The 114913-nt window shown below is 66.3% G+C and carries 107 protein-coding genes, 1 tRNA gene and 2 pseudogenes (1 of these 110 cut by a window edge); 77 read left to right on the top strand and 33 right to left on the bottom strand.

Going from position 1 to position 114913, the window contains the following annotated elements; translation table 11 throughout:
* The 3 genes in view from CA234_RS04060 to CA234_RS04050 are tightly spaced (at most 13 nt apart) and all read right to left on the bottom strand, a layout consistent with a single transcriptional unit that may run on beyond the window.
* A protein-coding gene (locus CA234_RS04060) for an acyl-CoA thioesterase (RefSeq protein WP_125976356.1) crosses the window boundary here: on the bottom strand, positions 1-358 show its 5' portion. It extends 38 nt beyond the left edge of the window; the window shows 358 of its 396 coding nt (coding positions 1-358); it begins with the start codon at positions 356-358; its stop codon lies beyond the left edge, outside the window.
* Entirely contained in the window at positions 351-578 is a 228-nt protein-coding gene (locus tag CA234_RS04055) for a hypothetical protein (protein ID WP_121073802.1), read from the bottom strand. Before CA234_RS04055 ends, CA234_RS04060 begins: the two co-directional genes overlap by 8 nt.
* 13 nt (positions 579-591) lie before the next feature.
* Positions 592-1887 carry a pyruvate dehydrogenase complex dihydrolipoamide acetyltransferase gene (locus CA234_RS04050; RefSeq protein WP_126000976.1) on the bottom strand — a complete coding sequence of 432 codons (1296 nt, stop codon included), beginning with the start codon at positions 1885-1887 and terminating at the stop codon, positions 592-594.
* Between the two features lie 130 nt (positions 1888-2017).
* Between CA234_RS04050 and CA234_RS04045 the strand changes: the two genes are divergently transcribed.
* The 10 genes from CA234_RS04045 (at position 2018) to CA234_RS04000 (ending at position 13287) form a co-directional block, all read left to right on the top strand.
* Positions 2018-2473 (top strand): universal stress protein, encoded by a 456-nt coding sequence (locus tag CA234_RS04045; RefSeq protein ID WP_126000975.1) that lies wholly within the window; start codon positions 2018-2020, stop codon positions 2471-2473.
* Positions 2474-2513: 40 nt separating this feature from the next.
* Entirely contained in the window at positions 2514-3815 is a 1302-nt protein-coding gene (locus CA234_RS04040; protein WP_126000974.1) for a M28 family metallopeptidase, read from the top strand.
* Between the two features lie 68 nt (positions 3816-3883).
* Positions 3884-4606 carry a response regulator gene (locus CA234_RS04035; RefSeq protein WP_121073814.1) on the top strand — a complete coding sequence of 241 codons (723 nt, stop codon included), beginning with the start codon at positions 3884-3886 and terminating at the stop codon, positions 4604-4606.
* Positions 4603-5937, top strand: a complete 1335-nt coding sequence (locus CA234_RS04030) for an ATP-binding protein (protein ID WP_126000973.1) — start codon at positions 4603-4605, stop codon at positions 5935-5937. Before CA234_RS04035 ends, CA234_RS04030 begins: the two co-directional genes overlap by 4 nt.
* A gap of 109 nt (positions 5938-6046) precedes the next feature.
* On the top strand, positions 6047-7141 hold the full coding sequence (locus tag CA234_RS04025; protein WP_126000972.1) for a Gfo/Idh/MocA family oxidoreductase: 1095 nt from the start codon (positions 6047-6049) through the stop codon (positions 7139-7141).
* 11 nt (positions 7142-7152) lie between these two features.
* Positions 7153-9387 carry a glycoside hydrolase family 3 N-terminal domain-containing protein gene (locus CA234_RS04020; RefSeq protein WP_126000971.1) on the top strand — a complete coding sequence of 745 codons (2235 nt, stop codon included), beginning with the start codon at positions 7153-7155 and terminating at the stop codon, positions 9385-9387.
* A complete protein-coding gene (locus CA234_RS04015) occupies positions 9387-10730 on the top strand; it encodes a gluconate:H+ symporter (protein WP_126000970.1) in 1344 nt (447 codons plus the stop codon). The genes CA234_RS04020 and CA234_RS04015 overlap by 1 nt, the downstream gene beginning before the upstream one ends.
* A gap of 11 nt (positions 10731-10741) precedes the next feature.
* On the top strand, positions 10742-11794 hold the full coding sequence (locus CA234_RS04010; protein WP_126000969.1) for an SMP-30/gluconolactonase/LRE family protein: 1053 nt from the start codon (positions 10742-10744) through the stop codon (positions 11792-11794).
* Positions 11795-11824: 30 nt separating this feature from the next.
* Positions 11825-12559: an NUDIX domain-containing protein gene (locus CA234_RS04005; RefSeq protein ID WP_126000968.1), complete on the top strand. Its 735-nt coding sequence runs from the start codon at positions 11825-11827 to the stop codon at positions 12557-12559.
* 41 nt (positions 12560-12600) lie between these two features.
* The gene (locus tag CA234_RS04000) at positions 12601-13287 is read left to right on the top strand and encodes an extensin family protein (protein ID WP_241213237.1); all 687 of its coding nucleotides are present in this window, start codon (positions 12601-12603) and stop codon (positions 13285-13287) included.
* A gap of 4 nt (positions 13288-13291) precedes the next feature.
* Here CA234_RS04000 and CA234_RS03995 read toward each other — a convergent pair whose 3' ends face one another.
* Complete coding sequence (locus CA234_RS03995) at positions 13292-13843, bottom strand: hypothetical protein (protein WP_125972211.1); 552 nt, start codon at positions 13841-13843, stop codon at positions 13292-13294.
* Between the two features lie 467 nt (positions 13844-14310).
* On the opposite strand from CA234_RS03995, the gene CA234_RS03990 reads away from it, so the two are divergent.
* The gene (locus tag CA234_RS03990) at positions 14311-14793 is read left to right on the top strand and encodes a CHAP domain-containing protein (protein ID WP_241213227.1); all 483 of its coding nucleotides are present in this window, start codon (positions 14311-14313) and stop codon (positions 14791-14793) included.
* Here the strand turns inward: CA234_RS03990 and msrB are convergent, their stop codons facing one another.
* Positions 14794-15285 (bottom strand): peptide-methionine (R)-S-oxide reductase MsrB, encoded by a 492-nt coding sequence (gene msrB, locus CA234_RS03985; RefSeq protein ID WP_125972216.1) that lies wholly within the window; start codon positions 15283-15285, stop codon positions 14794-14796. It abuts the gene before it with no gap.
* A 227-nt stretch (positions 15286-15512) separates the two neighbouring features.
* Here msrB and CA234_RS03980 point away from each other — a divergent pair, with 227 nt between their 5' ends.
* Genes CA234_RS03980 through CA234_RS03970 form a run of 3 tightly spaced genes read left to right on the top strand, consistent with a single transcriptional unit; the run spans position 15513 to position 18022 of the window.
* Positions 15513-16757: a DUF3419 family protein gene (locus tag CA234_RS03980; protein WP_126000966.1), complete on the top strand. Its 1245-nt coding sequence runs from the start codon at positions 15513-15515 to the stop codon at positions 16755-16757.
* A complete protein-coding gene (locus CA234_RS03975; RefSeq protein ID WP_125972220.1) occupies positions 16754-17419 on the top strand; it encodes a class I SAM-dependent methyltransferase in 666 nt (221 codons plus the stop codon). Before CA234_RS03980 ends, CA234_RS03975 begins: the two co-directional genes overlap by 4 nt.
* Positions 17420-17458: 39 nt before the next feature.
* Positions 17459-18022 carry a Uma2 family endonuclease gene (locus CA234_RS03970; protein ID WP_126000965.1) on the top strand — a complete coding sequence of 188 codons (564 nt, stop codon included), beginning with the start codon at positions 17459-17461 and terminating at the stop codon, positions 18020-18022.
* 6 nt (positions 18023-18028) lie between these two features.
* Here CA234_RS03970 and hemA read toward each other — a convergent pair whose 3' ends face one another.
* Entirely contained in the window at positions 18029-19273 is a 1245-nt protein-coding gene (hemA, locus tag CA234_RS03965) for a 5-aminolevulinate synthase (protein WP_126000964.1), read from the bottom strand.
* 295 nt (positions 19274-19568) lie between these two features.
* On the opposite strand from hemA, the gene CA234_RS24240 reads away from it, so the two are divergent.
* Entirely contained in the window at positions 19569-19739 is a 171-nt protein-coding gene (locus CA234_RS24240) for a hypothetical protein (protein ID WP_164521706.1), read from the top strand.
* Between the two features lie 3 nt (positions 19740-19742).
* Here the strand turns inward: CA234_RS24240 and murI are convergent, their stop codons facing one another.
* Positions 19743-20540, bottom strand: a complete 798-nt coding sequence (murI, locus tag CA234_RS03960) for a glutamate racemase (RefSeq protein WP_125972226.1) — start codon at positions 20538-20540, stop codon at positions 19743-19745.
* A gap of 140 nt (positions 20541-20680) precedes the next feature.
* On the opposite strand from murI, the gene plsY reads away from it, so the two are divergent.
* Entirely contained in the window at positions 20681-21265 is a 585-nt protein-coding gene (plsY, locus tag CA234_RS03955; RefSeq protein ID WP_125972228.1) for a glycerol-3-phosphate 1-O-acyltransferase PlsY, read from the top strand.
* Positions 21258-22337: a DNA-processing protein DprA gene (gene dprA / locus CA234_RS03950; protein ID WP_126000963.1), complete on the top strand. Its 1080-nt coding sequence runs from the start codon at positions 21258-21260 to the stop codon at positions 22335-22337. The genes plsY and dprA overlap by 8 nt, the downstream gene beginning before the upstream one ends.
* Before the next feature lie 4 nt (positions 22338-22341).
* Here the strand turns inward: dprA and CA234_RS03945 are convergent, their stop codons facing one another.
* The gene (locus CA234_RS03945; RefSeq protein ID WP_126000962.1) at positions 22342-23715 is read right to left on the bottom strand and encodes a hypothetical protein; all 1374 of its coding nucleotides are present in this window, start codon (positions 23713-23715) and stop codon (positions 22342-22344) included.
* Between the two features lie 130 nt (positions 23716-23845).
* On the opposite strand from CA234_RS03945, the gene yghU reads away from it, so the two are divergent.
* From yghU to CA234_RS03875, 14 genes are all read left to right on the top strand, one after another.
* Positions 23846-24745, top strand: a complete 900-nt coding sequence (yghU, locus tag CA234_RS03940; RefSeq protein ID WP_126000961.1) for a glutathione-dependent disulfide-bond oxidoreductase — start codon at positions 23846-23848, stop codon at positions 24743-24745.
* Between the two features lie 106 nt (positions 24746-24851).
* Positions 24852-27455 (top strand): type I DNA topoisomerase, encoded by a 2604-nt coding sequence (gene topA, locus CA234_RS03935; protein WP_126000960.1) that lies wholly within the window; start codon positions 24852-24854, stop codon positions 27453-27455.
* A 194-nt stretch (positions 27456-27649) separates the two neighbouring features.
* Positions 27650-28414 (top strand): exonuclease domain-containing protein, encoded by a 765-nt coding sequence (locus tag CA234_RS03930; RefSeq protein WP_125972239.1) that lies wholly within the window; start codon positions 27650-27652, stop codon positions 28412-28414.
* A gap of 103 nt (positions 28415-28517) precedes the next feature.
* On the top strand, positions 28518-28970 hold the full coding sequence (locus CA234_RS03925; protein ID WP_126000959.1) for a YbgC/FadM family acyl-CoA thioesterase: 453 nt from the start codon (positions 28518-28520) through the stop codon (positions 28968-28970).
* 6 nt (positions 28971-28976) lie between these two features.
* On the top strand, positions 28977-29663 hold the full coding sequence (gene tolQ / locus CA234_RS03920) for a protein TolQ (protein WP_126000958.1): 687 nt from the start codon (positions 28977-28979) through the stop codon (positions 29661-29663).
* Positions 29664-29667: 4 nt separating this feature from the next.
* Positions 29668-30108 carry a protein TolR gene (tolR, locus tag CA234_RS03915; protein ID WP_125972245.1) on the top strand — a complete coding sequence of 147 codons (441 nt, stop codon included), beginning with the start codon at positions 29668-29670 and terminating at the stop codon, positions 30106-30108.
* Position 30109: 1 nt separating this feature from the next.
* On the top strand, positions 30110-31015 hold the full coding sequence (locus tag CA234_RS03910; RefSeq protein ID WP_346962883.1) for a cell envelope biogenesis protein TolA: 906 nt from the start codon (positions 30110-30112) through the stop codon (positions 31013-31015).
* 10 nt (positions 31016-31025) lie between these two features.
* Positions 31026-32423, top strand: coding sequence for a Tol-Pal system beta propeller repeat protein TolB (gene tolB / locus CA234_RS03905; protein ID WP_241213226.1), 1398 nt, complete (start codon positions 31026-31028; stop codon positions 32421-32423).
* A gap of 65 nt (positions 32424-32488) precedes the next feature.
* Positions 32489-33001 carry a peptidoglycan-associated lipoprotein Pal gene (pal, locus tag CA234_RS03900; RefSeq protein WP_125972247.1) on the top strand — a complete coding sequence of 171 codons (513 nt, stop codon included), beginning with the start codon at positions 32489-32491 and terminating at the stop codon, positions 32999-33001.
* A 131-nt stretch (positions 33002-33132) separates the two neighbouring features.
* Positions 33133-34038, top strand: coding sequence for an SPFH domain-containing protein (locus tag CA234_RS03895; RefSeq protein ID WP_126000957.1), 906 nt, complete (start codon positions 33133-33135; stop codon positions 34036-34038).
* Between the two features lie 9 nt (positions 34039-34047).
* A complete protein-coding gene (locus CA234_RS03890) occupies positions 34048-34266 on the top strand; it encodes a toxin-antitoxin system HicB family antitoxin (RefSeq protein WP_125972251.1) in 219 nt (72 codons plus the stop codon).
* On the top strand, positions 34263-34505 hold the full coding sequence (locus CA234_RS03885) for a hypothetical protein (RefSeq protein WP_125972253.1): 243 nt from the start codon (positions 34263-34265) through the stop codon (positions 34503-34505). The genes CA234_RS03890 and CA234_RS03885 overlap by 4 nt, the downstream gene beginning before the upstream one ends.
* Before the next feature lie 121 nt (positions 34506-34626).
* Positions 34627-35223, top strand: coding sequence for a Holliday junction branch migration protein RuvA (gene ruvA / locus CA234_RS03880; RefSeq protein WP_125972255.1), 597 nt, complete (start codon positions 34627-34629; stop codon positions 35221-35223).
* 4 nt (positions 35224-35227) lie between these two features.
* On the top strand, positions 35228-35785 hold the full coding sequence (locus CA234_RS03875) for a DUF4337 domain-containing protein (protein ID WP_125972257.1): 558 nt from the start codon (positions 35228-35230) through the stop codon (positions 35783-35785).
* A 14-nt stretch (positions 35786-35799) separates the two neighbouring features.
* On the opposite strand, the gene CA234_RS03870 is transcribed toward CA234_RS03875, so the two are convergent.
* Positions 35800-36690, bottom strand: coding sequence for a 2-hydroxyacid dehydrogenase (locus tag CA234_RS03870; RefSeq protein WP_126000956.1), 891 nt, complete (start codon positions 36688-36690; stop codon positions 35800-35802).
* A gap of 89 nt (positions 36691-36779) precedes the next feature.
* On the opposite strand from CA234_RS03870, the gene ruvB reads away from it, so the two are divergent.
* Positions 36780-37802 (top strand): Holliday junction branch migration DNA helicase RuvB, encoded by a 1023-nt coding sequence (ruvB, locus tag CA234_RS03865; RefSeq protein ID WP_064310980.1) that lies wholly within the window; start codon positions 36780-36782, stop codon positions 37800-37802.
* Here ruvB and thiL read toward each other — a convergent pair.
* The 4 genes from thiL to hisG are packed head-to-tail and all read right to left on the bottom strand — an operon-like array spanning position 37799 to position 41134.
* Entirely contained in the window at positions 37799-38698 is a 900-nt protein-coding gene (gene thiL / locus CA234_RS03860) for a thiamine-phosphate kinase (protein WP_125972261.1), read from the bottom strand. The genes ruvB and thiL overlap by 4 nt on opposite strands.
* Before the next feature lie 28 nt (positions 38699-38726).
* Positions 38727-39188: a transcription antitermination factor NusB gene (nusB, locus tag CA234_RS03855; protein WP_121073911.1), complete on the bottom strand. Its 462-nt coding sequence runs from the start codon at positions 39186-39188 to the stop codon at positions 38727-38729.
* Positions 39189-39200: 12 nt separating this feature from the next.
* On the bottom strand, positions 39201-40487 hold the full coding sequence (hisD, locus tag CA234_RS03850) for a histidinol dehydrogenase (RefSeq protein ID WP_126000955.1): 1287 nt from the start codon (positions 40485-40487) through the stop codon (positions 39201-39203).
* Positions 40484-41134: an ATP phosphoribosyltransferase gene (gene hisG, locus CA234_RS03845; RefSeq protein ID WP_126000954.1), complete on the bottom strand. Its 651-nt coding sequence runs from the start codon at positions 41132-41134 to the stop codon at positions 40484-40486. Before hisG ends, hisD begins: the two co-directional genes overlap by 4 nt.
* A gap of 60 nt (positions 41135-41194) precedes the next feature.
* Between hisG and CA234_RS03840 the strand changes: the two genes are divergently transcribed.
* Positions 41195-42277 (top strand): DUF2332 domain-containing protein, encoded by a 1083-nt coding sequence (locus tag CA234_RS03840; RefSeq protein WP_126000953.1) that lies wholly within the window; start codon positions 41195-41197, stop codon positions 42275-42277.
* 239 nt (positions 42278-42516) lie between these two features.
* Positions 42517-45321, top strand: coding sequence for a TonB-dependent receptor (locus CA234_RS03835; RefSeq protein WP_126000952.1), 2805 nt, complete (start codon positions 42517-42519; stop codon positions 45319-45321).
* An 85-nt stretch (positions 45322-45406) separates the two neighbouring features.
* Here the strand turns inward: CA234_RS03835 and CA234_RS03830 are convergent, their stop codons facing one another.
* Positions 45407-46309 carry an alpha/beta hydrolase gene (locus CA234_RS03830; protein WP_126000951.1) on the bottom strand — a complete coding sequence of 301 codons (903 nt, stop codon included), beginning with the start codon at positions 46307-46309 and terminating at the stop codon, positions 45407-45409.
* A gap of 102 nt (positions 46310-46411) precedes the next feature.
* Positions 46412-47311 (bottom strand): pirin family protein, encoded by a 900-nt coding sequence (locus CA234_RS03825; RefSeq protein ID WP_126000950.1) that lies wholly within the window; start codon positions 47309-47311, stop codon positions 46412-46414.
* A 192-nt stretch (positions 47312-47503) separates the two neighbouring features.
* On the opposite strand from CA234_RS03825, the gene CA234_RS03820 reads away from it, so the two are divergent.
* The 6 genes from CA234_RS03820 (at position 47504) to CA234_RS03795 (ending at position 52756) form a co-directional block, all read left to right on the top strand.
* A complete protein-coding gene (locus CA234_RS03820) occupies positions 47504-48148 on the top strand; it encodes a PepSY-associated TM helix domain-containing protein (protein WP_126000949.1) in 645 nt (214 codons plus the stop codon).
* Positions 48149-48158: 10 nt separating this feature from the next.
* A complete protein-coding gene (locus tag CA234_RS03815) occupies positions 48159-48683 on the top strand; it encodes a DUF2271 domain-containing protein (protein WP_126000948.1) in 525 nt (174 codons plus the stop codon).
* Positions 48684-48700: 17 nt separating this feature from the next.
* Positions 48701-49603: a DUF4198 domain-containing protein gene (locus tag CA234_RS03810; RefSeq protein WP_126000947.1), complete on the top strand. Its 903-nt coding sequence runs from the start codon at positions 48701-48703 to the stop codon at positions 49601-49603.
* Positions 49604-49701: 98 nt separating this feature from the next.
* Positions 49702-50595: an FAD:protein FMN transferase gene (locus CA234_RS03805; protein ID WP_126000946.1), complete on the top strand. Its 894-nt coding sequence runs from the start codon at positions 49702-49704 to the stop codon at positions 50593-50595.
* A 72-nt stretch (positions 50596-50667) separates the two neighbouring features.
* A complete protein-coding gene (cobT, locus tag CA234_RS03800; RefSeq protein ID WP_126000945.1) occupies positions 50668-52497 on the top strand; it encodes a cobaltochelatase subunit CobT in 1830 nt (609 codons plus the stop codon).
* 4 nt (positions 52498-52501) lie between these two features.
* Positions 52502-52756 (top strand): ribbon-helix-helix domain-containing protein, encoded by a 255-nt coding sequence (locus CA234_RS03795; RefSeq protein WP_126000944.1) that lies wholly within the window; start codon positions 52502-52504, stop codon positions 52754-52756.
* Positions 52757-52790: 34 nt separating this feature from the next.
* Here CA234_RS03795 and cobS read toward each other — a convergent pair whose 3' ends face one another.
* Positions 52791-53795 (bottom strand): cobaltochelatase subunit CobS, encoded by a 1005-nt coding sequence (gene cobS / locus CA234_RS03790; RefSeq protein ID WP_125972285.1) that lies wholly within the window; start codon positions 53793-53795, stop codon positions 52791-52793.
* A gap of 73 nt (positions 53796-53868) precedes the next feature.
* Positions 53869-54549 carry a winged helix-turn-helix transcriptional regulator gene (locus CA234_RS03785; RefSeq protein ID WP_126000943.1) on the bottom strand — a complete coding sequence of 227 codons (681 nt, stop codon included), beginning with the start codon at positions 54547-54549 and terminating at the stop codon, positions 53869-53871.
* A 79-nt stretch (positions 54550-54628) separates the two neighbouring features.
* Here CA234_RS03785 and CA234_RS03780 point away from each other — a divergent pair, with 79 nt between their 5' ends.
* Genes CA234_RS03780 through CA234_RS03755 form a run of 6 tightly spaced genes read left to right on the top strand, consistent with a single transcriptional unit; the run spans position 54629 to position 57647 of the window.
* Entirely contained in the window at positions 54629-55060 is a 432-nt protein-coding gene (locus CA234_RS03780) for a VOC family protein (RefSeq protein ID WP_126000942.1), read from the top strand.
* A gap of 3 nt (positions 55061-55063) precedes the next feature.
* On the top strand, positions 55064-55546 hold the full coding sequence (locus CA234_RS03775; protein WP_126000941.1) for a VOC family protein: 483 nt from the start codon (positions 55064-55066) through the stop codon (positions 55544-55546).
* Between the two features lie 17 nt (positions 55547-55563).
* A complete protein-coding gene (locus tag CA234_RS03770) occupies positions 55564-55794 on the top strand; it encodes a DUF4287 domain-containing protein (RefSeq protein WP_126000940.1) in 231 nt (76 codons plus the stop codon).
* Between the two features lie 16 nt (positions 55795-55810).
* On the top strand, positions 55811-56482 hold the full coding sequence (locus CA234_RS03765) for a glutathione S-transferase family protein (protein ID WP_126000939.1): 672 nt from the start codon (positions 55811-55813) through the stop codon (positions 56480-56482).
* 12 nt (positions 56483-56494) lie between these two features.
* Complete coding sequence (locus CA234_RS03760) at positions 56495-56851, top strand: DUF1428 domain-containing protein (RefSeq protein ID WP_126000938.1); 357 nt, start codon at positions 56495-56497, stop codon at positions 56849-56851.
* A 16-nt stretch (positions 56852-56867) separates the two neighbouring features.
* On the top strand, positions 56868-57647 hold the full coding sequence (locus CA234_RS03755; protein ID WP_126000937.1) for a VOC family protein: 780 nt from the start codon (positions 56868-56870) through the stop codon (positions 57645-57647).
* Between the two features lie 55 nt (positions 57648-57702).
* Here the strand turns inward: CA234_RS03755 and CA234_RS03750 are convergent, their stop codons facing one another.
* A complete protein-coding gene (locus CA234_RS03750) occupies positions 57703-58260 on the bottom strand; it encodes a J domain-containing protein (protein WP_125972547.1) in 558 nt (185 codons plus the stop codon).
* Between the two features lie 89 nt (positions 58261-58349).
* Here CA234_RS03750 and CA234_RS03745 point away from each other — a divergent pair, with 89 nt between their 5' ends.
* Both CA234_RS03745 and CA234_RS03740 read left to right on the top strand, forming a co-directional pair.
* A complete protein-coding gene (locus CA234_RS03745) occupies positions 58350-58634 on the top strand; it encodes a BolA family protein (protein ID WP_125972301.1) in 285 nt (94 codons plus the stop codon).
* Positions 58631-59071: an NUDIX domain-containing protein gene (locus CA234_RS03740; RefSeq protein WP_125972303.1), complete on the top strand. Its 441-nt coding sequence runs from the start codon at positions 58631-58633 to the stop codon at positions 59069-59071. Before CA234_RS03745 ends, CA234_RS03740 begins: the two co-directional genes overlap by 4 nt.
* Before the next feature lie 46 nt (positions 59072-59117).
* Here CA234_RS03740 and CA234_RS03735 read toward each other — a convergent pair whose 3' ends face one another.
* Positions 59118-63740: an NAD-glutamate dehydrogenase domain-containing protein gene (locus tag CA234_RS03735; RefSeq protein ID WP_126000936.1), complete on the bottom strand. Its 4623-nt coding sequence runs from the start codon at positions 63738-63740 to the stop codon at positions 59118-59120.
* Positions 63741-63829: 89 nt separating this feature from the next.
* A complete protein-coding gene (locus CA234_RS03730; RefSeq protein WP_126000935.1) occupies positions 63830-65098 on the bottom strand; it encodes a hypothetical protein in 1269 nt (422 codons plus the stop codon).
* A gap of 217 nt (positions 65099-65315) precedes the next feature.
* Here CA234_RS03730 and CA234_RS03725 point away from each other — a divergent pair.
* Together CA234_RS03725 and CA234_RS03720 are read left to right on the top strand one after the other, a co-directional pair.
* Positions 65316-65391: transfer RNA gene (locus tag CA234_RS03725), tRNA-Thr, on the top strand.
* A 151-nt stretch (positions 65392-65542) separates the two neighbouring features.
* Complete coding sequence (locus tag CA234_RS03720) at positions 65543-66760, top strand: integrase arm-type DNA-binding domain-containing protein (protein ID WP_126000934.1); 1218 nt, start codon at positions 65543-65545, stop codon at positions 66758-66760.
* Between the two features lie 531 nt (positions 66761-67291).
* Here CA234_RS03720 and CA234_RS03710 read toward each other — a convergent pair.
* Both CA234_RS03710 and CA234_RS03705 read right to left on the bottom strand, forming a co-directional pair.
* Positions 67292-68959 (bottom strand): beta-xylosidase, encoded by a 1668-nt coding sequence (locus CA234_RS03710; protein ID WP_346962882.1) that lies wholly within the window; start codon positions 68957-68959, stop codon positions 67292-67294.
* The gene (locus tag CA234_RS03705; protein WP_126000933.1) at positions 68956-70239 is read right to left on the bottom strand and encodes an amidohydrolase family protein; all 1284 of its coding nucleotides are present in this window, start codon (positions 70237-70239) and stop codon (positions 68956-68958) included. Before CA234_RS03705 ends, CA234_RS03710 begins: the two co-directional genes overlap by 4 nt.
* 27 nt (positions 70240-70266) lie before the next feature.
* Between CA234_RS03705 and CA234_RS03700 the strand changes: the two genes are divergently transcribed.
* The 6 genes from CA234_RS03700 to CA234_RS03675 all read left to right on the top strand — a co-directional run bounded on the left by CA234_RS03700 (position 70267) and on the right by CA234_RS03675 (position 81714).
* Positions 70267-72468, top strand: coding sequence for a penicillin acylase family protein (locus tag CA234_RS03700; protein ID WP_126000932.1), 2202 nt, complete (start codon positions 70267-70269; stop codon positions 72466-72468).
* Positions 72469-73118: 650 nt separating this feature from the next.
* Positions 73119-74654 carry an EAL domain-containing protein gene (locus tag CA234_RS03695; protein ID WP_164521705.1) on the top strand — a complete coding sequence of 512 codons (1536 nt, stop codon included), beginning with the start codon at positions 73119-73121 and terminating at the stop codon, positions 74652-74654.
* A gap of 138 nt (positions 74655-74792) precedes the next feature.
* Positions 74793-77738, top strand: coding sequence for a S8 family peptidase (locus tag CA234_RS03690; RefSeq protein WP_126000930.1), 2946 nt, complete (start codon positions 74793-74795; stop codon positions 77736-77738).
* A gap of 101 nt (positions 77739-77839) precedes the next feature.
* On the top strand, positions 77840-80317 hold the full coding sequence (locus tag CA234_RS03685) for an ATP-binding protein (RefSeq protein ID WP_126000929.1): 2478 nt from the start codon (positions 77840-77842) through the stop codon (positions 80315-80317).
* 50 nt (positions 80318-80367) lie between these two features.
* Complete coding sequence (locus tag CA234_RS03680) at positions 80368-80760, top strand: response regulator (protein WP_126000928.1); 393 nt, start codon at positions 80368-80370, stop codon at positions 80758-80760.
* A 147-nt stretch (positions 80761-80907) separates the two neighbouring features.
* Positions 80908-81714: an alpha/beta hydrolase gene (locus CA234_RS03675; protein WP_241213234.1), complete on the top strand. Its 807-nt coding sequence runs from the start codon at positions 80908-80910 to the stop codon at positions 81712-81714.
* 296 nt (positions 81715-82010) lie between these two features.
* On the opposite strand, the gene CA234_RS03670 is transcribed toward CA234_RS03675, so the two are convergent.
* Positions 82011-82205, bottom strand: a complete 195-nt coding sequence (locus tag CA234_RS03670; protein WP_126000927.1) for an AlpA family phage regulatory protein — start codon at positions 82203-82205, stop codon at positions 82011-82013.
* Between the two features lie 766 nt (positions 82206-82971).
* Between CA234_RS03670 and CA234_RS03665 the strand changes: the two genes are divergently transcribed.
* The 3 genes and pseudogenes from CA234_RS03665 (at position 82972) to CA234_RS03655 (ending at position 85081) form a co-directional block, all read left to right on the top strand.
* Positions 82972-83880 carry a zincin-like metallopeptidase domain-containing protein gene (locus CA234_RS03665; protein WP_126000926.1) on the top strand — a complete coding sequence of 303 codons (909 nt, stop codon included), beginning with the start codon at positions 82972-82974 and terminating at the stop codon, positions 83878-83880.
* On the top strand, positions 83877-84086 hold the full coding sequence (locus CA234_RS03660; RefSeq protein WP_126000925.1) for a sigma factor-like helix-turn-helix DNA-binding protein: 210 nt from the start codon (positions 83877-83879) through the stop codon (positions 84084-84086). Before CA234_RS03665 ends, CA234_RS03660 begins: the two co-directional genes overlap by 4 nt.
* 71 nt (positions 84087-84157) lie before the next feature.
* Positions 84158-85081 (top strand): annotated as a pseudogene (locus CA234_RS03655) (nucleotidyltransferase).
* Positions 85082-85123: 42 nt separating this feature from the next.
* Here CA234_RS03655 and CA234_RS03650 read toward each other — a convergent pair.
* From CA234_RS03650 to CA234_RS03640, 3 genes are all read right to left on the bottom strand, one after another.
* Complete coding sequence (locus CA234_RS03650; protein WP_126000924.1) at positions 85124-85633, bottom strand: MucR family transcriptional regulator; 510 nt, start codon at positions 85631-85633, stop codon at positions 85124-85126.
* A gap of 100 nt (positions 85634-85733) precedes the next feature.
* Positions 85734-85949, bottom strand: coding sequence for a conjugal transfer protein TraD (locus CA234_RS03645; RefSeq protein WP_164521704.1), 216 nt, complete (start codon positions 85947-85949; stop codon positions 85734-85736).
* Between the two features lie 13 nt (positions 85950-85962).
* The gene (locus tag CA234_RS03640) at positions 85963-86286 is read right to left on the bottom strand and encodes a conjugal transfer protein TraD (RefSeq protein WP_126000923.1); all 324 of its coding nucleotides are present in this window, start codon (positions 86284-86286) and stop codon (positions 85963-85965) included.
* Positions 86287-86457: 171 nt separating this feature from the next.
* Between CA234_RS03640 and traA the strand changes: the two genes are divergently transcribed.
* The 6 genes from traA (at position 86458) to CA234_RS03610 (ending at position 93722) form a co-directional block, all read left to right on the top strand.
* A complete protein-coding gene (gene traA, locus CA234_RS03635) occupies positions 86458-89481 on the top strand; it encodes a Ti-type conjugative transfer relaxase TraA (RefSeq protein WP_126000922.1) in 3024 nt (1007 codons plus the stop codon).
* A 2-nt stretch (positions 89482-89483) separates the two neighbouring features.
* Positions 89484-90188 (top strand): DUF6118 family protein, encoded by a 705-nt coding sequence (locus tag CA234_RS03630; protein ID WP_126000921.1) that lies wholly within the window; start codon positions 89484-89486, stop codon positions 90186-90188.
* A gap of 369 nt (positions 90189-90557) precedes the next feature.
* Positions 90558-90746, top strand: a complete 189-nt coding sequence (locus CA234_RS03625; RefSeq protein ID WP_126000920.1) for a hypothetical protein — start codon at positions 90558-90560, stop codon at positions 90744-90746.
* A gap of 6 nt (positions 90747-90752) precedes the next feature.
* Positions 90753-91319: an ABC-three component system protein gene (locus tag CA234_RS03620; protein WP_126000919.1), complete on the top strand. Its 567-nt coding sequence runs from the start codon at positions 90753-90755 to the stop codon at positions 91317-91319.
* A complete protein-coding gene (locus CA234_RS03615) occupies positions 91316-91825 on the top strand; it encodes an ABC-three component system middle component 5 (RefSeq protein ID WP_126000918.1) in 510 nt (169 codons plus the stop codon). The genes CA234_RS03620 and CA234_RS03615 overlap by 4 nt, the downstream gene beginning before the upstream one ends.
* Positions 91812-93722, top strand: a complete 1911-nt coding sequence (locus tag CA234_RS03610) for an AAA family ATPase (protein WP_164521703.1) — start codon at positions 91812-91814, stop codon at positions 93720-93722. The genes CA234_RS03615 and CA234_RS03610 overlap by 14 nt, the downstream gene beginning before the upstream one ends.
* A 21-nt stretch (positions 93723-93743) precedes the next feature.
* Here CA234_RS03610 and CA234_RS03605 read toward each other — a convergent pair whose 3' ends face one another.
* From CA234_RS03605 to CA234_RS03595, 3 genes are all read right to left on the bottom strand, one after another.
* Positions 93744-94262 (bottom strand): hypothetical protein, encoded by a 519-nt coding sequence (locus CA234_RS03605; protein ID WP_126000916.1) that lies wholly within the window; start codon positions 94260-94262, stop codon positions 93744-93746.
* 326 nt (positions 94263-94588) lie between these two features.
* A complete protein-coding gene (locus tag CA234_RS03600; protein ID WP_126000915.1) occupies positions 94589-95551 on the bottom strand; it encodes a tyrosine-type recombinase/integrase in 963 nt (320 codons plus the stop codon).
* Positions 95548-95853, bottom strand: coding sequence for a hypothetical protein (locus tag CA234_RS03595; protein ID WP_126000914.1), 306 nt, complete (start codon positions 95851-95853; stop codon positions 95548-95550). Before CA234_RS03595 ends, CA234_RS03600 begins: the two co-directional genes overlap by 4 nt.
* Before the next feature lie 250 nt (positions 95854-96103).
* On the opposite strand from CA234_RS03595, the gene CA234_RS03590 reads away from it, so the two are divergent.
* Together CA234_RS03590 and CA234_RS03585 are read left to right on the top strand one after the other, a co-directional pair.
* Positions 96104-96412, top strand: coding sequence for a DUF1778 domain-containing protein (locus tag CA234_RS03590; protein ID WP_126000913.1), 309 nt, complete (start codon positions 96104-96106; stop codon positions 96410-96412).
* Positions 96409-96957, top strand: a complete 549-nt coding sequence (locus tag CA234_RS03585; protein ID WP_126000912.1) for a GNAT family N-acetyltransferase — start codon at positions 96409-96411, stop codon at positions 96955-96957. Before CA234_RS03590 ends, CA234_RS03585 begins: the two co-directional genes overlap by 4 nt.
* A gap of 189 nt (positions 96958-97146) precedes the next feature.
* Here CA234_RS03585 and CA234_RS03580 read toward each other — a convergent pair whose 3' ends face one another.
* The 3 genes from CA234_RS03580 to CA234_RS24235 all read right to left on the bottom strand — a co-directional run bounded on the left by CA234_RS03580 (position 97147) and on the right by CA234_RS24235 (position 101990).
* A complete protein-coding gene (locus CA234_RS03580) occupies positions 97147-97560 on the bottom strand; it encodes a hypothetical protein (RefSeq protein ID WP_126000911.1) in 414 nt (137 codons plus the stop codon).
* Complete coding sequence (locus CA234_RS03575) at positions 97560-101708, bottom strand: RHS repeat-associated core domain-containing protein (protein ID WP_164521702.1); 4149 nt, start codon at positions 101706-101708, stop codon at positions 97560-97562. Before CA234_RS03575 ends, CA234_RS03580 begins: the two co-directional genes overlap by 1 nt.
* 111 nt (positions 101709-101819) lie before the next feature.
* A complete protein-coding gene (locus CA234_RS24235; RefSeq protein WP_164521701.1) occupies positions 101820-101990 on the bottom strand; it encodes a hypothetical protein in 171 nt (56 codons plus the stop codon).
* A gap of 260 nt (positions 101991-102250) precedes the next feature.
* Between CA234_RS24235 and CA234_RS03570 the strand changes: the two genes are divergently transcribed.
* The 10 genes from CA234_RS03570 to CA234_RS03525 all read left to right on the top strand — a co-directional run bounded on the left by CA234_RS03570 (position 102251) and on the right by CA234_RS03525 (position 112696).
* Positions 102251-102571 (top strand): TrbC/VirB2 family protein, encoded by a 321-nt coding sequence (locus CA234_RS03570; protein WP_277600207.1) that lies wholly within the window; start codon positions 102251-102253, stop codon positions 102569-102571.
* A 1-nt stretch (position 102572) separates the two neighbouring features.
* Positions 102573-102857, top strand: coding sequence for a type IV secretion system protein VirB3 (locus CA234_RS03565; RefSeq protein WP_126000909.1), 285 nt, complete (start codon positions 102573-102575; stop codon positions 102855-102857).
* Positions 102836-105190, top strand: coding sequence for a VirB4 family type IV secretion/conjugal transfer ATPase (locus tag CA234_RS03560; protein WP_126000998.1), 2355 nt, complete (start codon positions 102836-102838; stop codon positions 105188-105190). The genes CA234_RS03565 and CA234_RS03560 overlap by 22 nt, the downstream gene beginning before the upstream one ends.
* Positions 105187-106413 (top strand): type IV secretion system protein, encoded by a 1227-nt coding sequence (locus CA234_RS03555; protein WP_126000908.1) that lies wholly within the window; start codon positions 105187-105189, stop codon positions 106411-106413. Before CA234_RS03560 ends, CA234_RS03555 begins: the two co-directional genes overlap by 4 nt.
* Positions 106410-107204, top strand: a complete 795-nt coding sequence (locus CA234_RS03550; RefSeq protein WP_126000907.1) for a VirB8/TrbF family protein — start codon at positions 106410-106412, stop codon at positions 107202-107204. The genes CA234_RS03555 and CA234_RS03550 overlap by 4 nt, the downstream gene beginning before the upstream one ends.
* Entirely contained in the window at positions 107201-107905 is a 705-nt protein-coding gene (locus CA234_RS03545; protein ID WP_126000906.1) for a TrbG/VirB9 family P-type conjugative transfer protein, read from the top strand. The genes CA234_RS03550 and CA234_RS03545 overlap by 4 nt, the downstream gene beginning before the upstream one ends.
* Positions 107906-108168: 263 nt before the next feature.
* Positions 108169-109008, top strand: coding sequence for a TrbI/VirB10 family protein (locus CA234_RS03540; RefSeq protein ID WP_241213225.1), 840 nt, complete (start codon positions 108169-108171; stop codon positions 109006-109008).
* Positions 109009-109025: 17 nt separating this feature from the next.
* Complete coding sequence (gene virB11, locus CA234_RS03535) at positions 109026-110000, top strand: P-type DNA transfer ATPase VirB11 (protein ID WP_126000905.1); 975 nt, start codon at positions 109026-109028, stop codon at positions 109998-110000.
* Positions 109997-110407, top strand: coding sequence for a TrbC/VirB2 family protein (locus tag CA234_RS03530; RefSeq protein WP_126000904.1), 411 nt, complete (start codon positions 109997-109999; stop codon positions 110405-110407). The genes virB11 and CA234_RS03530 overlap by 4 nt, the downstream gene beginning before the upstream one ends.
* Before the next feature lie 243 nt (positions 110408-110650).
* Positions 110651-112696 carry a hypothetical protein gene (locus CA234_RS03525; protein WP_126000903.1) on the top strand — a complete coding sequence of 682 codons (2046 nt, stop codon included), beginning with the start codon at positions 110651-110653 and terminating at the stop codon, positions 112694-112696.
* 2028 nt (positions 112697-114724) lie between these two features.
* Here the strand turns inward: CA234_RS03525 and CA234_RS03520 are convergent.
* Positions 114725-114913 (bottom strand): annotated as a pseudogene (locus CA234_RS03520) (IS3 family transposase); the annotation flags it as partial.

Below are 114913 nucleotides of genomic sequence, written 5' to 3'. Positions count from 1 at the left end.
CGTCGATCGCGACGAACACGAAATGCGCCTGGGTGACGAGGCAGCTTTCCTCGACATGCCGGCCGCGGCGCCAGGCCTGGACCTCGATGGTCATCGAGGTGCGGCCGACCTTGACCAGCTCGGCATAGACCGAGACCTCGTCGCCGACCGCGACGGGGGAGTGGAACTTCATCCCCTCCACCGCCACCGTGACCGCCCGGCCGCGCGAATAGCGCGAGGCGAACAGCCCCGCCGCCATGTCCATCTGGCTCATCAGCCAGCCGCCGAAGATGTCGCCATAGGGGTTGGTGTCGGCCGGCATCGTCGTGACCCGGATCGCCGGCTGGCGGTCGGGCGGGCCGCCCTGTTGATCAATCATCGCGAGCGGCCTCCTTGTGTCCGTTCAGTCTGGCACGATCTTCGGCATAGGCCCGCCGCAGCGGACCGATGCCCATCGCCACCACCGCCACCATCGCGACATAGGCGACCAGCCAGATGTCGTGGGTGGCGCGGCGGTAGGACCAGGCGGCGAGCGACGCGATGATCCACGCCGCGATCAGGCCCGCGACGATGTGAAGCACCTCGATGAGAACGCGCACCGCCCGGCTCCGATCAGGCGATCATGCCCATCGGGGCTTCGACGAGTTCCTTGAAGATCTTCATCATCTCGGCCCCGTCGGCGCCGTCGATGGCGCGGTGGTCGAAGCTGCCGGTGGCGCTCATCACCGTCGCCACGCCGAGCGCGTCGTCGATGATGTACGGGCGCTTCTCGCCCGCGCCGATCGCCATGATCATGCCCTGCGGCGGGTTGATCACCGCCTCGAACTGCTTGATGCCGTACATGCCCATGTTGGACAGGCTGGCGGTGCCGCCCTGATATTCATGCGGCTGCAGCTTGCCCTCGCGGGCGCGGGCGGCGAGGTCCTTCATCTCGGTCGCGATCGCCGAGACGCTCTTGTTCGCCGCGTCCTTGACGATCGGGGTGATCAGCCCGGTCGGGGTCGAGACCGCGACCGAGACGTCGGCGCGGCTGTACTTGATCAGCTTGTCGCCGGTGAAGGTGACGTTGCACTTGGGCGTACGCGCCAGCGCGACACCGAGCGCCTTGATCAGCAGATCGTTGACCGACAATTTCACGCCGCGCGCTTCGAGCGCCTTGTTGAGCTCACCGCGCAGCTTGAGCAGTGCATCGAGGCGGATGTCGACCGTGAGGTAGATGTGCGGGACGGTCTGCTTCGACTCGGTGAGGCGACGCGCGATCGTCTTGCGGATGTTCGAGAGCTTCTCTTCCTCGTGCGGGATCGAGTCGTCGAACCAGACGGCCTTGGTCTCGGCGGGTGCGGCGGGCGCGGCAGCCGGCGCTGCGCTGGCGGTCGGAGCGGCAGTGGTGGGGGCGGCAGCCGGGGCGGCGCCGGGCTTGGCGCCCTCGACGTCGGCCTTGACGATGCGGCCGTTCGGGCCCGATCCGGTCACGCCGGCGAGATCGACGCCCTTGTCGGCGGCGATGCGGCGCGCGAGCGGGCTCGCCTTGACGCGCGAACCCGAAGCGGCGGCGGGCTGCGCCGCCGGGGCGGGGGCCGGAGTCGGGGTGGGCGCAGGCGCGCTCGCGGCAGGCGCCGGGGTCGGGCTCGGCGCGGGGGCGGCGCTGGCGGACGACACGTCCTCGCCCTCGCCGGCGATCACCGCGATCACGGTACCCACCTTTACGTTATCGGTCCCTTCGGCGACCAGGATCTTCCCGATCACGCCTTCGTCGACCGCTTCGAATTCCATCGTCGCCTTGTCGGTTTCGATCTCGGCAAGCAGGTCGCCGGATTTCACCGTGTCGCCTTCCTTGACGAGCCACTTGGCAAGCGTGCCCTCCTCCATGGTGGGAGAAAGTGCCGGCATCTTGATTTCGATTCCCATGAAGGTTCCCGTCGTTGGTCCTGGGGGTGGCTGGCCCCTCCTTTGCCGCCGCAGTCCCTAGGGTCAAGCCCCGCTCTTGCGCTGCGGCCCGTGCCGGTCCACTGAACGGGAGACTTCGAGGAAGGCCCCCATGCGCACCTATCTTGTGGTGATCGACGATTCGCCCGAGGCCGAAATCGCGCTGCGCTTCGCCGCCAGGCGTGCCAGCAAGACCGGCGGAACCGTCGAAATCCTGGCGCTGATCCCGCCCGCCGAGTTCGTCCAATGGGGCGGTGTGATGGCGACGATCGAGGAGGAAGCCCGCGAACGCGCCGAGGCGCTGGTGATGCGGGCGGCGGGCACGCTGTTCGCCGAATCCGGCCTGACGCCCTCGATCACGGTGCGCGAGGGCGAAGGCCCCAAGGTGGTGCGCGAGATGCTGGCGGCCAATGGCGACATCGCCGCTTTGGTGCTGGGCGCGGCGCCGAGCGGGCCGCCGGGCAAGCTGGTCGCGCACTTTACCGGCGCGGATTCGGGCAAGCTCACCGTGCCGGTGATGATCATCCCGGGCTCGCTCGACATGGATGCGATCGACCGACTGAGCTGAGTCGATTGACCGGCGCGGCCGGGCACGTCAGCATAAGCCCATGCGCATCCTCGCTCTTTTGTCGCTCGCCCTGCTCGCCACGCCTGCCGCCGCGCAGGACCGCCCCGATCCGCAGCGGCTGAAGGCCGCCGTCGAGAAACTGGTCAGCTTCGGCACGCGCCACACGCTTTCCGATCCGGACCATCCCATGCGCGGGATCGGCGCAGCCCGGCGCTGGTTCGGCGCTGAACTCACGAAGATCGGTGCGGCCTGCGGCGGTTGCATCGAGACCAGCGAGATCGCGCGGGAGTTCAAGGGCCCCCGGGCGCCGAACGGGGTCCGAATCGTCGACGTCCTCGGCATCCAGCGCGGCAGCGAGCCGGGCCGTGTCGTGATCGTGATGGGCCATATCGACAGTCGCGTCACCGACGTGATGAACGCCACCGCCGATGCCCCCGGCGCCAATGACGATGCCTCGGGCGTCGCGCTGGTGCTCGAATCGGCGCGGCTGCTCTCGAAGCAGAAGTTCAAGGCAACCATCGTCTATGCCGCGCTGTCGGGCGAGGAACAGGGGCTCTATGGCGGGCAGTTGCTGGCGGAGACGGCCAAGGAACGCGGCTGGATCGTCTCGGCGGTGCTCAACAACGACATTGTCGGCAACACGATCGGCCAAGACGGGCGCCGCGTGGCGGACCGGGTCCGCGTGTTTTCCGAAGGTGCGCGCGACTCCGAAAGCGTGGCGGAGGGCAAGGCGCGCCGTGCCGATGGCGGCGAGGATGACGGCCCCAGCCGCGCACTCGCCAAGGCGATCCGCGGGGTCGCGGCGGCGGATCCCCAGGGCCTCAAGGTACTGATGGTGCGCCGTCCGGACCGTTTCGGGCGCGGCGGCGACCATTCGCCCTTCCTGACGCTCGGCTATCCGGCGGTGCGCTTCTCGGTCGGCGTTGAGAATTACGATGCGCAGCACCAGGATCTGCGTACCGATGGCGGGAAGGTCTATGGCGACACCGTCGACCGGATGGACTTCCCCTATCTCGCCAAGGTCACCGCGCTCAACGTCGCGACGCTGCGCCGCCTCGCCAGCGCCCCCGCCGCGCCCGAGCCGGTGATCCTCAGCGGCGCGCTCGCCACCGATACCACGGTAAAATGGCCGGCGGTCGCCGGGGCGGCCAAGTACCGCGTCTATTGGCGGGCCGCAGACAGTGACGCGTGGACCAACCATGTCGATGTTGCCGGGGACAAGACCGAGACCGTGCTCGGGGGCATCATCGTCGACGACAGCTTCGTTGGCGTCGCGGCCGTTGCCGCCGACGGGGCGGAGAGCCTAGTCAGCTTCGGCGCGCGGCCGGTGCGCGAACGTTGAACCTTCGATCACAAGGGTTCATAGGGGCCGCCAGCGGGGGTCCATTTGTTGAAGAGTCGAGTTTGAGCATGGCAACCCATCCCGCTTCCGACGATCCCGCCACGCTGCTGGTGGTCGACGACGACCGCGACATCCGCCTGCTCCTCGCCAACAGCCTCGGCGCGCGCGGCTACCGCGTCGAGACGGCGTCGAGCGCACGCGACATGGACGTGATCCTCGAGAAGATGCCGGTCGACGTGGTGATCCTCGACGTGATGATGCCGGGCGAGGACGGGCTTTCCGCTTGCCGCCGCATCGCTACCGCCGACGGCCCCGACGTGATCCTGCTGAGCGCGCTGGGCGAGGAGCAGGACCGGATCCTCGGGCTCGAGGTCGGCGCGGGCCATTATCTTCCCAAGCCGTGCAGCCCGCGCGAGATCCTCGCGACCGTACGCGCGGCGCTGCGCAAGCGCGGCACCACCGCGGCGCCGCCGGCGGGCGACGTCTACACCTTCGAGGGCTGGCGCATCGACCTGGGCAGCCACGAGCTGTTCGATCCGGACGGTGTGCTGGTCGGCCTCACCGACGGCGAGTTCGCGGTGCTGCGCGTGTTCATCGAGCGTCCGCGCCGGGTGCTGACCCGCGAGGCGCTGCTCGCCGCCGCACGCGGTCCCGATTCCGACGCCTATGACCGCGCGATCGACGTGCAGGTCAGCCGGCTGCGGCGCAAGCTCCGCTCGGGTGCCGACGAGATCATCCGCACCGTGCGCAACGAAGGCTATCTGTTCGTCCCCCGCGTGACGCGCGCATGAGCAAGGGAACGGCGGCATCCCGCTCGCCGCTGTTCCTGCGCATCTTCGTGCGGATGCTGGCGTGCGTCGCGGTGGTCCAGCTGCTCAATTTCGGGTTGCTGTTCGCGATCCAGACGCCCAATCCCAAGCTCCATACGGTCGGCCAGATCGCCCAGGCCATGCGCAACCCCATGGCGGTGCCGGAGGGATTCGAAGTGCTGCGGGCACCCGCGGTGGAGCCCCAGCCCTGGAATCCCCGGGCCGAGCGGACCGAAGTCGCGCTGGCGACTGCGCTCGGCGTGCCCCGCGATCGGGTGATCCTGCGCTTCCCCGTCGGCTTTCTGCAACGTCCGCAGGTCTATAATCGCGCCGGCGTGCCGCCCGCGCCGGCCCCGGCCAGCGCCGCCGCCGCGCAGGACGTGATCGTGGCAGGGAGGTTCGAAGCCTCGCTCAAGCTGCCCGATGGCAGCTGGCGGACGGTGACGCCCGGCGAGGGGCTGGAGCCCTGGCGGCTCTTCGTCATCGCCTGGCTGGTCCTGTCGGCACTGGCCGCCGCGATCTTCGCCTGGGCGATGGCGCAGCGCTTCGCCCGGCCGATCGGCGCCTTTGCCCGTGCCGCCGAGCGGCTGGGCCGCGACCCGCGCGCGCCCCCGATCGAGCTCGATGGCCCCGCCGAGATCGCCGAGGCCGCCCGCGCGTTCAACGACATGCAGGCGCGGCTGAATCGTTATGTCGACGATCGCGCGACGATGATCGCGGCGGTGGCGCACGATCTGCGCACCCCGTTGATGCGGCTGGGACTGCGCGTCGAGGATGCCGATCCGGCGATCCGCGCCGCGTGCGAGGGCGACATCCGCGAGATGCAGGCGATGATCTCCGCCGTGATGGCCTATGTCCGCGACAGCAGCCGCATCGGCGTGCGCCGCCCGCTGGACCTGCGCTCGCTGGCCGAGACGGTGGTCGACGACGCGGCGGACCGCGGCGCGGATGTCAGCCTGGAACTGGGCGATCCCGTCGTGATCGAGGCGGACCCGGTGGCGCTCAAGGCGATGCTCGCCAATCTCGTCGGCAACGCGGTCAAATATGCCGGCGGTGCCGAGCTGGTGCTCTCGGCGCGCGACCGCGAGGCGGTGATCGCGGTGCGCGATCGCGGCCCCGGCATCGCCGACGAAGACATGGAGCGCGTGTTCGACCCCTTCTTCCGCGGCGAGCGCTCGCGCAACCGCGATACCGGCGGCATGGGGCTGGGCCTGGCCAGCGCCCGAGCAACCGCGCGCGCGCATGGCGGCGACATCACGCTCCACCGGCGCAGCGGCGGCGGGCTGTGCGCCACCGTCACGCTTCCGCTTTGATTTCAATCGTTTCCATCTACGACCCCGAGACGCTGGCCCGCCCCTTCCATTGTTGATACCGCTGTCGGCCGTGCGGCACGCAACGCCGCCGGGGACGAGGAGGAGGATCATGGGAACGCGACGCGACGTGCTCGGCGGGATCGGCGCCGGGGTCTTGGCCAGTGCGCTCGGCGGATCGGCACAGGCCGCGCCCAAGCGCAAGCTCGGCTATGCAATCGTCGGCCTAGGCTATTACGCCACCAGGCAGATCATGCCCAACCTCAAGGACTGCGAGTTCGCCGAACTCAAGGCGCTGGTGAGCGGCACGCCTGCCAAGCTGGAGAAATACGGCGCCGAATACGGCATCCCCAAGACCCACCAATATAGCTACGAGACGTACGACCGGATCCGCGACAATCCGGACATCGACATCGTCTATGTCGTGCTGCCCAACTCGATGCACGCCGAATACACGATCCGCGCGCACCAGGCCGGCAAGCATGTGATGTGCGAAAAGCCGATGGCGGTCTCAGTCGCCGAATGCCAGGCGATGATCGCCGCCGCCAAGAAGGCCGGCAAGAAGCTGATGATCGGCTATCGCTGCCATTTCGAGCCGTACAATCTCAAGGCGATCGAGACGGTGAAGTCGGGCGCGCTCGGCAAGCCGACGCTGATCTTCGCCGAGCACGGCTTCTATGCGGGGCCCAACCAGTGGCGGCTCGACAAGGCGCTGTCCGGCGGCGGATCGATGATGGACATCGGCATCTACAGCCTCAATGCGGCGCGCTATCTTTCCGGCGAGGAGCCGGTCGAGGTCAGCGCGATGGAGTACACCGATCGCAGCGATCCGCGCTTCAAGACGGTGGAGGACCGCATCGACTGGCAGTTGCGCTTCCCGAGCGGGCTGATCGCCGATTGCGTGTCGAGCTACAGCTCGAACCACAATCACTATCGCGTCACCGGCCGGAAGGGCTGGGTCGAGCTCGAGCCCGCCACCAACTATGAGGGCCAGGAGATGTGGACCCGGCTGGAGGGCAAGCGCGAGCAGGTGGTGCTGCCCAAGCCGGCCAAGAACCAGTTCGTCCGCCAGCTCGATCACCTGCCCGAATGCATCATGAGCGGGCGCGAGCCGATCGTCTCGGGCGAGGAAGGGCTGCGCGACATGCGGTTGATCGAGGCGATCTACCGCGCGGCGCGCGAACACCGGGCGATCACGCTGGCATGAAGCACGTACCCATGAATCGTCGGAACGTTCTGGCGGCGGGCGCAATGCTCGCCGCTTCCGCCTGGACCCCGCTGGCCCGCGCCGCCCGGCCGCTGGGCGCCGACCACCGCGCCCGCATCCAGGCGCTGCTCGGCCAGATGACGCTCGCCGAGAAGGTCGGGCAGATGAACCAGATCGCCGGCGGGCGGCAGAAGTCGCTCAACTCGAAGCTCGACGCGGCGATGCTCGACCGGGTGCGCAAGGGCGAGATGGGCTCGTTCCTCCATGTCGCCGGGGCCGAGCCGCTGCGCGACCTGCAGCGTGTCGCGGTGGAGGAATCGCGGCTCAAGATCCCGCTGCTGTTCGCGATGGACGTGATCCATGGCTATCGCACCATCCTGCCGGTGCCGCTGGCGCTGGCGGCGAGCTGGGATGCCAAGGCCGCCGAACAGGCCGCGCGGATCGCGGCCGAAGAGGCCTGGGCGGCGGGGCTGCACTGGACCTTCACGCCGATGGTCGACGTCGCGCGCGATCCGCGCTGGGGCCGGGTGGTCGAGGGCGCGGGCGAGGATGCCTATCTCGGCAGCCGCATCGCCGAGGCGCAGGTCGCCGGCTTCCAGGGCGCCGATCTGGGCGAGGGCAGGCGGATGATGGCCTGCGCCAAGCATTTCGTCGGCTATGGCGCGGCCGAGGGCGGTCGCGACTATGACAGCGCCGAGGTGGGGCCGCGAACGCTCAACGAAGTCTATCTGCCGCCCTTCCATGCTGCCGCACGGGCAGGGGCGGGCAGTTTCATGACCGCGTTCAACGCGCTCGACGGCGTACCGATGACCGCCAATGCCGAGCTGGTGCGCGGCTTCCTGCGCGCCCAGTGGCACTATCAGGGGCTGGTGGTGAGCGACTGGAACGCGATCCGCGAGCTGGTCAACCACGGCATCGCCGCCGATGCGCGCGAAGCCGCGGTGCTGGCGCTCAAGGCGGGCGTCGACATGGACATGGCGAGCGGCAGCTACGCCACCTACCTCGCCGAAGCCGCGACCGCCGATGCGAGCCTCGTGCCGCTCATCGACGAGTCGGTCGGCCGCATCCTCGCCGCCAAGGCGCGGCTGGGGCTGTTCGACGATCCCTATGGCTTCGGCGATCCCGCGCGCGACAAGGCGCCGCTGCGGCGGACCGAGGCGCGCGATCTCGCCAAGCGTTCGGTGGTGCTGCTGCGCAACGAAGGCGCGGTGCTGCCGCTCAAGCCGGGCGCCAAGCTCGCGCTGATCGGCGCGCTGGCGGACGATGCGTCTTCGGCGATCGGCTCATGGCGCGCACGCGGACAGGCGACCGACGCGGTGACGCTCAAGGCTGCGCTGGCGGGGGCGGACTATCAGCCGGGCAGCGATATTGCCGCCGCCGTTGACGCCGCGAAGCGCGCCGATGTGGTGCTGGTTGCGATAGGCGAGGACTTTGATCGCACCGGCGAGGCGCGCAGCTATGCGGAGATCGGTCTCCCCGACGGCCAGACGGCGCTGCTGGAGGCGCTGAAAGCCACCGGCAAGCCGATCGTCGCGATCCTCATGGGGGGCCGCCCGCTGGCGCTCGAGCGCGAGCTGACCGGGGTGCCTGCCGTGCTGCAGACCTGGCTGCTCGGTATCGAGAGCGGACCCGCGATCGCCGACATCCTCAACGGCAAGGCCGCGCCGGGCGGTCGCCTGCCGATCGGCATGCCGCGCCGGACCGGCCAGTCGCCGCAGAGCTACGCCCATCTGCCCACCGGCCGCCCGGCCAGTCCGGACTTGGCGGTGGACAGTGCGCGTTATCACGACACCGAGATCGGCCCGCTCTTCGCCTTCGGCCATGGCCTCACCTATGGCGAGATCGCCTATGGCCCGCTGAGCCTCAGCGCCGAAACCGTCGCCCCCGGCGGCCGCATCACGGCATCGGTGCAGGTCACCAATCGCGGCACGATGGCGGTGGACGAGGTGGTGCAGCTCTACGCCAACGATCCCGTCGCCGCGGTCTCGCGGCCGGTGGCGGAGCTGCGCGGTTTCGCGCGCGTGCCGCTCAAGCCGGGCGAGAGCCGCACCGTCCGCTTCACGCTCACGCCGGAGCAATTCGCCTTCTGGCGCGACGGCAAGTGGATCGTCGAGGCGGGCGACATCCGGCTGATGGCCGGTGCCTCCTCGGCGGACCTGAAGAGCGAAGCCAGGTTCCGCATCACCGCCGGTGCCGAGGGGCAGGTGCCTGCCGCCTCGCTCGCAACCAAGGTGGAGATCGCGTGATGGGCGAGCCCTGGCATACGCTGCTCATCGTCGCGGGCAGCATCGCGACCGTCATCCTCTTGGTGCTGCGCCTCAAGCTCCAGCCCTTCGTTGCACTGCTGCTGGTGGCGCTGGCGACCGGCCTCGTCTTCGGCAACGATCCCCAGGCGGTGATCGCCGCGATCCGCAAGGGCACGGGCGAGGCGCTCGGTTCGGTCGCGGTGGTAATCGGGCTCGGCGCAGTGCTGGGCGGCATGCTCGAAGCCTCGGGCGGCGTGCAGGCGATCGCGCGGCGGCTGCTCGACCTGTTCGGGCAGAAGCGCGTCCCCTGGGCGCTCACCGCGATCGGCATCATCATCGGCGTGCCGCTGTTCTTCGACGTCGCCTTCATCATCCTCGCGCCGCTGCTCACCACGCTGGCGGTGCGGGCGGAGCGGCGCGTCACCTATTTCGCGCTGCCGCTGCTCGCGGGCCTGATGACGATGCACGCGCTGCTGCCGCCGCATCCGGGGCCGGTCGCGGTCGCCGAGCTGCTCCACACCGATTACGGCCGGATGGCGCTCTATGGCCTGATCTGCGGCATCCCCTCGGCGATCCTTGCGGGCCCCGTCTTCGCCAAGCTGGCGCATGGTGCGCCGGGCTATGGCGCGATCGGCGCGCCGCCGATGCTCGACGAAGGCGCGCCGCAGACCAATGCGGTCGGCTTCGGCCCCGCGCTCGCCGCGATGCTGCTGCCGCTGGCGCTGATCCTGGTCGGCACGGTGGCGAGCGAGGCGATGGCGCCGGGGCTGGCGCGCTCCACGCTCGTCTTCCTCGGCCATCCCTTCACGGCGCTGATCCTGGCGGTGCTGGGCGCGATGGCGTGGCTGCGCTTCGTGGCGGGCGCGGGGTTCGAGACGCTGTCCAAGATCAGCACCCGCGCGCTGGAGCCGGCAGGCCTGATGGTGCTGATCATCGGCGCGGGTGCGGCGTACAAGGAAGTGCTGATCGACTCGGGCGCGGGCAAGCAGATCACCATGGCGGTTCAGGCGGCGCAGGTTTCGATCCCGGTCTTCGCCTTCCTGCTCTCCGCCTTCGTCCGGGTGGCGCAGGGCTCGGCGACGGTCGCGATGGTGACCGCCGCTGGCTTGGCCGCCCCGCTGATCGGCGCGGCGGGGCTGGGGCCGGACCGGATCGCGCTGGTCACCGTCGCGATCGGATCGGGCGCGACCATCGCGAGCCATGTCAACGACACCGGCTTCTGGCTGGTGAAGCAGTATCTCGGCCTTACCGAAGCGCAGACCTTTCGCAGCTGGACCATCGGTGCCACGATCGCGGGACTGACCAGTTTCGCCATGGCGCTGCTGCTATGGCCGTTCGTCTGAGGGGGATTCCGATGCTCGCCACCACCCGCCGCACCCTGTTGGGCGGCCTTGCCGCGCTGCCGCTGCTGCCAGGGATCGCCCGCGCGGCGGGGGCGGGGACGATCACGCGGCTCGATCCCGAGCTGGATGCCCTGCTCGACGTCGAGTCGCCGCTCGAGGTGATTGCCAGCGGCATCCAATGGGCCGAGGGGCCGGTATGGATCCGCGACGGCGCGGTGACCGGCGGCGCATCGGGCGGGGCGAGCGCGTTCGATCGCAGCTATCTGCTCTTCTCCGATGTGCCGGCGAACATCGCCTATCGCTGGGACGGCAAGGAGACCAAGCCGTTCCTCGTGCCCTCGGGGCTCGCCGGGCCGATCCCCAAGGGCGTGCGCGAGGCAGGATCGAACGGCATGATCCAGGGGCGCAAGGGCGAACTGCTGATCGCGGACAGCGGGACCCGCGCGATCGCGGCGGTGGACCTGGAGACCAAGGAAAAGACGATCCTTGCCGGCAAATATGACGGCAAGCGGTTCAACAGCTGCAACGACCTGGTCCAGGCGAAGAACGGCGCGATTTACTTCACCGATCCGCCCTATGGCTTCACCGAGGGCGACCAGTCGCCGCTGAAGGAGCTGCCGTTCAACGGCGTGTACCGGCTCGACACCAACGGCACGGTGCATCTGATCGAATCGAAGCTCACCCGGCCCAACGGCATCGGCCTCTCGCCCGACCAGCGGACGCTCTACGTCTCGGTGTCGGACGATGCCGCGCCCTACACCTGGGCCTATTCGCTGGGCGAGGATGGTCTGGCGACGGGCCGGGAGATCTTCCTCGATCACCGCGCCGGCACCGCGGCGGGGCTCCAGGGCCATGCCGACGGGATGAAGGTGGCGGCGAGCGGGCATCTCTATGCCAGCGGGCCCGGCGGCATCCATGTCGTGGCGCCGGACGGGCGGCGGCTGGGGCTGATCTCGACGGGCAAGAAGGCGGCGAATTGCTGCTTCGGCGAGGATGGCAAGACGCTGTTCATCACTTCCAGCGACGAGGTGTTCCGCCTCCGCCTGCGCGCCTCCGGCTGGTAAGCGGCGACCGCCCGGCGTAGAGCCGGGGCGATGTCGCAAGCCGAAGCCATCCCCGCCGCCACCGTGATCGTGATGCGCGAGGTGGCGGGCGGGCCGCCCGAGCTGCTGATGGTCGAGCGCTCGCGGGCGATGGCGTTCGCGGGCGGCGCGCTGGTGTTTCCCGGCGGCCGGATCGATCCCGGCGATCATCTGCTGACCGACTGCCATGACGATGCCGCGGCCCGAGTCGCGGCGATCCGCGAGACGATCGAGGAGGCGGGGCTGGCGCTGGGGCTCCGCTGTGCCCCTGGTACGCTGGCAACGATCCGCGCCGCGCTCCATGCCGGTGAACCCTTTGCGCAACTGCTGACGGAGGCCGGGCTGGCGCTGGATCTGGACGCGCTGGTGCCCTTCGCCCGCTGGCTCCCCTACGGCCTGCCGCACCGGGTGTTCGACACCCGCTTTTATCTCGCCCGCGCGCCCGAGGGGGTCGCGCCGGAGGTCGACGGCAGCGAGAATGTCCGGCTGTGCTGGATCACCGCGCAGGGCGCGCTGGACCTGGCCGATCGTGGCGAGGCGATGGTGATCTATCCCACCCGGCGCAATCTGGAACGGCTGGCGCTGTTCGACGGTTTCGATTCGGCCATGGCCCAGGCCCGCCGCTTTCCGATCGAGCCGATCACCCCCTTCGTCGAGTCGCGGGGCGGCGTCGACTGGCTGTGCATCCCGGAGGGGCTCGGCTATCCCGTCACGGCCGAGCGGATGGACCGCGCGGTGCGGGCGTGAAGGCGCTCAAGCAGACGGTATGGGTGCTGCTCGTCTTCGCGCTGATCGCGGGCGGGGCGCTGCTCCTGCTAATGTGGACGCGCAGCCGGCCGCAGGATGTGCCGTGGACTGCGCTCGACCTGTCGCAGCCGATCGGCGCCTTCACCGGGCGCAAGCTGGCAGGCTTGGGGAGCGATGACGGGCAATGCCGGGCGCTGCTCTCCCAGGCAGGCGTGCGCTACGAGAAGCTGGCACCGGTGCAGCGGCAGGGCGAATGCGGCTATGCGAACGGCGTGCGCTTCACCAGCGGCGGATCGCGGACGATTGCTTTCAGCCCGGCCTCGCTCGGCGCCGCCTGCCCGGTGGCGGCGGGGCTGGCGCTGTGGGAGTGGAACATCGTCCAGCCCGAGGCGCAGAAGCATTTCGGCGCGCGCGTCGTGCGGATCGAGCATTTCGGCAGCTATTCGTGCCGCCGCATGTATGGCCGCACCACCGGCGACTGGAGCGAGCACGCCAAGGCGAATGCGGTCGACATCGCGGCCTTCGTCCTCGCCGACGGGCGGCGGGTGAGCGTGCTGGGTGACTGGAAGGGGGAAGGCGACAAGCCTGCCTTCCTGCGTGCGGTGCGCGACGGCGCCTGCCGGCTGTTCGCGACGGTGCTGTCGCCCGACTATAATGCCGCCCACCGCGACCACCTCCATCTCGACCAGGCTGCACGCGGCGAGATGGGGTGGCGGGCGTGTCGCTAGCCGATCAGTTCGGCAGGGCGTTGGTGTCGATCTTCTCGACCCATTGCGGGAAGAAGCTCGGCTGGCGGTTCGACCAGCCCGAGGCGGTCGCCGCGGCTTCGCTGATCGACTGGAGCAGCTTGCGGCGCAGGTCCGGGTGGAGGTGCGGCAGCGCCGAGGCCGAGCAGAAGGCCGCCGGCAGCCACGGCCGCACTTCCGCGCCGAGCAGCCGCTCGTAGAGGAAGCGATAGGAGGAGAAGCTGGTCAGCCGGCCCTGGCCGAGGTCGAACGCCGAGAGCGTCACCAGCGGTGCCATGAACGGCTCGATCCCGCCCAGGTCGCTGTCGCTCGGCATCATTGCGCGGATGTCCTTGAGGCGCTCGTAGATGCGCGCCTGGGCGCGGATGCTGGCGGCTTCGACCACGTCGCGCGACCAGCGCGAAAGCGCGTCGTCGCGCTCCAGGCCCACGTCGAGCGACCGGCGCACATAGCGCTGGGTGCCGGCGGCAAAGCCCGCGAATTCCTTCATTTCTGCCAGCGTCATCGCACCTTCGGCCGGTTTTGCTCGTGCAGCCATCGTAACGTCTCCCGCTCGGGTTCCTTCTGCCCGGTAGAGAGGATCATGCTCCGCACTGGTTAACGCAGAGCTTAATGACCCCCTCCGTATCCCCACGAGCATTGGACCCTAAAATGTGCTGCGACGCAACATTGGTTTGCGACGAAGCGATGACGCTAAGGGAACTTCCTTAGGCTTCTGAATTCACGCCGTATTTTCCCTTATGGTCTCGCCCGTATCTCAGATTGGGCAATCGGTTGCGCACCGCGCGGCACGATGGGTTTTCGGGCCGGTTCCGCCGTTCAGAAACCGTTCAGCGCACCTCGTCGGCGCATTCCAACGGTTCGTCGGATCGGCGCGCCGCAGGGGTATACGGCCGTCCTATAGTTTGGCTAGCAACCCTCAACCACTTCCTTTCCTGACCGGGGGGTCCAAAGATGTTCACTCGTTTCGCAGCGCGTTTTGCGCTGATGGCGGCGTGCGCCCTGATGACTGTCGTTCCGGCTCAGGCGAAGGGCACCTTCTGGCAGTGCGTTACCTTCGCGCGCCAGGCCTCGGGCGTCGAGCTCCGCGGCAATGCCTGGACCTGGTGGGACCAGGCCGCCGGCCGCTACGAGCGCGGCGAGACCCCCAAGGTCGGCGCGGTGATGTCGTTCCGGCGTACCGCCCGCATGCCGATGGGCCATGTCGCGATGGTCTCGCAGGTCGTCAGCCCGCGCGAAGTCCTGCTCACCCACGCCAACTGGTCGACCCCCGGCGCCGTCGAGCACGATGTCCGCGCGGTGGACGTTTCGGCCGCCGGCGACTGGAGCGAAGTGCGCGTGTGGTATGGCCGCATCGGCAGCCTCGGCCTCTCGGCCTATCCGGTGAACGGCTTCATCTATCCGGACGCGGCGCCGGCGAGCGACTGGGCCAATGTCCAGGTCGCGGCGCTCAGCCTGCCGACGCTGACCCAGATCGCCTCCAACTGATCAGGCGCGCGGGGTGAAGCGCAGCGCCACCCCGTTCATGCAATAGCGTTTGCCGGTCGGCTTCGGCCCGTCGTCGAAGACATGGCCGAGATGGCCGCCGCAGCGGCGGCACAGCACTTCGGTGCGCGCCATGCCCAGGCTGCGATCGCTCCGCGTCACCACCGCATTCGCCAGCGGCTGATAGAAGCTCGGCCAGCCGGTGCCGCTGTCGAACTTGGTGGCGGAATCGAACAAGGGCAACGCGCAGCCCGCACAGCCGAACACGCCCTTGCGATGCTCCTTGTTGAGCGGGCTGGTGAAGGGATATTCGGTCCCGCCGTTGCGCAGCACGTTATAGGCCGCCGGGCCCAGCCTCTTCTTCCATTCGGCGTCGGTCAGCTTGAACGGAAAGTCGGGGAGCGGTGCGGCAGGCGCGGTGCTGCAGGCGAACAGCGGCAGGGCGATGGCGCCCGCCCCGGCGGCGGCGAGCAACTGGCGGCGATCGATCGGCATGGCGAACCTCTTGGGATGATGGTCTCGATATAGGTTCGGTGCGCGCGGCCGAAAGGTTGCAGCGCCTTCGGCATTTTCTTCCCGCCGCCAGACTGCGGCAGGTCGCATGGTGAAGGATTGATTTCCCGGGGTTGCTGTCACAAGGCTGCAAAGCTTTTGTCACAGGGGGTGTGGGGAGCTTGTTCGGCGGGGCGCCGGACGGGCTGGTTCGCCGGGAGTCGTTTCGAATGCCATCTATCGCCAAGTCGCCGAAGAACGATGCGGTCCGGGGTGCGGTGCACCGCCACGAGCATCTTTCCAAGGAAGGCATCCTCGAGCGCGCCTTCACCTTCGCCTTCCGGGGTCTGGTCTATGCCCAGATCTGGGAAGATCCCGTGATCGACATGGAAGCGCTGCAGATCACCCCCGAAAGCCACATCGTCACGATCGCGTCGGGCGGCTGCAACGTCTTCTCCTATCTGACGGCGAACCCCGCCAAGATCACCGCAGTGGACCTCAATCCGGCGCATATCGCGCTCAACAAGCTCAAGCAGCAGGCGGTGCTGCGGCTGCCGGACTATGAGTCGTTCCACCGCTTCTTCGGCCTGGCCAACCGGCCCGAGAATATCGACGCCTACAAGACGTACCTGCGCGGTGCGCTCGACGAGAGCTCGCGCGCCTATTGGGACGGCCGCGCGCCCAACGGCGTGCGCCGGATCAACGGCTTCAAGACCGGCTTCTACCGCCAGGGCCTGCTCGGCCGGCTCATCGGCTTCGTCCACTGGCTGGGGCATCGCTACGGCATCGATCCCAAGGAGATCCTGCAGGCGAAGACCATCGAGGAGCAGCGCCACATCTTCGAGACGCGCTTCGCGCCGTTCTTCGACAAGAAGCTGCTGCGCTGGATGGTCGACCAGCCCGCCGCCCTGTTCGGCTTCGGCATCCCGCCGGCGCAGTACGACCTCCTCAAGGTCGACGACCAGGAAGGCATCACCGGCGCGCTGCGCAGCCGCCTGCGCAAGCTTGCCTGCGACTTCGACCTGAAGGACAATTTCTACGCCTGGCAGGCATTCGGCCGCGGCTATGGCGAGCATGAGGGCGCGCCGCTGCCGCCCTATCTCGAGCGCAAGAATTACGAGCTGGTCCGCGACCGCGCCGACCGCGTCGAGATCCGCCACACCAACTATGCCGATTATCTCGAGTCGATGCCGGCGCAGTCGCTCGATCGCTACATCCTGCTCGACGCGCAGGACTGGATGACCGACGAGCAGCTGACCCGCATCTGGACCGAGATCACCCGCACGGCCAAGCCCGGCGCGCGCGTGCTCTATCGTACGGCCGCAGTGCCGGACGTGGTCCGCGGCCATATCCCCGACGAACTGATGAACCAGTGGGAATATGAGGACCAGGCCAAGCTCGACGACTGGACCCGCCGCGACCGCTCGTCGGTGTACGGCGCGACCCATGTCTGGACGCTGAAGCCGCACGCATGAGCGGGCATGCCGGGGCGGCCGATCAGAAGGGGCTGATGGATGCGACCTATGCGCTCCATCGCCACTTCTACGATCTCACGCGCAAGTTCTATCTGCTCGGCCGCGACCGGCTGATCCGCGAGCTGGCGCCGCCGCCGGGCGGCACCGTGCTGGAGGTCGGCTGCGGGACGGCGCGCAACCTGATCGTCGCCGCCAAGCGCTGGCCGAACGCCCGCTTTCACGGCTTCGACATCAGCGAGGCGATGCTGGACACCGCGCGCAAGTCGGTGGCGAAGCACGGCCTCAGCGACAAGATCACGCTGGCGCAGGGCGATGCCGGGGCGTTCGACGTGAGCACGCTGTTCGGGCTTAACCAAGTCGACCGCGTGTTCATGAGCTATACGCTGTCGATGATCCCGCCCTGGAAGGAAGCGATCGCGCTGGGCGCCAAGGCGCTCGCGCCGGGCGGCAGCCTGCACATCGTCGATTTCGGCCAGTATGAACGTCTGCCCGGCTTCGCCAAGCGCTTCCACTTCAAGGAGCTCAACGCCTTCCACGTCTATCCCCGCGCCGATCTGCGCGCGGTGGTGGAAGCGATCGCCGCCGAGCAGGGGCTGACGGCATCGTTCCGCCCCGCGCTGCGCGGCTATACCTGGAGCGCGGGGCTCACGCGACCGGCCTGACGCTGGTCTGCGGGGTGGTTCGATGATATCTCTTGCATCATGAACCACCCCTTCCGACTGGCGGAGCTTCAGGAACCGCGCGTTGCCTTCACGGCCGCCGATTTCGAGCGAATGCTGAAGCTGGGTGCGTTTGCGGACATGCGCGCCGAGCTGGTGGGGGGAGCGCTCGTAAAGATGATGCCGGCACTGCCAGGGCATGGCGAGCGGAACGCCACGCTTGTCTTGCGGCTGCACGCAACGACCAATGGGCAGCCGCTCGCGATCGCTACCGATCTTGCGATACGGATCGACGATCTCACCGCGCGGGCGGCCGACATCGCCGTTTATTCGGATACATTGCCAGCAGACGCGGTGCCGGATGGTGCAGACGTCCTGCTGGTCGTTGAGATCGCCGACACCACGCTCGCCCGTGACCTGGGCGAGAAGGTCGCGGATTATGGCAGGGCCGGCGTCCCCCATTATTGGGTCGTCGACGCTGCGGCGCGGGTGGTGCATGTCATGGCGTCCCCCAAGGCCGATGGCGGCTATGCCGACCGCCAGGTTGTGCGCTTTGGCGATCCCGTCCCGGTGCCTTGGTCTGACGTTCCCGTTATCCTCGACTGACGGCGACTACGCCGCCAGTCGCAGCTCCAGCCGGCCCCAGATCTCGACCAGCGCATCCACCAGTTCGCGCATCATCGCCTCGTCGTGCGACGGGCCGGGCGTGAAGCGCAGGCGCTCGGTGCCGCGCGGCACTGTGGGGTAGTTGATCGGCTGGACGTACACGCCGTATTCGGCGAGCAGCACGTCGCTGATCTTCTTGGCCTTGACCGGATCGCCCACCATCAGCGGCACGATGTGGGTGGTGGAAGGGAGCACCGGCAGGCCGGCATCGTGCATCAGCTGCTTGAGCATCGCGGCGGCGGCCTGCTGGCCCTCGCGCTCGATGCTGGAGGCCTTCAGGTGGCGCACGCTCGCCAGCGCGCCGGCGACCAGCACCGGCGACAGCGACGTGGTGAAGATGAAGCCCGGCGCATAGCTGCGGATCACGTCGATGATCACCTGGTCGGCGGCGATATAGCCGCCCATCACGCCGAACGCCTTGCCCAGCGTGCCCTCGATGATCGTCAGCCGATCGGCGAGGCCTTCGCGATCCGAGATGCCGCCGCCGCGCGGGCCGTACATGCCGACGGCATGGACCTCGTCGAGATAGGTAAGGGCATTGTACTTGTCGGCCAGGTCGCAGATTTCGGCGATCGGCGCGATGTCGGCGTCCATCGAATAGACGCTCTCGAACGCGATCAGCTTCGGCACCGAGGGATCGTCGGCGGCGAGCAGTTCCTCGAGATGCGCGACGTCGTTGTGGCGCCACACGCGCTTCTCGCAGCCCGAATTGCGGATCCCGGCGATCATCGAGGCGTGGTTGAGCTCGTCCGAATAGATGATGCAGCCCGGCATCACCTTGGCGAGCGTGGCCAGCGTCGCCTCGTTCGAGACATAGCCCGAGGTGAACAGCAGCGCGTTTTCCTTGCCGTGCAGATCGGCCAGCTCGCGCTCGAGATCGATGTGGTAATGCGTGTTGCCGCCGATGTTGCGGGTGCCGCCCGAACCGGCGCCGACATCGTGCAGCGCCTCTTCCATCGCCGCGATCACCTTGGGGTGCTGGCCCATCGCCAGATAGTCGTTCGAGCACCACACCGTGATCGGCTTCGGCCCGTTATGCCCGGCGAAGCAGCGCGCATTGGGGAACATCCCCTTGTTGCGCAGGATGTCGATGAAGACCCGGTAGCGCCCCTCGGCATGGAGGCGGTCGATGGCCTGGGTGAAGACCCGCGTGTAATCGATCGCGGGTGCGGAGGCGTCTTGGCGCTGCATGGACGTGATCTCTACGCCTTAATTTCCAGCAATTCTAGCACGTGAACTACCGTATAGGTTTGGGATTGCTCCCGGGGCAGGACCGACCGGTCTCCGCTCGCTCCATGGGCGAGATGTGGCGCAGGTGCGTCCTGCCGCCCAATGAAGATTTTCGCCCTCAGTGATCGACTCTTGCGCAAGATCAGGGATGTGAAGCTTCGCTTGTGGTAAACAAGGCGTATCGCGGACGACTCGGGGCAACCGCATGTCCGCGGCCGAGAGACGTTCGGTCTCCCTAGGCACTGGAGAGCGGCCCATGGCGAAGAACGACATCGAATATTTTGAACGACGCGCGCGGCAGGAGCGCGAGCGCGCGGGCAAGTGCGACGACAGCAGCGCGCGACGCGCGCACGAGGAGATGGCGGATCGCTACACCGCCAAGATCGCAGTGCGCGATCCGCAGGCCGTGCTCGGCGACTTCGCCTGAGCCTTACAGCGTCTCGATTCGGCTGAGCCCATAGCGGGCGAGCGTCGGCGCAAGCGCATCGGCGCGCTGATCGCGCGCGGTGAACACGGCGCGACCGGGAGGCAGATCGGCGGGCCAGCTCTGCGCGCGGGTGAGGTACGCGACTCGGCGTGCGATGCCGGGACCCCCGTCGACGAACTGCACGCCTTCCGGCGCAACGGCCCGCATCTCTGGCTCCAGCAGCGGAAAATGCGTGCAGGCATTGACGATCACGTCGATGCGGTCGCCACCCGGTTGGTGGAACAGGCCGTCGAGTTCGTTGGCGATCACCTCCGGCGCGATCGTCTCGCCCGCCAGCTTGGCCTCGGCCAGCTCGACCAGCGCGGCCGAGCCGTGGCGCAGCACGGTGCAGTCCCCGGCGAAGCGCGCGGCGAGATCGTCGACATAGGGCTGGCGCACCGTCGCCGCGGTGCCGAGCACGCCGATGGTGCGGGTGCGGCTGGTCTCCGCCGCCGGCTTGATCGCGGGCACGGTGCCGACGATCGGCAGGTCGAGCGCGGCGCGGACATGCTGGAGCGCGATCGTCGAGGCGGTGTTGCAGGCGATCACGATCAGCCGCGGGTCGTAGCGCTCCGCCAGCCGCCCGAGCAGCGCCGGCACGCGCGCGGCGATCTCCGCCTCGCTCTTGGTGCCATAGGGAAAGCCCGCCGAATCGGCGACATAGACCAAAGGCGCCTGGGGCAGCAGCGCGGTGGTGGGTCCGAGCACCGACAAGCCGCCGACACCGGAATCGAAGAACAGCACGGGACGACGATCGGCCATGCCCCCGCCATGGCCGACGCGCGACGCCAGCGTCAACCTGGGCCCTGCCTGCACGCTGATGCAAATCATTGCGTTCGGGTAAGGGATGCGGCTACACGGAAGAACGAAAGGGGGCCGCATTGCCCACGGAAGTTCCATGGATGGCCCCGGCCGGGGCCCTGTTGCTCGGTTATCTGCTCGGTTCGATCCCATTCGGGGTGCTGCTCACGCGCGCCGCGGGGGCGGGGGACCTGCGCCAGATCGGATCGGGCAATATCGGCGCGACCAACGTGCTGCGTACCGGCCGCAAGGGTCTCGCGGCGGCGACGCTGCTGCTCGACATGGCCAAGGGCGCGGTGGCGGTGCTGCTCGCCGCCGCCTTCCTGCCCGGCACGGCGGTGCTGGCGGCGACGGCGGCGTTCCTCGGCCATTGCTACCCCGTCTGGCTCAAGTTCCGCGGCGGCAAGGGCGTGGCGACGCTGATGGGCGTGGTGCTCGCGCTCTACTGGCCCTCCGGCCTCGTCTATGCGGCGGTGTGGCTCGGCCTGCTGGCGACGGTGCGGATCTCCTCGGTATCGGGCATGGCGGCAGCGGTCAGCGCGCCGGTGAGCGCGGCCTTTTTCGGCCGGCTCGACCTGGTGCTGATGCTGCTCGCGCTCGCGCTGATCGTGCTGTGGAAGCATCGCGAGAATATCGACCGGCTGCTCAGCGGCGCCGAACCCAGGGTCGGCAGCAAGCGTGGCTGACGGGCGGGAGCCGCGGCTGAGGCTGCTGCGCTCCGCCAATGTCGGTCCCGTCACCTATGCCCAGCTGATCGCCCGCTTCGGCACCGCCGAGGCGGCGCTCGATGCGCTGCCGATGCTCGCCGCGCGCGGCGGCGGGCGGGCGCCGCAGATCGCCGATGCCGGCGCGGTGCGGCGCGAGATCGCCGCGGTCGAGCGGCTCGGTGCCCGCTACCTGTTCCTTGACGACCCTGCCTATCCGCCGCTGCTCGCCGAGCTGGACAATGCGCCGCCAGCACTGATCCTGCGCGGCAACATGGCGCTGCTGGAGCGGCCCTCCGTCGCAATGGTCGGCGCGCGCAACGCCTCGGCGGCGGCGTGTCGCTTCGCCCGCCAGCTCGCCATCGGGCTGGTCGAGCAGGGCGCCACGGTGGTTTCCGGCCTGGCGCGGGGCATCGACACCGCCGCGCACCAGGGCGCGCTCGCCGGCGGCACGGTGGGGGTGATCGCCAGCGGCATCGACATCGTCTTCCCGCCCGAAAATGCCGAGCTGCAGGAGCGGGTCGCGCGCCAGGGCCTGCTTGTCACCGAACAGCCGCCGGGCACCGAGCCGCTGGCGCGCTTCTTCCCCGCGCGCAACCGCATCATCGCCGGGCTGTCGCTCGGCACGGTGGTGGTGGAGGCGGCGCCGCGCTCGGGCAGCCTGATTACCGCGCGAATCGCGGCCGAGGCGGGGCGCGAGGTGATGGCGGTGCCGGGCTCGCCGCTCGATCCGCGCGCACAGGGGTGCAATCTGCTGATCCGCGAGGGCGCGATCCTGGTGCAGTCGGCGGACGACATCTGGGAGCAGGTGCGTCCGATCGACTCGCGCGTGGTGCGGTCGCCCGGCGACCGCTTCGGCGCGGCGCCCCCGGAAGACGCCAGCGATGCCGATCGCCGGCGCGTGACCGGGCTGCTCGGCCCGGTGCCGGTGGGGGTGGACGAACTGATCCGCCAGTCGGGCTGCGCGCCCGCGGTGGTGCAGACGGTGCTGCTCGAGCTCGAACTGGCAGGCCGGCTCGATCGCCACGCCGGCGCGCGCGTGTCCTTGCGCTAGCCGCTCAGCGCAGTCCGAACGCCTGAAGGTAGTAGGCGCCGATGCCGTCGCCGATCAGCAGCTGCCCGGGCCCCAGCCGCCCGACCAGATAGGCGGCGCCGACCAGCAGCGAGGCGAGGACCGAGACCGTCGCCAGTGCCCCCGTCCAGCGCGGACCGATCGTGGCGCCGCCGCGGCCGGCCAGGATCAGCCCCGAAAAGGCGAGGAACTCGAACAGCGGGTAGAAGTCGAGCCGGTAGCGGAAGTTCATGCTCACCGCGCACAGCATCAGCCCGGCGGGGATGGCGAGGCCGAGCGCGACCGCGATGCCCCGGGCGCGGTCGGCGCTTGCATGGCGGGCCCAGCCGAGGATCGCGAGCGCCCCCAGCACCAGCAGCAGCGGATCGGTCAGCAGGAAGCTGCTCGGCGGCAGCTCGGCGGCGTCGATCCATTTGCTGCGGGTGGCCTCCAGCAACAGCTGCCCGTCGGCGCCGCGCAGCACCCAGATCGGCGCGAAATAATAGACCAGTCCGAACGGCACCCGCTGGAGGTTGAACAGCCCCTGTTCGGCCATCCGCACCATCCGGTCCGGATACCAGGCGTTGTAGTTGTAATGGTGGTAGTCGGCGAAGGTGAAGGGATTGCCCCAGCGCCCGATATTCACCCCGGCGGTAACCAGCCCGAACAGCGCCAGCAGCAACACCGGCAGCCCGGCAGCGGCAAGCCAGCCGCGCAGATCCGCGCGGCGCCGCACCGCCTCGACCAGCAGCACGCCGCCGAACGCCGCGACCAGCCCGATGCCGAGCGATACGCGGGTCAGCATCGCCAGCCCGGCGGTGAGCGCCATCATCAGCAGCGCCCCGCGCCCCAGCCCGCGCAGCTGCGCATGGATCGCGGCGGCGACGAACAGCGCGCCCCACAGCGCCGCCCACAGGCACACTTCCTGGTAGAGGCTGAACCGCAGGAAGCAGGTCTGCGCGCCCGCGAGCACCAGCACCACCGCCATCGCCCGGCCCAGCCAGGCGGGCAGGCCGGGCAGTTCGCGCCGGATCAGCCGCAGCGTCCACAGCTTGGTCGCGATCATGCCGGCCAGCGCGACGAGGCACGAGCCGATGGTGAAATCGAGCATGTGCCAGCCGGGAAACACCATCATCGGCAGCCGCAGCAGCGCAGGCAGCGGCCCCCAATAGGCCATGACCTGGCCGTGGAGGGTGAACCCCTCGCGGCCCACCGTCCCCGGATAGACGTCGAACCGGCCGCGCAGCAGATGGTCGAGCATCGAGTTGAACGTCAGTTCCAACGGATGCACCTCGCGCGGGATCAGCGCGATCGCATAGGTGCCGAGGATCGCGACCAGCGCGAGCCCGGCGATGCGGAGGAGGCGAGGGGCTGCCGTCATCGCGGCGCCTTTGCCCGCGGATGCGGGTGGCCGCAAGCGTCGGAAGTTGGATCGATCCCGCCGAGGCCACTGGCAAGTCGCGGTCCGCGTCCTACATGCCGCCGGCAAGATCCTCCGAGGAGACACCAGCATGGCCGACGCCCCCGATCCCGCGAACAACCTTCCCGCCGGCTATGTCCCGCCCCAGGTGTGGGAATGGGCGCCGGGCAATGGCGGCAAGTTCGCCAACATCAACCGGCCGACGTCGGGCGCGACGCACGAGAAGGAACTGCCGGTCGGCAAGCACCCGATCCAGCTCTACTCGCTCGGCACCCCCAACGGGCAGAAGGTGACGATCCTGCTCGAGGAACTGCTCGCCGCCGGGCACGCAGGCGCCGAGTATGACGCGTGGAAGATCAACATCGGCGAAGGCGACCAGTTCGGCAGCGGCTTCGTCGCGATCAACCCCAATTCGAAGATCCCGGCAATGGTCGATCACTCGCTCAGCCCCGCGCTGCCGATTTTCGAGAGCGGCGCGATGATGATCCACTTGGCCGAGAAATTCGGCGCCTTCCTGCCGACCGATACGGCCAAGCGCGCGCAGACGCTGAGCTGGCTGATGTGGCAGATGGGCTCGGCACCGTTCCTCGGCGGCGGCTTCGGCCATTTCTTCGCCTATGCGCCGATCAAGATCCAATATGCGATCGATCGCTACGCCATGGAGGCCAAGCGCCAGCTGCACGTGCTCGACACGCATCTGGCGAACAGTCGCTACATGGTGGGCGACGAATACACGATCGCCGACATGGCGATCTTCCCCTGGTACGGCGCGGTGGTGCGCGGCGAGACCTATGCCGGCGCCGACGTGTTCCTGAACGCCCAGGAGTATCCGAATGTCCTGCGCTGGGCCGCCGAGATCGCGACACGCGAGCCGGTGCGGCGCGGGCGGCTGGTCAATCGCGGTACCGGGCCCGAGGACCAGCGCGTCCCCGAGCGCCACGACGCCAACGACATCGACGTCGTGCTGGAGCGCATGCGGGCCACCGCCTGAAGCGACCGCTCCCCTCCCCCCAGCGGGAGGGGAGAGCAGGCTTGACGCGCCGCAGCGTCGCCCCCCACCTTACACGCGTACACGTAGGGATCGGTCTAACCACTTCATGCAGCTTGTCATCGTCGAGTCGCCCGCCAAGGCGAAAACCATCGAGAAGTATCTCGGCAAGGACTATCGCGTCCTCGCCAGCTATGGCCATGTCCGCGATCTGCCGGCGCGCGACGGGTCGGTGAACCCCGACGACTCGTTCGCGATGGAGTGGGAGACCTATGCCGACAAGTCGAAGCAGCTGAAGGCGATCGCCGACGAGGCGAAGAAGGCGGACCGCCTGATCCTCGCGACCGACCCCGATCGCGAAGGGGAGGCGATCAGCTGGCACGTGCAGGAAGTGCTGCGCAACAAGAAGGCGCTCCCCAAGGAGGTCGAGCGCGTCACCTTCAACGCGATCACCAAGCCGGCGATCCTCGAGGCGATGCAGCGCCCCCGCGAGCTGGATACCGATCTGATCGACGCCTATCGCGCCCGCCGCGCGCTCGATTATCTCGTCGGCTTCACGCTTTCGCCGGTGCTGTGGCGCAAGCTGCCGGGCGCCAAGTCGGCGGGCCGCGTCCAGTCGGTCGCGCTGCGGCTGATCGTCGGGCGCGAGCGCGAGATCGAAAGCTTCGTCGCGCAGGAATATTGGTCGGTCATCGCCGAGATGGAATCGGACGGCACCCCGTTCCAGGCCCGTCTCGTCAAGTGGAAGGGCGAGAAGCTCGACCGGCTCTCGATCGGCGACCAGGGCAGCGCCGAGGCCGCCAAGAAGGCGGTCGAGGAAGGCCGTTTCACCGTCGTCGCGGTCGAGACCAAGCCGGCGATGCGCAATCCGCCGCCGCCGTTCACGACGTCCACGCTGCAGCAGGAAGCCGCGCGCAAGCTCGGCTTCTCGGCCAGCCACACGATGCGGATCGCGCAGGCGCTCTACGAGGACGGCGCCATCACCTATATGCGTACCGACGGCGTCCAGATGGACCCCTCGGCGATCCAGGCGGCGCGCAAGGCGGTGGTCGATCGCTATGACGGCAGCTACGTGCCGGACAAGCCGCGCCAGTACCAGACCAAGGCGAAGAACGCCCAGGAAGCGCATGAGGCGATCCGCCCGACCGACTTCAGCAAGGATCGCGCGGGCTCGGGCGACCATGCCCGCCTGTACGACCTGATCTGGAAGCGCGCGCTCGCCAGCCAGATGGCTTCCGCGAGGATGGAGCGCACGACGGTCGACCTGGCGGACGGCACCGGCCAGCACGGGCTGCGCGCCACCGGCCAGGTGGTGCTCTTCCCCGGCTATCTCGCGCTCTACGAAGAGGGCAAGGACGACGAGGGCGACGAGGACAGCCGCCGCCTGCCGCGCATGTCCGAAGGCGCGTCGCCCGCCAAGAAGGCGGTCAACGCCGAGCAGCACTTCACCCAGCCGCCGCCGCGCTTCTCCGAAGCCTCGCTGGTCAAGCGGCTGGAGGAGCTCGGCATCGGCCGGCCTTCCACCTATGCCTCGATCATCCAGGTGCTCAAGGACCGCGCCTATGTGCGGGTGGAGAAGAACCGCTTCTTCGCCGAGGAGAGCGGCCGCCTGCTGACCGCGTTCCTCGAGCGCTTCTTCGAGAAGTACGTCTCGTTCGACTTCACCGCCGAGCTGGAGGAAGAGCTGGACGACGTCTCGGGCGGCCGCGCCGCCTGGCAGGCGGTGCTGGAGGCCTTCTGGCGCGACTTCAAGCCGCGCACCACCGAGGTGATGGAGCAGAAGCCCTCTGACATCACCGCGGCGCTCGACCAGTTCCTCGAGCCCTATCTGTTCCCCGCCAAGGCGGACGGCAGCGATCCGCGGCTGTGCCCGAATTGCGGCGTCGGCAAGCTTGCCTTGCGTGGCGGCCGGTTCGGCGCGTTCGTGGCGTGCTCCAACTATCCCGAGTGCAAATATACCCGTCGCTTCGGCCAGCCGGGTGGCGAGGGGAGCGAGGACACCGGGCCGGAAGTGCTGGGCCAGGACCCCGAGACGGGGCTCAATGTCGAGCGCAAGTCCGGGCGGTTCGGGCCCTATATCCAGCTCGGCGAGGGCAAGGATGCGGCGCGCGCCTCGATCCCGAAGGACATCGATCTCGACCTCGACTGGGCGCTCAAGCTGCTCAAGCTGCCGCGCACCATCGGCAACCATCCGGAGACGGGCAATCCGATCACCGCCTCGATCGGCCGCTATGGGCCCTATCTGGCGCATGACGGGAAGTACGCCCGGCTCCAGTCGACCGCCGAGGTGTTCGAGACCGGCATGAACGCGGCGGTGGTCAAGCTGGCCGAGGCGGCGGCGGGCGGTGGCAGGCCTGCGCGGGGGGCGGCGCGCGAGCCGCTCAAGGTGTTCGGCAAGCATCCGCGCACCGATGCCGAGATCAAGCTGATGGAAGGCCGCTACGGCCCCTATCTCACCGACGGCGAGACCAACGCCACGCTGCCCAAGACGATCGACAAGGACGCGCTGACCCTGGAAGAAGCCGCCCAGCTGATCGACGCCAAGGCGGCGCAGGGGCCGGCGAAGGGCAAGGCGAAGAAGAAGGCCCCGGCCAAGAAGGCGGCGGCGAAGAAGCCGGCGGCCAAGGCTGCGGCGAAGAAGCCGGCGGCCAAGGCTGCGGCGAAGAAGCCGGCCACGAAGAAGGCGCCGGCGAAGAAGAAGGCGGCGGAGTAAGGGGCGGCCTGTTAGCCGTCATCCCGACGAAAGTCGGGATCCATTCGCCACGACGTCTAGGCGGGAGCTGGGACGTTGAAGGCAATGGATCCCGGCTTCCGCCGGGATGACGGAGCTGGGGAGCGTAACGTCTCCGCTGAAGGACACCGCGCTTTCGGCTGGCATTTCCCCCCGAAAACCCCCACATCGCGGCCATGGCTCCGCCACCTCCCTCGATCATCCGCGTCATCGACCTAGAGACCACCGGCGACAAGCCGCCCGTGCACGCCGTGTGCGAGATCGGCTGGCAGGACGTGGCACTCGGGCCCGACGGCCGCTGGGAACTGCAGGGCGAGGGCGGCAATCGCCTCGTCAATCCGGGTCGGGGCATCCCGCCGCTGACCATGGCGATCCACCATATTCGCGACGAGGACGTCGCCGACGCGCCCTATTGGCACGACGTCGCGCGTCCGATCCTCGATCCCTGGCCGCGCCGCGTCGCGCTCGCCGCGCACCGCGCGAGCTTCGAGGAGCAGTTCTGCACGCCTGCGCTCACCCGCGGCGCCGACTGGATCTGCACCTGGAAATGCGCGCTGCGGCTCTGGCCGGACAGCCCGGGCTTCTCCAACCAGATGCTGCGCTACTGGCGCCGGCCCGAAGGGATGGAGCATGAACGCGGGCTGCCGGCACACCGCGCTTTCCCGGACGCCTATGTGACGGCGTTCCACCTGCGCGACATGCTCAACGAAGCGAGCGTCGCGCAGCTGATCGAATGGTCCAGCCAGCCGGGCCTGCTGCCGCGGGTCCGCTACGGCCCCGATCGCGGCAAGGAATGGAGCGAGATCTCCGAGGATTCGCTGGAAGGCTTCCTCACCGATCGCGACGAGGATGTGCGCTTCACCGCCGAGACCGAGCTGGCGCGCAGGCGTGGCGGCGCGCCGGTGGGGCGGGGGAGCTCGACGCAGCGGTTGCTGTTCTAAGATCCTCCCCGTGCCGGAGAGGATGTGCAAAGTCCTTCCACCTGCGAAAGGTTAGCCCCTTTGGGGTTCCGCTAGGGCATCCCCTCCGCTAGGAGGCCCGGTGATGACCCGCAGCGACCAAGCCCCTGCCGGCCGGCTCGACGGCCGTGAGCACCGCTTCGCGTTGCGCGTCTATTTCGAGGACACCGATCTTACCGGTGTCGTCTATCATGCCAATTACCTGCGCTACATGGAACGTGCCCGATCGGACATGCTCGATCGCGCGGGCATCGACCAGCGCGCGGTGTTCGAAGCGGGTGGCGGCGCCTATGCGGTCGCCGGGCTCGACATTCGCTATCGTGCGCCCGCGAAACTCGGCGACACGCTGGTGGTTGTCAGCAGATTGACCCGCCTGCGCGCCGCCGGGGTACATATTCAGCAACGAGTCATGCGGGACGAAACCATAGTCGCCGAGGCAACCGTGGAGGTGGCGTTCGTCGCCCCCGGCGGTCGCCCGCGGCGACAGCCGGCCGAATGGCTGGCCGCGTTCGAACCGCTCGTGTGGAAGGAAAGTTAAGCGCCCATGCCGTCCGTCACAACCGGTGCCGTCCTGTCGCCGATCCATCTGTTCCTCCAGGCCGACATCGTCGTCAAGCTGGTCATGATCGGCCTGCTGCTCGCCAGCCTGTGGACCTGGACGATCATTATCGGCTTCGCGCTTAAGGTCAGCGGGCTGCGCAAGGAGATGCAGCGCTTCGAGACCGAATATCGCGAGGCCGATGACTTCGACGAATTCCACCGCCGCGCCGCCGGCCGCGACCAGCCGATCGCGCGCGTGTTCGCCGCGGGGGTGAGCGAATGGCGCCGCTCGACCGCGGGCAAGACGATCGACCGCGAAGGCACGCGCGAGCGCCTCGCCACCGCGATGGGCGCGACCGTCGCGATGGAGATCGATCGCCTCTCCGACCGCCTGAACTTCCTCGCCACCGTGGGTTCGGTAGCACCCTTCGTCGGCCTGTTCGGCACCGTCTGGGGCATCATGCGCAGCTTCACCGGCATTGCCGCCGCGCAGAGCTCGTCGCTCGCCGTGGTCGCGCCGGGCATTGCCGAGGCGCTGTTCGCCACCGCGATCGGCCTGTTCGCCGCCATCCCGGCGGTGATCGCCTATAACCGCTACAGCCATGCCGTGAACCGCGTCGAGGCGCGGCTCCATCGCTTCGCCGACGGCTTCCACGCGACGCTGAGCCGTCGCCTGGAGATGGAGGGCTAAGCCGATGGCCATGCACCTCCCCTCCGGCAAGGGCCGCGGCCGCCGCACGCCGATGGCCGAGATCAACGTCACGCCGCTGGTCGACGTGATGCTGGTGCTGCTGATCATCTTCATGGTCACCGCGCCGCTGCTCACCGCCGGCGTGCAGGTGAACCTGCCCGAGAGCCGCGCCAAGGCGCTCGACCAGGAGCAGAAGCCCGTCCAGATCTCGATCGACGACAAGGGCCAGGTGTTCCTCGACAACGACGCGGTGAGCGATGCCGAGCTGCCGGCGAAGCTGGAAGCGATCGCCGCCAGGAAGGGCCCCGACGGCAAGCCCGCCGCCATCTATCTGCGCGGCGATACCGCGCTCGGTTATGGCAAGGTGATGCGGGTGATGGGCGAGCTCAACCAGGCCGGCCTCAACAAGGTGTCGCTGCTCACCGAACCGAGCGACCAGCGCTGAAGTGAGCGAGACCATGGACCGTAGCGAGCGGATCGGGCTCGGCGTTTCCATCGCGGCGCACGCCGCGGTGTTCGCCGCGCTCGTGCTCAGCTTCGCGAAGACGCCGCCGCAGGAGCCGCCCAAGGCGATTCCGATCGACATTTCGCTCGCCGACAAGGTGGGGCTGGAAAGCAGCGCACCGGTGCCGAGCCAGGAGGAGCTGGCCGCCAAGAAGTCACCGGTCGAGGCGCCGGTGGAGCCAGAGGCGGCGCCTGCACCCGCGCCCGAGCCGCAACCGCTCCCCAAGCCGCAGCCGGCCCCGCCCAAGCCCGCGCCGGAGCCGCAACCGCAGCCCAAGCCGGCGCCGCCGCAGCCCAAGCCCAAGCCAGCCGAGAAGCCGGCGCCGGCCAAGCCGAGCAAGCCGTCGCCGGCCGCCAAGCCGCAACCGCAAAAGCCGAGCACCGCGCCCGCGCAGAGCGCCGCGACCGGCAGCGCGCGCCGCCCGGTGAAGCCGACCGGCAATCTGGCCGGACTCGATCTCGGCCGCTCGAACAACAAGACCGCCAGCACGTCGCTGCGGAACCCCGGCAGCAAGGCTTCGGCCGAGGACGTGGCGAGCTTCCGCGGCGTGATCGCGCGGCAGATCCAGCCCTGCGCCAACCGCCAGGTCACCCCCGGGCCGGGCGCCGAGCGCATCCGCGTGCTGCTGCGCGTGAACTTCAATCCGGACGGCTCGCTGGCGGGCGATCCGGATATTACCGGCGTACAGGGGAACGATGCGACCAATGGTCGGTATGTGGAGCGGGTGAAGGATCTGGCGATCGCCACCTTCAAGGGCTGCACGCCGATTCGTGGGCTGCCCGCCAATCTCTACGCCGTGCCGAGCGGCTGGAAGAGTCTGGCGTTCAGCTACAAGCTGCCTGGATGAGGATGAAGCGATGAAATTCAAATTTGCGGCCCTTGCGACGGTCTGCTTCGTGACCGCGGCCCACGCCCAGACGACTCCGCCGCCGCCGATCGCCAACAGCCCCGAAGCGCAGGCGCAGGCCGCGCAGCCAGCGCAGCAGGGCGGCGCGCAACCGGTGATCGACATCGTCGGCGGCATCTCCGCGCCGATGCCGATAGCGATCCCGGCGATGCCGACCTCGGCGGTGGTGGATACCCCGGCCGGCTCGACCGACGTGCTGGGGCAGAAGCTCGCCGACATCATCACCAACGATCTGCGCGGCTCCGGGCTGTTCACGCCGATTCCCCCTGCGCAGCTGCGCACCGTCGCCTTCCCGGAAGTGACCGCCCCGGCCTATGACTATTGGGGCGGCACCGGCGCGCAGTCGCTGGTGCAGGGCTATGTCCGCGCCAACTCGAACGGCACGCTGACGGTCGGCTGCTACCTCTACGACGTCTCGTCGAAGGTGGAGCTGATCCGCCAGGGCTTCGTCGTCTCGCCGGGCGACTGGCGCCGCGCGGGCCATAAGTGCGCCGACGCGATCTATGCGCGGCTCACCGGCGAGGGCCCCTATTTCGACACCCAGGTCGTCTATATCGCCGAGAGCGGCCCCAAGAATCGCCGCCGCAAGCAGCTCGCGATCATGGATCAGGACGGCGCGAATCACCGCTTCCTCACCAACGGCCAGTCGATCGTGCTGACCCCGCGGCTGAGCCCCAAGCTCAACGCGATCCTCTACATGAGCTTCGAGCGCGATCGCCCGTCGATCCACATCTACGACCTCAACTCGCGCCAGGATCGCACGCTGGTGGCGAACGTGGCGCTCAACTTCGCGCCGCACTGGTCGCCCGATGCGCGCTGGGTGGTGTTCTCGATGGCGGTCGGCGGCAATACCGACATCTACCGCGTGCCCGCCAGCGGCGGCACCCCGCAGCGGCTGACCACCTCGCCGGGCATCGACACCGGCGGCAGCTATTCGCCCGACGGCTCCAAGATCGTGTTCGAAAGCGATCGCGGCGGCACCCAGCAGCTCTATGTGATGAACGCGGACGGCTCCAACCAGCACCGCATCAGCTTCGGCGGCGGGCGCTATGCGGCGCCGGCCTGGAGCCCGCGTGGCGACCAGATCGCCTTCACCCGCATGGGCGGCGGCGCGTTCCGCATCGGCGTGATGAATCCCTCGGGCGGCGGCGAGCAGCTGCTCACCAACAGCTGGGGCGACGAGGGCCCGAGCTGGGCGCCCAACGGCCGCGTGATCATCTTCTTCCGCTCCGCCCAGGGATCGGGCCGCCCGGACCTCTGGACGGTCGACCTCACCGGCCGCGCGACGCGAAAAGTGCCGACGCCGCTCGACGGCTCGGATCCAAATTGGGGTGCCGTGCGTCCCTGACACCAAGTAGAAACTCTAGCGTAACGAATGCGCGGCATGCGCGACACTAGTACAAGGAGGAATTCATGACCAAGCTCGTCCCCAGCCTGATGCTCGGCGTGGCACTCGTCGCCACCGCGGCCTGCTCGAAGAAGCCGCCGAAGGAACTGCCGCCCGCGCCGACCGAGACCCCGGCGCCGAGCCAGCCCTATGGCAATGGCGAGACGACGCAGACCACGCCGCTCTCCGAGCAGTTCCGCCGCGAGGTGACGAGCGACACGATCCACTTCGCGCTCGACCAGTATGACGTCGACCAGCAGTCGCGCGCGATCCTCGACAGCCAGGCCAAGTGGCTGGTCGCGCACCCGAACGTCCGCATCACGCTGGAAGGCCATTGCGACGAGCGCGGCACCCGCGAATACAATCTCGCGCTGGGCGATCGCCGCGCCAATGCCGCGAAGAACTATCTGGCGGCGCAGGGCGTCTCGGCCGATCGCATCACCACGATCAGCTATGGCAAGGAGCGCCCGATCGCGCTGGGTTCGGACGAAGCCGCCTGGGCGCAGAACCGCCGCGCGGTGACGCTCGTCCTGAACTGAGTTCGGGCCTGACGCCGAAATCGAGGCCGCCGGGGGACATGCTCCGGCGGCCTTTTTTTCGTGTTCGCCGAATCCGCTTGTCCGGCCTTCTGATTCGATATAAATATGATATCATAATTCAGGAGGGAAAAATGACGGACGTACGGAGCACCGCGCCCGCTTTGCGCCAGAGCACCGAGTCGGTGGCGCACACGGCGAGCGGCTATGGCATGTTGTTGGTCGCGGTGGCGGCGCTGGTCTTCGGCGGACTGGCCTTCACGCAGATCGATCGGCTGCCGGACTGGATGGTGGTCGCGTGGATCGTGCTCGCGTCGCTCGTCTTCCTCTTCGTGCTGTGCGGCTTCTACCTGCTCCAGCCCAACCAGGCGGCGGCGATCCTGCTGTTCGGCGACTATCGCGGCACCGATCGCACCACCGGCCTGCGCTGGTCCTGGCCGTGGCTGATCAAGACCAAGGTCTCGGTCCGCGCCAACAACATGATTTCGGACAAGATCAAGGTGAACGACCTGCGCGGCAACCCGATCGAGATGGCGGCGCAGGTGGTGTGGCGGGTGACCGACACCGCGCAGGCGCTGTTCGACGTCGACGACTACAAGGCCTTCGTGAACGTCCAGATCGAGGCGGCGGTGCGCACCATCGGCTCGCGCTATCCCTATGACGATTTCGAGCATCAGGAAGTCACCCTGCGCGGCAACCACGACCAGGTCGGCGGCGAGCTCCGCGCCGAGCTGATCGAGCGATTGCTGGTGGCAGGCATCACCGTCGACGAATGCGGCTTCACCCATCTCGCCTATGCGCAGGAGATCGCCGGCGCGATGCTGCGGCGCCAGCAGGCCCAGGCGGTGGTCGCGGCGCGCAAGGCGCTTGTCGAGGGCGCGGTCGGCATGGTCGAGATGGCGCTGGACCAGCTCTCGGCGAAGAATGTCGTGGAGCTGGACGACGAGCGTCGCGCCGCGATGGTCTCGAACCTGATGGTGGTGCTGTGCGGCGAGCGCGACACCCAGCCGGTGGTGAATGCCGGTTCGCTCTATCAGTAAGGCCGTCGCGTGAGCGTCCCCCCGCAGAAAAAGGCCTTCCCGCTCCGCCTCGATCCGGCGCTCTACGCAGCGATCGAGCGGAGCGCGGCGACCGACCTGCGCAGCGTCAACGCGCAGGTGGAGTGCCTGCTGCGCGAGGCGCTGGCGCGGCGGGGGGTGAAGCTGGCGGACCCGGTGCGCCCCAGGCGCGGCCGCCCGCCCAAGCAGGTGGAAGGAGACGAGGAATGAGCGAGGAGGATGTGCGCCCGGGCTTCTGGTTCAAGCCCAAGGCGTTCGGCTATGGCGCGACGCCGGTGACGTGGCAGGGCTGGCTGGTCGTGGCGCTGTTCGTGCTGCTGACCGGGTTGATCCTGCGCCTGGCGATGCCGCGGCACCCGCTGTTCCTGGCGCTGCTCGCGCCGCTGACGCTGGCACTGGTCTGGATCAGCTGGGCGAAGACCGACGGGGCGTGGCGCTGGCGGCCCTGAACGGCGTGCCGCAGGAACGAGTGAAATCGCTTTCTCCGTTTCACTGTTCCGCTTATGTACCGGGCATGCCGCGCTTCGCCTCGTTCCTGTCGCCGCTCCCCCTCCTTTGGGAGCCCCGCCGATGATCGCCCACCTCCGCGGCGCACTGGCGTCCAGCGGCGCCGATCATGCGGTGATCGACGTGAACGGCGTGGGCTATCTGGTCGGGGCGTCGGCCAAGACGCTCGACAAGCTGGGCGCGGTGGGCGAGCAGGTCACCATCCATACCGAGATGCTGGTCAGCGAGGATTCGATCCGGCTGATGGGCTTCGCCACCGCCGACGAGCGCGACTGGTTCAAGCTGCTGACCAGCGTGCAGGGGGTGGGGGCCAAGGTGGCACTGGCGATCCTATCGATCCTCGCCCCCGAGGAACTGCGCACCGCCGTCGCCCGCGCCGATTCCGCGACGATCGCGCGGGCGAACGGGGTGGGGCCGAAGCTCGCCCAGCGCATCGTCAACGAGCTGAAGGACAAGGCCGGCGGCCTCGCGCTCGGCGGGGTCGGTGCCACGGCGGCACCCAGCGGCGGGGCGGGGGCCGATGCGGTGTCGGCGATGCTCAACCTCGGCTTCAAGCCCGCCGAGGCCAGCGCGGCGGTCAACGCGGCCAGCGACGAGCTCGGCCCGGCAGCAACGCTCGACGCGCTCGTCCGCCTCGCGCTGCGCAAGGCGGCGAAGTAGCATCGTGGAAATCGAAGTCTCCGCCGAGGCGAAGGACAAGCGCCTCAACCGCCGCGTCGCGATCACCGTGGTGGTGCTGTCGGTCGCGACCGGGCTGTGCAACATCAAGGACGGCAACATCGTCCAGTCGATGGAACAGGCGCAGTCCGGCTCGGTCGACCTGTGGAACGAATATCAGGCCACCAAGACCAAGCAGCACCTCGCCGAAACCAGCCGCGCGCAGATCGCGGCGGTGGCGAGCGATCCGGCGAGAGTCGCCCCGATCCTGCACGGGCTCGATGCCGATATCGCCAAGTACAAGCAGGAGGCACCCAGGCTCGCCGAGCAGGCCAAGGCGCAGGCGGCGCTGTACGACGCGCTCAACGTCCATGACGACCAGTTCGACGCCAGCGACGCGGCGATCGCCACCGCGATCTCGGTCGCGGCCGTCTCGGCGCTGGCGGAGAGCAGCTGGCTGCTGGTGGTCGCCTGGGTGTTCGGCGCGTTCGGGCTGTTCATGGGGCTGTGCGGCTTCGCCGGCTGGGGCTTCCATCCCGACGTGCTGAGCACGCTGCTGGGATGAGGGGCAGGGCGCCCCTAGAGCAACGGCGTCGGCAGCGGCTCGCCGGCGAAATGCGCGTCGAGATTGGCGACCACCAGCGCCGCCATCGCCGCGCGCGTCTCCGCCGTGGCGCTGCCCTGATGGGGGGCGAGCACCACCTGCTCCATCGCGCGCAGCGCCTCGGGCACGTGGGGCTCGTCGGCGAACACGTCCAGCCCCGCGCCGGCGATGGTGCCTGCACACAGGGCCGCGACCAGCGCATCCTCGTCGACCAGGCTGCCGCGCGCGACGTTGACCAGCACGCCGGCGGGGCCGAGCCTGTCCAGCACGGCGGCATCCACCACGTGCGCCGTCGCCGCGGTGCCGGGTGCCGCCAGGATCAGCACGTCGCTTTCCTCCGCCAGGCTGGCGATGTCGGGCACATAGCGCCAGGGAAGCGATTTCGCGCTGCGGGCGGTGTAGAGCAGCTCGCGCGCGAAGGGCGCGGCGCGGGCGGCGATGGCGGCGCCGATCTTGCCCATCCCGAAAATGCCGATGCGGCGGCCGCTGGCATGCCGGCCGAGCGGTGCCTTCCAGCCGCCGCGGCGCACCAGCGCGTCGTTGGCGGCGATCCGGCGCTGTACCGCCAGCATCAGCCCGATGGCGAGATCGGCGACGTCCTCGGTCAGCACGTCGGGGGTGGTCGACACCCGCACGCCGCGGGCGCGCAACGCATCGAGATCCAGCCCGTCATAGCCGACCCCGTTGATCGCGACGATCTCCAGTTCGGGCAGCCGATCGAGCATCGCCGCATCCAGCTGCAGCTGACCGCCGCCGACGATCGCGCGCGTGGTCGCGGGTGGGGTGCGCTCGTGCAGCGTGAAGCGCCGCGCGAGTTCGGCGCGGAGCGAGTCGGAAATGGCGGTTGCCACGTACAGATCGACCATGCGCCCCTAGATGCGCGCTTCGCCGCGGCTTTGCCAGTCCAGCCAATCGACCGGCGCGTGCGCGGCGGCTACAATGTGATTTCCTTGCCATGACCGACACCGACCGCCTCCTCACCGCCGGCCGCCGCGCCGAAGACGTCGACGCCGCGCTGCGTCCCAAGTCGCTCGACGAGTTCGTCGGGCAGAAGGCGGCGCGCGAGAATCTGCGCGTGTTCATCGATGCCGCCAGAGCGCGCGGCGATGCGCTGGACCATGTGCTGTTCTTCGGGCCGCCGGGATTGGGCAAGACCACGCTCGCCCAGATCATCGCGCGCGAGATGGGGGTGGGGTTCCGCTCGACTTCCGGCCCCGTGATCGTCAAGTCGGGCGATCTGGCGGCGCTGCTCACCAATCTCGAGGACGGCGACGTGCTGTTCATCGACGAGATCCACCGGCTCAATCCGGCGGTGGAGGAAGTGCTCTATCCCGCGATGGAAGACCGCGCGCTCGACCTGATGATCGGCGAAGGGCCTTCGGCGCGCAGCGTGCGGATCGATCTGCCGCGCTTCACGCTGGTCGGGGCGACGACGCGGCAGGGGCTGCTGACCACCCCGCTGCGCGACCGCTTCGGCATCCCGGTGCGGCTGCAATTCTACACCGTCGATGAGCTGGAGCGGGTGGTGACCCGGGCCGCCGGGCTGCTGGGGCTCGACATCGCCGCCGATGGGGCGCGGGAGGTCGCGCGCCGCTCGCGGGGGACGCCACGCATCGCCGGGCGGCTGCTGCGCCGCGTGCGCGATTTCGCCAACGTCTTCGGCGAGGCGGTGGTGCACGCCAAGGTCGCCGATGCGGCGCTCAACCGGCTGGAGGTCGACGGGCTGGGGCTCGACGCGATGGACCGGCGCTATCTGATGATGATCGCCGACGTCTATCGCGGCGGCCCGGTGGGGGTGGAGACGCTCGCCGCCGGCCTGAGCGAGCCGCGCGATACCGTCGAGGAAGTGATCGAGCCCTATCTGATCCAGCTCGGCCTGATCGCGCGGACGGCGCGGGGGCGGTGCCTGAACGGGCCGGGCTGGAAGCATCTCGGCCTCAATCCGCCGGCTGGATCGCAGGACGGGCTGTTCGACTAGGCGCCGTGTTCGAAGCCCAGCCGATCTGGCAGCGGGAGCGGTGTGCCGGCATCGTGGAGCGTCAGGCCTGCGCCCTCGCTGAACGCGCCGAGGCACGTCGCTGCCAGCGGCAGTGGTCCCGGTGGCGCCGCGAACAGCAGCTCGTAATCGTCGCCCGCGGTCGCGGCGGCAAGACGCGCCGCGCGGTCGCCGCCGCGCACCGCCTGATAGTCCGCCGAAAGCGGTAGGGCGGCGAGGTCGATCGTCACCCCCAGCCCGCTGGCCTCGGCCATCCGCGTCGCGTCGATCAGCAGCCCGTCGGACACGTCCATCATCGCGTGCACGCCCGAGGCGAGCGCCTGGCCCTCCTCCAGCCGCGGCGTCGGGCGACGGTAGCGCGCGAGCAGCGTCGCCGGGCCCTCTCCCGTCCTCGCCACCTCCAGCCCCGCACCGCCATCGCCGATCGTGCCGGTGACGTAGAGCAGATCGCCCGCCTGCGCGCCGTTCCTTGCCGGAGCATGGGGCGAGCGCCCGAGCGCCGTCAGCGACAGCGTCCGCGGCACGCCTGGGGGCGCCTTCACCGTGTCGCCACCGATCAGCGGGCAGGCGAAGGCCGCCAGCGCGGCGTCCAGCCCTGCCAGGAACGACGAGTCCCAGGCCTCGTCGCCCGCGAGCGGATAGCCGAGCAGCACGCCCTCCGGCACCGCGCCCTTGGCGGCGAGATCGGACAGGTTCACCGCCACCAGCTTCCAGGCGACGTCCTCCGCCGGATCGTCCGGCAGATAGTGGACGCCCTCCACCAGTAGGTCGTGCGTGAGGACGAGATCGCCGAGCACGGCCGCATCGTCGCGCAGCCCGCGCGCTCCGGCATGGAGCGGCAGGTGACGAAGATAGGCAAGGAACGCCGCCTCGTTCATCCCGCCCGGCACGGGGCAGGGGCGGGCATCAACCGCGTGCGTCCTTGGCGATCGCGTCCAGAATGCCGTTCACGAACCCCTTTTCACGGCGATCGTAAAAGGCGTCGGTGACATCCAGATATTCGCTGATCACCGCCGCGGTCGGCACGTCGGCGCGGGCGAGCAGCTCATAGGTGCCGGCGCGCAGGATCTGGCGCATCGGCTTGTCGAGCCGCTCCAGCGTCCAGCCGGTGCTCAGCTTGGCGGCGATGATGCCGTCGATCTCCTCGCGGCGGGCGTCGGCGCCGCTGACGATGTCGTCGAAAAAGGCGATGTCGGCGTCGGCATATTCGACGTCCTCGATGATCGCGCCGAGCCGGTGCTGGTGGAACTCGTGCAGCAGCGCCGGGATCGAGGTGCCCTCCATCTCGCGCTGGTACAGCGCCTGGACGGCACCGAGGCGCGCGGCGGCGCGGGCCTTGGAACGGGAGCGTGCTTGCGGACTGGCCATATTCTTACTCTATCACTTTAGACGGATCGCGACCGACTTCGCGTGCGCGGGCAGGCCTTCGGCTTCTGCGAGCGCGGCCGCGGCGGGGCCGATCGCGGCGAGCCCGGACGGATCCAGGCTCAGGAACGAGGTGCGCTTCATGAAGTCGAGCACCGACAGGCCCGATGCGAAGCGCGCGCGCCGCCCGGTGGGCAGCACATGGTTGGGGCCGGCGACATAATCGCCGACGGCTTCGGGCGTATAGCGGCCGAGGAACACCGATCCGGCATGGCGGACCATGTCGAACAGCGGCTCGGCATCGTCGCAGGCGAGTTCGAGATGCTCGGGCGCGAGGCGATCGACCAGCGGCATCGCGGTGGGCAGGTCGGGCACCAGGATGATCGCGCCGTTCGCGTCCCAGCTGGTACGTGCGGTGGCGCCGGTCGCCAGCGTCGCGATCTGCGCGTCGACCGCCGCCGCGACCTTGTCGGCAAAGGCGGCATCGTCGGTGAACAGGATCGACTGGCTGGTGGGGTCGTGCTCGGCTTGGCTGAGCAGGTCGGCGGCGATCCATTGGGGATCGTTCTTGCCGTCGGCCACCACGACGATTTCGGACGGGCCCGCGACCATGTCGATGCCGACCACGCCGTAGAGCTGGCGCTTGGCCTCCGCCACCCATGCATTGCCCGGCCCGGTGACGACGTCGACCGGCGCGATCGTCTCGGTGCCATAGGCCAGTGCGGCCACCGCCTGCGCACCGCCCACGCGGTACAGCTCGTCGACGCCCGCGACATGCGCGGCGGCGAGGACCAGCGGGTTCACCTCGCCGTTGGGCGTCGGCGTGACCATCACCAGCCGGCGCACGCCCGCCGCCTTGGCGGGAATCGCGTTCATCAGCACCGAGCTGGGATAGGCCGCGCGGCCGCCGGGGACATAGACGCCCGCTGCATCGACCGGCGTCCAGCGCGCGCCGAGGCGGATGCCCTGCGCGTCGGTTTCGTCGCGATCCTCGGGGCGCTGCTTCGAATGATAGACCGCGATCCGCTCGGCGGCGAGTTCGAGTGCGTCGCGCAGCTCGGGTGTCAGCCCCTCATAGGCGGCGAGGCAGTCGGCGCGGTCGATCGTCCAGCCCGAGCGGTCCAGATCATGCTTGTCGAACAGCCGGGTCAGGTCGCGCAGCGCGACATCGCCTTCGTCGCGGACGCGCTTGATGATGTGGGTGACGTTGCGCGCGACATCGTCGTCCGCTTCGCGGCGGGCGTTGACCAACGCGGTGAAGGCTTGCGTGAAACCGGCGTCGGTGGAGTTCAGGCGGATCATGCCACGGCCTTTCGGAAGCCGTCGACCAGCGGCACGACTTCGCTCGCGCGCGTCTTGAACGCGGCGCGGTTGACGATCAGGCGGCTGGTCACCTCGGCGATCACTTCCACCTCGACCAGTCCGTTTTCCTTCAGCGTGCGGCCCGAGGAGACGAGGTCGACGATGCGCGGGGCGAGCCCCAGCACCGGCGCCAGCTCCATCGCGCCGTTGAGCTTGACGCACTCGGCCTGCACCCCGCGCGCCTCGAAATGGGCGCGGGTGATGTGCGGATATTTGGTCGCGACGCGGACATGGCTCCAGCCGCGCGGATCGTCCTGTTCGGCGAGCGCCACCGGCTCGGCGACCGAGATGCGGCAATGGCCGATGCCCAGGTCGACCGGCGCGTAGAGCTCCGAATAGTCGAACTCGGCGAGCACGTCCGAACCCACGATCCCCAGATGCGCGGCGCCGTGCGCGACGAAGGTCGCCACGTCGAAGGCGCGCACCCGGATCAGGTCGATCACCGGGTTGTTGGTCGCGAAACGCAGCGCGCGCGAGTTCTTATCGGAAAAGGCGGCTTCGGGCACGATGCCGACCGCCGCCAGCAGCGGCAGCGCCTCTTCGAGAATCCGGCCTTTCGGCACGGCAAGGATCAACGGCTCGGTCATGGGTGCGGGGGCTTTACTTGGGGGCGGCCATGGGCGCAACACGCGCCAAAGGGGAAGCGCATGGCGTCCGAAGCAGAGAACCGCAAGAGTTTTGCCATCCAGGCCGACTATTGTGCGGCGATGGATGCGCCGATCACCGCGCGCATCTGTACCGCGCTGGGGCAGGGGATCAGCCGAAGCAGCGAGACGGGGCGGCGGGTGCTCGACTGGCCGGGCGAGCCGGTGGCCGACGCGCTGGTGCTGCGGCTGGTGGGCGGACTGCATGCGCTGCATCGGCGCGGCGTGATCGAGCTGCGGCGCATCTTCACGGGCGAGGAGACCGATATTGGCCGGATGGCCACGGCGCTCGATGCGGTGCTCTGCGCCTATGACCTGCCGCTGATGCCCTGGCTCTACGGCCCGCCCCAGACCAACGAGGCGGCGCGTTCGAACGGGTTGATGACCGGGCTGCTGCATCTCGCGCAGCGCTATGGCCCGCGCTTCGAACTGCTCGAGATCGGGTCGAGCGCCGGGCTGAACCTGATGCTGGGGCGCTACCGCTTCGATCTGGGCGGGGTGGCGGTCGGCCCCGCCGAGTCGCCGCTGCTGCTGCGGCCCGAATGGCGGGGCAGCCCGCCGCCCGCGGTGCCGGTGGCGATCGTCTCCGCCCGCGGCGTCGACATCGCCCCGCTCGACCTGACCGACGACCGCGATGCCGATCGGCTGCAGGCCTATGTCTGGGTCGATGCGGTGGCGCGGCAGGCGCGGCTGGACACCGGAATCGCGATGCTGCGCGCCGATCCGGTGCGGCTGGAGCGCGGCGATGCCGCCGATTGGCTCGAAGCCCGTCTCGCCGAGCCGCAGCCGGCGGGCGTCACCCGGGTGCTGATGCACTCGGTCGTCTGGCAATATCTGCGGCCCGAGGCGCAGGCGCGCATCGCCGCGAGGATGGAGGCAGCCGGCGCCGCCGCGACGCCCGAGCGCCCGCTCGGCTGGGTGATGATGGAGCCCAATCGCGACCTCGCCGCGCAGGAGGTGCGGGTGCGCGGCTGGCCCGGCGACACGCCGATGGAACTGGTCGCGCGGACGCATGCGCACGGCGCCTGGGTCGAGGGGCTCGCGCCGCCCTATGACACCACGCCTTATGTGATGCGGGTCGCCTGACGGCCGCGCTGGCGGCCCTCCCACGCACTGCCGGCAGACGGCACCGTCGCCCTTGCGGGAGCAACGCGTTGCTCCTGCTCGTCTTTCACCGTTGAGCGCGAATTTTCATCCCTGCATCATTGACAGTTTTGCCGTTTTGTCGGACTTAAAAGATCGAAGCCGCGTCTGTCGCGGTGATCTGTGTCCGCTGCAGCGATCGGGAAAGCCCGAGCCGGTGGACGTCGAAAGGGGAGGACGGCATGACTCGCAAACCGATTCTGTTGATGGGCGTGGCCCTGATGGCGCTCGCCGGTGCCGCGCCGGCATGGGCACAATCCGACGCAAATTCCGGCGAGACGCCGCAAACGCCCAGCGCGCAGAGCAGCGCGACCGAGGAGGAGATCCTCGTCACCGGCATCCGCGCCAGCCTTGCCTCGGCACGCGAGTTTAAGCGCAACTCGGATTCGATCCTCGACGCCATCGTCGCCGAGGATATCGGTAAGTTGCCGGACAATAATGCTTCCGAGAGCCTTGCGCGACTGCCGGGCGTGCAGGTCAGCCGCTATGCGGACGAAGCTTCGGGCATCCTGATCCGCGGCCTGCCGGACGTCGGGACCTCGTTCAACGGGCGCGAGATCTTCACCGCCGAGAACCGCACCGTGCAGGTGCATGATTTCCCCGCCGGCGCGCTCGCGGCGCTGGAAGTGTACAAGTCGGCCACCGCCGATCTGATCGAGCCGGGCCTGGCCGGGCTGGTCAACGTCCGATCGCGCCGTCCGTTCGACTTCAAGGGGTTGGAGATCGCCGGCGCGATCCGCGCCTCGTACAACGACCAGTCGAAGAAGACGAACCCGAACGGCAATCTGCTGATCAGCAACCGCTGGAACACGCCGATCGGCGAGATGGGGGCGCTGGTCAACGTCGCCTATAACCGCTTCTACTATAACAACGCGATCCGCTACACCAATGGCGGCGTCGATCCGGTGGCGAACAGCAAGGCGACGCTGCCCGCGGGCGAGGCCGCCGATTTCCGCCTGCCGTACAGCGTCGGCCTCTATTATCCGCGCGGGCTGCGCGAGCGCCCGTCGGTCAACGGCTCGCTCCAGTGGAAGCCGGCGCACAATCTCGAAATCTATGCCGACGGCCTGTGGCAGGCGTTCCGCAACCAGGGTTCGACCGAGAGCTTCGACGTGTCGCTGCTGCGCGCCGCGCCGAAGAACGCCGCGGGCGTCGAAGTGCCCCCGACCCTGTCGAACATCGTCCGCGTGCCCGGTGAGCCCAACAAGCTGGTCAGCGTGAGCAAGACCGGCGGCTATCCGGCGGAGATGTTCCGTTCGACCAGCCGCGACTTCACCAACACCTACCAGGCCGCCGCGGGCTTCATCTGGAACACCGGCCGCGCGGTGATCTCGAGCGACTTCGCCTACACCTTCTCGGAATATGGCGCCAACGAACGCAGCCTCGATTCGCAGACCGCTTCGGCGCCGCCGGTCAACGTGATCTTCGAGAAGGAGAAGTCCTCCTGGTTCGATCTCGGCAATTACGACATGACCAACCCCGCCAACTATGTGTGGCGCGGCTATTATGAGCGCGAATATTATGTCAGCGGCGCCGGCATCCAGTGGCGCGGCGACGTCGCGCTGGATACCGAGATCGGCTGGCTGCCCAAGATCAAGTTCGGCCTGCGCGCAACCGACCGTGACGCGAAGCGCCGACAGGGCAACCGCTACGCCTATACGCCGACGCTGAACATCCCGTTCGCCAGCCTGCCGACCGGCAGCCTGGAGCAGGTGCAGGACGGCTTCCGCGGCGACGGCCCGCCGTTCCGCAACTGGCTGATGCCGTCCTATGACGCGATCCAGGGCAATGCCGAGGCGCTGCGCCAGCTCTCCTATGCGTCGCTCCAGAAGATCGTCGCCGCCAACCCGAACGACCAAGGCTACAAGGACGCGCTGCAGCAGTTCAGCACCCAGGCGATCCCGATGGATCCCTATGGCGGTTTCTACGCCAAGGAATCGAGCTACGCCGCCTATGCCTCGGCCAGCTATGCCTTCGATGTCGGCATCCCGATCGACGGCAGCGTCGGCGTGCGCATCGTCAACACCGATGGCCGCTATGTCGGCACCTCCAAGGTGACCGCGGTGGACGGCACCGTCTCGGCGGTCACCGACACCAATCGCCAGAACTATGTCGACGTGCTGCCGAGCTTCGGGCTGCGCGCCAAACTGGCGCAGGGGCTGCAGGCGCGCCTGGGCTTCACCATGACGCGTACCCGGCCCGGCTTCGGCCAGCTCAACCCCGCGTTCAGCCTCAACCGCAACACCGATGCCGGATCGGGCGGCAACGCCTCGCGCTACGCCTTTTTCGGCTCGGGCGGCAACCCGGACCTGAAGCCGCTGACCTCGAAGAATTACGACGCGACGATCGAATATTATTTCGGGCGGAACGGTGCGGTGAGCGGTGCGGTATTCTATCGCGATCTCAAGGGCTTCATCAGCAACTACACCCGCGACGTCAACGATCCGGTCTATGGCTTGATCCAGATCAGCCGGCCGGAGAACGCCGGCACCGGCAAGATCAAGGGCTTCGAACTTTCGGCACAGAGCTTCTTCGACTTCCTGCCGGGCTGGCTGAGCGGCTTCGGCGCGCAGGCGAACCTCACCTATGTCGACGCCAAGAACCAGCTGCCGGCGGCACTCGGCACGGCGCAGCCCATGGTCTCGCTCACCGGCCTGTCGAAATGGTCCTACAACCTCAGCGGCTTCTACGAGCGCGAAAAGATATCGCTGCGCCTGTCGTACAATTATCGCAGCTCCTATATCGATTTCTACAGTCGCAATTCGAACGATCAGCAATATACCGGCCAGAGCGTGCGGCCGATATCGCGGCTGGATTTCTCGGGATCGTACACGCCGATCGAGAACATCACGTTGACGGCCGAAGTCAACAATATCCTGGCGCAGCCGTTCAGCAACTATCGCTACTTCAACGAGACGCAGTACTACCCGATCGATACGCGCTACGAAGGGCGCTACTACAGCGTCGGCGTGCGCTTCCGTTTCTGAGACCCGGGCTTCCGGTTCCTTCCCCCCTGCGCCCGGCTTCGACCGGGCGTTTTTTTAAGGAGAGGCCCGGCTTCGACCGGCGGCTTTATTGCGCCGGCCGGGCGGCCAGCCATTCGAGCAGCGCGCTCGTCACCTCCTCGGGTTTTTCCCAGGGGGCGAAATGGCCAGCGTCGCGGATCTGGACGATCCGATAGTCGGGGATCAGCGTCTCCAGCCCGTCGAGCAGGCAGGGCAGCAGCCCGCGATCGCGCATACCCCAGATCACCAGCGTGGGCTGCGGCTGGAGCGGGAAGGGGCCGTCGATCCAGCTCGGGCGCGGCGGATCCTCGTCCATCGCCGGCACCACGATCTGGGTGGCGCGGTACCAGTTGAGCATCGCGGTGAGCGCGCCCGGCTGGCTCCATTGTTCGAGATAGATCGCCTGTTCCTCGCGCGGCACGGTGACCTGGAGATGCTCGCCGAACAGCGAGAGCAGGAACTGCTCGAGCCCCGTCTTGTCCGGCGCGCGATCGAGCTCGGTCTCGCGGAAGAAGCGGATATACTGGCTCGCGCGGCGCTGGCCGGGATCGTCGAACAGCTTGCGTTGGAAGACCTGTGGATGCGGCGCGTTGACGATCGCCAGCCGGGCGACGCGTTTGGGCTCGCGCAGTGCCGCCATCCACGCGATCGCGCCGCCCCAGTCGTGCCCGACCAGCGTGAATCGATCGACCACCAGCGCATCGGCGAGCGCGAACACGTCCGCCGCGATCTTGTCCGCGGCATAGGCCTCGACGCCGTCGGGCTTGGACGAGTTGGCATAGCCGCGCTGGTCCGGCGCGATCACGAAATAGCGCTCGGCCAGCGCCGGAATCTGGTGCCGCCAGGTGCGGTGCGATTCGGGAAAGCCATGGAGCAGGATCACGGGCGGATTGGCGGGATCCCCCGCCAGCGCGACGTTGAGCGTGACGCCCGTCGCCAGCGGCAGGCTCGTCTGTTGGATTCCGTTCACGCAGCTCTCCCTGTACCTGTCCGGCACCGCCTCCGTGCCGTCGGGTCTTCTGCCCTGGGCCCTTGATGCGCCGGTTGGGCGAAAGCCGCAAGTAAAGGAAAACTAGGGGTAACTTACCGTCTTAGGAACCTCGGGGATGGGGATGAATTCCTTCTCGTCATGGGGCACCTTGGGGAAGGCGCCGGCCTTCCAGTCTTCCTTGGCCTGGTTGATCCGATCGCGGTTGGAGCTGACGAAGTTCCACCAAACGTGGCGCGGCGTCTTGAACGCCTCGCCGCCGCAGAACATCACGCGAGCCCCGCGTTCGGAACGCAGCGTCGCACGGACGCCGGGGCGGAGCAGGTAGAGCGTCATCGGCAGCAGCGGCATGCCGTCGAGGCTGGCATCGCCGGTCGCGACGTAGAGCGCGCGCTCGTCCGCCACCGCGTCGATGGGCACGCTCGCGCCGCCGTCGAGGACGATGTCGCCATAGATGGTCTGGGCATAGGTGGTGGTCGGCGCCGCGGCACCCCAGAGCTCGCCCATGATCACGCGCGCGCGGGCGCCGTGCGCCTCGACGATCGGCAGCTCGGCGGCGGCGACATGCTCGAAGGCGGGGTCCATTTCCTCGACCGCTTCCGGCAGCGCGAGCCAGGTCTGGATGCCGGAGAGCTCGGGGCCCTTCTCGCGCTCGGCGGAGGGCGAGCGCTCCGAATGGACGATGCCGTGGCCGGCGGTCATCAGGTTCACCGCGCCGGGCTCGATCGTGGCATAGGTGCCGAGCGAGTCGCGGTGGTCGAGCGCGCCGGCGAACAGATAGGTGACGGTGGCGAGGTTGATGTGCGGGTGCGGGCGCACGTCGATGCCGGTGCCGACGTCGAGGATCGCCGGGCCCATCTGGTCGAAGAAGATGAACGGCCCCACCATGGTGCGCGGCCGCGAGGGGAGGGTGCGATGCACCTTGAAGCCGCCCAGGTCGTGCGTGGTCGGCTCGATCGTCTGGATCACCAGGTCGTCGCGCATCGTTCGTCTCCGTGTTTGCTGATGCCGGGATAGCCGCTCGCGGCGGCGAGGCCCAGCCAAACCAGCGGATAGGATCGGGAACACAGCGTTTCCGATGCGGCCGGTACAGCTTGTTACAACTCGATCGTTGTAAATGCGAATCGTTCGCGTTATCGCATCGGCCCGACTTCAGCCGAGATTCCCGACCGCCCGATGCACGCCCCGTCTCCTCCCGTCGCGCCCCGCAAGCGCAGCCGCAAGAGCTTCTGGCTCAAGCAGCTCCATACCTGGCACTGGATGAGCTCGGCGATCAGCCTGATCGGGCTGCTGCTGTTCGCGATCACCGGCTTCACGCTCAACCATGCCGCGGACATCGAAGGCGCGCCGCAGACGGTGGACCGTGCGGCGCAGCTGCCGGGGGCGCTGCTGCCGCTGGTCAAGCCCGACGACAAGCCCGACGCCAAGCAGCCGCTGCCCGCGCCGGTCGCCGGCTGGCTGCGCGCCAACCTGAAGATGCCGGCGGAAGGCGTCGCCGAATGGTCGGCCGACGAGATCTATCTGGCCCAGCCGCGTCCCGGCGGCGACGGCTGGATCGCGATCGAGCGCGACACCGGCAAGGTGACGAGCGAGATCAGCTCGCGCGGCTGGATCGCCTATCTCAACGATCTCCACAAGGGCCGCAACGCCGGCACCGCGTGGAAATGGTTCATCGACGTCTTCGCCTTTGCCTGCCTGGTGTTCACGCTGACCGGGCTGGTGCTGCTGTGGATGCATTCCAAGCACCGCAAGAGCACCTGGCCGCTGGTCGCCGCCGGCCTCGCCATTCCCGCGCTGATCGCGCTGTTCCTGATTCACTAAAGGGGGTTTCATGCAGTTTCGCCTGACCGGACTCACTACCGCCGCGCTCGGCGCCGGCGCGCTGCTGCCGAACGCGGCGGCGGCGCAGACGATGGACCTTTCCATCGAGCTGCCGCGCATGCGGGTGGCCGAATATCACAAGCCGTACGTCGCGGTGTGGCTGGAGAAGGAGGGGCAGCCGGCCCGCACCCTCTCCGTCTGGTACGATGTCGACAAGCGCGGCGGCGAGGGCACCAAATGGCTCCACGACGTGCGCCAATGGTGGCGCGCCGCGGGCCGCACGATGAGCTTCCCCGCCGACGGCATCAGCGGCGCCACCCGCGCGCCGGGCGTGCAGAAGCAGCGCCTCGTCGCCGGCAAGGGCGGCATGCCCGCGCTCACGCCGGGCCAGTATACGCTGGTGGTGGAGGCCGCGCGCGAAGTCGGCGGCCGCGAGGTCGTGCGCCTGCCCTTCGCCTGGAACGGCAGCAGCGCCACCGCCGCTGCCAAGGGCACCAGCGAGCTCGGCGCCGTTTCGTTCACGCTCAAGCGCTAAACCGGGGGATCCATATCATGAAGTTCCGCAAGCCGCTTTTCGCCCTCGCCGCCGTCACCGCGCTCGCCGCGCCGGCCGCGATCGCCCACCGCATGTGGCTGCTGCCGTCGTCGACGGTCGTCTCCGGCACCGATAACTGGGTGACCGTCGATGCCGCGGTGTCGAACGACCTGTTCTATTTCGACCACCGCCCGATGGGGGCGATCCCGACGATCACCCAGCCCGACGGTACCGAAGGCAAGGCCGAGCACCATAATGTCGGCCAGTTCCGTGCGACCTTCGACGTGCACCTCACCCAGCAGGGCACCTATCGGATCGCGGTGGTCAATCAGGGCGTGTTCGGCCGCTACACGCTGAACGGCGAGACCAAGATGCTCCCGCGCGGCACGACCAAGGCGCAGCTCGCCACCGCGATCCCGGCGGGCGCCACCGACGTGCAGACCAGCGAGATGCTCGCCCGCAACGAGATCTTCGTGACGCAGGGCGCGCCGACCAACACCGTGTTCAAGCCGACCGGCGAGGGCATCGAGCTGGTGCCGGTGACGCACCCCAACGATCTCGTCGCCAATGAGCCCGCGACCTTCCAGTTCCTGCTCGACGGCAAGCCCGCCTCGGGCCTCTATGTCACCACCATCCTCGGCGGCGGCCGCTATCGCAATGCGCCCAAGCAGATGGAGCAGCGCACCGATGCGTCGGGCAAGGTGACGATCCAGTGGCCGGAAGCGGGCATGTACTGGATCAACGTCACGCCCAACGCGCCGCGGCCCGAGGGTGAAGGCGAGGGCCCGCGTCCGCCGGCCCAGGCCCAGGCTCAGGCGGGGGCGCCGCGTCCGGCCCAGGGCGGACCGCAGGGCATGCGGGGCGTTCCCTCCGGCCGCCGCGTCAGCTACACGACCACGCTGGAGGTACTGGCACCCTGATCATCGACGCGCGTATTGCCGTTCCCGAAAGCCTGTCGCCGGCGGCGTTCCACCGGCGGCGACCGGCTGCGCCCGTCGCAACCTTTGGCGGCGCGACGATGGGCACCACCTGGCGGCTGGTCGTCGTCGACCCGCCCGAGGACATCCGCGAAACCGTCCAGGCGGTGCTGATGCGGATGATCGGCGAGTTCAGCCATTGGGAGCCGGGCTCGCGCGTCGGCCGGTTCAACCGCGGCATGCTCGGCCATTGGCAGCCGCTTTCGCCCGAGGGGGTGCGCGTGCTGGAGGCGGCGCTGTCGGTCCATGCGGCGAGCGGCGGCGCCTTCGATCCGGCTTCGGGCGTGCTCGCCGACCTGTGGGGCTTCGGCCCCGCCGGCCCGCGCGACGACGTGCCGAGCGCCTACGCGATCGGCGAGGCCAGGGTCATGTCGGGTGCGCGTCACCTCGAGTTCGATTCCGAGCAGCGCCGCATCCGCCGGCGCGAAGCGGTGCAGATCGACCTTTCCGGCATCGCCAAGGGCTTTGCGGTGGATGCCGTGGCCGAGCGGCTGCTCGCACTGGGCATCGAGGACTTCCTGATCGAGATCGGCGGCGAGCTGCGCGGCGAGGGGATCAAGCCCGACGGCCAGCCCTGGTGGGTCGAGCTGGAGCCGGTGCCGGACAGCACGCTCGCACCGCTCCGCGTCGCGCTGCACGGCCTGTCGGTGGCGACCTCGGGCGATTATCGCCGCTTCTTCGAACAGGGCGGCCGCCGCTACGCGCACAGCATCGATCCGCGGACCGGCTGGCCGATCGACAACCAGGTCGTCTCGGTCTCGGTGCTGCACCGCGAGGCGATGCTGGCCGATGCCTGGGCGACCGCGCTCACGGTGCTGGGACCGGCGGGCATGGCGCTCGCCGAGCAGCAGGGGCTGGCGGCGCATATGGTGACGCGAGAGGGTGAGGCGTTCTCGGAACGCATCTCCGCCAGGTTGCAGGCGATGCTGGGCTGATTGCACCAAAGGACGCCGCCAGCGATGGCCGCGCTTCCTTGACATCTGCCCCATGCGGCGCATGTGGGAGACATGGCGCAGGACAACCCTCTCGACCGGCTTCGCGACGTGCTCGCGGGCACCGCGCGCGCGCTTTCGGGTGCCGACGAACTCGAATTCGGCTTCACCGCCGACGCGCCGTTCCAGAGCGGCAAGACGGTCAAGGTGCCGATGCCATCGCGCACCCTGCCGCCGGAGCAGGTCGCCGAGGCGCGCGGCTTTGCCGACAGCTTTGCGCTCCGCATGCGCCACCACGACGCGAACCTCCACGGCCGCACCGCGCCGCGCGAGCCGGTGGCGCGCGCCGTGTACGACGCGATCGAGGCCGCGCGGGTCGAGGCGCTGGGCTCGCGCGGCTATGCCGGCATCGCCGACAATCTCGAGCAGGCGCTGGCCATGCGGCTGCGCTCGGACCCGATCGGCCGTGCCCGCACCCGCGAGGAAGTACCGCTGTCCACCGCGCTCGGCCTGATGGTGCGCGAGCGGCTGACCGGCCGCGAATCGCCGTCGAGCGCCGCGCTCGGCCTGGCGCTGGTGCGCGACTGGATCGAGGAGAAGGCGGGATCGGATCTCGACGCGATGGCGATGGCGATCGACGACCAGAATGCCTTTGCCGCGCTTGCCGCCAAGCTGCTCCAGGATCTCGAGCTGACCGAAGGCGAGATGGTCCCCGACGAAGCCGATGAAGGCGGCGGCGAGGAGGAGGGCCAGGAAGAACAGCAGGAACAGGGCGAAGAAGAAGGCGAGTCCCAGCAGCAGCAGGGCGAGGGCCAGACCGAGGCGCGCGGCGAGCAGCGCGAGTCCGAACAGGGCGAGGAAGGCGACCAGGAGCAGCAGTCCGAAGGCATGGACGATGGCGATGGCGAGCCGGGCGACGACGGTGACGAGGGTATGATGCCCGTCCGCCCCAATCGCCCGTGGAGCGACCTGCCGCCGAGCTTCGAATATCGCGCCTATACCACCCAGTTCGACGAAGTCGTGGCGGCGACCGACCTGTGCGACACCGACGAGCTGGAGCGGCTGCGCTCGTACCTCGACCAGCAGCTCGTGCATCTGCAGGGCGCGGTGACCAAGCTCGCAAACCGGCTGCAGCGCCGCCTGATGGCGCAGCAGAGCCGCAGCTGGGACTTCGACCAGGACGAGGGCCTGCTCGATGCGGCGCGTCTGGCGCGGGTGGTGGTGAACCCGATGCAGTCGCTCAGCTACAAGATCGAGCGCGATACCGAGTTCAAGGACACGGTGGTGACGCTGCTGATCGACAATTCGGGCTCGATGCGCGGGCGGCCGATCTCGATCGCGGCGATCAGCGCCGACATCCTGGCGCGCACGCTGGAGCGCGTCGGCGTGAAGACCGAAGTGCTCGGCTTCACCACCCGCGCCTGGAAGGGTGGCCAGTCGCGCGAAAAATGGCTGGGCGAGGGGCGCATCGCGCAGCCGGGCCGGCTCAACGATCTCCGCCACATCATCTACAAGCAGGCCGACGAGCCATGGCGCCGCGCCAAAAAGTCGCTCGGGCTGATGATGCGCGAGGGGCTGCTCAAGGAGAATATCGACGGTGAGGCGCTGCTCTGGGCGCATGGCCGGCTGATCGCCCGGCCCGAGGACCGCAAGATCCTGATGGTGATCTCGGACGGGGCGCCGGTCGACGATTCGACGCTGTCGGTGAATTCGGGCTCGTACCTGGAGCGGCATCTGCGCCAGGTGATCGGCTGGATCGAGGCGCGCTCGCCGGTGGAACTGGCGGCGATCGGCATCGGCCATGACGTCACGCGCTATTACAGCCGCGCGGTGACGATCATGGATGCCGAGCAGCTCGCCGGCACGATGGTCGAGCAGCTGGCGGCCCTGTTCGACACCGAGTAACGCGGTGGCGCGGGAGATCATCGCCCCGCCGGGAGGCTTTCACGGGCCGGTCAAGCGCTCGATCACCATCGCGGGGCACCCCACGTCGATCAGCCTCGAGCCGATCTTCTGGGCCGCGCTGGAGACGGCGGCGGCGGACGCCGCGCTGCCGCTCAGTGCGCTGGTCGCGGCGATCGACCACGCGCGGATCAGCGCCGAAGATCCCCCGAACCTTGCCAGCGCGATCCGGACGTGGCTGATGGCGGCACCTCGAACTTAGCCTGTCCTCCCCTGGCAGGGGAGAATAGGTCCGATTACGCCCGCCCGACCACGCTCTCCGGCAGGTCCTTGCCGAACACGCGCTGGTAATATTCCGCCACCTGCGCCCGCTCGGCGTCGTCGCACTTGTTGAGGAAGGAGAGGCGGAAGGCGAAGCCCACGTCACCGAAGATCAGCGCGTTCTGCGCCCAGGTGATCACGGTACGCGGGCTCATCACCGTCGAGATGTCGCCGTTGATGAAACCGCGGCGGGTGAGCTCGGCGACGCGGACCATGTTCTCCACCGTCTCCTTGCCGCCCGGCTTGTCATATTCGCCGGACTTGGCGAGCACGATCCGCGCCTCGGTGGCCGCCGGAAGATAGTTGAGCGTGACGACGATGTTCCAGCGGTCCATCTGGCCCTGGTTGATCTGCTGGGTGCCGTGATACAGGCCGCTGGTGTCGCCCAGGCCCACCGTGTTGGCGGTGGCGAACAGGCGGAACCAGGGGCTCGGGCGGATCACCCGATTCTGGTCGAGCAGGGTCAGCTTGCCCTCGGTCTCCAGCACACGCTGGATCACGAACATCACGTCCGGGCGGCCCGCGTCATATTCGTCGAACACCAAAGCCGTCGGGGTCTGCAGCGCCCAGGGCAGCAGGCCTTCGCGGAATTCGGTGATCTGCTGGCCGTCCTTGAGCACGATCGCGTCGCGGCCGATCAGGTCGATGCGGCTGATATGCGCGTCGAGGTTGATGCGGATGCACGGCCAGTTGAGCCGCGCCGCCACCTGCTCGATATGGCTCGACTTGCCGGTGCCGTGATAGCCCTGGATCATCACCCGGCGATTGTGCGCGAAGCCGGCCAGCACCGCGAGCGTGGTGTCCGGATCGAACACATAGGCGGGGTCCAGATCGGGCACGCGCTCGTCCGCCTCGCTGAACGCGGGGACTTCCATGTCGATGTCGATCCCGAACAGGTCGCGTACCTTCACCATCTTGTCGGGCGCGTCGAGGATCGTGGAGTCCCGGCTGTCGGGCAGGGTGTTGGGGATGTCGGCCATATCAAATCCTTCAGTCGCACCGGACCTAGTGGCTTGTTTGCCGCACTGCAACCGCATGACCTAATGGGAGGGTTCAGCCGCCGATCTTGGGCGGCAGCAGGAACAGCGTGGCGAAGTCGGCGGCGCGGGCCTGGTCGCCTTCGACACCGAACCTGCCCTCGGCGAGTGCCAGGGGCAGCGGCATGACCCCGAACAGGACCGGCAGGAAATCGTTGGGCTCGCCGACGAACACCGCCTCGGCATCGGCGAGCGTGCCCCGGTCGATCGCCAGGGCGCCATCGTGTACGGTGACGCGATAGGTCTCCTCGCCCAGCCGGAAACCGATGCGGCCTGCCCAGCCCGCGGCCTTGTCCGGCAGCAGCAGCATGCGCAGCGCCAGCATCAGCGAGACGCGCGAGAAGGGGAGGGAAGGATCGTGCCGCGGCGAGCGCAGCGCCCAGCGGCCCATCGCCATGACCACGGGCTCCGCCGCATATCCCCAGGGGGTGAGAGCATAGACCTGCACGCAGGCCGGCGGCGGCAGCTTCTCGCGCACGACGATCCCGTCGGCTTCCAGCCCCTGCAGCCGCTGGGTGAGCACATTGGCGCTGAGCCCCGGCAGCCCGGCGCGGATTTCGCCGAAACGGCGCGGGCCGAGCAGCAATTCGCGGATGATCAGCAGCGCCCAGCGCTCGCCGACGAACTCGAGGGCGAGGGCGGTGCCGCAGGCATCGTCATAGCGGCGCTTGGGTGTGGTTATATTTTCTAACTTCACGGTTGTTTTTTAGGATCAGGCGCGGCACGAATCAAGCAGGGCGCGACTCGAAAGCCGTGCCGAATGGGGAGAGACAACGATGCCGAACAGCGTGTTCGTGAACCTGCCCGTGGCCGATGTGCCGCGCGCGACGGCCTTTTACGAAGCGATCGGTTGCACGAAGAACGCCCAGTTCAGCGGTCCCACGGCGAGCGCGATGGTGTTCTCGGACACGCTGACCTTCATGCTGCTCCACCGCGACTTCTTCCAGACCTTCACCCCGCGTGCCGTCGCCGATGCGACCGCCGCGACCGAGGTGCTGATCGCGCTGCCGCTCGACGATCGCGCCGCAGTCGACGTGCTGGTGGAGAAGGCCGCGGCGGCGGGCGGTTCGGGCGATATCCGGCCGGTGCAGGACATGGGCTTCATGTACGGCCGCACCTTCACCGATCCCGACGGCCATATCTTCGAGCCGTTCCATATGGACATGGCCGCCGCCGCCGAGGCGATGTCGCAGGCGGAGCCGGCCTGAGCCATGGCGCAGAAGATCGTCCCCTGCCTGTGGTTCGACGGCGCCGCCGAAGAGGCTGCGCGCTTCTACACCTCGCTGCTGCCGGACAGCCGCATCGACAAGGTGGTGCGCGCGCCCACCGCCTATCAGGCGGGCGAGGCGGGCGCGGTGCTGGTGGTGGAGTTTACCCTGGCCGGGCTGCGCTACATCGCGCTCAACGCGGGGCCGCAGGCGCGATTCAACGACGCCGTTTCCTTCCAGATCCACACCGAGGACCAGGCCGAAACCGATCGGCTGTGGGACGCGATCACTGCCGATGGCGGCGCCGAGCGCGACTGCAGCTGGTGTGAGGACCGCTGGGGCCTGCGCTGGCAGATCGTGCCCCGCCGCTTGGCCGAGCTGATGGCCGATCCCGATCGGGACCGCGCGGCGCGTGCGATGCATGCGATGATGACAATGCGCAAGATCGACATCGCCGCGCTGGAGGCGGCCGTTGAACCCGCTTGAGCCGAAGAGGAGACACCATGTCGTTCCAGGCCTATCTCGACAACATCCAGGCCAAGACCGGCCGCAGCCCGGACGATTTCCGCGCATACGCTGCCGAGAAGGGGTGGGCGGATGCGTCCGGCCTGCGCGCCGGGGTGAAGGCCGGGGCGATCGTCGCCGATCTCAAGGACCAGTTCGGCTTGGGGCACGGCCACGCCATGGCGATCGTCGCGCTGCTCAAGGGCGCCAAGCGCGAAGGCGATGCCTGAACGAGAGGAGAGAATCATGCCCGTCGATTCCGAAAGTCCGATCGAGATCGTCACCTTCGACTGGGTTCCCGATTTTGCGCGCAGCTATGTCCGCGATTACCGGGTGCGCTGGGCGCTGGAGGAAGCCGGGATCGGCTATCGCACCGATCCGATCAGCGCGGTGAATCGCCCTGCGGCCTATTTTGCCGAGCAGCCCTTCGGCCAGGTGCCCGCCTATCGTGAGGGCGACGTGCGCATGTTCGAATCGGGTGCGATCGTGCTGCACGTCGCCGAGCGCTCCGAGGCGCTGCTGCCGCAGGAGGCGGCGGCGCGGGCGCGGGCGCTGTGCTGGATGTTCGCCGCGATGAACAGCGTCGAGCCGATGCTGCTCGAACTCACCACTGTCGATCTGTTCGCGCGCGACGAGGCATGGGCGAAGCTCCGCCGGCCGAGCCTGGTGGCGGCGATCGACAAGCGGCTGGGGCAGCTCGCCGCCGCGCTCGGTGATCGGGATTATCTCGAAGGGCGCTTCACCGCCGGGGACCTGCTGATGGCCTCGGCGCTGCGCGCGCTCGACCATACCGAGTTGCTGTCCACGCATCCCGCGCTGGCCGCGTATCAGCAGCGCTGTCTCGCGCGCCCGGCGTTCCGGGCGGCGATCGCGGCGCAGCTCGAGGAATTGCGGACGGAGATGCCCGAACCCGCCTGAAGGAGCGTGAGCATGGCCTATGTCGACGGATATGTACTGCCGGTGCCGGAAGCGAACCGCGCCGCCTATACCGAGCTTGCCCAGCGCACCGGCGAGAAGCTGCGCGCGCTGGGCGCGACGCATGTCGTGGAGTGCTGGGGGCAGGACGTGCCCCATGGCACCGCCACCGATTTCTACCGCGCGACCAACGCCGAAGCAGGAGAGACGGTGGTCTTCTCCTGGGTCGTCTGGCCGGACAAGGCGGCGCGCGACAAGGGCTGGGCGGCGATGATGGCCGACCCGGACATGGACGGTCTGGCGATGCCGTTCGACACCAAGCGAATGTTCTGGGGCGGCTTCGAGCCCATCGTCGAAATCGCGCAAGGCTGAAGACAGGAGACGGCGCATGACGAACCGGCAGGGCGAAATCATCTGGTATGAACTGATGACGCGGGACGCGGACAAGGCTGCGGGCTTTTACGGCGCGGTGATCGGGTGGCAGGTCGGCGCGCCGCCGTCCGGGGGGCCCGACTACCGGATGATCGCGGCGCCGGACGGCAATGCCGGGGGCATGTTGCAGCTCGACGCGGAGATGCTCGCCGCGGGCGCGACGCCGGGCTGGCTCGCCTATTTCGGGGTCGACGATGTCGATGCGCGCGTGGCGGCGATCGTTGCCGAAGGCGGCAAGGTGCTGGTGCCCGCCTGGGATGCCGCGGGCGTCGGGCGGATCGCGATGGTTACCGATCCCCAGGGCATTCCCTTCTACGTGATGCGCGGCGCGACCGAGGGGGCGACCAGCACCGTCTATCAGCGTCGCGGGATGGCGCATGTCGGCTGGAACGAGCTGCTGACGCCGGATGCCGAGGCGGCGCTGGGTTTCTACCATCGCCAGTTCGGGCTCACCCGGATGGGCGGGATGCCGATGGGGGAGCTGGGCGAGTACAGCTTCATCGGGCATGACGGCGGCGCGCCGATCGGCGCGATCATGCCGTGCCCGCCAGAGGCGAAGCCGGGCTGGGGCTTCTACTTCCGGGTCGACGATGTCGATGCGGCGAGAGGCCGGGTCGAGGCGGCGGGGGGAATGGTGGTAATGGCGCCGATGGACGTGCCCGGTGGCGAGCGCGCGCTGCAGGCGGTGGATCCCGACGGTGCGGTCTTCGGGCTGGTCAGCGGGGTCGAAGCGTAGCGGCTACGCGCCGCGCCAGCAGCGTGGTGGAGGGGACATCCCCGCGCGCCCAAACTCAAGCGAAGGCCGCCGACCCCTTCAGCTGCTGATACGCCGCGATCACCCGCTGCAGCCGCGCCTCGTGGCTGCGGTCGCCGCCGTTGCGGTCGGGGTGGAACCTGCGCACCAGTTCCGAATAGCGCTTGCGCAGCGCCGTGCGATCGCAGTCGATCGCCAGGTCGAGCACCTTGAGCGCGTCGCGGTCGGCGCCCGATAGCGGCCGGCCGTCCTTGCGCTCGCCGCGATCCTTCATCCTGTCGCGGAAGCGCGCGCCGATCGCGTCGAGCGGGTCGGCGAAGTCGGCCCAGCGCGGCGGGATGTCGGGATTGGCGCTGAACGCGCGCGTCTCGCGCTCCCAGCCGGCGATCGGGCGCTGCGCCTCGTGGATTTCGTCGGGGCTCATCCCCGCGAAGAAATTGTAGCCGGAGTTGAACGCGCGGACATGGTCGAGGCACAGCCAGCGGAACGGCGGCGGCCCGTCGAAGCCGCTGCGCGCGCCTTCCAGCGGCGGCGCGCGGAATTCGCCGGGGGCGCTGCAGCCCGGCTCTGCGCACAGTCTTCCCTCCGCTTCCATGCGACCATGGAAACGGGCATTCGGACGATCCTTTTTCGGCGGACGGCTAGCCACGCGACTCCCTCGAGCAAACCGCCTATATAGGCGCAATGACCGACCTCGCTACCGGCCCCCTGGCCGATCTTATCGCCGATCGCCTGCGCACCGCGCTCGCCCCCTCGCACCTCCATGTCAGCAACGACAGTGCCCAGCATCGCGGGCATCTGGGCGACGACGGCACCGGCGAAAGCCATTTCACCGTCACCATCGAGAGCCCCGCATTTGCCGGGCTCAATCGCGTCGCCCGCCAGCGCAAGGTGAACCATGTTCTCGCCGATCTGCTTGCCACGCGCATCCACGCTCTGGCGATCAAGGCGACCGCGCCGGGCGAATGAGCACGCGAATCGCGCGCCCGGCGGCGCGGATTTTGCTGCTCGACGGCGCAGGGCGCGTGCTGCTGTTCCGCTTCGATCCCAGCGACCGGCCGCCCTTCTGGTGTACGCCGGGCGGGGCGGTCGATCCGGGCGAAAGCTATGCGGACGCTGCGAGGCGCGAGCTGTGGGAGGAGACGGGCATTTGGGCCGAGCCCGGGCCGGAGGTGGCCCGGCGGGTCGTGGAATTCGTGACGATCGACGGCGTGCCGGTCTGGGCCGACGAGCGCTACTTCCTGGTGCGCACCGAAGTGGAGGCGATCGCGACCGGCGGCCATACCGCGCTCGAGCAGCGGGTGATGCGCGGCTGGCGCTGGTTCACCAGCGACGAGATCGCCGCGCATGACGAGCCGATTTTCCCGGAGGATCTGCTGAAGATGCTGACGGCGCTCGAACTGTAGCGGGCCACGCACCCCCTCCCGCAAGCGGGAGGGGGGATTCAGAGGCTCATTCCCGTCCGAGCAGCACGCGGGCCTGCCCCGCGATCTGCGCCAGCATCGCAGCGTTCGGCACCGCCGACTGCCGCGCACGCCGCACCAGCGCGCTGAACTGGTCGACGCGGGCGCGGTGCTCGGCGAGCCAGGCGTCCACCGCCGCCTGCGGGTCCTGCCCGTCGACGCGGCCGAGGAAGTCCAGCCGCAGCTGCTGGAAGTCGCGGGCGAGACCGGCGATCAGCAGGCGTTCCCACACGTCGCCGGTGGTGATCCGCGCCGCGGTCGCCTGCGCCCAGTCGAGGCCGAGGGCCTGGCCGAGCGACGTGAAGGCGCGGGTGAGCACCACTTCGTCGACGCCGCTGCGCTGGCCGAGATCGGCAAGGCCGATGCAGCCGTCCAGTTCGAACACATGGACCACGCGGTCGACGAGTTCGTGCGGCGCGCCCGCGGCGGTCAGCTTGCCGATGATCCGATCGGCCTGGGCACGCACTTCCGTGAGCATCAGGCTCTTGGTCTCGCGACCCAGCGCCTCGATGCCGGGCTGCAGGCGGGCGATCACCTCGGCCGGGCTGGCGCCCGGGCGGGTGATGCGCAGCAGATCGGCGATCTGGCCGCGCACCGCCACCGCCAGTTCGTCGAGCAGCGCGACGCGGGCGCCTTCGCTGATCTCGGCGGTTTCCACCGCTTCCCACAGGGCCGGCAGCCCGAGCAGTCGTTCGGCGACGACGAACATCGCGGCGATGTCGCGCATCGACGCGCCTTCTTCCTCGGCCAGCTCGAACGGGTGGAGCACGCCGAGGCGGTTGACCACGCGATTGGCGAGCTTGGTCGCGACGATCTCGCCCCGCAGCCGATGCTCGTCGATCGCCTTGGCGAAGCGCGCCTGCATCGCCTTGGGGAAGGCGGCGTGGAGGTCGCCGGCCAGGGCCGGATCATGGCCGAGCTCGCCCTGCTCGATCGCATCCTGCAGCGCCAGCTTGGCCGAGGCGAGCAGCACCGCCAGCTCGGGCCGGGTGAGCCCGCGACCTTCCTGCGCGCGGCGCAGCAGGTCCTCGTTCGAGCCCAAGCCCTCGACATTACGGTCGAGGCGGCCATTGGCCTCCAGAATCTCGATCACCCGCACATAGCTGGGCAGGTCGAGCGCGCCGTCATTTTCCATGAAGGAGAGCGCCAGCGTCTGGAGGCGGTTGTCCTCCAGCACCAGGTGCGCCACGTCGTCGGTCATCGACACGAGCAGCGTATTGCGGTCCTCGAAGCCGAGCCGGCCCTCGATCATCTCGCGGTTGAGCGCGATCTTGATGTTGACCTCGTTGTCCGAGCAGTCGACACCGGCCGAATTGTCGATGAAGTCGGTGTTGAGGCGGCCGCCGTGGCGCGCGAACGCGATGCGCGCCGCCTGGGTCACGCCGAGATTGGCGCCTTCGCCCACCACCTGCGCACGCACCTGCTCGGCATTGATGCGGATGCGGTCGTTGGCGGGATCGCCCACCTCGCCGTTGCTCTCGCTCGCCGCCTTCAGATAGGTGCCGATGCCGCCGAACCACAGCAGCCCGACTCGCGCCTTGAGGATCGCGATCATCAGGCCGTTGGGATCGATGCTGTCGACGTCGAGGTCGAGCAGCGCCTTTACCTGCGGGCTGAGCGGGATCGACTTTTCGGTGCGCGGGAACACGCCGCCGCCCTCGGAGATGAGGTCGGGGTTGTAATCCGCCCAGCTCGACCGCGGCAGCGCGAACATGCGCGCACGCTCCTCCCAGCTCTTCGACGGATCCGGATTGGGATCGAGGAAGATGTGGCGATGGTCGAACGCGGCGACCAGCTTGATCGCCTTGGAGAGCAGCATGCCGTTGCCGAACACGTCGCCCGACATGTCGCCCACGCCCGCCACGGTCACCGGCTCGGACTGGATGTCGGTGCCCATTTCGAGGAAGTGGCGGCGGACCGAGACCCAGGCGCCCTTGGCGGTGATGCCCATCGCCTTGTGGTCATAGCCGACGCTGCCACCCGAGGCGAAGGCGTCGCCCAGCCAGAAATTGCGCTCGATCGCCAGTGCATTGGCGACGTCCGAGAAGGTCGCCGTGCCCTTGTCCGCCGCGACGACGAAATAGGGGTCGTTGCCGTCGAGCACGGTCACGCCCTGCGGATGCACCACCTCGCCGGCGACGATGTTGTCGGTGATCGACAGCAGCGCGCGGATGAAGATGCGGTAGCTCTCGGTGCCCTCGGCCAGCCAGGCGTCGCGATCGACGGCGGGCGAGGGCAGATGCTTCGGATAGAAACCGCCTTTGGCGCCGGTCGGCACGATGACGGCGTTCTTCACGCGCTGCGCCTTCATCAGGCCGAGGATTTCGGTGCGGAAGTCGTCGCGGCGATCGGACCAGCGCAGGCCGCCGCGGGCGACCGGGCCGGCGCGCAGGTGGATGCCCTCGACGCGCGGGCTGTACACCCAGATCTCGCGCCAGGGGAGCGGGGCGGGGAGGCCCGGAACCTTGGCCGAATCGAGCTTGAACGCGAGCGCCTCGGCACCGGCGGGCGCAAAGGCGTTGGTGCGCAGCGTGGCGAGCACCACGCCCTTGAACAGCCGCAGGATGCGATCGTCGTCGATCGCGTTGACCTGGCCGAGGCCAAGGTCGATCGCGCGTTCGGCATCCTCGATCGCTTCGGCATCGCCGCCGCGTGCGGGATCGTGCGCGGCTTCGAACCGCTCGACCAGCGCGGTGGCGACGAGCGGCGCGCGGCGCAGCGCGTCGACGACGGTGCCCAGGCCATACAGCATGCCGGTCTGGCGCAGATAGCGGAACCAGGCGCGCAGCAGGACCACCGCCGACGGGCTGAGGCCAGCCTCGACGATCAGCCGGTTGAACAGGTCGTTCTCGGCGCGGCCTTCGAGCACCGCGGCCACCGCCGCCTCGACGGTCGCCGGGTCGGTATCCAGCATCTCGCTGGGCGTCGCCGGCTCGACCTTGAAGTCGTGGATGAAAGCGCCGTTGGTCAGCTCGGTCGGCACTTCCTCGATCACGCGGAAGCCGAAATTTTCGAAGGCCGGGACCGCGTCCGACAGCGCCAGCGCGCCGCCCAGGCGGTACAGCTTGATCCGGTATTTGCCCGGCTCGCCCTTGAGCGGCACGATCCGCACCGATCGGGCATGTTCATCCTCGAGCCCGCCGATCCGCACCATGTCTTGCGCGGCTTCCTCGGGGGTGTGGGTGAGGCGGTAGACGTCGGGGAAGGCGTTGGCGAGGCGCAGCGACAGGCGGGCGGCGCCGCTGCCGGCGATCTCGCTCAAACACGCTTCCACGGCCGGCGCCCAGCCGCGCACCATGCGGGCGATGCGCGCGTCGAGCTCGGCTTCGTCGGGCATCGTCGTGTCGCCGCGCAGGTCGAGCGTGTAGCGCAGCTGCGCCAGCACGCCGTCTTCCAGCGCGATCGACCAGTTGATCATCTTGGCGTGCGCCGCCTCGGTCAGCATGGTGCCGATCGTCTCGCGATGGCCGGCGGCGACCTGCTCGCGCGGCAGCCAGACGAAGGCGAACAAATGGCGGCCGAGCGTGCTGCGCACCAGCACCAGCTTCGAGCGCGGACGGTCCGCGACCGACATCGCGGTGAGCACCAGGCTCTCCAGCGCCTCAAGGTCGAAGGCGGTGGTCAGGTCGTGCGGCAGGCCGGTGAGGGCATGCGTCATCGCCTTGCCGGTATGGCCCGAGGGATCGAAGCCGAACTTCGATTCGAGCATCTCCAGCCGCCCGCGCAGCATCGGCACCATCGCCGGGGGCGTGTTCAGCGCCTGGCTGGTCCACAGGCCATAGTGGATCGAAAGGCCGGTGACGTCCTGGCCGGTCATCAGCGGCGTGACGACGATGTCGAGCGGCACGCGACGATGCACGGTGGAGGTGGCGTTGGACTTTAGGAGCAGCGGGATCTCGCCGCCCATCTCGAAATAATCGATCGCCAGCTTGCGTGAGGTATCGGCGAGCAGCGGCACTTCATGGGTGTAGCGGGCAAGGCCGATCTGGTCGCTGCTCTCGCCGCTGACCGACCATTTCTCATGGCCGAGCAGCGTCATCGCATCGTCGGCGAACCAGCGGAGCAGCGCCTCGCCTTCGCGCGAGGGAACGCGGGCGCCGTCGATCGACAGCGCCTGCTGGAGCGGGCGCCAGTCCGAGACCACGTCGCGGACATGCTCCAGCACGCGCTCGATCTCGCTGGTCAGCGCGCGGCGGGTGCGGGCGTCGGCGCGCTCCATCTCGATGTAGATCATCGACTCGGGCGACGCATCCTTCGCCTTCTCGCCGATGTCGGTCACCACGCCCTTGGCGTCGCGCTCCACCGGCAGGATCGGGTGAATGATGCGGAAGATGCTCAGGTCGAACGAGGCGATCGCCGCCGCGATCGAGTCGACCAGGAACGGCATGTCGTCGTTGATCACGGCGAGCCGCATCTTGCGGCTGGCATCCTCCTGATAGGTTTCGAGATTGAGCCGCACGGTCTGGGGCGGGCGTTCCGCCGCCGTCTCCGCGACGAACCGCGCCACCTCGGTGCGCTCGGCGTCGTCCAGTCCTTCCAGCTCTCCGGGCAGGGCACCTTCGAAGATCCGATCCTCGAATGCCTGCATGATCTTTTTTTCTAGGTTCTTCATGGATGCGGCTATGCTCCCGGGAACAAGGCACCTCAAGTCTGGAAAAACCGGTAGGAAAGGCGCAGAAGCGCCCTCCGCCGCGGTGGGACTCAGGCCGCCGCGCGGCGAACGGCGCGGTCGGTCAGCTGTGCGTCGTCTTCCAGCTTGGCGATGATGTCGAGGCCCTGCTCGCCCGCGCGGGCCAGCAGCAGCACGAACTCCGCCTGGCCCGGCGCCATCTCCACGCGGGCGAGCGGCGGCCGATGGCGCAGTGCCTCGACCGCGCGGGCAAAGGCGGCCGGGCGGCGCTCGCCGGCGACCGAGGCGCGCAGCTCGCGCTCGGCAGCAACGACGCCTTTGATCCCACCGGGGGTGATCTCGAGGAAGGCGTCGAGCCCGTCCGCCGGGACCGCGAGGCGCCGGGCATGGGTGAGCACGGCGGCGAATTCGGCGAGCCGCGTCTTGTCATAGTCGGCACCGAAGACGAGCTTGGCCACCGGCGTCATCGGCGCGCGTGCCTGGGCGGCGATCCCCGCCTCGGCGAGCAGCGCGGCATAGCCTTGCGTGTCCTTCTCTGCGGCGATCGCGAAGCCATAGGCGCGATCGAGTGCGCGGTAGAGCGCCACACGGCCACGCAGCTCCGAGGCGCGGGCGGCGGCGGCCGACTCGCGCGCGAGCATCAGCTGGTCCGCCAGAGGCGAGGCGACTTCGGTGCGCGGTACTTCGGCGGTGGCGGGCGAATCGAACCCGGCGCTGGGGCCGTCGGCCCAGACCGGCTGGGTCGGCGCGGGATGCGGCACCGCGCGGCGCGACGCCTCGATCTCGGCATCGAGTCGCGCCTGCATCTCGGCGTCGACCACTTCCTTCCAGTTGATCACGCCGTAGATGAAGTCGATCGTCTCGGGGTTGGAGGCGAATGGCATCAGGATGCCGCGGTAGAACATCTGGTGCCCGCGCTGGCCGACGAACTCGGCCTCGAAGCCGATCGGCGCGCGGTTGGCGATGATCTGCAGATAATGGTCGGTCAGCCGCGACAGCAGCGAACGGCTGGGCACCTCGCCGACATGCGCGATCGGCCCCTCGATCCCGCATTCCTCGCGCAGCGCGGTGCCGAGATAGCGGATGGCGGGGTTCTCGATGCCGGCGGTGAAATCGAGCAGCACGCTGTTCGGGCCGAAATCGGCGATGTTCTCGGGATCGAGATCGTGGATCGCGGGGTAGGGGCGGCCGCGCAGCAGCGAGACCCAGTGGTTATAGGCGCGCACGTGCATCCGCCGCTCGTCGCCGCCGATCGCGACGGGGCGCTCGTCGATCGCCTCGTCCGCCGCGGGCACGGGCTCGGGATCCGTCGGACGATTGATGCCGCGAGCCATGTTCATGCGGATGCTCCACTGCGGGCAAGGAAGGGCCCGAAAACGCTGATCCGGCGCCTTGTGCAGGGTCCATGGTAAATGCTGCGTAAAAGGCGGATCAGGAAAAGCCGCGGGAATGGCGTGGGCCAAGAAAGTTGCCGACGGTGCACGGAGACGCTTGCATGCGCCCGGAACGGCTGGTAAGCGCGCCCTCCTCCGGGCAAGCCAGCGCCCGGCACCGGGCGCCGCTTTAGCTCAGCTGGTAGAGCATCGCATTCGTAATGCGGGGGTCACAGGTTCGAGTCCTGTAAGCGGCACCAGTACATCTAGAGAACATCGCTAGAAAACCGCGGAAAACTGCGGTAAAATGGGCCTGACGCGGTCCCAAATTTTCTCATTATGTTCCGCCGTGGCCCACTCAAAAGGGGCCACGAATCATGGGGCCACGAACGCTTCAGGAGCCGTGGCCCCATGCTTACCGTGGTCCAGATTCGAGCGCTTCAGCCGGGACCCCGGCCGTTCAAGGTTTTCGACTCGGACGGGCTATATCTGCTTGTTCAACCGAGCGGCGCCTTGCTCTGGCGGTTTCGCTATCGCTGCTGCGGCATCGAGCGGAAGCTGTCGCTCGGCAGCTTCCCCGACGTACCGCTTCAGCAGGCCCGCCGAGCGCGGGACTTGGCGAAGGCTGAACTCGACGACGGGATCGATCCGGTCGAAGAGAAGCGGCAGAAGCGTCTCCAAGCGGCATTGGCGGCGAAGACCACCTTCGAGCTGGTTGCCAACGAGTATATCGAGAAGATGGAGCGGGAGGGAAAGTCGGCGGCTACCCTCAAGAAGGCGCGCTGGTTTTTGGAATTGCTAGCGGCCATCGCCCGCCGGCCGATCGCGGCGATAACCCCGCACGAGTTGCTCGACGTGCTGAAACGCGTGGAGCGGCGAGGGCATCATGAAACGGCGGTACGGCTGCGCTCCTTCGCAGGCCGCGTATTCCGCTATGGCTTCGCAACGCTGCGCACCGAAAAGAACCCGGCGGACATTCTTCGGGGAGCTCTGACCGTTCCCCGTGTGAAGCACCACGCGGCGATCGTCGAGCCGAAGAAAGTGGGCGAGCTGCTTCGCGCCATAGAGGACTATCAGGGGCGCCCCGAAACGCTCTACGCGCTGCGGATCGCTCCGCACGTGTTCCTTCGGCCGGGCGAATTGCGTCAGGCGAAGTGGGGCGAGGTCGACTTCGCCGAGAAGGTCTGGCGCGTCCCCGCGGAGCGCATGAAGATGAAGCAGCCGCACGCTGTGCCACTATCCCGGCAGGTGCTGTACCTGCTCCAGGATCTGCGCTCGCTCGCGCGATCCAGCGAATTCCTGTTCCCCGCGCTGCATACAACGTTGCGTCCGATCTCCGACAATACCTTGAACGTCGCGCTGCGGCGGCTAGGCTTCGAACATGACGAAATGACCAGCCACGGCTTTCGCGCCATGGCGAGCACGCTGCTCAACGAATCAGGCCTCTGGCATCCCGATGCGATTGAGCGGGCGTTGGCTCATGGCGAGCGGGATCGCGTCCGGGCAGCCTATCACCGTGGTGCCCATTGGGACGAGCGGGTTCGCATGGCGCAATGGTGGTCAGATTACCTTGATCAGCTTCGGGTCGGGGGCGCGGTGATCAAGGCGAAGTTCAGGAAGCGCGGGTAGGCGGAAGTCGTCGACAACAGGCTGACAAGTTCGCAGCACTAGATGGAATCGCTGTCACTTCCATTGACGCATGGCACTGTCGTCTGCCGACCAACTTAAGCCGTTCTTGTCAGCGGCTCGGAGCGACCGTTCGGACCGAAAGCGGCCATAGAACGCTTCAATCGCCCCATCGGCCGCCGCGTCGTGAAATCGTGATACTGCGCTGGCGACTCGCACCCAACATCTTATATTCAGGCGCGTAGCCGATACCGGTTCTTTTGCGTGCACCACCTCGCCCCGCCTGGAGACCTCCTCGGACTCGGCTGGTGCGATCTTGGCGACTGACCAGCCGCCAATCAGCGATCGGGCCGCCCCCAGGGTGGGCAACGCGACCGCCGCCGTTGTGCGACGTCCCTGCCGGTTGCGCCCTTCGCGAGTAGTGATCTTCAAGCAGCTTTCTGGGATCGACTTACGCCGGAGGATCGGCGGATCGCGCGGCCCCAGGCGCGGCGCGGCTATACGCGCGAAGGATCATGCAATCGTTGGCAAGTGCTATACACCGCTTTGCGGCGTCACGACCAGCAGCGAGATGCCTTGCCGCGGCAGCCGGAAGCGGAGCGTCGGCCCCGTCAGCGGCACGGGCGCCGGGTCGATCGTCGCCAGCGCGGCCGCCTTGAGCAGCGTCGCGCGCTGGGCGTCGCTGGGCGCGATCGGCGATCCCATCGCGCGCCAGGCCGCGAACGCGTTCGAGTGTGCCGCGTCGATGCGATAGTGCACCAGCCGGCCCCCCTTGGCGAGCGCCTGGGGCAGGCCGCGAAGCTCTAGCGTCACCGCCGCGTCGGGGCCGGGCACGTCGTCGTCATGATAGTGCCAGACGAGGATCGACAGCGTGTCGCCATCGATGCTGGCCGTGCTGCCGATATCGGGATCGCCGCGCACCCCATCCTGCAGCACCGTATCGAGCGGCGCCTGATGGTCCGAGCCGGCATGGACATAGCGGCCGCGCATCCTGGCGAGCAGCTTGAACAGGTTCATCACCGGCAGGTCGATGCCGGCGGAGGTGAGCTGGCGGAACCCTGCGAAGGGCGGCTGGTCCTCGAACTCGAACGCCCAGGACAGCACGCCCTCCAGCGTCAGCCCGCGCCGCGCGGCGAGCGCCTGGAGGCGGGGAAGCGCGGCGGCGGTGTAGCTCGAATACATGGTGCCGTTGCGATAGGCGTTGGCCGGCCCCTGGCAGGCGGCGCACCCTTCGGGATCGGATTCGCCGATGACGATCGGCTTGGTGCGCCCGATCGGATCGGCGGCAATCACCGCGAACTCATGATCGGCGGCGCGCAAGTGGGTGTTGAGCCCCATCCGCACATGGCCACCCTGCCCGTCCGCCACGACGACCGGCTGGCCCTTGGCATGGAAGGAAAGGAAGTCATTGGGCGTGCCCGCCGCCTTCCCATAGGCGAGGAACGCGGCGAGGAAGTCGTCACCGGCCCCGGCGCTGTCCGGGCCGCCGACACGCGCCTCGGGCAGCGCCCGCCGCACGCCGCGGACCGCGCTATCGTGCAGGCGGAAGAATTCCTCGCGGGTCCCGCCCCAATAATATTGGGGCAGATTGGCCTCGTTCCACGTCTCGAAATACCAGCTGGCGACGTCGGCACGGCCATAACGGGCGACGCAGTGGCGCACCCATTGGTAGACCAGTTCCTCCCACTTCGCATAATCCCGCGGCGGATAGGCCCACCCCGAGCGCAGCGTGCCGCTGCCGGGGCGCCAGTCATGCTGGTACGGCTGCGGCCTGGTCGACATTGCCTCGGGCATGAAGCCGAGCTCGACATAGGGTTTCACCCCGCGCGCCCGATAGGTGTCGAAGATGCGATCGACGATCGTCCAGTCGTAGATCGGGCGGCCTCCCGCATCCTCGCGGTAGATGCCGGTCGAGCCCCATTTGAGCGCCGGGGTGCCGTCGCCCGAGGTGAACAGATTGTGGGTACGGAAATAGACGCGATCGGGCAGCAGCGCGCCGAGCGTGGCAAGCGTCGTCCGGCCGTCCTTCATCGTCGCGTAGTTGGGCTCGTCGGCGCCGAAGAAGCGCCAGACCGGCCGCACCGGCCCTTCGTCCCGCGCGGCGTCTACCGCGATGGTGACGGGGATCGGCTCGGGATCGGCGGCGGCGAGGCCGGGCAGCACGGCCGATGCGGCGGCGAGTGCAAGCAACAGCGCCTTCACTGGGTCTGCTCCAGCGACACGATCTTGCCGCCCTTCATCACGAAGCGCACGGCGCGCACCGCCTGGATATCGCGAGTGGGATCGCCCGCCACCGCGACGAGATCGGCGAGCAGGCCGGGCTTCACGCTGCCCAGCCGCTCGGCCTGCCCGGACCAGCGCGCGTTGCCCGAGGTCACCGCCAGCAGCACGTCTGCCGGGCGCATGCCCGCAGCGGCGAGCAGCACCAGCTCGCGGGCATTGTCGCCATGCGCATAGACGCCGACATCGCCACCCATGCAGATCGGCACCCCGGCCCGGAGCGCGAGCCGGAAGCTCTCGCGATTGGCGCGGACGGCGGCAGGCGCGGGTTCCGCGCCGTTCCAGCCGCGATAGCGCGATGTCGCATCGGAGGCGGCAAGCGTGGGACAGAGCGCGATCTTCCTTGCTGCCATCGCGGCGAAGATCGCGGGCGTGCCGCCATAGCCATGCTCGATCGTGTCGACCCCCGCCTCGATCGCGCGGCGCATGCCCTCGGCCGTCGCGGCGTGGACCGCGACCGGGCGCGCGGCATCGTGCGCGGCGGCGACGGCGGCCTTGATCTCCTCGACGTTCAGCGTGGGGCGGCTATCCTCGCCGGCACGCCAGCGATAATCGGCATAGAGCTTGATCCAGTCCGCGCCCGCCGCGATCTGGCGGCGCACCGCGGCGACCATCTGTTCCGGGCCGGAGACTTCCTCGGCACCCTGCGGCACCTCCACGCCGGGCTCGAACCCCTTCGGGCCATAGGCGCCGAGCGCGACGATCGCCCGCGTCGCCACCTGCAGCCGCGGCCCCTCGACGATCCCCTGGTCGATCGCCGCCTTCAGCCCGACATCGGCATAGCCGGCACCCTCGGTGCCGAGATCGCGCAGGCTGGTGAAGCCCGCGTGGAGCGTCGCGCGCGCCTGCGCCACCGCGCGCGCGGTGCGGAGCGCCAGCGGCTCGTGCAGCACCTGATCGTCCCAGCTCGCCTCGTTATAGGGGTGGAGGAAGAGATGGGCATGGCCCTCGATCATGCCGGGCATCAGCGTGTCGCCGTCGAGGACGATCACCACGGCACCGGACGGCGCGGCGAGATCGGGGCCGACCGCGACGATGCGCTCGCCGCGTACCAGCACTTGCCAGCCGGCATGCGTCTGGCCGTCGACCGCGTCGAACACCGCCATCGGCTTGAGCAGGATGGCCGGCGCCTCGGCCTGCTGCGCGCCCGCCGTGCCGCCCAGCGCCCATGCTACAAGAACCGCGAACCAGTGCTTGGCCATCCGCTCCCCCCATTCTAGTCTGCGGCCATGGATACGCTGATCCGGTGCGCGCGCAATCCGTTGCTTCTATTGGTTTTGCTCGGAGCCACCGCCGCCCCGCCCGATCCCGAGCGGGCGCGCTGGCAGGCCCAGGCCGAGCGGGTGACGATCACCCGCGACGATTGGGGCATTCCCCATATCCGAGGGCGGAGCGACGCCGACGCGGTGTTCGGCATGAGCTATGCGCAGGCCGAGGATGATTTCGCGCGGATCGAGGCCAACTATCTCACCGCGCTCGGCCGCACCGCCGAGGCCGATGGCGAGGAGGCGCTGTGGGGCGATCTGCGCCAACGGCTGTTCGTCGATCCGGCGGCGCTGCGGCAGGACTATGCCCGCAGCCCCGCCTGGCTGCGCGCGCTGATGCAAGCCTGGGCCGACGGCCTGAACTATTATCTCGCTACGCACCCGCAGGTGAAGCCGAAGGTATTGACGCGGTTCGAGCCCTGGATGGCGCTAAGCTTCACCGAAGGCAGCATCGGCGGCGACATCGAGCGGATTTCGTTGAGCGACCTCAAGAGCTTCTACGGCAGCCCGACGCCCCCGACGCCCGAGGAACGGGGTGTCGTACCGCGCGAGCCTTCGGGTTCGAACGGCATCGCGATCGCACCGAAGCTGACGGCGAACGGGCGCGCGCTGCTGCTGATCAACCCGCATACCAGCTTCTATTTCCGCTCCGAGGCCCAGGTGACCAGCGATGCCGGGCTGAACGCCTATGGGGCGAGCACCTGGGGGCAGTTCTTCGTCTATCAGGGCTTCAATGCCCAGGCGGGCTGGATGCACACCTCCGCGACGGTCGACAATGTCGATGCCTTTGCCGAACGGATCCTGCGCAGGGGCGATGGCTGGGCCTATCGCTATGGCGACGAGACGCGGGAGGTGCAGGCGCGGGTGGTGACGCTGCGCTATCGCAGGCCCGACGGATCGCTGGGAGAACGGCGCTTCACCACCTGGCGGACGCATCGCGGTCCGATCGTGGCGGCGAAGGATGGGCGCTGGATCGCCATGGCGCTGATGTGGCGCCCGATCCCTGCGCTCGAGCAGAGCTTCCTTCGCACCAAGGCTACCGATCTCGCAAGCTATCTCAAGGTTGCCGAGCGCAAGGCCAATTCCTCGAACGACACGCTGTTCGCCGATGCCAGGGGCGAGATCGCCTTCCTGATGCCGCAGTTCATGCCGGTGCGCGACGATCGGTTCGACTATACCAGGCCCGTCGACGGCAGCGATCCGGCCACCGACTGGAAAGGCCTCCACAGCCTGCCGAGCCTGCCCAGCGTACTGAACCCGAAGATGGGCTGGGCGCACAACACCAACGACTGGCCATGGCAGGCGGCGGGGCCGGACAGCCCGAAGGCGAAGGACTATCCGCGCTACATGGACCAGGTGGGCGGCAATGCCCGCGGCGTGCATGCCGACCTGCTGCTGACCGGCAAAAGCGGCTGGACCGCCGAGAAGCTGCGCGCCGCAGCCTTCGATCCCTACCTCCCCGCCTTCGCCCGGCTGGTGCCCGATCTGGTGAAGGCATGGCAAGCGCTGCCCGCGGCGGACCCGCGGCGCGCAGCGCTGGCGGCGCCGATCGCGACGCTGGCGGGCTGGGACTATCGCTGGAGCGCGGATTCGGTCGCGACCAGCCTCGCCATATTCTGGGGCGACCAGCTGTGGCGCGAGGTCGGCAGCTTCGCGCAAGCGGAACGGCGCAACGTGCCCGATTACATCGCCGCCAAGGTCGACGCGACGATCCGGCTCGCGGCGTTGTCCTCCGCGGTCGATCGGCTGACGCGCGACTTCGGGACGTGGCGTACGCCCTGGGGCCAGATCAACCGCTTCCAGCGGCTCGATGACGCGCTGCAGCCGCATTTCGACGATGCCCGGCCATCGACCCCGGTGCCGTTCACCTCGGCGCAGTGGGGCAGCCTCGCCTCGTTCGGCGCCAAGGCTTGGCCGGGTACCAAGCGCTATTACGGCACCAGCGGCAACAGCTTCATCGCGGTGGTATCGTTCGGGCGGCGGGTCGAGGCCGCAGCGGTAATGGCGGGCGGGCAGAGCGGCGACCCCGCCTCGCCCCACTTCGCCGACCAGATCGATCGCTATGCGGCAGGTGCGCTGCGAAAGGTGTATTTCTACCCGGACGAACTAACTGGCCACGTCGAGCGCCGCTACCGACCGGGTGATCCGGCCGCGCCGGGGCGTTGACGATCCCGGCTGCACAAGAGAACGACATGGTAGGACGTAGGGGCTGATCGCCATGCCATAGGGCGGTCCGGCCCTGACTGCTTGTGTTTCTATTGGGAGATGGCCGGGCTGCCAGTAGAACCGCGCGAGGCCAGAGGAGCCCTTCTTCTAGCAGGACCTGCTCGCCGGCTTGGTGAATCCAGCGCTCAGATCGATGATTGTCGATCGAGAAGCGGAAAAGGGCCGGCTGCAAGGCACCGGTGATGCATCGGCGGTGAACGGCACGGCAACCAATGCCGTTCTTCCTTCGCCCGGGCCGCTGCTGAAGCAGTTCCGTAGAACGTGGCGGACCTGCGGGCCTCGCTGGATAACGATGCCGCGTGACCGGAAGCTGCGGAGATCCTGTCGCGTCTCATCTAACGCGTAATGACCTACGCCGCCGAGCCGGATGGCACGCCGGTGGGAGTGGCTGCAAGGGTGCAGGATCAGTTGCCGTCTGCCACAAATCCGTGAGAGCGGCGTGTGCCTTCTTCGGAGTTGGTTGCGGGGCAGGACTTGGACGTTGAAGAACCGACTTTCAAATTCAGAAGCGCAGCTTATCCCGCCAGAAGAAAATGGCCTTTTAGCATGCGCTTACGCTTGCTTCACGAATGGTTGCTAGCTCCGACCGAATGGCATTGGTGAATCTCCTGCTCCCCGTCCTACGTGCGGTGATTCGCCGGCTGGCGGCGCGGCCTTGGCGCACCGCATTCGACGACCGGAAGCCGGTTCGCATCGCTGAGGTGGTCGATGCGATTCCGCCGCAGGATCAATGGCATGATATCAGATCCGTCAGCGCGAAGGCCGGCGACGGCTTTCTCGGGTCGGCCGATGCCCCGCCCCCTGCCGCGCAATCATCTGCGCAACAACGGTCTCACGCGAGCACGGCGATCTTCGATGAACTCCGTGACGAATGCGTTGACGTCAACGCATTTGTTCCATCCACATTCGTGGCCATCGTTGAGCTGGAACGCTTTGCAGCGCTTCGGAAAAGCATCGGGTACCGGCTCGCCAACCAATTGCTGGAAATCCTAGCCGATCGAGTTGAAGCCGCGATTGAAAGTGCCGAGCGCGGGCGTATTGGCCGTACCACGATCGAGTTTGCCTTCAACGCAGCCAGCGTTGAGGCGGCAACAGCGAACCTGCAGGGCCTTGTCGAAACGCTGGAAGCGCGGCTGGTTGTCGATGCATTCAGCATCAGCCCCACGGTGGCGATAGGCTTTGCCGACGCGGGCCAGAGCTCTATTCGTGACGAGCTTGTCGATCAGGCGGCGGCCGCACTGAGCGCCGCACAAGCCGAACGGCGCAAGATCCGCTTTGCGGATCCGGCAGTGCTTTCGCAAAACAGCTTTGCCGATCTGGAGCTTATGCGCGCTCTGCCGCACGCGCTCGCGTCGGGCGAAGTGAGCTTGTACTATCAGCCGAAGCTTCACGCGCGAACGAACACAATCACCTCCGTCGAGGCGCTGATCCGTTGGATCCGGCCCGGCAGCGGACTTGTGCCGACCGATCGTTTCATCGCGCTCGCCGAGGAAACCGGGGCGATCCGCGAGCTTAGCGAATGGGTGATCACGCGCGCCATCGACGATCAGCAGCATCTCATCGAGCGCGGGCACGCCGTTGAAGTTTACGTCAACATCTCGGGGCAACTCCTTCCCGATCCGGGCTTCGCCGCCACCGCGCTTGCATTGGTCCGCCAGGCGAAGGGGAGGATCGGGTTCGAGATTACCGAAACCGCGGTGATCAGCGATCCCGACGCAGCGCTCGCCAATCTGCGTGCTTTCACCGAGGCCGACATTCGCATTGCGATCGACGATTACGGCTCGGGCCTTTCGTCGCTCGCCTATCTGAAGCAGCTGCCGGCGCAGGAGCTCAAGATAGATCGCATGTTCGTGAGCGGCCTCACCAACAGCAATCGCGACCCGCTTCTCGTCCGCTCCTCCATCGATCTGGCACACGCGCTCGAAATGGAGGTCACTGCCGAGGGTGTGGACACGGCGATGAGCCTGTCGCTTCTCCGCATCATGGGCTGCGACCTCCTCCAGGGCTATTTCATCTCTCCGCCGTTGCCGCTGCCGCAGCTGATCGAATTCCTGAGTGACGAAGCGCATCTGGAGCGCCTCGCCGGTCCGGGCATAGAGCAGTGGCATGCTTCACTAGGTGCATGAATTTGAAGCAGTAAATTCTTTCTTAACGCCTGCTTAACGACGTTTATTCGGGTCTCGGTAAGCATTGGCAGCGCAAGACCCTCCCAAATCATAGCGACAAGACGGCAGCAGGGAGCCGGCTTGAACGGGGGCTTCCCAATGACAGTGCGCACGTTGATCCGCTCGTATCTTCTCGCGACGGCCGGATTCGGCGGCCTCATGGTAGCAGGCGGCGCCGCGGCCCAGACCGCGCCCGCGCCGTCGTCACCGATCCTCACGCTCGCGCCCGCACAGCCGGTAATAGTCCGCCCCGGTCCTGTCTCGGCGGACAAGCCGGTGCAGACGCTGAGCGGTACGCTCACCCCCTATGTCGGCAACATTCGGACCTTTACGGGCGATCTTGATCCGCTGGTCGGTAATATCCGCACCTTCAGCGGCGATCTGAGCCCCTATATCGGCAACATCCGCACCTTCGGCGGCACCGTCGACCCATATGTGGGCAATATCCGCACCTTCTGGGGCGACCTGGCGCCTGCGATGGGCGATCTCGATCCGATGATCGGCAACATCCGGACTTTCTCCGACGCGTACGTTACCACCAGCAAGGATACGCTGGGCTATTGGCTGAACCTGTCGGGTACTGCCTCGGCCACTGACCTGTCGACGCTCGTCACCAAGATCAACGGCATCATCGGGCAGTCCAAGGACGCATGGGGCACGGCCGTTCAGAAGCAGACCGGCAAGACCTTCGAGGCCGGGTTCGTCACGCCGATGCTGGCGAAATGGGGCCTCGATCTGACCAACCCTGCCTCGCTGACCTCGGTCGACGCCTATACGCGGCAGATGTTCTTCATCGACTGGTACGACCAGCTCAACCAATATTCGGGCATGGATCACACCGACTGGTGGATGCAGACGATCAACTGGTCGCCCGCCATCACCAAGACGATCGGCGAGGGCAAGCGCTCGATCGTCGGCCTGCTCGACTTCACCGTAACGGGCGAAGGCACCAGCAACATCACCAAATATAGCGGCATCTCGGACTTCTCGAACGGCCACGGCGCCGCGGTCGCGAGCCTGATCATCGCCGCGCACGACGGCAAGGGCGTGATGGGCATCGCGCCGATGGCCTCGGTCGTCGCCTACAATCCGTTCGACAGCTCGGGCACCGCCAACTGGACCGATGTAAAGAACGGCGTGCTGATGATCGCGCAGAACAATGCGAGCATCGTCAACATGTCGCTCGGCGAACCCGGCAAGACGTTGCCGCAGGGCTGGAACGACGTATTCGGTGATCCGGATGTCGCCGCCTATGCCAAGAAGACGATCTTCGTCATCGCGGCGGGCAATGACGGAAGCACCCAGACCCAGAACATCCAGTGGGACAAGGCCAATCCCTACATGATCGTGGTCGGCTCGGTCGGACCGACGGGCACGATTTCCGACTTCTCCAACCGGCCGGGCAATGCCTGCCTCGTCGATGCCAAGGGCACCTGCGCGCCCGACATGAAGCTGATGAACCGCTTCATCACCGGGCCGGGCGAGATGATCCTGGTGTCGGACGGACAGGGCGGCGTGACGCGCGCGTCGGGCACCTCGTTCGCCGCGCCGCTGGTCACCGGGACGATTGCGCTGCTCCACGATCGCTGGCCCTGGCTGTCCAACTACCCCAAGGAGACGGTCGACATCATCCTGAAGTCGGCGCGCGATGCCGGTGCGCCCGGCGTCGATCCCGTCTACGGCGTGGGCATACTCGACGTCACCGCTGCCCTGTCGCCGCTGAGCTTCGACGGGCTGAAATGGTATCAGTACGACGCAAAGGGCAACATCGTCGCCACCCAGGTCGCCAAGATCCGTGATCCCAAGGAGCAGGCCAAGTGGGAAGCGGCCGGCATGTTCTTCTATGCCTATGAAGACGTCGGCGCGACCTTCCGCGACTTCGCCATCCCGGTATCGAGCAAGCTCACCGATGCGACGGCGATGTCGCTGACCGGCTCGAACGAATATCTGCAGAGCTATATCTACAGCCGCTTCATCGCCTGGGCGACCACCAAGGGCGGCCCGGGCACGAAGGGGCCTGGCGCGTTCAGCGGCTTCGCGTTCTCCGCGCCGATTTCCAACAAGGGCGGCCTGCAGCTTTCCATGGCGGTTGCGCCGCGCATCCGCATGCTCGGTTTCTACCAGAGCCAGCTACCCTATCAGACGGCGGTGCGCCTGGTCACCCCGGGCGAGCGCGTCGCCTTCACCTTCGGCGACGGCGATGGTGCGCCCCAGCTCGGCGGCGGCAGCTTCGCGCTTCCATCGGATTTCGACCCCAATATCGGCGGTGCGAACCCGCTGATGGGCTTCGCTTCCGGCGGCGGCTACCTCCAGACCAGCGTGAAGCTGAGCGATCACTGGACGATTTCCAGCGGGCTCACGCAGCGCAAACTACGCCGCGATCTCCGCCAGATGGACACGCTCACGGCCTTTGCCTTAGGTGCCATCGATCCCTATCGCGCCGGTGCGCAGACCGTGGCGGTGCGCTACGGTGCCGACAGCGGTTCGCTGAGCGCGAGCTATACCCGGCTGCGCGAATCCAAGGCGATGCTCGGCATCGAATCCGCCGACCCCTATGATTTCGCACGCGGCAGCATCAGCGACGGCGTCACGCTGGGCGCGGACCTGGCGCTGACGCCGACGCTGGCGCTCGCCGCCACCGGCACCGTCGGTCGTACGCGCGCGGCGGGGGCGGCCACGATCACCCCGGCCGGCGGCGGGCTGGTCAGCACCGCCTTCCAGTTCGGCCTGACGAAGAGCGAATTGCTCGGCAAAACCGACCTGTTCCGCATGACGCTAGCGCAGCCGATGCACCTCGAACGGGCGAGCGTCGACCTGACCACGGTGCAGGTCGTCGATCGACAGACCGGCGAGTTGGGGCCGCTCACCCAGCGGTTCAATCTCGGGGTTCCCGGACGGCAATATGTCGGCGAGGCGATGTATGGGCGAACCATGCTGGACGGCGCGGCGCAGGTGAGCATCTTCGGCCGCGCGACGTTCAATGGTGCGCAGACGCAAGCCTTGCCGCGCCTAACGGGCGGCGCGGCGTTCCGCATGAACTTCTGAGCCAGTGCTGCCGGCTGTGCCCCGGGAGGCGCAGCCGGCATGGTTGGACATGCCTTAACCTTTTCGCCCTAAAATGTTCTGGCTAAGGGAGATTTGGCCAGATGCGACGTGTGGAAGGCCTGTGTCTGCTGGCGCTCGCGATCGCGACGCCTGCGGTTGCCCAGATGCCATCGGCGCCGGCGAAGGCGGCAAAGGCCGCCCTCGCGCGGTTCGATCAGGACGTCGCCGCCGCCAAAACCGCGATGATGGCGGACCCGAGCCAGGCCCTTGGGCTGGCTGAAAAGGCGCTGGTTCGCGCGCGTGCGCTTGCGGCTTCGCCGGAGGCGGAGCGCGCCGTCGCGACGGCCGAATGGCTGAAGGGCGAGGCCTATATCCGGATCAGCGAGCCGGCCAAGGCGCGGCCGATCATCGATGCAGCGCTCGCCCGCATCGCGGTGCATGGCCCCAATACCAAGCTGCAGGGCGATCTGATGCGCTCGCGCGGCGCGATCGCAGCCACTTCTGGCAATATCGTGGAGGCGCTGCAGGACTATCAGCGCGCACACGACATTTTCCGCGCCGCTCGCGAAGTCCGCAGCCAAGCCATCGCGCTGCAGGACATCGGGCAGATCTATTCGGACGCGGGCGATTATCCGCGCGCGCTCGACTATTACTCGCAGGCGGGTGAGCTCTACTCGGCCGATCCGGGCTTCCGCCTGAGTACTTATAACAACCGCGCGGAGGTGTTGCGCCTGCTCGGTCGCTACGATCAGGCGGAGCTCGACTATCGGAATGCGCTGAAGAGCGCGCGCGAACTCGGAAGCCCGCTGCTGCAGATTCAGATCCTTGCCAATCTGGCGAGCGCGGAGACCGAACGCCGCAAGTTCGCTGCGGCGGGTCAGGCCGTTGCGGACGCGCTGCGGCTTTCCCGCTCCGACGAGGCGGCATCGATGCGCCCGGTGGCCTTTGCCGCGGCGGCCAAGCTGAAGGCGGCGCACGGGGATTATGGCGCCGCCGCGGCGCTGCTGCGCACGACCTTCGCCGGAGTCGACCTCACCACCACGCCCATGCCGGACAAGGAGTTCCACGCCACCGCGGCGGAAGTGTTCGAGAAGCTCGGCGATCCGGCGATGGCGCTCCAGCATCTCAAGGCGTTCGAGCGCCTCGACAAGGAGGCGAGCCGGCTCACGGCCTCGGCCGCGTCGCAGTTGATGGCCGCGCGCTTCGATTTCCAGAACCAGAAGCAGAAGATCTTCGAGCGCGACGCCCGTATTCACCAGCAGCAGGCCGAGTTCCGCACCAAGCTTCTCCTTGGCTTGGTCGCGGCAGCGACGATCGTGCTGGTGCTGCTGCTGATCAGCGCGCTGCGGATCCGCAAGAGCCGCAATGAAACGCGCGCGGCCAACGTCGTGCTGAACCAGACCAACACGGCGCTGGAGAAGGCGCTGAGGGCCAAGACCGAATTCCTGGCCACGACCAGCCACGAGATTCGCACCCCCCTTAACGGCATTCTCGGCATGACGCAGATCCTGCTGACAAATCCTCGTCTCGATGTCGAAGCGCGCGAGCAGGTGCAGGTAGTGTTCGGCGCCGGCGAGGCGATGCGCGCGCTGGTCGACGATATCCTCGACGTCGCAAAGATGGAGACAGGGGAGATCGCCGTCGCGCAGGAAGACGTGGCGTTCCGGGCGATGCTGGAGGACGCGGCACGGCTGTGGAGCGGGCATGCCGCCGCCAAGGGCATCGCGCTGCACCTCGACATCGCGGACACACCGGTGCGCATCCTGTCCGACAATGCGCGGCTTCGCCAGATCATCGGCAATCTGCTGTCGAACGCCGTCAAGTTCACGCCTGCCGGCACCGTGACGCTGCGCGCCAGCGTCGCGGGCAACCCGGAAATCCTCGTCGTCGAGGTGGAAGACACCGGCATCGGTATCCCGGCGGATCATCTCGACCGCGTGTTCGAAGCCTTCCACCAGGTGGACGGCGGCCTGAACCGCCAGTTCAGCGGCACCGGCCTTGGCCTCTCCATTTGCGTGAAGCTGGCGTGTGCGCTGGGCGGTACGCTGGACGTCGTGAGCGCGCTGGGGGAGGGATCACGCTTCACGCTGCGCGTGCCGCTGAAGCGCGTAGTTGCCGGGAACGAAGCGCCGCCTGAGGGCGGACGTCCCGCCAGCCTGGCGGGAGCGCGGCTTGTGCTGGTCGAGGCCAACCCGCTGACGCAGGGCATGATGCGCGGACTGCTCGAACCCGTCACGGCCGTGGTCGACTGCCTGCCCGATGGAGACAGCGCGATCGCGGCGGTCCGCGCGGGCACGGTGGATCACCTGCTCGTCGAGGCGCGATCGGCGACGGTCGAAGGTCGGCCGCCGCTCGATTCGGTGCGCGCGCTGGTTGGCGCGTGTCGAGAGGCCGAACTGCCAATCAGCCTCCTGTTCGCGCCGGGCGACGACCTGCCGTTCGACGAGATGGCGCGGCTGGGTGCGACGCAATTGATCGTCAAGCCCGTCGGCGCAGTCCAACTGATCGCCGCGCTGCAAGGCGTGTATACGGAGGGAGCACCGCAGGACGCACCGTTGCGGATGGCTTCAGCATCCTAATCAACTATTTACGCCCCGCTGCTAGGCAGGTTTGCTCCAGGGAGCGTGCCATGCAGATTCTGTTCGTCGAAGACGACCCCATGAACCGCCGCGTCGTGAAGGACATGCTGCGCGTTGTGGGGGCGCATATGGAGGAGGCCGCGGATGCGGAGACCGGCCTCCAGATGATCGCCGATGGTGATTACAGCATCGTCCTGATGGACCTGCGCATGCCCGGCATGGACGGGCTCACCGCCATCCAGCATCTGCGCGCCACGCCGGGGGAGAAGGCTGCGCTGCCGGTCATCGTCGTCACGGCCGACGCCGCCGCCGATCTTCGAGAAAGGTGCATGGCTGCAGGTGCCGACGAGGTGATCATGAAACCTGTCGCGATGACCGCGCTGCTCAACGCGATGGGCCGAATGCTAACCAAGCACGGGACCGACGGAGTGGTGCTGAGCTGATCTGTCGAATGCGCTCGGCTCGTTCCTGTTGCACGTGAACGCGCCGGACGTGGACGACACGGGCTGGACGTGCTTCGGGTCAATGGAATTCGCTTTCGCCGGTGGGCGTGGGGCGACGGGAGCCTTGGGGAAGTTGGCAATTTGAACGTGGGCTTGCGAAACAACGTGCGGATGTTCGGATCTGGTGAATCGGCGATCCTGTTCGCGCACGGCTATGGCTGTGACCAGACGATGTGGCGCCATGTCGCGCCTGCGTTCGAGCACATGCACCGCGTGATTTTGTTCGATCATGTAGGTGCCGGCGGTTCCGATCTCGCTGCCTGGAATCCTGCCAAGTATCAATCGCTGCATGGCTATGCCGAAGACGTGGTCGAGATCGGCTCGAGCTTGGGTCTTCGGGACGCGATCTTCGTCGGTCACTCCGTAAGCGCGATGATCGGCATCCTGGCCGCGAAAATGGCACCTGGCATGTTCACCAAGCTGGTTCTCGTCGGCCCGTCCCCGCGGTACATCAACGATGGAGAGTATTTTGGCGGGTTCGAGGCGACCGAGATCGATCGGCTGATGGCGCTTTCGGAGGAGGATTTCCGCGATTGGTCCATTCAGGTGGCCTCACTCGCGATCGGAAATCCCGAACGTTCGGAGTTGGTCGAGGAACTTGCTGCGAGCTTCTGTCGCGCCGATCCGGCTATTGCCAGGCACTTCGCCCATGTAACATTCTCGTCGGACAACCGCCGGGACCTCGAGGCGGTGCCGGCAAAGGTGCTGATCCTGCAATGCTCGAATGACGCGATAGCACCCGAAGTAGTTGGGCGGTATGTTCAAGCGCGCATTGCCGGCAGCGATTTCGTCCGATTGCGTGCGACTGGCCACTGCCCCAATCTCAGTGCGCCCGAGGAAACGATCAGCGCGATCCGCGCTTGGCTCGACAGTGAGCGGGCGGTAAATGCTTAACACCGTGCGGGGGTGAGCGGCCTTGCCCTACTATTGGCCCGTTGCTGGATTGGCAGGTTTTGTCAGGACCTGCCATTCCCCGCTGATGCCCTGAAGGACTGCAAAGTCCCAGCCTCCGACATCCCCGCTGACTAACATCCGGCCGAGTGTGCCCGCTTTTCGGCTGTTGGAAAGGGCAAGGTGAAACGGTGGGGCCAGGAGAGTATCTCGACGGCTCGTGACGGTTCACGATGCAGGAATCGCCGTGTTCGTTGGTGTTTGCGGTGCCGTTTGCCTGCGGGCCGAACAGCAGGTGCCTATTTCTTGAGAGTATCCAGCCATTCGGCGATGGCGGATTCGCGCCACCCCATGCAGCGAGTGCTGATCCGGGTGTTGTGGGGGAAAGTGCCGGCTTCCATTTTGCGGTAGAGGGTGGAACGGGTCAGGCCGGTGCGTTCGAGCACGGTCTTGATCCGGAGAATACGGTCATGGGATTGGGGCTGGTTCTGCATTGCTATCACCTCGCATCATTTGAGGGTTGGTGGAGCGCTCCGGGGCAAGGTTGCGCCGAGTGGCGGGTCGGGGAAAGAGCCTGATTGGGGTCAGAAGGGGCCTCTTTGGTGCCAATCGAACCCTGGGGCGGTCCGCGCAAAAGCAATTGAAGGGCTTGAATCATATCAGGGCGTCTCACGCCTTCGGCGTGACTGCGCTCGCACGCCGCTGGCGCGGCGCCGAGTCGGCTTGGCCGTCTCGGCCCTTCGGGTATTGATCGCGGACGCAGGCGCCGATCCTGCGGATCGGCGGCCGGCAGGTGCCGGCAGCGGAACGCGGGTGCGGTGCGCGCGCCGGCGCACGCCTTCGGCGACACCAGGGCGCGCGAGGTGTTGGTGCCCGCGTGGCACACTTACCCGGGCGGGAGGCGCGGGCGGCGGCTGGCGCACGTGCTGGCGCGCGCACGCCGCCCGTGCGGCCCACCCGGTTGCAAGGGTGCGTTCTTGTCCGGGCGCCGGTGGCGCCCGGCAGCGCGGTCGCGCTGACAGGATGGTCGCCGCGCGGGTGCGCGGCGGCATTGATGCGCCGGCACGCGGAAAGGACGGGGGGAGCGTCGCTCGCCTCTAGTCCTGCCGCGGCATGCCGCAAGCCGGGCGGTGCCCGGCTCCTCCACGTTGTTTCGGCCTTCGGTGCGGCCTGCCTCTGACGGCAGGACTGCCGGTTCGCTCCTGCCGCTCCCCCCGCCCTTCCGGCGCCGGTTGCGGTGTTTTGAAAAGGAGCAGGACGATGGGTGTTGGACACGAGAACCGGGCGAGCCTCTATGCCGAGGTGACGGGACGGGTGATTGCCGAACTGGAGCGGGGACGGCTGCCCTGGGTGCAGCCCTGGGATGCGGCGGTATGTGGATGTGCGATGCCGGCCAATGCGGTGACCGGGCGGCGCTATTCGGGGATCAATGTGCTGATCCTCTGGGCGGCGGTGATCGAGGGACGCTATGCCTCGCAGCGCTGGTTGACCTACGCCCAAGCGCAGGCGGCGGGCGGGAGCGTCCGGCGCGGGGAGCGGGGGACGACGATCTGCTATGCGGATCGCTTCACCCCGAAGGACGAGGCCGAGCGGGCGCGGGACGAGGACCGCGAGGCGCGGCAGCTGGCGTTTCTCAAGCGGTTCACCGTGTTCAACGTCGACCAGTGCGAGGGGCTACCCGAGCGGCTGACCGCGATGGAGCAGGGCGAGCCGGTGGCGGAGGCGGACCGCATTCCCGCCGCGCATGCCCTTATGGAAGCGTGCGGCGCCGATATTCGGATCGGGGGTGGAGAAGCCTACTACAGCCCGTCGGGAGACTATGTCGCGGTGCCGCCGCAGCTCGCCTTTTACGATCGGATCAACTGGTACCGCACCGTGCTGCATGAGCTGGGGCACTGGACCGGCCATCGTTCTCGGCTGGGACGGGACCAGTCGGGCGCATTCGGCAGCGCGCCTTACAGTCGGGAAGAGCTGGTCGCGGAGATGGCAAGCGCGTTCACCTGTGCGTCGCTGGCGATCCAGCCTACGGTGCGGCACGCCGATTATGTCGGCAGCTGGCTGGCAGTGCTGCGCGAGGACGAGAAGGCGATCCTCCGGGCAGCGAGCGCTGCCAGCAAGGCGGCGGATTACCTGCTCGGGTTCGTCTCGGACGAGGAGGCGGGGCAATGATGCGCTGGCTTCGCCTGCGGCGCATGCGCCGTGCCTTCCGCGCAATGCCCGAGCGCGACCGGGCAATCTTCGGATCGGTGAGGTTCGACGATTTGGATTACATCGAAACGGCCCAGCGGCATGGCTGCACGGTGGCCGAGGTGGAACAGACCGTCGCCCGCGTGCTGATCGCGCTCGGTCGGGCGGAGCGGGGCGAACAGCCATGAGCGATGCCACACCTCGCCCGGTCAAATCGGGCGAGGTGTACGCCGCGGCATCAGCGCGTTAGGATCGATCCATGAGGACTAGCCTCGACCATCTTCCCCCAGCCAAGCAGCGCGAGCTGGAGCGTGTCGTCCAGATCCTGTTCGAGGAGTTCGGCGACGCGATTGCCATCGCCACGTCGGACTGGAAGAAGCAGGCGCGCATCCTCAAGGTCATCCTGTACGGTAGCTAGGCGCGTGGTGGTTGGGTCGACGAGCCGCATACCGCCAAGGGCTATCAGTCGGACTTCGACCTTCTGGTAATCGTCAACAAGGACAAGCTCACCGATCGGGTGGAGTTCTGGGCGACCGCCGAGGAACGGCTCAATCGCGAGCTGGCGATCACCAAGACGCTGCGCACCCCGGTCAATTTCATCGTGCACACCCTGCAGGAAGTGAACGATGGGCTGGCGCATGGCCGCTACTTCTTCATGGACGTCGCCCGAGATGGCATAGCGCTGTACGAGAACGAACCAAGCGAGCTGCATCAGCCCAAGCCGAAGACGCCGCCGCAGGCGCTAGCGATGGCGCGGGAATATTTCGTCGAATGGTTTCCGAGTGCAGTGGCCCTCAAAGAGGGGGCAGATTTTTACATCAGCAAACAACGTCCGAAGGAGGCCGCGTTTTCGCTGCACCAGGCGGCAGAGCGCCTCTACCACTGCGTCTTGCTGGTCTGCACGTTCTACACGCCGCACACCCACAACCTTGGCTTTCTCCGCACGCAAGCCGAACGGATTGATCCGCGCCTGATCGACGCTTGGCCACGGGACCAGCGCGTCGACCGTTCCCGGTTCGAGAAGCTGAAGGAAGCCTATGTGAAGGCGCGCTATTCGAAGCATTATCGGATCAGCGCCGAGGAACTGGCGTGGCTTGGCGAGCGCGTCGAAGTGCTGGGGCAGGCGGTGCAGGTGATCTGCGAAGAGCGTATTGCCGCGCTGGAGCAAGCTGCCGCCGCATGATCGTCGCGCGCCGAGGCTTCGAGCCTCGGCGCGCGATTGAGTTCAGGTGGCCGGTGCCGCCTTCGCGCGCGGCTTGCGCGCCGGCTTCGGGGCAGGTGCTTCGGCAGGCGCGTTGCGTGCTGCGCGGCCCTTCGCTCCCAGGCCGATCTTGTGCGCCATCGCGCGGCGCTGCTCTGAATAGGTCGGCGCCACCATCGGATAATTAGCCTTCAGATTGTAGCGCGCGCGATATTCCTCGGGCGTCAGTCCGTGCGTGCTCAGATGCCGGCGCAGGGTGCGATAGGGCTTGCCGTCGATCAGCGAGATGATGTGGTCCTTCGAGGCCAGCGATTTGCGGACCGAGACGGCCGGCGTGAATTCTTCCGAGGCAGGTTCTTCGCTCGCAACTTCCGCGCTCGCGACGCCCCCTGAAAGTTCAATCACATCTGCATGCATCTTCCGCAGAAACGTGGAGACGTCGTCCATCGTCGCGCGATTGTTCGGGTTCGACAACCAGGCAATGGTGAGGTCGCTTGCGAGTTCAACGGGGTCGGTATTGCTCTGCTCAGACATTCTGCGTCCCTGCTCCTTGTTTTGCGGCATGCTGCCGACAACAGGATTATAGGAGCGTACGTACTCCGTCTGCTAAAATATGTTGGAAGATGCAGCGAGATTACTCATTCTGCAGCTGCTCGAACGCGCGACGTCCACGTCTTCGCCATAACGTCAGCGCCTGATCGCGTTCTTCGCTTTTGAGCGTGGCCGCGGCATCGATCATCACACCGAACAATACGGCGCGATCGTCGTCGGTGAGTTCGACCAATCCGGCTTTCGCAACTAGGCCGCCGAGTTCGATCAGCTGACGGGTTCGTTCGCGGCGTGTCACCATCCATTCTCGCGTATCATTCCGCGCGCGCTGCGCCTCCGCTCGGTGCCGCGCCGCTGTCAGCTGCCGCAGCCGATGCCGCACGCGCACGAGCGCCGCCGCGAGCTTTTCCCTGCTGCTGAAAGAAGGCCGCGCCACGCTGGCGCCAGTCCTCCCGCACGATCATGTCGGACGCGCTGACAATGGCGAGCAGTGCGCCCGCCAGTTGCTCGACCGGCAGCGCATCGGCACCCGTCGCAACGACCAGTTCGCCGAGCTGCTGGAGCTTGGCCTGTTTGAGCTGTCGCGCCTTGCTGTCGAGCGCCTTCAGCTCCGAATCGAAGTCACGTGGCTTGCGCATCGAATCCTCCGCAGTTGATGAATGATGTTTGGTGATTTAGGAACTGCATCGATCAACGCAAATGTCGTGAAACATCTTGGGATGTTCACGTCGCGAAAAAGATTAAATCTTTTGAGGGCGCGCTTATACGTCGTGCCGACGTCGCTTGTTTGGTGTAAATGGATTGCCGCTATGGCGATCTACCATTTCTCGGCCAAGATCATCAGCCGCGCCAGCGGATCGTCGGCGCTCGCCGCTGCTGCCTATCGCTCCGCCTCGCGGCTGCACGACCAGCGGTTGGATCGGCACCACGACTTCTCGAACAAGGCCGGCGTCGTGCATTCCGAAGTGCTGCTGCCGGAGGGAGCGCCGGAGCATCTCGCCGATCGCGAGAAACTGTGGAATGCGGTCGAGGCCGTCGAACTGCGCAAGGACGCGCAACTCGCCCGCGAGATTGAATTCGCTATCCCACGCGAGCTGAACCAGGCGGAAGGCATTCGGCTGGCGCGGGAGTTCGTCCAGGCCGAGTTTGTGAACCGCGGCATGGTCGCCGATCTCAATGTCCATTGGGATATCGGCGCTGATGGCGAGGCCAAGCCCCACGCGCATGTCATGCTCGCCTTGCGGGAGGTGGATGGCGAGGGTTTCGGCAAGAAGAACCGCGACTGGAATCGTACCGACCTTCTCGAGACATGGCGCGAGCGCTGGGCCGGGCACGTCAATGCGCGGCTGGCCGAACTGGATATCGACGCGCGGGTCGATCACCGCAGCCATGAAGCGCAGGGCATCGAGCTGGAGCCGCAGCACAAGATCGGCCCGGCGGCGGCGCGGATGGCCGAGCAGGGGCTCGCTTCCGAGCGGCTAGAAGAGCATCACGAGATCGCGCGCGCCAATGGTGAGAAGCTGCTCGCCAACCCGGCGCTGGCGCTCGACGCGATCACCCATACCCAGGCGACCTTCACCAAGCGCGATCTGGCGATGTTCGTGCATCGCCACAGCGAAGGGAAAGAGCAGTTCGACCAGGTGATGGCGGCGGTGCGCGCGTCACCTGAACTGGTGAAGCTCGGCAAGGACGGATGCGGCGAAGACCGCTTCACCAGCCGTGACATGATCGAGACCGAAGCGCGGCTGGAGCGCGCGACCGTGATGCTCGATGCCCGTCGCGGCCATGGCATGGACGAGCCGCATCGCAAGCTCGCCCTGGCGCGCGCCGAGATGCGCGGGCTGGTTCTGTCGAGCGAGCAGCGCAGTGCCTTTGACCACGTCACCAGCGGCAAGGATCTGAGCGTGGTCGTCGGCTATGCCGGTACCGGCAAATCGGCAATGCTCGGCGTTGCCCGCGAAGCATGGGAAAGCGCCGGCTATCAGGTGCAGGGCTTGGCGCTGTCCGGCATCGCTGCGGAAAATCTGGAAAGCGGCTCGGGCATCGCGTCGCGCACCATCGCCAGCATCGAGCATCAATGGGAGCAGGGTCGCGAGCTGCTGACCGACAGATCCATCCTCGTCATCGACGAAGCTGGCATGATCGGCACTCGCCAGATGGAGCGGGTGATTGCCGAAGCTGAGAAGCGCCACGCCAAGGTGGTGCTGGTCGGCGATCCCGAGCAGTTGCAGGCGATCGAAGCGGGGGCGGCGTTTCGGTCGGTCGCCGAGCGGCATGGCGCCATCGAGATCACCGACATTCGCCGGCAGCGCGAGGACTGGCAGCGGCTGGCGACGCGCCAGCTTGCCACCGGCCGCACCGCCGAAGCGCTGGAAGCCTATGCAGGGGCCGGCATGGTCGCCGACTCGGAGACCCGAGTCGAGGCGCGAACGGCGCTCATCGCGCGCTGGGACCGAGAGCGGATCGCCGATGCGGGTGCGTCACGCATGATTCTCACCCACACCAACCAAGAATGCGATGAACTGAATGCGCTGGCCCGGGATGCGATGAAACGCAGTGGGGCATTAGATACTGATATTGCTGTCGAAACCACCCGCGGAGAACGCTTGTTCGGCGCAGGGGACAGGGTCATGTTCCTGCGCAACGAACGCAGCCTCGGTGTGAAGAATGGCAGCCTCGGTACCATCGAACAGGTCGATCATGCCCGCATGGCGGTGCGGCTCGACGATGGTCGTCAGGTCGCCTTCGACCACAAGAACTATGGCGACGTCGCCTATGGCTATGCCGCCACGATCCACAAGGCGCAGGGTGTCACCGTCGACCGCGTGCACGTGCTGGCGACGCCGGGGCTCGACCGTCACGCTGCTTATGTCGCGCTGTCGCGGCACCGCGATGCGGTGCAGCTTCATTATGGCCGCGATGATTTCGCCGACCAGGGCAAGCTGGCCCGCGCCCTGTCGCGCGACCGGCCGAAGGATAATGCCCTCGACTATGATGGTGCCGCCGAGCGCTTCGCCGCCCGGCGCGGCGTCGAGCGGTCGCGCATCCTCGACACGCTTGCTAAAGAGCCACTCGCCGAACCGGAACGCAGCGCGCCTGCACCAGCACGGCGCCGCGGCATGTTCGACGGGTTGCGGCTATCTATCCCCGAGCCGGAACGGGCACCAACCAAGCTGCGCTTCGATGGGCTCAAGCTGTCGGTGCCGGCGGCTGCGCCCGAGGCATCCGCAACGCAGAAGCTGGAGCGGGCGGTCGAAGGCTATGCACGTGCCGTGCAGGATGCAGGTCGTATGACCGGCCAGGGCCGTACGCCGCTCGAAGTTCAGAAGGCGGCACTTGCGCGCGCCGCCGACGCCGTCAACGCGCTGCATCCCCACGGCACCCGCGATCTCGACATGGCGTTCGAGCGGACGCCGGGTCTGGTCAGCGAAGCGGCCAATGGTCGTACCGCCAACGCCATTCGCCAGATGCAGCTGGAAGCGGAGGTGCGCAACAACCCTGAGCTGCGCGCTGACCGGTTTGTCCAGGCCTGGCAGCAGCTTCAGGCTCGGCGGGGCAATCTGAGCGGGTGGGAGAATGAAGAGAAGCGCGCCGGTGTCGAAAACGCCATGCGCTCGATGGCGAAGGGGCTGGAGAAAGACCCGGCGCTAGGCGCCGCGCTCAGCCGCAGAGGCAGTCAGCTGTTCGGGCGGCAGTGGTCGCCTGAATGGACACCGGGCAGCTGTGATGGCGGTGTCAGCCGGGCACTCGGCGATGACGCCCGCACGCGCTCGATCATCCGTCAGCTTACCTTCTCGATCGATCGCGATCGCGGCCTTGGGATTGGAATGTAGCCATGGGTATCCACGAACCTCCCGTAGAAGTGGACCAGACGGTCCAGGCGTTCAACGACATGTCGCGCAAGCTTGCCGGGCTGACCGCAGCGGTCGACGGCTTCGCCGCGCGACAGCAGGAGCTGCATGCGCGTGACTATGGGCCTGACCTGGAGAAGATCCGTGACGGCTACGACAAGGTTTGCGGTGCGATCAACGTCCTCGCCAAGCGACCGGCGATGACATTGACGCCGCAGGAGGTCGCCAAGCAGATTGAAGCAGCTGGGACGCGGGGGCGTGCAGACGATCATCGGGCGTGGACTGGCGCCAGCCATGCGCTTGTCGGTACAGTACAGGAGCTGAAGGGGATGGTCGAGTCGGCCCATTCCGCAGAGACCCAGCAGCTGTGGATCGCGGGCGCGGCGGCTTTGGCACTATTGGTGGGCTTCGCCTTTGGCACTGTCGTTCCATCGGTAGTCGCTCAACTCGCGCCCGAGAGCTGGCATTGGCCAGAGGAACGGGCTGTAGCAATGCTCAGGCGCACACCTTGGGACGCGGGCATGCGGCTCATGCAGGTTGCCGATCCGCAGCAGGCGCGGGTACTGGCCGACGCCGCTCGGCTCGCGAAGGACAATGCGGATGTGCTTACAGGATGCCGCAAACGTGCAGAGCAGCTCAGTGCTCCAATAAAGTGCTCCATCGAGATCCACCAAGCAAAGATCGATTGACGCGGGTGGGGCCGCTTCTGGCTGTAAGCAGGCAGGCGGCTTCTGGGTGAGAGAACGCGAAAGCGGACATAAGCGTGCGGCGCCCCGTCGAGTATCGGAATATCGCATGGCCTACGTCGCTGCGCGCTCATCTATCGAGAGGCTTGGGAAATTTGGCCCACGCCGGCTTCACCCTTTTTAGGCCTCGGTTGTGCATCGCTCATACAGCGTGTCAAAACCGCTGGGTTTTGACAACGTCGTGTTATCAGTGGTGGAAAGCGCGTCCGCTCTCGGGCGGACTGTCCCTCCTTTATACGCGCCTGGGAGTGCAACAAGTATTGTAACGCCATGCCAATGCGGGCATCAATTCCCCAGAAGGGGACCACCTAAATGCCTGAATTTCTGGTTCAGCACTGGAAAGAGATCCTAGCAGCCGTCGCCGCGCTCGTGGCGAGCGGCGTTGTCTTCAAGCTGATCACAGTTCGCGTGTCGAGTTCTTCAAACAGGGTCGATCAGCGAGGCGCCAGATCCAAAGGCGACATCGTTGGGCGAGACAACAACCGCAACCGGCGGGGCTGAGCACCCTTGGCGGACTCTAACGACGTCAATCAGCGGGGGGCGAGCGCGGGCGGCAATCTTGTCGGTCGTGACGACAACTCGGTCAACGTCTGGCTGCCTGGCGACAGTCAGGTGAGCATGCTCGTAAAACAGCTTGATCGCGAGATTCACGCCGACGAGATCCGCGAGCAATGGATCGACAGCCTGCAGTTCTTCGAGGAGCAGTACGTCCCCGACGGCGTCAAGGGACTAGAGGCCAAGCTCGCGAGGTGCGGTCGGCCCGACAAGGTGGGTTTGGCGCTCCGGCACAAGGAGCTCTTCGTCAAGTTTCTCAACCGCTACTCGCTCTACGGGGCCGCGCAGGAGCTGCTTGCTCTCTGTCTCCATCGCATCCACGCGGAATTCGAAACCCACGTCCACCCCGCGTGCGGCAGCAGGGATGGCGCTGAGATCGACCAGATTGTTTCGGAGAAGGTCGTGCAGGCGGTCGTCACCGAGTATGGGCTGGGGACCTTCGCTCTCAATCATGGATTGGTGCTGGGTATGACATACTGGCTGGCCGACCGCTGTTACGTACGCTGGCACGCGGCGTGACGCAGCTTGTCTACCATCCGGCATTCGACCCGTACAACGCGCTGCTCCGCACATGCCGGCTGCTGGACGAAATGGCGGACGGGATCGACGTCACGGCTTTACGCGTGCTCGACTTTCTGCTCCTCTTTCCTGAGCATCTGGCTGCCGTGCGCTTGTCGCCGGCCCTCAAGGGGGCCGTGCGCCGGCTGAAGGTGCAACCACGATTTCCCTACGATCGACTGCCGACGCCCCGGGCGTTGTTCAGGAGAATGGCGGCACCTTACGAGGTCGCCGTGCAGACCCTAGTCTCGCGCGGACTGGTGGACGTTGACGAGAAGACGGGTGTCATGCGGTTGAATAAGGGCGTAGTGCCGGCTTCGCTCATGTCGCTCGCAAAGCTGCGGAACGAGGAGGAGGCCGATCTGATGTCGGTGCTGCAGCAGCTCGGCGGCCAGTATTCGGCCTATGGCCCTGACGGGTTGAAGGACCGCTCGCACCTTGATGAATTCCTGTATGACGCTGTTTAAGCCGACACTGATCATCCGCGAGGTGGCAGTCTACCGGGGCGCGTCCTATGCGTACCGCGAGAGCCTGCACGCCGGCGTGAACATCATCGCCGGCGAGAACAGTTCCGGCAAAAGCACGATCCTCAGCCTGATCGTGTACGGGTTGGGAGCGGACATCTCCAACTGGAGCGAGCAGGCTCAGCTGTGCGATCGGGTCTCGCTAGAGGTGGAGTGTAACGGAAACGTGGCCACCTTCTCGCGCCTGATATCCGCGAAGTCCGGCCAGCCGATGGAGATCTTTGCCGGGTCGCTCGAGCAGGCAGAGAAGGCGTCGGTGTCCGACTGGATGCGGTTTCCCTACCGCACGTCCGGCGAGCGGGAGAGCTTCTCCCAAGCGGTATTCAATCTTCTCGCCCTGCCGGAACTGCAGACCGACACGTCGGGCAAGCTCACGCTGCATCAGCTGCTGCGCTTGATGTACTCGGATCAGCTGAGCGCGGTGGACCACATCTTCCGCGACGAGAACTTCGACTCGCCTCAGCTGCGCGAGGCGATTGGACGGTTCCTGATGGGTGCGTACGACACTGACATCTACGCGAACCAGCTGCGCATCCGCGAGCTCGACAAGGAGCTCGCGGCGGTCGACGCGACCTTACGGGGGATATACGCGCTACTCGCTGACGTAAATCACAGCCTGACCTTGGAGTGGGCGACGGCGGAGCGCCGGAACATTGAGGAGCAGCTGATCCGGCTTGGGGAGGAGGCGTCCCAGGCAGAGGTCGCGCTTTACGAGGAGGACGGCGAGGACGTCATCTCGTTGGAGCCGCAGCGCCGCGCCCTGGAGGCCGTACGTGCGGCGCAGGACGAACTCGCCTCCGTCGACCAGCAGATCGAGGCGCTACGGTTCGAACGGGCCGATTCCGAAATATTCCTCGCCACGCTGAGGCGCAAGATTGATGCCCTGCGGGATTCTGCGACCGTCGCGGAGGCGATCAGCGAGGTCGAGTACAGCTGGTGTCCCGCATGCTTCGCGACGCTGTCGTCGCACGACAACCCCCATACCTGCCGCCTGTGCAAGGCACCCATGGACGAGGAGCGGATGCGCCGCAGGGTTGTGGGACAGCTCAATGAACTGCTCGTCCAGCACAAGCAGTCGACCAGCGTGCAGGCGGACCGGGACCGCGAACTGAAGGAGCTGAACGACCGGCGGGCCTCGCTTTTCGCCCAGTGGAAGGACGCCGCAGCGCGGCTCCGCACGGCCAAGCGTACGCCACAGAGCGAGGCCAGGCAGAGTCTCGCGACGCTTAACGAACAGATTGGTTATCTGCGGCGGGAACTGGAGGAAATCGCGAGGCAGGAGCGCCTGATATCGAAACTGGACACGCTTTCGACCACTAAGGCGAACGTAACGGCCGAGCTATCGCGGCTGAGGGATATGAACGAGCGCCTAGCCGCGACCCAGCAGGAGAGGTTGTCGAATGCGTATCGGCGCGTCGAGCGCGAGACTCTTGCCCTGCTACATCATGACCTGCCCCGCCAAGATTCCTTTGAGAAGGCCAAGAGCGTTTCCTTCGACTTCAAGCGCGACGCCATCTCTGTGGACGGGCACACCTACTCGTCGGCATCCTCGACGATCTATCTCAAGAACGCTCTGCTCTCCTCCTTTCTTGCCGCGGCCGCCGAGGACCCTGGCTTTCGACACTTCCGCCTGCTCATTCTCGACACGATCGAGGACAAGGGTATGGAGCCAGAGCGTAGCCGGAACTTTCAGCGGCTGATCGCCGAGCGGTCGGCATCGCTGACGGCGCGGCACCAGATCATCTTCGCCACGGCGATGATCAGTCCGGATTTAGACAAGGCTGAGTACGTGATCGGTCGGAAGTCGACGCACGCTGAGCGTACGCTTCTGGTCGGCTGACCTCACATAAATGGGCAGGAGTTAGATTTGTTTTACGTCATCAGCGGGCGACTTACTCGGTAATTTGAAATTGCGGCCTCGGCCAAGGCGGCGCACCATACCCAGCGCAGGTTCAGCGCGGATTGCATTCAGCTCGTCGAGCAGGGTCGGAAAGCGAATTGAGCAGGCAAGTGCAATGATCGCCGTCGCATCGAGCCTCTCATACCTCTGCCGCTCCGGAAGAGCCTCGAGACGTTCAAGCAATGCCCGTGACGCCTCGTGGGAGCAGGGCAGCGAGTTCAGCGCCACCGTGTCCTCGATGAGGTCGATATGGGCCGCTATACGCTCACCACGCGCACGCCACTTGCGCCTGATGCGGCGGACGTCGGCATCAGATGCTTTGCAGATAAGACGCCCCACGGCGCGCGTAATTGAGAGACTGGCGTCGCGCTGCCTCAATCGCGCGATTTGCATCAGCGTAGAAAAATCGCAATTCTTGCCGGTTCCGAGCGGACGTCCGCGTGAGCGTTTCGGCATCTTCCAGGGGGCTTCGTGTTCCATGCACAGCCTTGTGGAACATCCTGTCGCGGCGAGAAAGGATCATTAAATGGCAGTGCGGATTGCACGGCACTCGAAGCGGCTCGCTAGGGCGCACAGCGCGAGATGTCCTTGATCATTCCAAAATTTTTGCCGTCCTGCGGAAGAGGGAATGACGAAGGCGGCCGTTGCTGCATCTCTGCAGATCGAGCCGACGAACTTGACCGACTTGTATTCGGCCTGGCGCTGATGGGCTGCATAGTAATGGCTTGTCGGCACCGACGCCGCGGCGGACGCCTACCCTCAGCTTGGTGGGTTAGTAGGCTCTCCACCAGGAAGCGGTAAAAGGCTCAGATCAGCACGCGTTCCACTTCGTCGAGCGTCACCTCATCCGATCGGCGATCGTAAAGTTGGGTCGTGCGTGTCGAGCTGTGGTTGGCCATCGCCGCAGCACGCTCAAGGCTGCCTCCATTTTTGAGGTACGCGGTGATGCCGGTGGCCCGGAAGCTGTGATTGCCGATGGCGGTCTCAATACCTGCTGCGGTTGCGCGCCGGCGTACCATCTCAAAGGCATTAGCCTGCGGTAGGGAAGTGCCGCTTAATCGCTTAGTGCCGCGTGCAATGGTGCGGAACAACGGCCCTTTACGATCCTCGCGCAGTGCACACCCATCGAGATAGCTGGAGAGATACTCCTCCAGATTATGGTGGCATGGCATTTCGTGCCGCTTGCCACCCTTCTCGTGCAATCGCACCCACAAACGCCGGTTCTGCACGAACACGTCCTCGACGCGCATTGCCAATGCCGCGCCGATCCGCGCGAACGAATAGACCATGAGCCCGATCAGCGCCCGATCTCGCAATCCTGCCGGCGTGGTCACGTCTATGCTGTCGAGCAGCCGTCGCGCCTCCTCGGGTGTCAGCACCGGCGTCTTGCCCCGCTTCACGCTATGGCTGGGCCCTCGCACCGATCCCGCTGGGTTCCCCGGCACGACCTGGCCGATCACCAGCCAGTCGAACAGGTGACGGATCGCCGCAAGCCGCTGCTTGACTGTAGGCGCGCTGCGCACCTGGCCTAGCTCCTCGATGTAGGCGGCGACGTGAAGCGGCTGTACCGCGGCGATCGACGCGAGGCCACGATGCGCGCACCAGCCCAGGAATTCACCGATACCGCCTGCATAGGCCCGACGTGTGTTCGAATTGCGGATGTTGGCGGCGAAGAATTCTAGAAAGCGGAGCTGCGCGCGATCGTCGGCGGATGCGATCAGCGTCGGCAACGCAAGCTTGGGGGAGGGGAGGGGAGAAAGAGAGTTCACGAGAAGAAACCCGAGGCGCCGTTGATGATAGTCCCGACGATTCCGAAAGAAGACGCAATGACGTTGACCGCATACGCGTCGCGCAGACTTTCCGTCTCTTCAACAGTGTGCGCCGGTGCGATCCGGCTATGCTCATGCCAAGACTTGTAGCCGCCGGCCCGTATAATCGGCCGAGCTAGCGCAAAGGCACCAATGCACGCTGTCAACGCACCGCCAAGGCCCATGTAAGGGCCGGTCTTGAACGACGATGCAACAGCTTCAGCCTGTCCACATTCCCAACCGATGGCACCCCATACGATCAAGAGGAGCACCCAGTAGGTCGGGAGCGGTACCGCAATGCTAAGCGTTGATCCATCCTGGTCGGCAACTCACGCAGGTTCTGCACCCACTGCCCAAAGCGTCTCACACCCAACCTCCTACATACGATAAAGGACATTATCATATATAACCATCCTGTTGAAAGGCGGAACCGGAGGCAAAGACGGGTGTATCAACAGATTGTTGATATGTACGTCGCTAAGGCGTACATAGTGCTCGAGGCGTGAGGTTTGTATGTTGGGCTTTGAGGACCAGGTCGCTGCCGTCGAGGAACGCAGCACCGAGCGGATGAACTTCCGCACCAAGCCGCGGATCAAGCGTGCCATCCAGCAGGCGGCCGCGCTCTCCGGCGTCGACGATTCCGTTTTCACCATGAACGCGGCCTATCGCTCGGCGATGGAGACGATCGCGGCGCATGAGCGCACCAGCTTGCAGCCGGTCGACCATGAGGCGTTCTTTGCCGCGCTCGACACACCGCCGGCACCCACCGATCGGCTGGGCGCGGCCTTCATGCGTCATCGCGAGACGATCGTCAGCAGGTGACGTTGTCCGAGGACGTGAAGCACATCATTGAGCCGCTCGATTCTGCCAAGCACGATCGGGAGGCCTTTTCCTGTGGCATCGAGCAAGTCGACAACTTCTTTCGCCGCACAGCGAACAAGCTCACCAAGGCCGGCAACGTCCGCACCTTCGTGATGGTTGGGTCCGAAGGCGAGCTGATCGGCTTCTACGCCACGAACGCCCACGCGATCGACTACACGGAACTGCCGGATCGGTTTGCCCGAAATCGCCCTGCCCATGGCACTATACCGGCCGCGTATATCTCCATGATCGGGGTCGACACACGGTTCCAGGGGCAGGGGTATGGCGGTGATCTCCTGGTTGACTGCCTAATCCGCTTGGCAGCGGCGGCCGAGGCCCTCGGAATCGCCGTCGTCATGCTGAACGTGCTCGACTGTGGCGATGCTGAGAAAGTCCGACGCCGCCTGGCGCTCTCCGAGAGCTATGGGTTCAAGCCGTTAGCGTCTAATCCCTTGCGGCTCTTCCTGCCGATCTCGACGGTTCGCGCGCTTGCTTTGCAAGGTTGAGCGGGCGCCACATCCGCCCGTTACAGAGGGCGACAGCTTAGGCGACGATAGTCGACCTGACGGCGTCCTGCTGCCAGTCTGTGACCAGCCCCGCCCTCAGGGCGCGATCACCGGATATCGCCGGCCGATAACGGATCGCGTCTCATAGTAGCCCCGCACCCAGTTTATAAGTCAAGAGAATGATAAAGATCATGACTTATCCGGTTCCAGGAGGACCTTTCCGTATCTAGAAATGTCCTTTGACACTCTCGTTTTCAAACGATCCAGTTCATCTTCAGGCGTGATGTCGTAAACGCCATCATCAAAATACTTCCCTGCTCTCGTAGAAATGTAGAGAGACTCATTCTTTAATATTCCATAAGAAAAAGGAGAAAAATTCAAGTACCACCTATGAAACCTACTATTATCTAGTCGACTTAAAAATAAATCCATTTCGGTTAAAAAAAGAGGTATATTAGTATATTCATTTTCAAAACTTCTGGAGGCGCTACCGGTGGAAAAGTCTATCTTTATTCTGCCAACGCGCTCAGCTAAATCACTGTAAGGCATCGCCCGGCTAAGCTTGGGCCAAGTGGACGTATTCGCTGTAATGATATAATTCATTATGGCAACCCTGCTCCTGGGTAAAGAGTAACTGGCTCGTAAACTCTGAGCCCAAACTGATCAAACCTGCCAGTATCGCGAACAATGAGGGTTATTAGAGAAGTTGCTTGACCACTTCCTTGGAGATAACCAACTGTACCAGAATACTTTGCAGTGTACCTATAAACTCCTGCGAACCGTGTACTTCTAAGAGGGGAGTTGTTCGCCGCGAAAGCAGCCAAGGAAAATAACGACCCTTCATTTTGAAATTCTGGACGGAAAATGGATCCAAACGTAGTGTCGCTTCCAAAATGACGAGCCGAAACATGTGAATAAAACCCAGCGTAAGAATAGTTAATCCATGCTTTCGATGGACCTTGGCTGATTACAGTTATACAGCTTTGTGGATCTGCAGAACAGGCATTATCGCTGTCAACATTTTGACTTTCCAACAAATCGTTAGATCCGTTTACAAAATCTGGGCCAGAGCTTCCATTCCCGCTCCAAATAGGTCCGTAATTCGGTGTACCACTATTCTTGGCACCTGAAACGCTATTAGCCTTTTTTACAACTTTGATTTGATCTTTATCATCTTCATCTTCATCACCGCTAAGTCCAAATCGATCAGTTTTATTGATGGGATCACTGCGAACGTAGTTATACCAGTTCATCCCATCCTTGTATCCGATAGGATCTGTTTGCATGAACCGCCCGAGCGCTGGCGAGTAGATGCGCGCCTTGTAGTAGCTCATGCCGATCTCTGGAAACCATGCTTGCCCGGTATAGCCGAAGCGGCCGACGCGGGACGTGGGATCCGACGGGATGCCGTATTCGTCATAGCTGTTGGTCGCGAGCACATTGCCTGAGATGTCCGTCGACGCGATGACCGACCCCCGCTCGTCCTGAACCAGCCAGCGGCGGTCGTTCGTCCCGCTGCCCTGATACCAAACCAGCGGCTCATCTTCACCGGGTCCGAACACATAACGCCGCTGGATGGCGCTGGTCGGATTTGCAACCTCGGACGCGATATGTCCGCCATCGTACACGAAGCGCGTCGAGACGTTCGTGTCATATTCGGCAAGTCGCCCGAGCACGTCGTAGTAAAGCGAAACCCGGCCACTATAGTCGCTCGACAGCCCTTGAGAGGTGCTCGCCATGCGGTTCTCGGCGGTGTACGTGTAGGTCATGCTCCCCGAGTTCGTCAGGTTGCCTTTCAAGTCATAGGACAGGCTCGTGGCACCTGCCGAGGTGAGCTGGTTGAGAGCGTTCAAGCCATAGCCGCGGTCGACGTTCAGGATGCCGGTAAAGGCGTACGCGTCGTTGCTGCGGGTCTGAGAGGCGATCTGGCTGGCAGGGTTGAAGGTGAAGCTGACCGAGCTGTCATAGGCGGTTCCGCCCAAGTCGTGCGCCATCGAGGTCATCCTTGAGACCGCGTCATAGCCATAGCTGGTCACGGTGCCGTTGCCTCGGGTGAGGCTGGTCCGCTTCCCTACGCCGTTATAGCCGTACCTTGCGAGCAACCCGGATCCATTCTCATAGATGGCGTTGACCTCGCCGGTCGCCAGATAGTCATAGGTGACGAAGAAGCCGTCATTCCAGGTCGTCCGGGTGCGGCGGCCAGCGGCATCATATTGATAGGCGAGCGATCCGAACGTCTGCCCCTCGCTGAGCGTTCGACCGAGCGCATCATAGGTAAAGATGCTCACCACGCCATCCCCGCGGCTGACCGTCGTTGGGCGGCTGAGCAGGTCGTAGCTGTAAGACACGCCAAGCTCGCCCACCGGCAGTGTCTTAGAGGTAACCCGGTTGAGGCTATCATAGCCATAGCCGATGGAGTTGCCGTCGCGCAGCCGCCTAGACGTGACGTTTCCGTTCGCGTCATAGCCGAGTTGCTCGAAGCTGTTATCCACGAAGGTGGTCGTGGCCTGGCGATCGAAGCCGTCATAGCCATAGCGGGTGACGTTGCCGTTAGCGTCCGTCAGCGTGTACACTTGCCCATTGTCGGTGTAGCTGGTCTGGACGTCATCAGATGCGGCCGACGTGCCAACACCTACGGTCACCTTGCTCTGTCGGCCCGCCGCATCGTAAGTCGTCTGCGTCACCCGATCAGGTCCGTTCGAACCATCGATCTGAAGCGGCGAACAGCTTCCTGCCTGGGGGCCCCAACGCGTGGGGTCCATATACTGGATCGCGCAGGTACGGTTGCCGACGGCATCATACAGATAATCGGCCACTGCATAGTCGACCCCTGCGGACCAAAGCGTCTGCCGCTCAATGTTCCCCGCGGCGTTGTACTGGCTATAGAGGTGGTAGGCCTCGGCATAGTTGTTCCACGCACCGTCCGATGCATCCGCTACCGTGCCGACGGATTCCAGCCACAGCCTCCCTTTCACGTCGTAGCTGTTCTGCAGGGCGCGCCGTGGCAGCGGTCCGGAACCGTCTGGATCGGGGGAGATCACGCCGATCAGATGCCGCTCCGCATCATATCGGAGGGTGGTGACATCGCCGGCTCCCGGCACTGGTCCATCAATCGCGACGGCGTTCCCAATAGCGTCATAGCTCGTGATAGAGGTCGCGCTCAGACTGTTATCGCCAGCGGCGACGGTCACGCTGGTCATGTTCAGTGCGCCGTCATAGGCGATCGTGCGTTTGACCTCGTCTGCGGTACCGACGCATCCAGGAGCGGCGCCCGTCTGGCAGGACGACAGCCCCGTCAGCAGCACGACGCCAGCCGCATTGGTCGTGTAGCTATACCTTACTTCGCCGCGAACGCCCCCTGCCGATGCCGCCGGGGCCTTGACGCTTGTGACCAGACCGGTGGCGCTATCATAGGCGTAGTTTGTGACATTTCCCTTCGCATCCGTGGTGGTCAACGGGCTGTTGCACGATGGGCTGTCACAGGTTGCTACATAGGTTGCCGTCTCAACGATGTCCGGCAAATTTGTTCCCGGCTTGGCGCGCCGCCGCGTCTCTACGACGTTCCCTCGAGCGTCATAGCCGTAGATGATTTTGTTGCCTTCCGGAAACGTCACATCCGTTGGCCGACCTACGCTATCCCAGCCATAGGAGGTGGTTTTGCCCAATGGATCGGTAACGGACGTTGGCCGGTACTTATTCATGTCTGATACGATGGTAGTCCGATGCGCGAGCGCGTCGGTGACCACCATAGTTGCCGTTGAGCCTGATACTGTACGATTGTAGTTGGTTGTGGCGCCATTATTCGTCACCGCCGTGACGGCACCCCCTGCGCGGGCAACTGTGATGCTGTCGCCATTATCTCCAGGCCGCCGAACTCCCGAAATATTAAACTGAGAGCCGGTGATTTGCCACGTCCGCCCTGCCGGCGTCGTGATCGTGTAAACGTTGGCGGCGGGATTGCTATAGGATACCGTTCCTATAGTGGTAGATCCGTTGCGTAGAATGGCGGTCTTTTTACTAAACCAAGTTGGCCCGGGATTTTTCCCAGGCGCAACGGTGTCCGCAACGAACCCCCATGCGATTGAGTATCCCGCTGAGTTATTCACCTCTGAGAGGCGCCATGAAAAAGAACAGTCGGGTCCGCTGTTCGAGTCAATAGGAACGTCGGTGCAGTTGTCGAAAGTCTCCCATTGAAAATTTGTTACCATGTCGACTTTCCCCGAAGCTGACATGGGTAGGAGGGTGCAGTCATACTGATTATTGTAGTCGCAAAGGTTCGACTTGCCACCGTACACTCCGGCTGGGTTGCCGAAGGTGATTTCCTGCCCGTTCAGCGACGTATATATGACACTGCCGTTTTCGAATCGCAGGGTTGCGCCGGTACCTCGGCTTGAGGTCAAGTTTGAGCCGATAAAATTATCGAAGGAGGGCCCCAAGTTGACAACGTAGTTAGTGGTCCCGTTAGCGCCCTTACTTTGGTACAGGCTGATCTGAGACCAGTTGTCCGTTTGTCCATCATAAGCAATGAGCGGCAATCGCGCCTGTCCAGACCCAACGACGGCAACAGGTACCTGAAGGGAGAACTGCCCCGTCGTAAGGTCAACGCCATTGCCATCTAAATTAGGATGGGGGGACTGAGCCAAGGCGGGTGCGGCAATGCCGGCGCCCAACGCGGTCGATAGCAGTAATGCAGCCCTCTTGAGTCTGATATGCCATGTTGCATCTCGCTTAAACGAGACGGCATTTGCCATCCGACAATTTTCTTTAGACGACTTAGTCTGCACGAGGCGCACGTGATCGCGCTCAGAAAAATCTGAGTTAAACATTACATCCCCCAATTAGATAATGTTAGTGCGGCAGACTCAATGCGCGCCAGTCACTTTGACATTTTTGCGATTATCGGCACCGTCGTGGGTATACTGGGAGGTTACGCCGTTATTGACGGAACCGGAGCGCACGACCTTAACCAGCCGGCCCTTCGCATCGTAGGTGTACGTTATCGTCTCCGCCGCATGAGCGACGGGTCCGGCCATCGCCATGCAAATGGTACACAAGCCAAAGAGAAAACGCATAAGCCCCCCGATGCCCGGCGAGCTACGCGGGCCGCGTTATTGCGGCACCCGCCTGCCCCCAAACTGGGTAGATCGTTACACATCATCATTAGCTTTTCAATGGGCCATGCTTGCCTCAGAACGGCGGTCAGTCTCATGCTCTTCTGCGCTAGCGCTTTTGCAAAAATGCCGCCAAGGTGCGAACCAGATCTGAATTCAAAAACCTCCGGGGGGAGGAGCATTTGCGTACCTCGACGAAAAAATTGGCCGCTTCCCTATCAATTATCGCGTTCGTTTCGAATGCGGCGCGAGCGCAAGACGGTCTGTCCGACCCTGCTGGGTCGGGGGTAATTGTCTCCGCGGTGCACTGGTTACAGGGTACTCTGCTTGGCACGGTGGCAACCGTGGTTGCAGTCATCGCCGTAGCTACCGTCGGCTTCCTGATGCTCACCGGCCGCATCAACTGGCGCTACGGCGCCACGGTGATCTTGGGCTGCTTCATCCTGTTCGGTGCGGCGAGCATCGTGGCCGGTATTCAGTCCACCGCCCAACTCGGGCAGTGACATGAATGGTATCGAGCGAGACCAGTTGTTTGTGGCGCTGACGCGTCCGCAGATGTTCGCCGGTGTCACGTACAGCTACTTCGTCGGCAATGCCGTGGTCGCAACCGAGCTGTTCCTGGTGTTCAAGTCGGTCTGGGTATTGGCTGTCGCGCTCGCCGTGCACCTTGCCGGCTTGCTGCTGTGCCTGCGCGAACCGCGTTTCTTCGACCTGTGGCTGACACGCGTCAGCCGCTGCCCGCGCGTGCGCAATCATGGCTTGTGGCGATGCAACTCCTACCGGCCCTGACGCGCGAGCCGAAGATCGTCGCCAGGGAGGCACCGGCGGGGCGCCATCTGCCCTATGCGGCGCATATCGACGATCACACGGTTCACACCCGCGACGGCGTGCTGATGCAGTTCCTTCACCTGCGCGGGCTGTTATTCGAAACCGCTGACAGCGAGGAGATCAACTATCGCAAGCGGCTGCGCGACGCGATGCTGCAGACGATCGGCTCCTCGCAGTTCGCGCTCTACCACCATGTCGTGCGCAGGGAGGTCGAGCCCGAGCTCGACGCTGCGTTCCCCGACGCGTTTTCGCAGCGGCTCGACGATGCCTGGCAGGCGCGCCTCTCGCGCAAGAAGCTGTACGTCAACGACCTGTTCCTGACGATTATCCGCCGCCCACTCCAAGGCCGGATCGGCTTGCTGGATCGTCTGCGGGGCACTGGTAGTGCGCAGGAGGGCACGCGGGGTCTGCGGCAACTGGACGCAGCGCGTGAGGCGCTGATGGCGGCGCTTGGGAGTTACGAGCCGCGGTTGCTCAGCGTCTACCAGACCGAGCAAGGGCACTGCTCCGAGCCGCTCGAATTCCTCTCCAGTCTTTACAACGGCGAGACGCGGCCCGTTCGGCTGCCACATCAGGATATCGGCGCCTATCTACCCTATCGTCGGATCAGCTTCGGTCAGGAAGCGATCGAACTCGCGCCCGCCGGTGCGCTGCCACGCAGTTTTCTGGGGCTCCTTTCGATCAAGGATTATCCGGGGCAAACGGCCGCCGGAATGTTGGACGAGCTGCTGCGCCTGCCGTTCGAGCTGACCATTTCGCAGAGCTTCGGCTTTGTGGAGCGTCAGGCGGCGCTCTCGCGGATGAACTTAGCGCTCCGGCGGATGCGCTCGGCCGAAGACGAGGCGGTGAGCCTGCGCGCGGATCTCTCCAGCGCCAAGGATGATGTAGCCGCGGGCCGCGCGGGCTTTGGTGAGCACCATATGACGGTCGCAATCCGCGGACAGACGCTGACGGAGGTGGACGAAGGCATAGCCGAGGTCCATGCGGCCCTTGCCGACATGGGCATCATCGCCGTGCGCGAGGATATCGCGCTAGAGCCCGCCTTCTGGGCCCAGTTTCCGGGCAACTTCAAGTACATCGCCCGTCGTGGGCTGATCTCGACCAGCAACTTTGCTGGCTTCGCCTCAGGGCACAACCTTCCGCAGGGCAAGGCCGCTGGCAACCATTGGGGTCAGGCGGTCACCCTGCTCGAGACCACCGCTGCCGGCCCCTATCACTTCAACTTCCACCAGGGCGACCTCGGCAATTTCACAATCATTGGACCTTCGGGTTCGGGCAAAACGGTCGTCCTCAACTTCCTGCTGGCACAGGCCCGCAAGTTCGCGCCCCGCATCGTGTTCTTCGACAAGGACCGGGGCGCCGAGCTGTTCCTGCGCGCGATTGGCGGACGTTATGATCTGCTGCGCCCCGGCACGCCCTCGGGGCTCAACCCGCTCCAGATCGATGACACGCCCGCCAATCGGCAGTTCCTGATCGATTGGGTCGCCCTCCTTGCCAGCAGCGCCGACATCGAGGAGCTCGCCCAGATCAAGGATGCGATCGATGCAAGCTTCGGACAGCCGCTCGCCCAGCGCCGGCTGCGCCATCTTGTCGAGCTGTTTCGAGGCGGTCACCGCCCCCACGGCAACGACCTTTGGGCGCGGTTGCGGCCTTGGTGGGGTGACGGCGAGCGGGCCTGGCTGTTCGACAATGCGCTCGACGAGACCGACCTAACCGCTGCCACGGTCGGGTTCGATATGACCCAGATCCTGGACGACCCAGCACTGCGCACCCCGGCAATGATGTACCTCTTCCACCGGGTCGAGGAGCGGCTCGATGGCACGCCTGCTATCATTGTCGTCGACGAAGGCTGGAAAGCGCTCGATGATGAGGTGTTCGTCCGCCGGATCAAGGACTGGGAAAAAACCATCCGAAAGCGCAACGGCGTAGTCGGCTTCGCAACGCAAAGCGCGCAGGACGCGCTGGAGAGCAAGATCGCCAGCGCTATCATCGAGCAGGCGGCGACCCAGATCTTCATGGTGAACCCGAAAGCCAGGGCAGCGGACTATGTCGAAGGCTTCGGGCTGACCGAGCACGAATTCGCGCTGGTCCGCACGCTGCCGGACAGTTCGCACTGCTTTCTGATCAAGCATGGCAATGAGAGCGTAGTGGCGCGGCTTAACCTGACCGGCGAGCACGAGCTGCTGACGATCCTGTCGGGGCGCGAGCGCACCGTTCGCCTGCTTGACGAGATTCGCGCGACAACCGGCGACGATCCCGAGGCGTGGCTACCGCAGCTCATGGCACGCGCATGAACACGTGCCCGGCGATCCTCGACAATGCGTTTCTGGAGAGCGTGCTCGCCTCGGTCGACTGCCAGGCGCAGACATTGGGCGCGCAAGGGTATCAGGCGATGGCGACACCGGGCTCTTCGCTATCGCTGCTCCTTGGCGGCATGCTGACGATCTTCATCGCGCTCATCGGCTATCGCATGATCCTCGGCGAAACGCCGACGGCCCGAGACGGGCTCATTGCCTTCGTCAAGATCGGCATCGTCTTCGCACTCGCGATGAGCTGGGCGGCCTATCGCACGCTTGCCTATGATGTGGTGTTCCACGGGCCTGCGTCCCTTGTCGCGGATATCGGCAGACCGGCGGAACTGCCGGGTGCCGGCGGCGGGATTTCGGCAAGGCTCGGGCAGGTCGACCGCGCGATCCAGGAGCTAGGTCGACTAGGAACAGGCCCTACGACGCTGGCCAGCCGGCAGCAGATCGATAATGGCCAAGCAGGGATCGTGACGGAGGAAGTCAGCGATCCCCCGAGCATCTTCAGCCCTTACGGGCTGGGCACGGCTCGCTTGGTATATCTCACCGCCACCATCGCAGCGTTCGCGGCCGTACGGCTTATCGCGGGACTGCTGTTGGCATTGGGTCCGCTCTTCATTGCCTTCCTCCTCTTTGACGGCACGCGCTCGCTTTTCGAAGGTTGGGTGCGGGGGTTGCTAGGTGCGGCGCTTGGCGCCGTGGCCGTTACAATCCTGCTCTCGGTAGAACTCGCGCTCCTTGAACCCTGGCTCACGTCGCTGCTCCTGCGCCGCCGCGGCGATTTGGCGATCGGCGGTGCAGCAACCGAGTTGCTGGTCGTCACCTTGGTCTTCGCACTGACGCTGCTTGCGGGTCTTGGCATGGCCGCACGATTTTCGATGACCTTCCGTCTGCCGCCGGCGCTCCGTGCTCTGCCAAGCCGGCTGACGGACAGGCTGCAGGTGCAAGGAGCGCTGCCGCAGGCACGCGCAGAGCGTGCTGCATCGCCTGCAGAGAGCCATTCACGCGCCGCGGCCGTGGCGGAAGCCGTAGCTCAGGTTGAGCGCCGTGAGGCCCGGGGCCGCGAGGCAGCTGTGGCCAGCCAGGCTGCCATTCTCCAGAGCACGCTGCAGGCGCCATCGGGCAACGCGGCGCAACCGCTCGGTCAACAACATCGCCGCCGCACGCGAGGACGCATCTCAGCCAGCGCCGGTCGCCGGGATCAACAGTCATGAAGAACAAAGCGCGTGAAGCGCTGGATGCCTATTACCGTGAGGCCGGCAGCTGGGCTGAGGACCAGCGGGCGACGCTCGCGAAATCGAGGCGGACGGCCTGGATAGTCGCCGGCGGCGCATGTGGCATCGCCGTTCTCGAGGCGCTGGCCCTCGTCCTGCTGACGCCGCTCAAGACCGTCGAGCCCTATACCCTGCTGGTCGACAAGCAGACCGGGTTCGTCCAGGCATTGCAGCCGGTCAATGCCCAGCGGATCGCGCCGGACAGCGCGCTCACCCAGTCCTTCCTCGTCCAATATGTGATCGCGCGCGAGAGCTTCGACATCAACGCGCTCCAGGCCAACTACCGCAAGGTCTCGCTTTGGTCGGAAGGGCGTGCGCGCAGCGTCTATGTTGCGAGCGTGCAGGCCTCCAACCCTGACAGTCCTCTCGCGCGTCTACCCCGCAGTACCATCGTCGAGACGCGGGTGAAGAGCGTCAGTCCTTTGGGCGGCAACCGCGCCATGGTGCGCTTCGACACCCTTCGCCGTGATGCAGGCGGGCGCCAGCTGGCGCCGCAGCCTTGGGTAACGGTGATCGCCTATCGCTATTCGGGCGAGCCGATGAGCCTGGAGGACCGGTTCCTCAATCCATTGGGGTTTGAGGTGACTGCCTATCAGCGCAATCCCGAGGCCTTCCCGCAAGCAGATCCTGCGGCGCAACCGAGTGTAAACTCGTCCCCGGCGGCGTCCCCAACGCCTGCATTGCAGGCACCTGGACCAAATCCGTCGAGCCCGAACAGAGCTAAGCCGTGAGAGCTGCGATCCTTCTCCTGCTGCTCGCGACGAACGCCGAAGCGCAGATCCGGCCCCGCCCCGCCGGCCCCAATGCGCACGTCCAATCGGTCGACTTTATTGCCGGCCAGGTCGTGCAGCTGCAATCTGCACCCGGCTATCAGCTGATGGTCGAGCTGGCACCCGACGAACATGTCGAGAATGTCGCATTGGGCGACAGCGGAGCCTGGCAGGTCAACCTCAACCATGCCGGTAATCGCCTGTTTCTGAAGCCCCTGCAGGCGGGCGCCACCACCAATATGACAGTGGTGAGCGATGCCCGGCTCTATCTGTTTGACCTGACCACCATCAGCGCGCCGGAAGCTGATACGCCGTATACCGTCCAGTTTCGCTATCCAGCCCCGGTGCTGCTCGCGCGGCTTCCCGGCAGCGCCGGAGCGGCACAGCCTGAGGTGCCGCCAGTTGGGCGCTATAAGCTACGCGGGGACAAGGGCCTGCGACCAGCAGGGATCCACGATGACGGAGTGCAGACCTATATCGAGTTTGCCCCCGGTGTGCCGCGGCCGGCGATCTACGCGATCGATGGTCGTGGCCGCGAGACGCTGATCAACGGCATGATGCGGGATGGACGTATGGTGGTGGACAGCGTCGCTCCCACCCTCGTGTTTCGCATCGATCGTCGCAAGGCGACCGCTGCCCGCGTCGTGTCGGAGCAACCCTGATGCCAAAGCAGTCCGCAACCGCGCCACAGACAGGTGCAGAAGGCCCTGGCCTGCCGGTCGTAGCGAAGCCCGCAACGGGCTTGCCGGCCTGGATGATTGCGGCAGGCGTCGTATTCGCTGCAGTCCTGCTTTTCATCGTCCTTGACGCGAGGCGACGTGCGATCGTGGCACCCTCTGTGCGACCGCGCAGCGTCGATGCTGTGGCCGCACAAGCACCTCCGCCCACGCTTTACATCCCGCCCGAGCCGGCCCCCGTGCAGCCGATGCTGCCGGCGCCCGTTCCTCAAGTGTCGGCGCCTTTGCCACAGCAGGCAGCGCTGCCCATGCGGGTGGAGCAGCGTCCCATCGTCCAGCAGGCGATCCCATATTCGCAGCAACCAGCTGCGCCGCCTCCACCACCGGCCTCGCGTGTTGCGAGCGGCTCCGCGCTGATGATCGACACGAGCAGTTCGTCGGCGGGCGCAGGTTCTTCGGGGCCTGCGGGCGGTGAGCGGCGTGGAGAGGACGCAAGCTCGGGCAAGATCGCTGGCGCGCGTGCAGGCGCAGGTGTGCTCGCCAGTCGAACGCTGACGGTGCCGCAGGGAACGCTCATCCCGGCGGTGCTAGAGACAGCGCTGGACTCAACCCTACCGGGCTTGGCCAGGGCGGTTGTTTCCAGTGATGTGCGGGGCTTTGACGGCACCAAGGTGCTGATACCTCGCGGCAGCCGACTGATCGGCGAATATGCCGCCAATGTGGAAAGCGGCCAAAACCGCATGCTGGTGAACTGGCTGCGTCTGATCCGGCCTGATGGGGTGACGATCGCAATCGGGTCGCCTGCAGCCGATCCTGTTGGGCGTGGAGGCGTTCGCGCGCAGGTGAACAGCCACTTTTTTGAGCGCTTCTCCGGTGCCATTCTCCAATCCGCTCTCGATGTGGGCGTCAACTTGGCTTCCAGATCGGCAAATTCGCCGGTAATCGTGGCCCTGCCCGGCACCGCAGGATCGATCCGGCAAACCACCACGCCGAACCAGGTGCGGCCCACGCTCAAGGTCCGGCCTGCGACTAGCATCTCTGTCTTTGTCGCACGCGACCTGGATTTCACCGGCGTGGAAGATCGGTGAGCGGAGTCTTGCGCCCGATGGAAAGCCAATCCTTCCTTCAGGCCTATCTCGCACCCCTTTTACCGATTCTGGCACGCACAGATGTCACCGACATCTATGTGAATCGACCTGGAGAGGTTTGGGCGGAGACACTCGGAGGTGCGGTTGAGCGGCACGATGTGCCTGATCTGAACGCCCCCACCCTCGACCGCCTTGCGCGCCAGATCGCCGCGCTTTCCCATCAAGGAATTAGCCGCGAGCACCCGCTGCTATCCGCAACGCTGCCGGATGCTTCGCGCGTCCAGGTCATTGCCCCACCCGCGACGCGCGGACCCATGGCGATCGCCATCCGCAAGCATCTGTCCTCGGATTTGAGCTTGGCGGACTATGTCGAAGCGGGCGCCTTCAAGCACACGAGACGGGGTACGACGTCGCAGCGCCAGGTGGCGGACGACAGCCTGCACAGGCTGCTCGAGGCAGGCGATATTCCTGCGCTCCTTTCCGCCGCGGTGCGCGGCCGAAAGAACATTCTCGTCTCTGGTGGCACCTCCACCGGCAAGACGACTTTTCTCAATGCCCTGATCCGCGAGATCCCGGCTGAGGAGCGATTGATCCTGATCGAGGACACAGCTGAGCTCCAGCAGCACCACGCCAATCTGGTGGGGCTACTTGCCGTTCGCGGTAGCCTGGGCGAGGCGCGGGTGAGTGCAACCGATCTGCTAACAGCGTCTCTTCGCATGCGGCCAGACCGCATTATCCTCGGCGAGCTCCGCGGCGAGGAGGCGTATACGTTCCTCCGCGCCATCAATACCGGACATCCTGGTTCGATGAGCTCGGTTCATGCGGACTCCGCCGAGCGCGCAATCGAGCAGATCGTCCTCCTTGTCCTGCAGGCAGGCACACAGCTCAGTCGCGACGATGTGCGCCACTATGTCCGCAGCACCGTCGACGTGTTCGTGCAGCTGGCTCGAACGGGCGGACGCCGGCATGTGGCGGAGGTGGTACTGGCATGAGCGGGCTAATCCCAGTGTTGACGCTTGCCGCGATGCCACTGAGCGAGCCTTTGCAGCAGAGCTCTCTGTTGGCGGCCGAGGACTGGGTACAAGGCGCGCTGCTCGGTTCTATCGGTACCGCCGCTGCCGTAATCGCCGTCGCTGCGATGGGCTTTCTTCTGCTGGCTGGTCGGCTGAGCGTGCGCCGCGGTTTGACCGTGATAGCTGGATGTTTTGTGCTCTTCGGCTCTTCCACGATTGCACAGGGCATCATGAGTGGGCTTGGTATCGGATCAGGCGCAACCCAGTCCCAGATGGCGCCGGTAAGCGTGGAGGCGCCTTCGCCGCTGGCGGCTGTGCCAACGCCGGCGCCTTCGCACGTCCCATACGATCCATATGCGGGAGCCGCCGTACCAATGCATCATTGAAGTGGGGCTTCAGTGTCGATCGAGAGCCCCGCCAGCACCGGCAGCCTATCCTGTCGGCCCCCGTCCGCCAACTGATCTGACCGTCGATAGCCGGTGGGAGAGCTGCCATCGCAGCTCGCGAAGTGAAAGCTGACCAGATCGCTCGGTCGGCTGAGATCGAGTGCGACGCCAATCTCTCGTCAAATTCCTGCTTTCCTACAGATCAGCATGTATGTTCTTTATATGTTCTGCTGATTCGAGGCAGTGGACGTCGCCAGCTATTATGCCGGGGGCCGTCCAGTCGTGAGCTTGGGGCAACTGGTGTTTTGCGCCGGTTTCTCTGCCATCAACCGGAAGGAACGTTTGACAATGCCATCTCCGATCACACTGCCCCTGTCGCCCGCGTTCGGCTCAAATGCCCCTTTGTCGGGCGCGCTGATGCGCGTGTTTATGACAGGCACGACGACGCCTGCGACCGTCTATCGAGACAAGAACCTCACGACTCCGCACCCCAACCCAATCGTTGCATCCACCGACGGGAAATTCCCTGAGATCTATGCAAGTCCTGGAGTATCCTATCGCTTCCAGGTGACTACGGCCGCCGGCGCGGCAATCTCGGGTTATGACTTCGATCCGGTCGCTTCCCCGATCTCGAGCGGCGACTTCTTCCCGTCGTCCATCGCTACCCTGCAAGCGCTGCCGAGCGGCACCCCGCTCACATTTCTGAACGCCGGCGTGCGCTCCGGCCACTTTCAATGGGTGTCGGGCAATCAATCCGCCAATGTCTCAGCCGACCCTCTACAGGGCATCTATGTTGCTCCCGCCACTGACACCACTGGCGCATCCGGGTGCTGGCAGCGCGTTTGGGATGCCATCAACGCTCGCCCCGAGTGGTTCGGCGCAGTCGGCTTCGCGCCCTTCGAAGACTGGACCGCGCTCTGCGACACAGACAAAAATGTCCGTCTTACGCAGGCTGCAACCAACGATGCAGCGTTAGCGGCTTGTCGGGACCTGTGCGCGGTGACCGAACTTGGTCCATTTCGCTACTACACCTCGTCGATCTTGAAGTGGAACGCCTCCGATCGGACCATCCGCGGCGTGGGCTCCGGCTACAAAGGCGGCACTGCAAGCATTCTCTGCCTGGTTGGGGCCGCCGCCGCATACAGCACTGTTTTCCAGTTCGGCGGCGACAGCTACGAAGCGGTCGCGCGAGGTATTCTCGCGCACGATTTCGGGGTTTATCGCGCAGGTGTGATCGCAAACGGCAGCACGACTGGCGACGCCGAGGACTGCGTCAAAGGTGTGCTATACTGGTGGGCGACCAACTCGGAGATGCGCCGCACGCGCGTGCTGAATTCACCGATCGGCTATCACGTCTGCCTCACCGCATCGTGCAGCCTGATCGACTGCAATTATGAGCCGTCAGCGTCGGCCGCGAGCGACATCACCATCGGCTACCTGTTCGGCGGTTATACCACCTATCCGACCTTCGTCGGCAGCAACGGATCTCTGCGCGCGGAAGGCAACACAGCTTACGTCTTCCCAAGCACAGTGACGTACACCGCTCACACGCTGCTTTTCGGACTCCCGGCCGATACCTGGATGGAGAAATGCGAGGGCTCCGGCGGTAAGAAGGGCATCGACATCACCGGGATGACCAAGTCGTCGATGAAAACCTATATCGCGCGCGGAGACAGCGGCACGAAAATGACGAATGCCCAGAGCGCGAACGACATCGATGTGCTCAGCTGCCGCATGGATGGCTTCACCCAGGCCGGGTTCTATTTTCACGACTTGAACAACTCAGCGGATATTGAGGTGAACACGCCCTATATCGCTGGTCCCGGCCAAGCGATTGCGGTCAACCAAGTGGATGGCCAGGTCACTATCCTGGGCGGCCGGATGATCGCCATCAACTCTGGTCAGGGCGGGCTTGACGCGAATTCCGTCGGCGTCCTGACTATCCGCGACACACTGATCCGAGACATGACCTACCCTGCAACTATAGCCAATTGTGGTGGCGTGCACTTCGACCCGATGATCTTCAATCTCGAGAAGCCTGCGACGAGCGCGGCCGTTTTCACCAACGTGTCGCGCAGCAAGATCGGGGCATCGGTTCGCGGAGCGCCCAGCATGTTCACCTATGGCCTTGTATTCGCTGGTGAAACCTGCGGATACAACGAAGTGAGCACAACGAAGGTGGATTACGGGGCGATGGTGACCGTTAGCCCCTCGCAGAAGGCCCGCTACAACGGTGGCGACGCGCGCGCTGGGTTCGGCACCAATCTGCTAGTCGGCGTTACGGGCTGAGGCGGAAGCGAGCGCCAAGCCCATCGTGACATCAGCAATGCCGGGGACGGTGCTTACATCACTCAGTGGTGGCGAGACCTGGACCGAGGAACCGTAAGGCGGATTCAAACTGCTGCGCAGCATCGGCAGGCAGGGCGCAAGCATCGTCGCACTCGGCCGCCCGGTGCCCACGCCCTCGGACAACGCAGACCGTCGTCAGCGGCGTAAGTTCAATCTAAAGGGCACCGTGGTCACCCGCGAGCTACTTGGCAAAAGCAGCGGGTTTCACAGAAGAGCCCAATCATGGCGTCCGCTGCCGTGGGCAAGCAGGTGCCGCCCCTAAGCGGCCCTGAGCTATGCGCGACCGTGGGCGGGGTTCCAATCCCGTCCACGGTCGATGCGACGCCCTACAGTAAGAGCTAGGCCGTAGGCTCATAGGCGCGGAACGACCAAATTCGCTCCTATTGTGTTGAAAAACTTCGTAAGCGGAGGACCTACAGGGATGTTGCGCAACATGAGTTCGTGAATGCTGCTGTAATAGGTATCAAACTGCAAATGCTCTCCGTTGATGGCGGCAATATTTCAGCGCCGTGCCCTGTGCTCGGCCGACGAGGGGTTTTTCAACACTATCGCTCCAGTTGCGGACGTTCGCCGTCGCTAGCATTCATCAACGATGAACGAGAGCGACAGAGATGCCTATGACCGGGCCAACGCTGTGACGATCCCATTCGGGGGAATTGGCGCCCGACAACCAGCCAGTGCGTGATCACCGGTTTTTTCTGGTCACATGGGCTTTGTCGGAAGCCAACTACGGATTGAAATGGGGCTTGCTCGAGGCTTGGGGAGGCACAGCTTGCATCATCATTGTTCTGCTCGGCGCTATCATGTTGCTTCGTATGTTGCCGGCTTCAATCCGCAGGAGGGCATGACCGCTCTCCATCCATTCCCGGCCAGTCCGTAAAGCAGGGCGGCTGAAAGCTGCCGGTGCGGCCCTCGGCCCACGGCGGGGATGGATGCACAACAGGCGTTTGTCGGTCGCCTGCAATGGCAGCCGACAGTGTTTGCGGCTCCTGCGTCAGCCTCAGGATATTGGGGCGCATGCCACCGTCCAGAAAACGGCCGTTTTCTGGACGCGAGCATACGGGCTACCCAGAGCCGGGTCCGGCCGCAGGATAGTGTTTATCTACTCCTTCGGAAATCATTGTGCATCAAAAGCCTGCCACATCGGTTCCGCATCGGCGCACCCGATTCTGTGGGTCTGCAAAATCCCTCAGGGCATACCGACATTCTGAATTCGATGAACGCGGTGCCCGTCGCTCGATGCTCATGTGGCGGCTTCTGTCAGATACGGGCATTCCGGTACTTCTGGTGCACCACCGGATCTAGTCCGCTTACGCCGCTTCGAGTGGCAGACGGCACTGATTACCCGGCGTCCGCTTTCGCGAGGTTCTATTTATCTGCTGGACGGCTGAGAACGGGCGCGTGGCGGTCGAGAGGCGTGCCAGATTGTACCAGGCAATCGCACAACGAGTGTGGGGAAAAATGTGGGGGCGACCTTGCGCTCCCTGGCACATTCTCGTGCTACATCAACACATTGAAATTGGGATCAGGCTTCCTCCGGCTAACCCTCGCCTGATCGGTGGAGGAGGTTGTGCGATTAGCGCGGCGCGCACAGAAGCGTCGCCCGAATCGTCTTGCCGAGGGTTCATTTGAGCGCATTTCGTCCGACGATGTTTTCCGTACACTATCCGTACGGCCATCGCGATGCTTCGCTAAGTTATTGAAAAGATGGTGCACCCGACAGGATTTGAACCTGGGGCCTCTGCCTTCGAAGTACGAAGGAACACTAATGCGCAAAGAACGCCTCGTTTGGTAGCCGCGCGCACCAAGATGAGGGCGGCCAAAGATCTAACGTCCAGTCTGGGATCGGCCATTTCCATCATTTGAGCACAAACCGGGTGCCCCGAATCACTCCCAGAAAGTGCCAAAAAGGTTCGTCGGGCGAGGGTTTGAACCGCGCCGGGTTTGCCGGAGGCCATTAGATGTGAGTCACGCCGCCATAACGATCTGCTCAGCGGCAGCATAGTAGTTCGCTTCGGCTTCGGCAGGCGGGATGTTGCCGATGGGCTCGAGGAGCCGGCGATGGTTGAACCAATCGACCCATTCGAGGGTGGCGTATTCGACGGCTTCGAAGCTGCGCCATGGGCCGCGTCGATGGATGACTTCAGCCTTGTACAG

The organism is Sphingomonas sp. ABOLE (assembly GCF_003950455.1).
GTDB classification, from domain to species: domain Bacteria; phylum Pseudomonadota; class Alphaproteobacteria; order Sphingomonadales; family Sphingomonadaceae; genus Sphingomonas; species Sphingomonas trueperi.
The sequence above is the reverse complement of the archived record's forward strand: the minus strand, read 5'-3'. Positions and strand labels throughout refer to the sequence as shown.

Bases quoted from the DNA above. Each gene is read 5' to 3' on its own strand.
- CA234_RS04050 (WP_126000976.1), bottom strand. From the start codon at position 1,887: ATGGGAATCGAAATCAAGATGCCGGCACTTTCTCCCACCATGGAGGAG.
- CA234_RS04045 (WP_126000975.1), top strand. From the start codon at position 2,018: ATGCGCACCTATCTTGTGGTGATCGACGATTCGCCCGAGGCCGAAATC.
- CA234_RS04040 (WP_126000974.1), top strand. From the start codon at position 2,514: ATGCGCATCCTCGCTCTTTTGTCGCTCGCCCTGCTCGCCACGCCTGCC.
- CA234_RS04035 (WP_121073814.1), top strand. From the start codon at position 3,884: ATGGCAACCCATCCCGCTTCCGACGATCCCGCCACGCTGCTGGTGGTC.
- CA234_RS04030 (WP_126000973.1), top strand. From the start codon at position 4,603: ATGAGCAAGGGAACGGCGGCATCCCGCTCGCCGCTGTTCCTGCGCATC.
- CA234_RS04025 (WP_126000972.1), top strand. From the start codon at position 6,047: ATGGGAACGCGACGCGACGTGCTCGGCGGGATCGGCGCCGGGGTCTTG.
- CA234_RS04020 (WP_126000971.1), top strand. From the start codon at position 7,153: ATGAATCGTCGGAACGTTCTGGCGGCGGGCGCAATGCTCGCCGCTTCC.
- CA234_RS04015 (WP_126000970.1), top strand. From the start codon at position 9,387: ATGGGCGAGCCCTGGCATACGCTGCTCATCGTCGCGGGCAGCATCGCG.
- CA234_RS04010 (WP_126000969.1), top strand. From the start codon at position 10,742: ATGCTCGCCACCACCCGCCGCACCCTGTTGGGCGGCCTTGCCGCGCTG.
- CA234_RS04005 (WP_126000968.1), top strand. From the start codon at position 11,825: ATGTCGCAAGCCGAAGCCATCCCCGCCGCCACCGTGATCGTGATGCGC.
- CA234_RS03995 (WP_125972211.1), bottom strand. From the start codon at position 13,843: ATGGCTGCACGAGCAAAACCGGCCGAAGGTGCGATGACGCTGGCAGAA.
- CA234_RS03990 (WP_241213227.1), top strand. From the start codon at position 14,311: ATGACTGTCGTTCCGGCTCAGGCGAAGGGCACCTTCTGGCAGTGCGTT.
- msrB (WP_125972216.1), bottom strand. From the start codon at position 15,285: ATGCCGATCGATCGCCGCCAGTTGCTCGCCGCCGCCGGGGCGGGCGCC.
- CA234_RS03980 (WP_126000966.1), top strand. From the start codon at position 15,513: ATGCCATCTATCGCCAAGTCGCCGAAGAACGATGCGGTCCGGGGTGCG.
- CA234_RS03975 (WP_125972220.1), top strand. From the start codon at position 16,754: ATGAGCGGGCATGCCGGGGCGGCCGATCAGAAGGGGCTGATGGATGCG.
- CA234_RS03970 (WP_126000965.1), top strand. From the start codon at position 17,459: ATGAACCACCCCTTCCGACTGGCGGAGCTTCAGGAACCGCGCGTTGCC.
- hemA (WP_126000964.1), bottom strand. From the start codon at position 19,273: ATGCAGCGCCAAGACGCCTCCGCACCCGCGATCGATTACACGCGGGTC.
- CA234_RS24240 (WP_164521706.1), top strand. From the start codon at position 19,569: ATGGCGAAGAACGACATCGAATATTTTGAACGACGCGCGCGGCAGGAG.
- murI (WP_125972226.1), bottom strand. From the start codon at position 20,540: ATGGCCGATCGTCGTCCCGTGCTGTTCTTCGATTCCGGTGTCGGCGGC.
- plsY (WP_125972228.1), top strand. From the start codon at position 20,681: ATGGCCCCGGCCGGGGCCCTGTTGCTCGGTTATCTGCTCGGTTCGATC.
- CA234_RS03945 (WP_126000962.1), bottom strand. From the start codon at position 23,715: ATGACGGCAGCCCCTCGCCTCCTCCGCATCGCCGGGCTCGCGCTGGTC.
- yghU (WP_126000961.1), top strand. From the start codon at position 23,846: ATGGCCGACGCCCCCGATCCCGCGAACAACCTTCCCGCCGGCTATGTC.
- topA (WP_126000960.1), top strand. From the start codon at position 24,852: ATGCAGCTTGTCATCGTCGAGTCGCCCGCCAAGGCGAAAACCATCGAG.
- CA234_RS03930 (WP_125972239.1), top strand. From the start codon at position 27,650: ATGGCTCCGCCACCTCCCTCGATCATCCGCGTCATCGACCTAGAGACC.
- CA234_RS03925 (WP_126000959.1), top strand. From the start codon at position 28,518: ATGACCCGCAGCGACCAAGCCCCTGCCGGCCGGCTCGACGGCCGTGAG.
- tolQ (WP_126000958.1), top strand. From the start codon at position 28,977: ATGCCGTCCGTCACAACCGGTGCCGTCCTGTCGCCGATCCATCTGTTC.
- tolR (WP_125972245.1), top strand. From the start codon at position 29,668: ATGGCCATGCACCTCCCCTCCGGCAAGGGCCGCGGCCGCCGCACGCCG.
- tolB (WP_241213226.1), top strand. From the start codon at position 31,026: ATGAAATTCAAATTTGCGGCCCTTGCGACGGTCTGCTTCGTGACCGCG.
- pal (WP_125972247.1), top strand. From the start codon at position 32,489: ATGACCAAGCTCGTCCCCAGCCTGATGCTCGGCGTGGCACTCGTCGCC.
- CA234_RS03895 (WP_126000957.1), top strand. From the start codon at position 33,133: ATGACGGACGTACGGAGCACCGCGCCCGCTTTGCGCCAGAGCACCGAG.
- CA234_RS03885 (WP_125972253.1), top strand. From the start codon at position 34,263: ATGAGCGAGGAGGATGTGCGCCCGGGCTTCTGGTTCAAGCCCAAGGCG.
- ruvA (WP_125972255.1), top strand. From the start codon at position 34,627: ATGATCGCCCACCTCCGCGGCGCACTGGCGTCCAGCGGCGCCGATCAT.
- CA234_RS03870 (WP_126000956.1), bottom strand. From the start codon at position 36,690: ATGGTCGATCTGTACGTGGCAACCGCCATTTCCGACTCGCTCCGCGCC.
- ruvB (WP_064310980.1), top strand. From the start codon at position 36,780: ATGACCGACACCGACCGCCTCCTCACCGCCGGCCGCCGCGCCGAAGAC.
- thiL (WP_125972261.1), bottom strand. From the start codon at position 38,698: ATGAACGAGGCGGCGTTCCTTGCCTATCTTCGTCACCTGCCGCTCCAT.
- nusB (WP_121073911.1), bottom strand. From the start codon at position 39,188: ATGGCCAGTCCGCAAGCACGCTCCCGTTCCAAGGCCCGCGCCGCCGCG.
- hisD (WP_126000955.1), bottom strand. From the start codon at position 40,487: ATGATCCGCCTGAACTCCACCGACGCCGGTTTCACGCAAGCCTTCACC.
- hisG (WP_126000954.1), bottom strand. From the start codon at position 41,134: ATGACCGAGCCGTTGATCCTTGCCGTGCCGAAAGGCCGGATTCTCGAA.
- CA234_RS03840 (WP_126000953.1), top strand. From the start codon at position 41,195: ATGGCGTCCGAAGCAGAGAACCGCAAGAGTTTTGCCATCCAGGCCGAC.
- CA234_RS03835 (WP_126000952.1), top strand. From the start codon at position 42,517: ATGACTCGCAAACCGATTCTGTTGATGGGCGTGGCCCTGATGGCGCTC.
- CA234_RS03825 (WP_126000950.1), bottom strand. From the start codon at position 47,311: ATGCGCGACGACCTGGTGATCCAGACGATCGAGCCGACCACGCACGAC.
- CA234_RS03820 (WP_126000949.1), top strand. From the start codon at position 47,504: ATGCACGCCCCGTCTCCTCCCGTCGCGCCCCGCAAGCGCAGCCGCAAG.
- CA234_RS03815 (WP_126000948.1), top strand. From the start codon at position 48,159: ATGCAGTTTCGCCTGACCGGACTCACTACCGCCGCGCTCGGCGCCGGC.
- CA234_RS03810 (WP_126000947.1), top strand. From the start codon at position 48,701: ATGAAGTTCCGCAAGCCGCTTTTCGCCCTCGCCGCCGTCACCGCGCTC.
- CA234_RS03805 (WP_126000946.1), top strand. From the start codon at position 49,702: ATGGGCACCACCTGGCGGCTGGTCGTCGTCGACCCGCCCGAGGACATC.
- cobT (WP_126000945.1), top strand. From the start codon at position 50,668: ATGGCGCAGGACAACCCTCTCGACCGGCTTCGCGACGTGCTCGCGGGC.
- cobS (WP_125972285.1), bottom strand. From the start codon at position 53,795: ATGGCCGACATCCCCAACACCCTGCCCGACAGCCGGGACTCCACGATC.
- CA234_RS03780 (WP_126000942.1), top strand. From the start codon at position 54,629: ATGCCGAACAGCGTGTTCGTGAACCTGCCCGTGGCCGATGTGCCGCGC.
- CA234_RS03775 (WP_126000941.1), top strand. From the start codon at position 55,064: ATGGCGCAGAAGATCGTCCCCTGCCTGTGGTTCGACGGCGCCGCCGAA.
- CA234_RS03770 (WP_126000940.1), top strand. From the start codon at position 55,564: ATGTCGTTCCAGGCCTATCTCGACAACATCCAGGCCAAGACCGGCCGC.
- CA234_RS03765 (WP_126000939.1), top strand. From the start codon at position 55,811: ATGCCCGTCGATTCCGAAAGTCCGATCGAGATCGTCACCTTCGACTGG.
- CA234_RS03760 (WP_126000938.1), top strand. From the start codon at position 56,495: ATGGCCTATGTCGACGGATATGTACTGCCGGTGCCGGAAGCGAACCGC.
- CA234_RS03755 (WP_126000937.1), top strand. From the start codon at position 56,868: ATGACGAACCGGCAGGGCGAAATCATCTGGTATGAACTGATGACGCGG.
- CA234_RS03750 (WP_125972547.1), bottom strand. From the start codon at position 58,260: ATGGAAGCGGAGGGAAGACTGTGCGCAGAGCCGGGCTGCAGCGCCCCC.
- CA234_RS03745 (WP_125972301.1), top strand. From the start codon at position 58,350: ATGACCGACCTCGCTACCGGCCCCCTGGCCGATCTTATCGCCGATCGC.
- CA234_RS03740 (WP_125972303.1), top strand. From the start codon at position 58,631: ATGAGCACGCGAATCGCGCGCCCGGCGGCGCGGATTTTGCTGCTCGAC.
- CA234_RS03735 (WP_126000936.1), bottom strand. From the start codon at position 63,740: ATGAAGAACCTAGAAAAAAAGATCATGCAGGCATTCGAGGATCGGATC.
- CA234_RS03730 (WP_126000935.1), bottom strand. From the start codon at position 65,098: ATGAACATGGCTCGCGGCATCAATCGTCCGACGGATCCCGAGCCCGTG.
- CA234_RS03720 (WP_126000934.1), top strand. From the start codon at position 65,543: ATGCTTACCGTGGTCCAGATTCGAGCGCTTCAGCCGGGACCCCGGCCG.
- CA234_RS03705 (WP_126000933.1), bottom strand. From the start codon at position 70,239: ATGGCCAAGCACTGGTTCGCGGTTCTTGTAGCATGGGCGCTGGGCGGC.
- CA234_RS03700 (WP_126000932.1), top strand. From the start codon at position 70,267: ATGGATACGCTGATCCGGTGCGCGCGCAATCCGTTGCTTCTATTGGTT.
- CA234_RS03695 (WP_164521705.1), top strand. From the start codon at position 73,119: ATGGCATTGGTGAATCTCCTGCTCCCCGTCCTACGTGCGGTGATTCGC.
- CA234_RS03690 (WP_126000930.1), top strand. From the start codon at position 74,793: ATGACAGTGCGCACGTTGATCCGCTCGTATCTTCTCGCGACGGCCGGA.
- CA234_RS03685 (WP_126000929.1), top strand. From the start codon at position 77,840: ATGCGACGTGTGGAAGGCCTGTGTCTGCTGGCGCTCGCGATCGCGACG.
- CA234_RS03680 (WP_126000928.1), top strand. From the start codon at position 80,368: ATGCAGATTCTGTTCGTCGAAGACGACCCCATGAACCGCCGCGTCGTG.
- CA234_RS03670 (WP_126000927.1), bottom strand. From the start codon at position 82,205: ATGCAGAACCAGCCCCAATCCCATGACCGTATTCTCCGGATCAAGACC.
- CA234_RS03665 (WP_126000926.1), top strand. From the start codon at position 82,972: ATGGGTGTTGGACACGAGAACCGGGCGAGCCTCTATGCCGAGGTGACG.
- CA234_RS03660 (WP_126000925.1), top strand. From the start codon at position 83,877: ATGATGCGCTGGCTTCGCCTGCGGCGCATGCGCCGTGCCTTCCGCGCA.
- CA234_RS03650 (WP_126000924.1), bottom strand. From the start codon at position 85,633: ATGTCTGAGCAGAGCAATACCGACCCCGTTGAACTCGCAAGCGACCTC.
- CA234_RS03645 (WP_164521704.1), bottom strand. From the start codon at position 85,949: ATGGTGACACGCCGCGAACGAACCCGTCAGCTGATCGAACTCGGCGGC.
- CA234_RS03640 (WP_126000923.1), bottom strand. From the start codon at position 86,286: ATGCGCAAGCCACGTGACTTCGATTCGGAGCTGAAGGCGCTCGACAGC.
- traA (WP_126000922.1), top strand. From the start codon at position 86,458: ATGGCGATCTACCATTTCTCGGCCAAGATCATCAGCCGCGCCAGCGGA.
- CA234_RS03630 (WP_126000921.1), top strand. From the start codon at position 89,484: ATGGGTATCCACGAACCTCCCGTAGAAGTGGACCAGACGGTCCAGGCG.
- CA234_RS03625 (WP_126000920.1), top strand. From the start codon at position 90,558: ATGCCTGAATTTCTGGTTCAGCACTGGAAAGAGATCCTAGCAGCCGTC.
- CA234_RS03610 (WP_164521703.1), top strand. From the start codon at position 91,812: ATGACGCTGTTTAAGCCGACACTGATCATCCGCGAGGTGGCAGTCTAC.
- CA234_RS03605 (WP_126000916.1), bottom strand. From the start codon at position 94,262: ATGGAACACGAAGCCCCCTGGAAGATGCCGAAACGCTCACGCGGACGT.
- CA234_RS03590 (WP_126000913.1), top strand. From the start codon at position 96,104: ATGTTGGGCTTTGAGGACCAGGTCGCTGCCGTCGAGGAACGCAGCACC.
- CA234_RS03580 (WP_126000911.1), bottom strand. From the start codon at position 97,560: ATGAATTATATCATTACAGCGAATACGTCCACTTGGCCCAAGCTTAGC.
- CA234_RS03575 (WP_164521702.1), bottom strand. From the start codon at position 101,708: ATGGCAAATGCCGTCTCGTTTAAGCGAGATGCAACATGGCATATCAGA.
- CA234_RS24235 (WP_164521701.1), bottom strand. From the start codon at position 101,990: ATGGCCGGACCCGTCGCTCATGCGGCGGAGACGATAACGTACACCTAC.
- CA234_RS03565 (WP_126000909.1), top strand. From the start codon at position 102,573: ATGAATGGTATCGAGCGAGACCAGTTGTTTGTGGCGCTGACGCGTCCG.
- CA234_RS03560 (WP_126000998.1), top strand. From the start codon at position 102,836: ATGCAACTCCTACCGGCCCTGACGCGCGAGCCGAAGATCGTCGCCAGG.
- CA234_RS03555 (WP_126000908.1), top strand. From the start codon at position 105,187: ATGAACACGTGCCCGGCGATCCTCGACAATGCGTTTCTGGAGAGCGTG.
- CA234_RS03550 (WP_126000907.1), top strand. From the start codon at position 106,410: ATGAAGAACAAAGCGCGTGAAGCGCTGGATGCCTATTACCGTGAGGCC.
- CA234_RS03540 (WP_241213225.1), top strand. From the start codon at position 108,169: ATGCTGCCGGCGCCCGTTCCTCAAGTGTCGGCGCCTTTGCCACAGCAG.
- virB11 (WP_126000905.1), top strand. From the start codon at position 109,026: ATGGAAAGCCAATCCTTCCTTCAGGCCTATCTCGCACCCCTTTTACCG.
- CA234_RS03530 (WP_126000904.1), top strand. From the start codon at position 109,997: ATGAGCGGGCTAATCCCAGTGTTGACGCTTGCCGCGATGCCACTGAGC.